85 protein-coding genes and 1 pseudogene (2 of these 86 running past the window's edge) are annotated in these 115,343 nt (G+C 58.0%); 72 read left to right on the top strand and 14 right to left on the bottom strand.

The annotated features are described in order from the left end of the window. The 3 genes from B0G52_RS03855 to trxB form a co-directional block, all read left to right on the top strand. Nucleotides 1-607, top strand: the final stretch of a protein-coding gene (locus B0G52_RS03855) for an extracellular solute-binding protein (protein WP_094042196.1). It extends 956 nt beyond the left edge of the window; 607 of the gene's 1,563 nt are visible here — the last part of the coding sequence; its start codon lies beyond the left edge, outside the window; it ends in the stop codon at nt 605-607. Nucleotides 608-629: 22 nt separating this feature from the next. Beyond that, on the top strand, nt 630-1,853 hold the full coding sequence (locus tag B0G52_RS03850) for an enolase C-terminal domain-like protein (RefSeq protein ID WP_094042195.1): 1,224 nt from the start codon (nt 630-632) through the stop codon (nt 1,851-1,853). Between the two features lie 187 nt (nt 1,854-2,040). Continuing rightward, the gene (trxB, locus tag B0G52_RS03845) at nt 2,041-2,988 is read left to right on the top strand and encodes a thioredoxin-disulfide reductase (protein WP_094042194.1); all 948 of its coding nucleotides are present in this window, start codon (nt 2,041-2,043) and stop codon (nt 2,986-2,988) included. A gap of 259 nt (nt 2,989-3,247) precedes the next feature. Here trxB and B0G52_RS35860 read toward each other — a convergent pair whose 3' ends face one another. Further along, the gene (locus B0G52_RS35860; RefSeq protein WP_198960588.1) at nt 3,248-3,403 is read right to left on the bottom strand and encodes a hypothetical protein; all 156 of its coding nucleotides are present in this window, start codon (nt 3,401-3,403) and stop codon (nt 3,248-3,250) included. Between the two features lie 245 nt (nt 3,404-3,648). On the opposite strand from B0G52_RS35860, the gene B0G52_RS03835 reads away from it, so the two are divergent. Continuing rightward, nucleotides 3,649-4,833: an NAD(P)/FAD-dependent oxidoreductase gene (locus B0G52_RS03835; RefSeq protein WP_094042192.1), complete on the top strand. Its 1,185-nt coding sequence runs from the start codon at nt 3,649-3,651 to the stop codon at nt 4,831-4,833. Between the two features lie 50 nt (nt 4,834-4,883). After that, nucleotides 4,884-5,744: an RNA polymerase sigma factor SigJ gene (sigJ, locus tag B0G52_RS03830; protein ID WP_094042191.1), complete on the top strand. Its 861-nt coding sequence runs from the start codon at nt 4,884-4,886 to the stop codon at nt 5,742-5,744. An 86-nt stretch (nt 5,745-5,830) separates the two neighbouring features. On the opposite strand, the gene B0G52_RS03825 is transcribed toward sigJ, so the two are convergent. Together B0G52_RS03825 and B0G52_RS03820 are read right to left on the bottom strand one after the other, a co-directional pair. Continuing rightward, nucleotides 5,831-6,577, bottom strand: a complete 747-nt coding sequence (locus B0G52_RS03825) for a winged helix-turn-helix transcriptional regulator (protein ID WP_233162341.1) — start codon at nt 6,575-6,577, stop codon at nt 5,831-5,833. After that, nucleotides 6,553-6,951 (bottom strand): Fur family transcriptional regulator, encoded by a 399-nt coding sequence (locus B0G52_RS03820; protein WP_094042190.1) that lies wholly within the window; start codon nt 6,949-6,951, stop codon nt 6,553-6,555. The genes B0G52_RS03825 and B0G52_RS03820 overlap by 25 nt, the downstream gene beginning before the upstream one ends. A 213-nt stretch (nt 6,952-7,164) precedes the next feature. On the opposite strand from B0G52_RS03820, the gene B0G52_RS03815 reads away from it, so the two are divergent. The 18 genes from B0G52_RS03815 (at nt 7,165) to B0G52_RS03730 (ending at nt 30,528) form a co-directional block, all read left to right on the top strand. Continuing rightward, nucleotides 7,165-8,274, top strand: coding sequence for a rhamnogalacturonan acetylesterase (locus B0G52_RS03815; RefSeq protein ID WP_094042189.1), 1,110 nt, complete (start codon nt 7,165-7,167; stop codon nt 8,272-8,274). A gap of 94 nt (nt 8,275-8,368) precedes the next feature. Next, a complete protein-coding gene (locus tag B0G52_RS03810; protein ID WP_233162339.1) occupies nt 8,369-10,117 on the top strand; it encodes a cache domain-containing sensor histidine kinase in 1,749 nt (582 codons plus the stop codon). A gap of 3 nt (nt 10,118-10,120) precedes the next feature. Further along, nucleotides 10,121-11,686, top strand: coding sequence for a response regulator transcription factor (locus B0G52_RS03805; protein ID WP_094042188.1), 1,566 nt, complete (start codon nt 10,121-10,123; stop codon nt 11,684-11,686). 103 nt (nt 11,687-11,789) lie between these two features. After that, nucleotides 11,790-13,136 carry an ABC transporter substrate-binding protein gene (locus tag B0G52_RS03800; protein ID WP_094042187.1) on the top strand — a complete coding sequence of 449 codons (1,347 nt, stop codon included), beginning with the start codon at nt 11,790-11,792 and terminating at the stop codon, nt 13,134-13,136. A 115-nt stretch (nt 13,137-13,251) separates the two neighbouring features. Further along, nucleotides 13,252-13,797, top strand: coding sequence for an RNA polymerase sigma factor (locus B0G52_RS03795; protein ID WP_233162337.1), 546 nt, complete (start codon nt 13,252-13,254; stop codon nt 13,795-13,797). Next, the gene (locus tag B0G52_RS03790; protein WP_094042186.1) at nt 13,784-15,079 is read left to right on the top strand and encodes a hypothetical protein; all 1,296 of its coding nucleotides are present in this window, start codon (nt 13,784-13,786) and stop codon (nt 15,077-15,079) included. Before B0G52_RS03795 ends, B0G52_RS03790 begins: the two co-directional genes overlap by 14 nt. Before the next feature lie 205 nt (nt 15,080-15,284). Then, nucleotides 15,285-16,184 (top strand): carbohydrate ABC transporter permease, encoded by a 900-nt coding sequence (locus tag B0G52_RS03785; protein ID WP_094042185.1) that lies wholly within the window; start codon nt 15,285-15,287, stop codon nt 16,182-16,184. Between the two features lies 1 nt (nt 16,185). Further along, the gene (locus tag B0G52_RS03780) at nt 16,186-17,031 is read left to right on the top strand and encodes a carbohydrate ABC transporter permease (RefSeq protein ID WP_094042184.1); all 846 of its coding nucleotides are present in this window, start codon (nt 16,186-16,188) and stop codon (nt 17,029-17,031) included. A gap of 24 nt (nt 17,032-17,055) precedes the next feature. Next, complete coding sequence (locus tag B0G52_RS03775) at nt 17,056-18,090, top strand: glycoside hydrolase family 88/105 protein (protein WP_094042183.1); 1,035 nt, start codon at nt 17,056-17,058, stop codon at nt 18,088-18,090. Between the two features lie 771 nt (nt 18,091-18,861). Continuing rightward, nucleotides 18,862-20,949 carry a glucosidase family protein gene (locus B0G52_RS03770; protein WP_094042182.1) on the top strand — a complete coding sequence of 696 codons (2,088 nt, stop codon included), beginning with the start codon at nt 18,862-18,864 and terminating at the stop codon, nt 20,947-20,949. A gap of 28 nt (nt 20,950-20,977) precedes the next feature. After that, entirely contained in the window at nt 20,978-21,718 is a 741-nt protein-coding gene (locus B0G52_RS03765) for a sugar isomerase domain-containing protein (protein WP_094042181.1), read from the top strand. A gap of 57 nt (nt 21,719-21,775) precedes the next feature. Continuing rightward, nucleotides 21,776-22,693 (top strand): helix-turn-helix domain-containing protein, encoded by a 918-nt coding sequence (locus tag B0G52_RS03760; RefSeq protein WP_094042180.1) that lies wholly within the window; start codon nt 21,776-21,778, stop codon nt 22,691-22,693. Nucleotides 22,694-22,707: 14 nt separating this feature from the next. Continuing rightward, nucleotides 22,708-23,646, top strand: coding sequence for an ROK family protein (locus B0G52_RS03755; protein ID WP_158223570.1), 939 nt, complete (start codon nt 22,708-22,710; stop codon nt 23,644-23,646). Between the two features lie 218 nt (nt 23,647-23,864). Continuing rightward, nucleotides 23,865-24,749: a carbohydrate ABC transporter permease gene (locus B0G52_RS03750; RefSeq protein WP_198960587.1), complete on the top strand. Its 885-nt coding sequence runs from the start codon at nt 23,865-23,867 to the stop codon at nt 24,747-24,749. A 1-nt stretch (nt 24,750) separates the two neighbouring features. Continuing rightward, nucleotides 24,751-25,584: a carbohydrate ABC transporter permease gene (locus B0G52_RS03745; protein ID WP_094042177.1), complete on the top strand. Its 834-nt coding sequence runs from the start codon at nt 24,751-24,753 to the stop codon at nt 25,582-25,584. A 94-nt stretch (nt 25,585-25,678) separates the two neighbouring features. After that, nucleotides 25,679-26,995, top strand: a complete 1,317-nt coding sequence (locus B0G52_RS03740; RefSeq protein WP_094042176.1) for an ABC transporter substrate-binding protein — start codon at nt 25,679-25,681, stop codon at nt 26,993-26,995. Between the two features lie 111 nt (nt 26,996-27,106). Further along, the gene (locus B0G52_RS03735; RefSeq protein WP_094042175.1) at nt 27,107-28,915 is read left to right on the top strand and encodes a cache domain-containing sensor histidine kinase; all 1,809 of its coding nucleotides are present in this window, start codon (nt 27,107-27,109) and stop codon (nt 28,913-28,915) included. Then, nucleotides 28,912-30,528: a response regulator gene (locus B0G52_RS03730; protein ID WP_094042174.1), complete on the top strand. Its 1,617-nt coding sequence runs from the start codon at nt 28,912-28,914 to the stop codon at nt 30,526-30,528. The genes B0G52_RS03735 and B0G52_RS03730 overlap by 4 nt, the downstream gene beginning before the upstream one ends. A gap of 111 nt (nt 30,529-30,639) precedes the next feature. On the opposite strand, the gene B0G52_RS03725 is transcribed toward B0G52_RS03730, so the two are convergent. After that, complete coding sequence (locus B0G52_RS03725) at nt 30,640-31,473, bottom strand: phytanoyl-CoA dioxygenase family protein (protein WP_233162335.1); 834 nt, start codon at nt 31,471-31,473, stop codon at nt 30,640-30,642. Between the two features lie 119 nt (nt 31,474-31,592). Here B0G52_RS03725 and B0G52_RS03720 point away from each other — a divergent pair, with 119 nt between their 5' ends. Then, complete coding sequence (locus B0G52_RS03720) at nt 31,593-32,480, top strand: helix-turn-helix domain-containing protein (protein ID WP_094042172.1); 888 nt, start codon at nt 31,593-31,595, stop codon at nt 32,478-32,480. A gap of 1,112 nt (nt 32,481-33,592) precedes the next feature. Here the strand turns inward: B0G52_RS03720 and B0G52_RS03710 are convergent. Then, entirely contained in the window at nt 33,593-34,978 is a 1,386-nt protein-coding gene (locus B0G52_RS03710; protein ID WP_094042170.1) for an ABC transporter substrate-binding protein, read from the bottom strand. Between the two features lie 1,858 nt (nt 34,979-36,836). Here B0G52_RS03710 and B0G52_RS03705 point away from each other — a divergent pair. From B0G52_RS03705 to allB, 11 genes are all read left to right on the top strand, one after another. Next, nucleotides 36,837-38,135, top strand: coding sequence for an ABC transporter substrate-binding protein (locus tag B0G52_RS03705; protein ID WP_094042169.1), 1,299 nt, complete (start codon nt 36,837-36,839; stop codon nt 38,133-38,135). 95 nt (nt 38,136-38,230) lie between these two features. Then, entirely contained in the window at nt 38,231-39,124 is an 894-nt protein-coding gene (locus tag B0G52_RS03700) for a carbohydrate ABC transporter permease (RefSeq protein WP_094042168.1), read from the top strand. 3 nt (nt 39,125-39,127) lie between these two features. Beyond that, nucleotides 39,128-39,967 (top strand): carbohydrate ABC transporter permease, encoded by an 840-nt coding sequence (locus tag B0G52_RS03695; protein WP_094042167.1) that lies wholly within the window; start codon nt 39,128-39,130, stop codon nt 39,965-39,967. A gap of 31 nt (nt 39,968-39,998) precedes the next feature. Further along, on the top strand, nt 39,999-41,768 hold the full coding sequence (locus B0G52_RS03690; RefSeq protein ID WP_233162333.1) for a family 43 glycosylhydrolase: 1,770 nt from the start codon (nt 39,999-40,001) through the stop codon (nt 41,766-41,768). Between the two features lie 205 nt (nt 41,769-41,973). Next, complete coding sequence (locus B0G52_RS03685; protein ID WP_094042166.1) at nt 41,974-43,263, top strand: ABC transporter substrate-binding protein; 1,290 nt, start codon at nt 41,974-41,976, stop codon at nt 43,261-43,263. A 10-nt stretch (nt 43,264-43,273) separates the two neighbouring features. Beyond that, a complete protein-coding gene (locus B0G52_RS03680; protein WP_094042165.1) occupies nt 43,274-45,058 on the top strand; it encodes a cache domain-containing sensor histidine kinase in 1,785 nt (594 codons plus the stop codon). Between the two features lie 52 nt (nt 45,059-45,110). After that, nucleotides 45,111-46,736, top strand: coding sequence for a response regulator (locus B0G52_RS03675; protein ID WP_094042164.1), 1,626 nt, complete (start codon nt 45,111-45,113; stop codon nt 46,734-46,736). Nucleotides 46,737-46,852: 116 nt separating this feature from the next. Continuing rightward, complete coding sequence (corA, locus tag B0G52_RS03670) at nt 46,853-47,806, top strand: magnesium/cobalt transporter CorA (RefSeq protein WP_094042163.1); 954 nt, start codon at nt 46,853-46,855, stop codon at nt 47,804-47,806. A 14-nt stretch (nt 47,807-47,820) separates the two neighbouring features. Then, nucleotides 47,821-48,147: an ArsR/SmtB family transcription factor gene (locus B0G52_RS03665; RefSeq protein ID WP_094042162.1), complete on the top strand. Its 327-nt coding sequence runs from the start codon at nt 47,821-47,823 to the stop codon at nt 48,145-48,147. 218 nt (nt 48,148-48,365) lie between these two features. Next, complete coding sequence (locus B0G52_RS03660) at nt 48,366-50,129, top strand: SulP family inorganic anion transporter (RefSeq protein ID WP_094042405.1); 1,764 nt, start codon at nt 48,366-48,368, stop codon at nt 50,127-50,129. A 107-nt stretch (nt 50,130-50,236) separates the two neighbouring features. Beyond that, nucleotides 50,237-51,646, top strand: a complete 1,410-nt coding sequence (gene allB / locus B0G52_RS03655; RefSeq protein ID WP_233162332.1) for an allantoinase AllB — start codon at nt 50,237-50,239, stop codon at nt 51,644-51,646. Between the two features lie 510 nt (nt 51,647-52,156). On the opposite strand, the gene B0G52_RS03650 is transcribed toward allB, so the two are convergent. Continuing rightward, nucleotides 52,157-53,650: a hypothetical protein gene (locus B0G52_RS03650; RefSeq protein WP_143762513.1), complete on the bottom strand. Its 1,494-nt coding sequence runs from the start codon at nt 53,648-53,650 to the stop codon at nt 52,157-52,159. A gap of 200 nt (nt 53,651-53,850) precedes the next feature. Between B0G52_RS03650 and rfbF the strand changes: the two genes are divergently transcribed. Continuing rightward, entirely contained in the window at nt 53,851-54,630 is a 780-nt protein-coding gene (rfbF, locus tag B0G52_RS03645; protein WP_094042160.1) for a glucose-1-phosphate cytidylyltransferase, read from the top strand. Continuing rightward, nucleotides 54,627-56,408 (top strand): thiamine pyrophosphate-binding protein, encoded by a 1,782-nt coding sequence (locus tag B0G52_RS03640; RefSeq protein WP_094042403.1) that lies wholly within the window; start codon nt 54,627-54,629, stop codon nt 56,406-56,408. Before rfbF ends, B0G52_RS03640 begins: the two co-directional genes overlap by 4 nt. A gap of 13 nt (nt 56,409-56,421) precedes the next feature. On the opposite strand, the gene B0G52_RS36080 is transcribed toward B0G52_RS03640, so the two are convergent. From B0G52_RS36080 to B0G52_RS35220, 3 genes are all read right to left on the bottom strand, one after another. Continuing rightward, entirely contained in the window at nt 56,422-57,432 is a 1,011-nt protein-coding gene (locus B0G52_RS36080) for an RpnC/YadD family protein (protein ID WP_094042159.1), read from the bottom strand. 201 nt (nt 57,433-57,633) lie between these two features. Beyond that, a complete protein-coding gene (locus tag B0G52_RS03630; protein ID WP_158223569.1) occupies nt 57,634-58,131 on the bottom strand; it encodes a YcxB family protein in 498 nt (165 codons plus the stop codon). A gap of 40 nt (nt 58,132-58,171) precedes the next feature. Beyond that, the gene (locus tag B0G52_RS35220) at nt 58,172-58,360 is read right to left on the bottom strand and encodes a hypothetical protein (RefSeq protein ID WP_143762512.1); all 189 of its coding nucleotides are present in this window, start codon (nt 58,358-58,360) and stop codon (nt 58,172-58,174) included. Nucleotides 58,361-58,502: 142 nt separating this feature from the next. Between B0G52_RS35220 and B0G52_RS03625 the strand changes: the two genes are divergently transcribed. The 5 genes from B0G52_RS03625 (at nt 58,503) to B0G52_RS03605 (ending at nt 63,305) form a co-directional block, all read left to right on the top strand. Beyond that, a complete protein-coding gene (locus B0G52_RS03625) occupies nt 58,503-59,597 on the top strand; it encodes a GntR family transcriptional regulator (RefSeq protein ID WP_094042157.1) in 1,095 nt (364 codons plus the stop codon). A 107-nt stretch (nt 59,598-59,704) separates the two neighbouring features. Further along, nucleotides 59,705-60,409: an L-ribulose-5-phosphate 4-epimerase gene (gene araD, locus B0G52_RS03620; RefSeq protein ID WP_094042156.1), complete on the top strand. Its 705-nt coding sequence runs from the start codon at nt 59,705-59,707 to the stop codon at nt 60,407-60,409. A gap of 32 nt (nt 60,410-60,441) precedes the next feature. Further along, nucleotides 60,442-62,115, top strand: a complete 1,674-nt coding sequence (locus tag B0G52_RS03615; RefSeq protein ID WP_094042155.1) for a ribulokinase — start codon at nt 60,442-60,444, stop codon at nt 62,113-62,115. 336 nt (nt 62,116-62,451) lie between these two features. Continuing rightward, on the top strand, nt 62,452-62,958 hold the full coding sequence (locus B0G52_RS03610) for a DUF6147 family protein (RefSeq protein ID WP_094042154.1): 507 nt from the start codon (nt 62,452-62,454) through the stop codon (nt 62,956-62,958). Next, the gene (locus B0G52_RS03605) at nt 62,958-63,305 is read left to right on the top strand and encodes an Ig-like domain-containing domain (protein WP_094042153.1); all 348 of its coding nucleotides are present in this window, start codon (nt 62,958-62,960) and stop codon (nt 63,303-63,305) included. Before B0G52_RS03610 ends, B0G52_RS03605 begins: the two co-directional genes overlap by 1 nt. Nucleotides 63,306-63,362: 57 nt before the next feature. Here B0G52_RS03605 and B0G52_RS03600 read toward each other — a convergent pair whose 3' ends face one another. Together B0G52_RS03600 and B0G52_RS03595 are read right to left on the bottom strand one after the other, a co-directional pair. Further along, nucleotides 63,363-64,169 carry a hypothetical protein gene (locus B0G52_RS03600; RefSeq protein WP_094042152.1) on the bottom strand — a complete coding sequence of 269 codons (807 nt, stop codon included), beginning with the start codon at nt 64,167-64,169 and terminating at the stop codon, nt 63,363-63,365. Next, nucleotides 64,162-64,737, bottom strand: coding sequence for an RNA polymerase sigma factor (locus tag B0G52_RS03595; RefSeq protein ID WP_094042151.1), 576 nt, complete (start codon nt 64,735-64,737; stop codon nt 64,162-64,164). Before B0G52_RS03595 ends, B0G52_RS03600 begins: the two co-directional genes overlap by 8 nt. Before the next feature lie 132 nt (nt 64,738-64,869). On the opposite strand from B0G52_RS03595, the gene B0G52_RS03590 reads away from it, so the two are divergent. Then, nucleotides 64,870-65,346, top strand: coding sequence for a TVP38/TMEM64 family protein (locus B0G52_RS03590; RefSeq protein ID WP_094042150.1), 477 nt, complete (start codon nt 64,870-64,872; stop codon nt 65,344-65,346). Here B0G52_RS03590 and B0G52_RS35525 read toward each other — a convergent pair. After that, nucleotides 65,310-66,209: a hypothetical protein gene (locus B0G52_RS35525; RefSeq protein WP_158223568.1), complete on the bottom strand. Its 900-nt coding sequence runs from the start codon at nt 66,207-66,209 to the stop codon at nt 65,310-65,312. The genes B0G52_RS03590 and B0G52_RS35525 overlap by 37 nt on opposite strands. 222 nt (nt 66,210-66,431) lie before the next feature. Here B0G52_RS35525 and B0G52_RS03575 point away from each other — a divergent pair, with 222 nt between their 5' ends. The 15 genes and pseudogenes from B0G52_RS03575 to B0G52_RS03505 all read left to right on the top strand — a co-directional run. Continuing rightward, nucleotides 66,432-68,051, top strand: coding sequence for an extracellular solute-binding protein (locus B0G52_RS03575; RefSeq protein WP_233162377.1), 1,620 nt, complete (start codon nt 66,432-66,434; stop codon nt 68,049-68,051). Nucleotides 68,052-68,126: 75 nt separating this feature from the next. Further along, a complete protein-coding gene (locus B0G52_RS03570; RefSeq protein ID WP_233162330.1) occupies nt 68,127-69,029 on the top strand; it encodes an ABC transporter permease in 903 nt (300 codons plus the stop codon). A 25-nt stretch (nt 69,030-69,054) separates the two neighbouring features. Next, the gene (locus tag B0G52_RS03565) at nt 69,055-69,930 is read left to right on the top strand and encodes a carbohydrate ABC transporter permease (protein WP_094042147.1); all 876 of its coding nucleotides are present in this window, start codon (nt 69,055-69,057) and stop codon (nt 69,928-69,930) included. Nucleotides 69,931-69,943: 13 nt separating this feature from the next. Beyond that, the gene (locus B0G52_RS03560; RefSeq protein WP_158223566.1) at nt 69,944-72,202 is read left to right on the top strand and encodes a helix-turn-helix domain-containing protein; all 2,259 of its coding nucleotides are present in this window, start codon (nt 69,944-69,946) and stop codon (nt 72,200-72,202) included. A 41-nt stretch (nt 72,203-72,243) separates the two neighbouring features. Next, nucleotides 72,244-74,001, top strand: a complete 1,758-nt coding sequence (locus B0G52_RS03555) for a prenyltransferase/squalene oxidase repeat-containing protein (protein ID WP_094042145.1) — start codon at nt 72,244-72,246, stop codon at nt 73,999-74,001. Between the two features lie 224 nt (nt 74,002-74,225). Continuing rightward, nucleotides 74,226-75,230: a sugar phosphate isomerase/epimerase family protein gene (locus B0G52_RS03550; RefSeq protein WP_094042401.1), complete on the top strand. Its 1,005-nt coding sequence runs from the start codon at nt 74,226-74,228 to the stop codon at nt 75,228-75,230. Further along, nucleotides 75,214-77,916, top strand: coding sequence for a glycoside hydrolase family 88/105 protein (locus tag B0G52_RS03545; RefSeq protein WP_233162329.1), 2,703 nt, complete (start codon nt 75,214-75,216; stop codon nt 77,914-77,916). Before B0G52_RS03550 ends, B0G52_RS03545 begins: the two co-directional genes overlap by 17 nt. A 1,198-nt stretch (nt 77,917-79,114) precedes the next feature. Then, a complete protein-coding gene (locus B0G52_RS03540) occupies nt 79,115-80,152 on the top strand; it encodes a LacI family DNA-binding transcriptional regulator (RefSeq protein WP_094042144.1) in 1,038 nt (345 codons plus the stop codon). A gap of 118 nt (nt 80,153-80,270) precedes the next feature. Continuing rightward, entirely contained in the window at nt 80,271-81,608 is a 1,338-nt protein-coding gene (locus B0G52_RS03535) for an ABC transporter substrate-binding protein (protein ID WP_094042143.1), read from the top strand. 113 nt (nt 81,609-81,721) lie between these two features. Beyond that, entirely contained in the window at nt 81,722-82,630 is a 909-nt protein-coding gene (locus B0G52_RS03530; RefSeq protein ID WP_094042142.1) for a carbohydrate ABC transporter permease, read from the top strand. Next, nucleotides 82,620-83,444, top strand: a complete 825-nt coding sequence (locus B0G52_RS03525) for a carbohydrate ABC transporter permease (RefSeq protein WP_094042141.1) — start codon at nt 82,620-82,622, stop codon at nt 83,442-83,444. The genes B0G52_RS03530 and B0G52_RS03525 overlap by 11 nt, the downstream gene beginning before the upstream one ends. Before the next feature lie 3 nt (nt 83,445-83,447). Further along, nucleotides 83,448-86,996 (top strand): glycoside hydrolase family 31 protein, encoded by a 3,549-nt coding sequence (locus tag B0G52_RS03520; RefSeq protein ID WP_094042140.1) that lies wholly within the window; start codon nt 83,448-83,450, stop codon nt 86,994-86,996. 110 nt (nt 86,997-87,106) lie between these two features. After that, a complete protein-coding gene (locus B0G52_RS03515; RefSeq protein ID WP_094042139.1) occupies nt 87,107-90,385 on the top strand; it encodes a TIM-barrel domain-containing protein in 3,279 nt (1,092 codons plus the stop codon). A 76-nt stretch (nt 90,386-90,461) separates the two neighbouring features. Next, nucleotides 90,462-94,310, top strand: coding sequence for a TIM-barrel domain-containing protein (locus tag B0G52_RS03510; protein WP_094042138.1), 3,849 nt, complete (start codon nt 90,462-90,464; stop codon nt 94,308-94,310). 465 nt (nt 94,311-94,775) lie between these two features. Beyond that, a pseudogene (locus B0G52_RS03505) lies at nt 94,776-94,934 on the top strand (carboxylesterase family protein); the annotation flags it as partial. A gap of 181 nt (nt 94,935-95,115) precedes the next feature. Here the strand turns inward: B0G52_RS03505 and B0G52_RS03500 are convergent. Beyond that, complete coding sequence (locus B0G52_RS03500; RefSeq protein ID WP_094042137.1) at nt 95,116-95,889, bottom strand: helix-turn-helix transcriptional regulator; 774 nt, start codon at nt 95,887-95,889, stop codon at nt 95,116-95,118. 114 nt (nt 95,890-96,003) lie between these two features. Between B0G52_RS03500 and B0G52_RS03495 the strand changes: the two genes are divergently transcribed. The 14 genes from B0G52_RS03495 (at nt 96,004) to B0G52_RS03430 (ending at nt 114,886) form a co-directional block, all read left to right on the top strand. Further along, complete coding sequence (locus tag B0G52_RS03495) at nt 96,004-97,047, top strand: alpha/beta hydrolase (protein ID WP_094042136.1); 1,044 nt, start codon at nt 96,004-96,006, stop codon at nt 97,045-97,047. Nucleotides 97,048-97,187: 140 nt separating this feature from the next. Then, entirely contained in the window at nt 97,188-98,267 is a 1,080-nt protein-coding gene (locus tag B0G52_RS03490) for a response regulator transcription factor (protein WP_094042135.1), read from the top strand. Between the two features lie 18 nt (nt 98,268-98,285). Further along, nucleotides 98,286-100,064 carry a sensor histidine kinase gene (locus tag B0G52_RS03485; protein ID WP_094042134.1) on the top strand — a complete coding sequence of 593 codons (1,779 nt, stop codon included), beginning with the start codon at nt 98,286-98,288 and terminating at the stop codon, nt 100,062-100,064. Nucleotide 100,065: 1 nt separating this feature from the next. Further along, nucleotides 100,066-101,157 carry a response regulator transcription factor gene (locus B0G52_RS03480; protein ID WP_158223565.1) on the top strand — a complete coding sequence of 364 codons (1,092 nt, stop codon included), beginning with the start codon at nt 100,066-100,068 and terminating at the stop codon, nt 101,155-101,157. A gap of 114 nt (nt 101,158-101,271) precedes the next feature. Beyond that, nucleotides 101,272-102,984 (top strand): ABC transporter substrate-binding protein, encoded by a 1,713-nt coding sequence (locus B0G52_RS03475; protein WP_094042132.1) that lies wholly within the window; start codon nt 101,272-101,274, stop codon nt 102,982-102,984. 69 nt (nt 102,985-103,053) lie between these two features. Next, nucleotides 103,054-104,028, top strand: coding sequence for an ABC transporter permease (locus B0G52_RS03470; protein WP_094042131.1), 975 nt, complete (start codon nt 103,054-103,056; stop codon nt 104,026-104,028). A gap of 12 nt (nt 104,029-104,040) precedes the next feature. Continuing rightward, nucleotides 104,041-104,961 carry a carbohydrate ABC transporter permease gene (locus tag B0G52_RS03465; RefSeq protein ID WP_094042130.1) on the top strand — a complete coding sequence of 307 codons (921 nt, stop codon included), beginning with the start codon at nt 104,041-104,043 and terminating at the stop codon, nt 104,959-104,961. A 32-nt stretch (nt 104,962-104,993) separates the two neighbouring features. Beyond that, a complete protein-coding gene (locus tag B0G52_RS03460; RefSeq protein WP_094042129.1) occupies nt 104,994-108,986 on the top strand; it encodes an endo-1,4-beta-xylanase in 3,993 nt (1,330 codons plus the stop codon). A 147-nt stretch (nt 108,987-109,133) separates the two neighbouring features. After that, nucleotides 109,134-109,691 (top strand): RNA polymerase sigma factor, encoded by a 558-nt coding sequence (locus B0G52_RS03455; protein WP_233162327.1) that lies wholly within the window; start codon nt 109,134-109,136, stop codon nt 109,689-109,691. A gap of 101 nt (nt 109,692-109,792) precedes the next feature. Beyond that, nucleotides 109,793-111,226 (top strand): ABC transporter substrate-binding protein, encoded by a 1,434-nt coding sequence (locus tag B0G52_RS03450; RefSeq protein ID WP_158223564.1) that lies wholly within the window; start codon nt 109,793-109,795, stop codon nt 111,224-111,226. A gap of 1 nt (nt 111,227) precedes the next feature. Continuing rightward, nucleotides 111,228-112,592, top strand: coding sequence for an ABC transporter substrate-binding protein (locus B0G52_RS03445; protein WP_143762509.1), 1,365 nt, complete (start codon nt 111,228-111,230; stop codon nt 112,590-112,592). Between the two features lie 652 nt (nt 112,593-113,244). Further along, complete coding sequence (locus B0G52_RS03440; RefSeq protein WP_094042126.1) at nt 113,245-113,448, top strand: hypothetical protein; 204 nt, start codon at nt 113,245-113,247, stop codon at nt 113,446-113,448. Nucleotides 113,449-113,463: 15 nt separating this feature from the next. Then, nucleotides 113,464-113,844, top strand: coding sequence for a type II toxin-antitoxin system VapC family toxin (vapC, locus tag B0G52_RS03435; protein ID WP_158223563.1), 381 nt, complete (start codon nt 113,464-113,466; stop codon nt 113,842-113,844). Nucleotides 113,845-113,980: 136 nt separating this feature from the next. Next, the gene (locus B0G52_RS03430; protein WP_094042124.1) at nt 113,981-114,886 is read left to right on the top strand and encodes an alpha/beta hydrolase; all 906 of its coding nucleotides are present in this window, start codon (nt 113,981-113,983) and stop codon (nt 114,884-114,886) included. A gap of 202 nt (nt 114,887-115,088) precedes the next feature. On the opposite strand, the gene B0G52_RS03425 is transcribed toward B0G52_RS03430, so the two are convergent. After that, on the bottom strand, nt 115,089-115,343 hold the 3' end of the coding sequence (locus B0G52_RS03425; RefSeq protein ID WP_094042123.1) for a sulfatase family protein. 1,284 nt of this gene lie beyond the right edge of the window; the window shows 255 of its 1,539 coding nt (coding positions 1,285-1,539); its start codon lies beyond the right edge, outside the window — the gene reads right to left on this strand; it ends in the stop codon at nt 115,089-115,091.

Here is a 115,343-nt window from a genome sequence, read left to right as displayed (position 1 = left end):
CTCCGATCCTTCGTTTAAGCAGCAGATGTTCCTGCTGTATCCGGACAAGAAGTACGTGAACCGGACGGCGCTGGCGAACGTGCTGGCCATCAACCGCAACTCGGAGCATCCCGACCGCGTGCTGCGGTTCCTGGATATGGTGGAGACGGATCGCGAGCTGTACGATCTGCTGCAATACGGTATAGAAGGCAAGACGTACGTCCTGAACAACGAGGTTGCGGAATATCCGGAAGGCATGACGTTCACGACGAGCAACTATATGGAATGGGGCGGCCAGTGGGCGTTCTGGAAGCCGCAGTTCATGCGTCCGAACCAGACGTATGCGAAGGATTTCTGGGTGAAGGAGGCGGAATTCGCCAGCTTGCCGATCAACGTCAATTCCCCGGTCGACGGCCTGTTCATCGCCGAGGACAACATCAAGAACGAGATTGCCAAGCGGGATCAGCTGTACGAGGAGCTCGGCAAGCCGATCGAATACGGCGTCGTCAAGAACGTCGAAGGCGCGATCGCCGACTACGTCGAGAAGCAGAAGAACGCGGGGCTCGATAAGATCATCGCTGACGCCCAGCAACAGATCGACGCCTATCTGGCGGCCAAAAAACAATAATTCCAAAGGAAAGCTCGAATCTATGGCGAAAATCAAACGGGTAGAATGCATACGAACGAGAAAAGGCGGCGTCTGGACGATCGTGAAAGTGACGACCGATCAGGACGGCCTGTACGGGATCGGCTCCGTCTCGGACATGTACAATCCGGAAGCCGTCGTTCAGATCGTCGAGCAGCTGCTCGCGCCGATTCTGATCGGCAAAGATCCCGCGAACATCGAGGATCTGTGGAATACGATGAGTCTAAGCGGCTATTGGCGGAACGGCGCGCTGCTGCAGACGGCGATCGGCGGCATCGACATGGCGCTGTGGGATATCAAAGGAAAAGAAGCCGGTCTCCCGGTCTATATGCTGCTGGGCGGTGCTTGTCGTTCCGCCGTGCCGTGTTACGGCCATGCGGGCGGCAACGATATTAGCGCGTTGAAGGAAGACGTGCATCGTTTCGTCGAGGAAGGATACACGGTCGTCCGCTGCCAGCTGGGAGGCTACGGCGGCGGAGGCTTCCTGAAGGGGCCGCAAGCGAAGCTGCCCGACAACGCCTGGACAACGGACGCGGTGTTCGACGAGCATGTCTACCTGAACGCCATTCCGCGCATGTTCGAGCAATTGAGACTGACGTTCGGACCGGAGGTTCAGTTCACGCACGACGTGCACGAGCATGTCTCGCCGATTGTTGCGATCCAGCTTGCGAAGCGGCTCGAGCCTTACGGCCTGTTCTATCTGGAGGACGCCCTGCCGCCCGAGCAGCTCGGCTGGTATCGGCAGATGCGCCAGCAGACGGCGACGCCTCAAGCGGTCGGAGAGCTGTTCGCCAACCCGAGGGAATGGACGGAGCTCGTCTCCGAGCGGCTGATCGATTTTATCCGCGTCCGGGTATCGAAGGCCGGCGGCATCAGCGCCTGCCGCAAAATTGCCGCCCTGTGCGAGGCGTTCGGCGTCCGGACCGCCTGGCAGGAGGGCGGGGAGAACGATCCGGTCAACCAGGCGGCAGCCGTTCATCTCGACATGGCGATCTGGAATTTCGGCATTCAGGAGATCAACCATTTCCGTCCGGAGGAGAGGGAGGCTTTCCCGGGAGCAATCGAGCGGCGCGGCGGCTATCTCTACGTCAACGACCGGCCCGGTCTCGGCATCGATCTCGACGAGGCGAAAGCCGCGCTGCTGCTCGGGGACGACTGGTCGAGGAAAAGCTACCACCAGCCCTACAAGCTCGACCGCAAAGCCGACGGCACTCTGGTGCGTCCGTAACGGCCGATCACACGCATACAGAAAAGTCCCGCGCGTTGCATGCCGACGTGCGGGACTTTTTTTCGATTCCTATTCGCCGTCTTCATGAAACCTTCATCTAACGTTCATCTTTCCTTCATGACGTTCCGGCGCGGGGATGGTATCCTTTTAGTCATACTAGGAAACTTATAAGGAAGTGAGAGTTAAGATGAGCGCTTATAAAACGATTATTATCGGCACCGGCCCCGCGGGACTGACCGCGGCTATCTACTTGGCCCGCGCCAATCTGAACCCTCTCGTCATCGAGGGCCCCGAGCCGGGCGGACAGTTGACGACAACGACGGAAGTGGAAAATTTCCCCGGATTTCCGGAAGGCATTATGGGTCCGGAGCTGATGGAGAATATGCGCAAGCAGGCCGAGCGGTTCGGCGCCGAATTCCGTTCGGGCTGGGTGAACAGCGTCGACATGTCGGAGCGTCCGTTTAAGCTGTCGGTGGAAGGTCTGGGGGAGCTGAAGGCGGAGACGCTCATTATTTCTACCGGGGCTTCGGCCAAATACTTGGGTATTCCGGGCGAGAAGGATAACGTCGGACGGGGCGTCAGCACCTGTGCGACTTGCGACGGCTTTTTCTTCCGCGGAAAGAAGATTATCGTCGTAGGGGGAGGGGATTCCGCGATGGAAGAGGCGCATTTCCTGACGAAGTTCGCTTCCGAAGTCGTGCTGGTCCACCGTCGCAACGATCTGCGCGCGTCGAAGATCATGCAGGATCGCGCCCGCAGCAATCCGAAAATAAGCTGGAGCCTGAACCGCACGCCGCTGGAAGTCGAGAGCGGACCTCTGGGCGTGACCGGGTTGAAGGTGAGAAACAACGAGACCGGAGAAGACGAGACGATCGCCACGGACGGATTGTTCGTCGCCATCGGCCATACGCCGAACACGAAGTTTCTTGGCGGTCAGCTGGAAACGGACGAAACCGGCTATCTGATCGTCAAGCCGGGCTCGACCGAGACGAACGTTCCCGGCGTATTCGCCTGCGGAGACGTGCAGGACAACAAATATCGCCAGGCGATCAGCGCCGCGGGCACGGGCTGCATGGCCGCGCTTGATTGCGAACGGTTCCTGGAAAACGTGGAAGCTTCGTTAATCGAGGCTTGACAAACACTAAGCCGTCTCATAAGTCATCATTGGCTGCAATGATGACTTATGGAGCGGTTTTTTTTGACAATATCAGAAAGTATAAAATCCGCTATCCTTATCTGAATCGTCTCCGACAAAACGCATTCATCGTCCAGAGGACGCCGAAGGCGTTTTTGCTTGATGGTCAGAAATCGGGACGCATCGTCGACCGGAACCATGTCCGGTGGGCGCGCGACAATCTCGTCCGAAGCATCGAACGGTTCTCGGCCGATTAATGCTAGTGATCCGGCTCCTCGGCGTTGTCGCAAGCCTGCTCCAGAGCCGATTGAAATTCTTCCTCGTTCTCCGACGCCAGCTTGCTGCCGAACTGTCCGAGCTGGCTCGGACTGCTGGCCGGACCGTCGTTGTCCGGCTTGTTGTTTCTTCCCGCCATCGCGATCGTACCTCCCGTTTAGGATTTAGACGAGTTGGAATTGCCCTTTTTGTCGGACGTTTTCGTCCTCGTGTTTTTGGTTGCGTGACCCTGCTGTTTGGACACGGGCTTTCCTCCTTTCTTGCGCATGAATTTACTTTGCTCTCCCGCCCCTGGAATGATTCGTCGAAAAAAATCAATCGCCCCGGTCACAAAACCGTCGACCTCGTCGTTATATGCACACAACATAACGAGGAGTGGTGGAGATGAAGCCGATAACATGCGTCGTCGTAGGCGGAGGTTATGCGGGAGTCAATACGGTCAAGGGGCTGCTGAAAGCTTATCCGGAGGAGGCGGGCGGACGATCGCTGCGCATCGTGCTGATGGACAAAAATGCGTACCATCTGCGCAAGGTGCTGCTGTTTCGGGCTGCGGCGGGCGAAGAGGATATTACGATTCCGTTCTCGAAAATGTTTCCGGAAGGCGTGCAGCTGATCCAGGGGGAAGCGACGGAAATCGAAGCTTCGGAGAAGCGGCTGATCTATATGGATACCCAGGGCGGCGAAGGCGAGATAGAGTACGATTGGCTTGTGCTGGCGGCGGGCAGCGTCGTCCGTCGGCCGGAGCCCGAACAGGGAGGCATCGCTCTGGGCGGATTGGACGACGCGAAACATATTCGCGAAGCGTGGCAGAGCAATCTGCTTCGAGCGGCGAAGGAGAACGATCCCGCCGAAAGGGAGAAGCTGCTGACGATCGCGGTTGCCGGAGCGGGCATCAGCGGCATTGAGACGGCGGCCGAGCTGGCGCATGGCGTTCGTGCGGATGCCAAGCGGCTCGGACTGAATGCGGGCGAAGCGCGGATCGTGCTGTATAATGCGAATAAGCGGCTGTTTCCGGATGGTCCGGCCAAAGTGGGGAGCAAGCTGGAAAACGCGCTAGTCGCCAAAGGGGTGACGGTGCGGCACGGCGTCAAGGTGCTGAGCGAGCGCCAGGGGACGCTGACGCTGTCCGACGGCAGCAGCGAACAGGCGGGCTTGTGCGTCTGGACGCTGGGACTGCTGCCTAATCCGGGCTTGCGGGAGCTTGGCGTGCCGGTCACCGCGGACGGCCATATCGAGGTGGACGGCAGCTACCGGATAGCGGGGTTTCCAGGCGTGTACGCGATTGGCGACAACGCGCGGATCGTCGATCCCGAAACCGGCCGCATCGACGGCAAGACGTGCAAGGAAGCGATCGGCCAAGTGCCCCGGCTGATCAAAGTCATGGCGGCGGATGCGGCCGGTCGGTCCGCTCCGGTTCACAAGTCGTACATGGATGTGTTCTGCTTCGGGCTCGGCCCCGAGCAAGGGATGGTATGGACGCGGCAGTGGGGGCTCGATATCGTGCTGACCGGCAAGCTGGGCTGGAAAGTCCGCAAGTACACTTGGGACTCGGCAAGCTTGATCAAGTAAGCCGGACGCGCGCCGACGATAGGCTGGCTGGACGGAGGCGAGGAGAAGGCATGCAGGAACTTTACGAGCGGTACAGAAGGCTGCTGTTTACGTTGGCCTACCAGCTGACGGGCACCGTGGCCGACGCGGAAGACGCGGTGCAGGACGTGTTTGTGAAAATATATGAGATCGAGCCGGAGCGGCTGGCCGAACCGAAGGCGTATTTGTGCAAAATGGTGACGAACCGGTGCCGCGATCTGCTCAAATCGGCGCGCAAGCGGCGGGAGCGGTATTTCGGCGAATGGCTGCCGGAGCCGGTTCCGACGGAGGGAGACGATTCGCTGGAGGCGATCGTGAGGGGCGAGCTGCTGTCGTACGCCATGCTGGTGCTTCTGGAGAAGCTGTCGCCCGCGGAACGGGCCGCTTTCGTGCTCAGGGAGGCGATGGGGTTCGACTATGCCGCGATCGCCGACATCGTCGGCAAGAGCGAACCCGCCTGCCGCAAGCTGATCAGCCGGGCCCGCGGCAAAATGGGCATCTCGCCCGAAGAGCCGGTCCGGCCGGAGGCGGCCAGCGAGGAATGGGTGAGGCGGTTCGTGGAGGCGCTCGAATCCGGGAACGTCGATGCGGTCGTCGCGATGCTGGCGAATGACGTAGAGCTCGTGTCCGACGGCGGAGGCAAAGTGGTTGCGGCCGTTCAACCGATCCGCGCCCCTGCGCCCGTCGCCCGGTTCCTGCTCGGTCTCGCCAAGCAAATCGCCCGCCCGGACAGCGGATTTACGTACGGACTGGCCGACATCAACGGACAGCCCGGTCTTCTTTTCCGCACGCCGTCCGGACCGGATACGATCGGCCTTGCGCATGTGGAGGGCGGCAAGCTGAGCACCCTTTATTTTATCCGCAACCCGGATAAGCTGGCGCCTTTTGTCTAGCCAGACGCCGGCTGCGCGAGGCGAGTTCTCGTAAGCCAAAAAGGACCGCTGTCTCCGATTGCGATCGGATGCAGCGGTCCTTGCGTTTACAAGTCGGCCAGACGGTAGCCGGCGCCTCTTACGGTGGCGATGTAGGTCGGCTGCTTCGGATCGTCGTCCAGCTTGCTGCGCAGGCTGCGGATGTGAACGTCGATCGCGTTGCTTCCTCCGAAATACGTCTCGCCCCACACTTCGTTCATTAACTCCTGCCGCGTCATTACTTTGCCTCCGGCGGCAAGAATCGATCTCAGCAGGTCGTATTCGGTCTTGGTCAAGTCGATGCGCGAGCCTTGGCGCGTAACGGTCATGCGGTCGGGATCGAGCACGATGTCCTTGAACGTCAGCAGCCTGGAAGGCTCGGACGACGCTGCGTGCTTCACCGACAACTGCAGGATTTTCGCGATCACTTGATCGATCGGTCCCGGCCAGACGACCGCCTCTTCACCCGGCCGCGCAGCCGCGGCGTCGTTCACGAGAGCCAGCACGGGAGAGGAACCGTCGGATGTCCAGGCTGCGGCCGAAGCCGGAGAAGGAGGCTCCACAGTTCGATCCATCAGCACGATGTTGCCTTGGATCATGGCGAGCAGCGGATCGTCGGCATGATGCAGAAGCAGGACGTCGTAGCATCTGCGGGCGAGCTCGGCGACGAGCGTCCTCAGAGCCGCAGGGCGGGGGCTGACGATCAGAATGCGGTCGGTAATCTCGCAGTATTCCCCTTCGCCCGGCAATTCGTCGGACATGAAGCCGTCGGCTGGAATTGCGTCCTCTATCAATGTTTGTTCGCGCTGCTGCATGCTCGGCACACTCCCTTGAACACGTACTGCTCGTTCGTAATATGGTATCCGGTTTCGTCCGATATTTTCGCCAGCCACTCCGGCGGAGTCGGGACGAATACTTCGTCCACCTTGCCGCAAGCCGTGCACACGATATGCTGATGCTCTTCGGTGCGGGCGTCGTAGCGGCATGCATCCCCTTCGAGCTTCAACTCCTGGATGAGTCCCTCGTCCGTCAAATATTTCAACGTATTGTACACGGTCGCATATGCGAAGCTGTGTCCGCCGGCTTTTAATCGCTCGATAATGTCCGATGCCGTAGGATGATCGTCGGCCGCGGTCAGCAGATCGTAGATCGTTTTCCGCTGCACGGTCATCGCCCCCGCTTTCCTCATCGCCTTCATCCCCTTAATTTAGACTTAGTTTAAGTTTAATCCAGTCGAGGAGAGGTGTCAATAACGCAAAAAAGCCGTCGGCGTTCGATGAGACCCCAAATTTCGGCAAGCCCGGAGAGCCCCTGATTTTTAAACAAAAAAACCGGAAAATCGATCTTTGGTTTTCCGGGTTTTCCTTTATAGTGAAAAGTAAAGTGACGGAGGTGCGCGCATATGGCTTGTACCGGTTGGAAATTCGATTTTGGCGTCGGGGAGGCCGAGTCCGGCTGGATCAAGACGACGGAGGATTGCCGCTATACGGAGGAGCGCGGCTACGGATTCGCGGGAGACGGCGCTGTGACGGCGAGAGACCGGGGAGAACCCGGCAGGCCGTGGCGGGATCTGATCATTCCCGCGGAGGCGGCGTTCCGCGTGGACTTGCCTGACGGCAATTATACGGTGACGCTCGGAATGGGAGACTGGACGCTGCCGGCGTGCACGACGCTCAAGGCGGCTCCGGGGCGATTGCTGCTGCTCAGACGGCGGGTTCCTTCCGGACAGTTCGCCCGGGAGACGGTCGGCGTCCGCGTTCGCGGCGGCAGGCTGGAGCTGAAGTTTTCGGGGCCGGCGCCGAGAATCAATTGGCTGGAAATCGCGGCGGCTCCGGATGCGATCGCGCTGCATCTGGTCGGAGATTCGACGGTCGCGGACCAGCCCGACGACGGCTATCCTTACGCGGGCTGGGGGCAGATGCTGCCTCATCTGCTCAAGCACGACGTCATCGTCGTCAACCACGCGGCGTCGGGCCGAAGCTCGCGCAGCTTTATCGGCGAAGGAAGATGGGACGAGGCGCTGCGTCAGATCAAGCCGGGCGATTACGTGTTCGTCCAGTTCGGCCATAACGACCAGAAGACGGACGAGGCGCGGCATACCGATCCGGACACGACTTATGTTCAATTTTTGGGAAAATATATCGAGGATGCCCTGGAGAAGGGCGCTCGTCCGGTTCTTGTCACTTCCGCGCAGAGGCGGTATTTTGAAGAGGACGGAACGCTGCGGGATACGCACGGGCGGTATCCGGAAGCCGTCCGGAAGCTCGCGGAGGAGCGCGGAGTTCCGCTGATCGACCTGGCGGGCAAGACCAAGCGGCTGCTGGAGGAGCTCGGTCCGGAGGCATCGAGCGCGCTGTTCATGCACGGCGCGCCGGGAGAGTTCGCGAACTTTGCCGGCGGGATCGAGGACAACACGCATTTTCAAGAGCAAGGGGCTATTCGGATGGCGGAACTCATTGCCGAAGGCATTCGCGAAGCGGGGCTGTGGCCTCTGACGATGTACCTGCGTTGATTGCTCCGCCGCCGTGCAACCGCTTTACAGCGCTTGTCCGGGATGGCATACTTTCTTCACGAGTTCATCTTGAACGATACGGAGGCGGAGAGCGATGATGCGGACGGTATTCCGATCGTTTCGGCATATGAAAATCAGAAACAAGCTGTCGGTGCTCATCGCGAGCATCATAGCAGTCACTTTCGCCTTTACGTTCCTGGTGCAGCAGTACGCCTTCTCGATCTACGACCGGCAGCTGTACGACAAGTCGGCGCAGGTGCTCAATCTGTCCTCCGCGGCGATCGAGACGAAGCTGGAGCGCATCGAGCAGATGTCGTACGACATTATCGCCGACATTCAGCTTCAGAGTCAGCTCCTGGCGATCAAAAACTCCGACTCGGAATACGACCTGCACATCATTAGGCAGAAGGTAATCGATCGACTGCTCACGTATGCGGGCTCCGAGCCCTCGATCTATTCGATACAGCTGTTCGATTCCCGGGGCGCCGAGAACGGAGCGGGCAATGTGACTCGCGTCGAGCCGGGCAAAATCGAGCGGATTCAGCAGGCGACCCGCGAAGCGGAAGGGGATATGCGCTGGTTTTTCCCGGAGTCGCCGGACGCCGCTTTGATTTCCGCCCGCGACATTCGTTCGTTCAGCAACACGAACTTCGATCTGGAATTTCTAGGCACGCTGCTCATCCGCGTGAACATCGGCAAAATCGCCCAGCAGGTTTCGGACACCGAAGGGGATTTGATTCTGTTCGCCGGCGAAGAGGTGATCTACCCGCAGGAGCCTCTGTTCAGCCCTCAAGAGGTGCTCGGCTCGCTCCGTTCCTCCAAAGGCTATTTCACTCAGGAGTTCGAGGGCCATACGTATTTCATCTCTTATACGCGCTCGTCGGGAACGGGCTGGACGTATTTGAACATTACGCCGTTTAATCAGATTTTCGAGCGGGTCATTTTCATCAAGGAACTGGTCGTCATCGTCTTCATCGCCATCTTCGCGCTGATGATTCCGCTCGGCATCCGTTTCTCGCGCAGTCTGACCCGGCCGATCGACAGCCTGATCGCGCGCATGAAGCTGGCCGAGAAAGGGAATTTCGCGGAAGCGCATCTGCCTTCGGCGGAAGAGTCTGCGCTGTCGATGGACGAGATGGGGCTGCTGCACCGCACGTTCCGGCTGATGGTCGAACGGATCAATACGCTCATTACCGAAAATTACGCGAATCAACTGCTGATCAAAGAGACGGAGTTCAAGGCGCTGCAGGCGCAGATCAATCCGCATTTTCTGTATAACACACTGGAGTCGATCAACTGGATCGCCAAAGTCAATAAACAATCGAAAATCTCGAGCATGGTGGAATCCCTGGCGTTCCTGCTGCGCAACTCCATCAGCATGAAGGAAGAAATTTTGACGCTTGGGGAAGAACTGGAAGTAGTGGAAAGTTACGTGACGATTCAGAAATACCGTTTCGACGATCGTCTGATCTTCGAGCTGGATGTGCCGGACGAGCTGCTCGGCCTGCGGTTGCCGAAGCTGACGCTTCAGCCGCTGCTGGAAAACGCGATCCACTACGCGCTCGAGCCGACGATCGGGAAGAGCCGGATCGTCGTTCGCGCGGAGCTGTCGGACGACGATCTGCTCGTCTCCGTGGAAGACGACGGCCCCGGCATGCCGGAGGATACGCTGGAGCGGCTCCGAAGCGGCGAGTTAAAGGCCAGAGGCAAAGGCATCGGACTGCTGAACATCGACGAGAGAATCAAGCTGGCGTTCGGAGAGCGGTACGGCTTGCGGATCGAGAGCGAGCCGGGACGCAGAACTCGCGTCATTGTGGCGCTGCCGCGCGAAGAGGGGGAATAGGGAATGTACAAGGTGCTGCTCGTCGACGACGAGAAAATCATCCTCGACGGCATCTCGCAAATGATCGATTGGACGTCTCTGGGCACCGAACTGATCGGTACGGCGCCCAACGGGGTCGAAGCCTACGAGCGCATCCGGGAGCTGGCTCCGGATATCGTCGTCAGCGACATCCGCATGCCCGGAATGGACGGCCTGGAGCTGGTTGCCGCGGTTCACCGGGACTTTCCCGGCGTCCGCTTCGTGCTGCTGTCCGGCTTCGGGGAATTCGACTACGCGAGCAAGGCGATGCAGTACGGGGTGAAGCATTATTTGCTGAAGCCGACCAACGAGCACAAGATTGCCGAGGCGCTGACCGAGATCGTCGGCGAGCTGGAGGCGGACGAGCGCCGCGAACGGTTCGTCAGCGACATGAAGCAGGAGCTGTCCAAGGTGATGCCCCACGTCAAGGAGCAGGTGCTGAAGGAGTTCGTTACGAACAAGACGTACGGCAGCCGCGATTGGGACTATTACCGGAAGCTGTTCCGGTTCGAGATCGAGCGCCCCGTCCGCCTGCTGCTGTTCCAGGCTGAAGGGACGAGCGTGGAGTTTGAGCATCTGTTCGCAATCAAGAATATCGCCGAAGACCTGCTCGAGACGACGCTTCTTGGCACGACGATCGGAGACCATGTGCTCATTCTGATCGAAGACGCGCTTCCGCTCGAAGAGCTGTTTCGCAAGCTGGAACGGATACGCGCCATTTTCCAGAGCTATTACAAGATGGACGCCACGATCGCGCTCAGCGAGCCGGACCGGATCACACAGGCGAGAAGCCTGTACCGGGAGACGCTGAGCTGCTTGAATTACCGGTTCTATCTGGGGGAAGGCGGCGTCATTACGAGCAAGGATACCGGGGAGCCGGAGCGGGAACAGCTCGATGCGTTCTCCTTCGACGCGGAACGGCTGACGATGCCGGTGCAGTCCGGCCATAGAGAAGAGGCCGAGCAGGCGCTGGCCGATCTGATGAGGGAGCTGAAGCGGGGGCAAGCGGACATCGACTTGACCAAGTCTCATGTCGTCCAGCAGTTCGTCTCCCTCATCCGGCTCGGCGATCCGCAGCGGATGGAGCGGTATTACCGCCAACTGGCGGAACTGGCGGGAATGAACACGCTGCAGGCGATGCAGGCGGTGCTCGAGGAGACGGTGCGCGAGCTGGCGCAGTTCCATTACGAGCGCAACGTCGTTAAGATTACGTCGATCGTGCGCAAGATGATGGACATCGTCGAGGAGCAGCTGGGCAATTCGGACTTGTCGCTGAACCAGGTGGCCGGCGAGATGCTGTACATGAACGCGGACTATCTCGGCAAGCTGTTCAAGAAGGAGACCGGAGAGAAATTTTCCAACTATGTCGTGAAAGCCCGGATCAAGAAGGCGACGGAGCTGTGGGCCGCCAATCCCGAGATCAAAATTTTCGAGATGGCCGAAATGCTCGGTTTTGGAGACAATCCCCAGTATTTCAGCCAGGTATTCAAGAAGCAGATGGGCTGCACCCCTTCCGAGTATGCCAAGCAGGCGGACAACTCTGCTTTTTGAACAAACAGCACGGTTTTTTGGATTACGATTTCGATCCGCCCCGATGATAATAGGAAATGTAAGCACTAACAACTCAACCGATCTCAAAGGGGAGGATTTAGAAATGAAAAAAGCATTAACCGGTATCGTCCTGCTCGCTCTCGTCATCAGCCTGATCGGCTGCGGCTCCGGCAACGGCAAAGAAGCGGCCAGCTCCGCTCCGGCTTCGTCTCCCGCAGGCTCGGCGGACGCATCCCCGTCCGCGTCGGCCAGCGAGAGCAAAGATCCGGTCAAGCTGCGCGTCGCCTGGTGGGGCGGCCAGGCCCGTCACGATTACACGCTGAAGGTCATCGAGCTGTACGAATCGCTGAACCCTCACGTGACGATCGAGCCGGAATACGCCGCATTCGACGACCACTGGAAGAAGCTCGCGCCTAACGCGGCGGCCGGCAATCTTCCGGACGTCATCCAGATGGATATCTCCTATCTGTCGCAATACGGCGGCCGGGGTCAGTTGGAAGATCTGACTCCTTACACGCAGAACGGCACGATCGACGTCAGCTCGATCAGCGAGGCGTCCATCTCCGGCGGCAAGCTCGGCGACCAATTGTTCGCGATGAACCTCGGCTCCAACGCGCTGCTGGCCGTCATCGACAAGGCGATGCTGGAAGCTGCGGGCGGCACGATGCCCAACGAAGATTGGACTTGGGATGACTTCACGAAGCTCGGCCCGGTCATGAAGTCGCAAGGCAAGCTGCTGACGGCGGATCTTCGCCACGACGTATTCTTCCCGTTCTATCTGAGAGGCAAAGGCCAGCACATGTACGCGGCCGACGGCAAAGGATTGGGCTATACCGACGATCAGCTCTTCATCGATTTCTACACGAGATATCAGGAATGGTACAACAACGGCTATCTGCTGTCCCTCGACAAGCTGGCGCAGAAGAAGGGCACGCCGGAGGACGGCGAGCTCGAGATGGGCAACGCGGTCAGCACGTGGGGCTGGTCGAACCAATATATTCTGTCCTCCACGGTGGCGAAGCGTCCGTTCGAAATTTTGCCGGTGCCGGGCTGGAACGAGAACAAGGCTCTGTTCCTGAAGCCGAGCATGTACTTCTCGATCGCCAAAAACTCCAAGGTGAAGGAAGAAGCGGCGAAGTTCATCGACTTCTGGGTCAACAACATCGAAGCGAACAAGATCATCATGGGCGAGCGCGGCGTTCCGGTCTCCTCCAAGGTGAAGGAAGCGCTGAAGCCGGACCTGACTCCGGAGCAGGCCAAGGTGTTCGACTACGTCGCATGGGCCGAGCAGAACAGCAGCCAGATGGACCCTCCGAACCCGGTCGGCGCCGTCGAGGTCGACAAGCTGCTCAAGGATACGGCCGAGCAAATTCTGTACAAGAAGCTGACCGTCGAAGAAGGCGCGGCCAAGTTCCGCGAGGAAGCGACGAAAATACTCTCCAAAAACTAAAATGGGTTTCTTGTTTGATCGGGCTCGCGGCTTCCGCGGGCCCGGTTTGTTTTAAAGTTCCGTAATTCGGGAACCTTTTGCGCGCTGCGTTGTCTAACTTATCGAGGTGAGCGGAGTGGAGTACGATTATTTGAAATACGTTTCCCGCATGCAGTCCGCTTCTCTTCAGGATCTGATGCAGGAATACGGGGCGGAAGTATGGAATTATGCGTTCCTGTTGACGCGAAGCCGCCATGTGTCCGACGACATCGCGCAGGACGTGTTTTTGCAGGCGTATCTGCATATTGCCTCCTTCCGAGGGCAATCGTCGATGCGGACTTGGCTTTTCTCCATTACGCGCAACAGGGTCATTAACTATAGGAGGTCCGCGTTCTTCCGCAAAGTGACGCTGCTCGATTTTCTCTATCAAGCGCCGAGCGCTCCTTCCGCGGAGGAGCAGTTCATGAATCGCGCGTATACGGACTCGATCTGGGAATCGGTCATGAAGCTTCCTCCGAAATACCGGGAGGTGCTCCTTATGGAGGCTCAATATGAAATGCCGTTGGCGGAAATGGCGCAATTGCTGCGGGTCTCGATCGGGACGGTAAAATCCAGACTGCATCGAGCTCGGGCCAAAATGAGGACGCTGATGGAGGAGGCTGAGAGCGTTGAAGGAAGCTAAACCGGAATGGTATGCGCGATTAAAACAAGGACCATTCGAGGGGGACGTATTCGGTGCGGATCGGCAGCGGGAAGTGGAGGCGCGGGCGCAAGCGGGACAGAAGAGAAGGACAGGAAAGACGCGTCTGAATGCAAGGGCGGCCGCGCTGGCGGCTGCTGCGGTCTTGCTCATCGCAGTTGCCGTTCTGGCGACGTCAGGCCAACCGTTCGATTCGGACCGCCACGGGAGCGTCGGCGGCGGAGGAGAGGAGGAGCCGATAATGACGGTCGGAAATTTCATGGACCGGCTGCGAATCGGGATGACGCAGGAGGAGGTTCGGCAAGCGTTCGGCAACGATTATGAAGGTATGTCTGTACGTCGGGACTTTCCCCAGGAGCACAGGGAAGACCCGAACGATATATCGACGTGGAGCGCAGTCGATCTATGGCGTTACGACTTCGGCGTCCGGGACGGGTATGAAGTTCGACAAGGCGAAGCGGTTAACGATCCGGAGGATGGCTTCGATCTCGACGGAATCCGCAATGGGGAGATCGAAGCGCAACTGATCATCAACTGGAGGGACCGCAAGGTGGAGCGCGTTATTGCCAAAATGCACTCCGGCGAGGGGACAATCGGCACAACCCGTCTCGGGCCGGTCATCGAACACGACGCGCCTCTGGCGGTGGGGGAGCCGCCGGGAGCGGACCCGACGGCTTCCGATAGCTCTTCGGATTCGGAGTTGCCCACGCCTAACGAGGGGATTCGGGCTGTCGGGGATTCCGCCGCAGGAAAATTACAGCTGCGGCCCGATAAATCCGGCGACGAGAGCGTTCGGATGCTGGGCGCGCCGAGCTGTCTCGGGCAGGAGACAGATGTCCGGTTTCTCGGAAATTACGAGCTGGTTCTCCATCGATTATCCGGCGAAGAGACGGTTGTGCAAAGCTTCGAACAACTCGAGATGATCTGGCAAGGGAACGAAACTATTGAATTCAGGAAGCTGGAGCTTCCGGATATCGAACTGTTTGTGTTCCTTCCTCGTTATGCCGATTGCCACGCCTTGGACTTCTATGTTTACGGCGTCGACAAAGCTACCGGGGAAGCGGCCAACTATACGTTCAGGGACGGCGAGAAGAATCATCTTGCCTGGACGACGTCGCCGGAGGAATTGCCGAAGGCCGCGGACGGCAGATTGGTCGTGGAAGGAGGCAGAGGGGCCGGGCAAGATGGCGCGGTGCGCTATATTTTCGAGCCGGTTCCCGAGAAGCATCAGCTCCGATTGGCAGATGAAGAACGAATTCCTTGATGTCGAGGAATTCGTTCTTTTTTATAGAGTGCCCAACTCTGCGTACCTCCTCTCTTGAAGTCGGCTAATTGAACAAAAACAACGGTTTTTTGCCTTCAGATGTGCGTTTTCGGGCTTCATAATAAGCATATAAGCAAACGTTTACTTACGTGCCGGCCGAGGCTGGTCAAGCCTGCACCCGACTATCGTCCAAGGAGCTGAAACCATGAAACTGCGAGAGAACGACCACGTGGTCGGCTATGCGTTCGCCGCCCCGTTTATTCTGGGGTTTCTGCTGTTTATCGTCTACCCGGTTTTCTCGTCGCTCTACTATTCATTCACGAATTACAACCTGCTGGAGGCGCCGAGCTGGGTCGGCTTCGATAACTACACCAAAATGTTCACCGACGACGAGAAGTACGCCAAGTCGATCTCCGTCACGCTGAACTATGTGCTTGCCAGCGTGCCGCTCAGACTCGCCTTCGCCCTCGGCGTGGCGATGCTGCTGAACAAGGCGATCGCGGGCATCGGGCTGTACCGTTCCGCGTACTACCTGCCGTCCCTGATCGGCGGCAGCGTGGCGGTATCCATCCTATGGTCGCAGGTGTTCGGAGACAAGGGACTGGTCAACTCCGCGCTCGGTCTGATCGGCATCGAATCCAGCACGTCGTGGATCGGCAATCCCGGCACTGCGCTATGGACGCTGATTGCCCTGTCCGTCTGGCAGTTCGGCTCGTCGATGCTCATTTTCCTCGCGGGGCTCAAGAACATCCCGAAGGACTACTACGAGGCAGCGAGCGTGGACGGCGCGAACAAGGTTCGGCAGTTTTTCAAGATCACGCTGCCGCTGCTCAGCCCGATTATTCTGTTTAACCTGATCATGCAGACGATCTCCGCGTTCATGACGTTTACGCCGGCCTACATCATCTCGCGCGGCGAAGGCGGACCGCTCGACGAAACGCTGCTGTACTCCCTGTACCTGTACAAGCGGGCATTCACGTTTTACGAGATGGGATACGCCTCCGCGATGGCCTGGGTGGCGCTGATCGCCATCGGTCTCGTGACGCTGCTCATCTTCCAGTCCTCGCGCTACTGGGTCCACTACGAATCGAAGGGGGATAGATAACATGGCGATCTCGCGCAGACAATGGAAAACCGTCTTCTATCACCTGTTGGTCGGCCTTCTGGCGCTCGGCATGATCTATCCGATTTTGTGGCTGGTCGCCAGCTCGCTCAAGCCGAACGACGAAATTTTCACGACGGCGTACAGCCTGATTCCGAGCAGTCTCGAATGGGGCAACTACGCCTCCGGCTGGGCGGGCTTCGCGGGCAACTCGTTCGGCACGTTCTTCAAAAACTCGTTCATCATCGTCAGCCTGTCGACCATCGGGGCGGTGTGCAGCTCGGCTCTCGTCGCTTACGCGTTCTCGCGCATTCCGTTTTTCGGACGGGGCTTCTGGTTCGGGTGCATGATGCTGACGCTGATGCTGCCGCGCGACGTGACGATCATTCCGCAGTACATCATGTTCTCGGAACTCGGCTGGCTGCAGTCGTTCAAGCCGCTGATCGTGCCGCAGTTTCTCGGCATTCCGTTTTTCATTTTCCTGATCATGCAATTCATCCGGACGGTGCCCGCGGATCTCGACGAAGCGGCCAAAATCGACGGGTGCAGCAAGTACGGCATTTTCTTCAAAGTCATTCTGCCGCTGATCGTGCCTGCGATGATGACTTCGGCGATCTTCTCCTTCTACTGGACGTGGGAGGACTTCATCCACCCGCTGCTGTACTTGAACCAGCCCGAGCTGTATCCGGTGTCGCTGGCGCTCAAGCTGTTCCTGGACGGGGAGTCGCTCAACAACTGGGGTGGAATGTTCGCGATGTCGACGTTGTCTCTCGTACCGGTGTTCGTGATCTTTTTCATCTTCCAGAAGTACATCGTCGACGGTATCAGCACAAGCGGTTTGAAGGGGTAATCTACATTGGGAGGAGCAGACGATATGCCAGCATTGCAGTTTAACGACGACGAAATCAGAGACGCGATCGACCGGGTGGTCGAGCGGACGTTCCGTATGGATTTCAGCTGGGATTGGCCCGGAGGGGTCGCGTTCTACGGAGTGTGCGAGGCTTACGCGGCGACGGGGAAGGCGGAGTATCTGGAACGAGTCAAAGCCTGGGTGGATGAAAATAGGGAGGATGGCCTGCCCAAGCTGTCGGTCAACGGGGTGTCGGTCGGCCATTCCTTACTCACGCTATACGAGGCGACGAAGGATGAACGATACATCGAGACGGCGAAGGAGATGGCGGAGTTTCTGACGCACGACGCTCCGCGGTTCGGGGACGGCATCTTCCAGCACACGGTCAACTCGGAGACGTACAACTTCCCCGAGCAGGCGTGGGTGGACACGATGTTTATGGCAGGCTACTTCCTGCTGCGGATCGGCAAGCTGCTGAATCGCGAAGATTATTTCAATGACGGCTTGCGGCAGTATCACGGGCATGAGAACGTGCTGCAGGACCCGCGTACGAACCTGTACTACCACGGCTGGGACAATATCGCGGGCAATCACATGTCCGGCGTGCACTGGGCTCGCGGCAACTCCTGGGCGGCGCTGACGATGACAAGGGCGCTGGACATCGTGCCGGTCGACCTGCCGAACTTCATGATTATCGAAGGCTCGCTGCGCGATCAGTTGAGCGCGCTTGTCCGGCTGCAGGACGAGTCGTCCGGTCTATGGCACACGATCCTCGACGATCCGACCTCTCCGCTGGAGACGTCGGGCTCGGCGGGCATCGCGGCTGCGCTGCTGTCCAAGGGAAGGCTGTACAACAAATATACGCAGCGCTCCATCGACGGCATTCTTGCTCGTATTACCGAGGACGGCACGGTAACGGGGGTGTCCGCCGGCACGGCAGTCATGCAGAACGCCGACGGCTACAAGGGCGTGCCGGACAAGCGTATCCAGGGCTGGGGCCAAGGTCTGACGCTGGCGTTCCTCGCGGACGTGCTGAACGTTCGCAAAAATCCTTATTGAATCGATAGGCGCGGAGCTGTTCCGCAAGTCTTGAAGGGCAATTTCGGTTGCCGGGACTTGCGGGGCAGCTTCTTTTTGGCGATTTATCGTTTTCCGCCTCTTTTGCCGGTATCCCGTCCAGTCAGGTTGTCTGCACGCATGTTGAATAGGTACGTTGCGCCTTTTCCGCTCTTTTGCCGGTATCCCGTCGACTCAGCTTTTCTGCGCCGCATTTGAATAGGTACATAGCTGCTTTCCCTTTCTTTGCCGGTATCCCGTTCAATCAGGTTGGTCGTACGCCTCCTGAGAGATCGGACATACCTCTATTTGTCTTTATCCTGATAGCTCGGAGCGAAAAGCGGTAGGACAGATATAGAGTGGACTGACCGGAGGGGATATCGGCAAAGCGGGACGAAAAAGTGTTGGACGGGTGTGGCGTAAACTGACCGGAAGGGATAGCGACAAAGGGCGCAGAGTATGAAAGGTGAGAGATAGCACGAACTGACGGAAAGGGATACCGCCAAAAGGGAGGAAAGGGAGGTGTGATGATGGGGAGATCTGACGGAAGGGGATAGCGACAAAAGGAGAGGAAAGTGAGCGGGAAGAAGCTGACGAACTGACGGAAAGGGATAGCGGCAAAAGCAGAGAAAGGAGACGAGAGTGCTGCCTTTGTTCATTGCGCCTGTAAAATCAAATGCGTGCATAAAACTGCCTGTTCCCTGTATTGTTCGCCCCAAGCCCAATACGGGATAATGAACGTGACTTCACCATTCATAGACGGGGCGTGAAACCATGATTTTGAACACAGGGACCAATTATCGCAATCTGTACGACGAGCCGGAATATTACGCGAATTCTTTTACGCTGATCGGCCTTAAAGATTATCCGACCGGAACGCGGGTTTCTCCGGAATCCTCCCTCTACGTCGGAGAGAAAAGGAGAATCTCGCTGTTCGCCCAGACGGCGGACGGCGCTTGGATGCCTTACGGAGCGGACGTGATCAAGGTCATGAAGAAAGGTTATCTGCCGATTGTCATGACCGACATCTTGGTTGACGAGGCGATCCGCTATCGGACGGAGATGTTCGCCGGATCGCTCCAAGGCGCTCCGCTGGACGGCATGGAGACGGAAGAGGACAATTACGTGAACTGCGTCCGTCTCACGATCAGCAATGCGTCGGAACAAATCCGATCCGCCGCGTTTGCCGTCGAAGCGACTCAGCACTACACGCCGTCCAGCGTAACGAGAAAGCCGCTTCAGCGCGGTCGAGCCGGGGAGTTCACGACCGCAAGCGTCGGCAACGGCATCGTGCTGGCCGCGCAGGGCGACGACCCGATCTCCATTTCCTTCGACGGAGCAGCGGCGACGTTCTCATGCGAGCTCGCGCCGGGCGAGAGCGCGTCCGTGCAGCTGAGAATCCCCTATATGCCGGTACCGGACGTTGAAGCGCTGCGGACGGGCGAGGAGTTCGAGGCATGCCGGGCGGAGGTGGAGACGTTCTGGGAGACGTTCCTCGACCGGGGGACGCAGTTTGAGATTCCGCACGAGAAGGCGCTCAATACGCTGAGGGCTTCCATCGTCTATACGTTCATGACCCGAGACAGAGGAGAAATCCACCCTGGGGAAGGGTTCTACGATCTGTTCTGGACGAGGGACGCGGCGTTCATCAACTACGCGATGCAGATGTTCAACTATACGAAAGAAGCGGACGAGAATCTGCCCTTCTTCTGGGAGCGCAGCATCGACAAGGAAGGAGGCTTCGTCAGCCATGAAGGACAGCTGGACGGTACCGGACAAGGGCTGTGGGGGCTGTACCAATATTACATGCTGAGCCGCAACCGGGAATGGCTGGAACTGAAGTACCCAGACCTCAAGCGGGCTGCGGAATGGATTCTGAAGCGCCGCAAAACGGATCTGCCGAAGGACGATCCGTACTACGGATTGATGCCGAATTCGCTGGCTGACGGCGAGTGTCTGTGGGACGGCAGCTCCCACATCGTCGGCTACGATCTGTGGAGCCTCCGGGGGCTGAAGTGCTTCGCGCTGCTGGCCGAGCATGCGGGGCGGACCGAGGACGCCGCGGCATTCCACGAAGCCTTTGACGAATACTTGGGCTGCGTGCTGAGGGCGCTGGACAGAGCGGGCGCGGACTATTTTCCACCGAGTTACGAGCTGAAGGGGACGCATTGGAGCAACATCAAGATGATCTTCCCGTTCCCGATCGTGGACAAGGACGATCCGAGAGTCGGGGCCACGATGGACAGGGCCGAGCAGTCATTCGTCGAAGGCGTATGCGCGTGGAACGGCCAGACGGAGCTCATTCTCGACCTGCCGATGAAGGCGATTCATCCGTATATGTCGACCTACATCACGCAAACCCGTCTCATCCAGGGAGATTACCGCAAAGTAATCGAGCACTTCTTCGCCATGCTGGAGCATACCACGTCCACGCACGGATTTCCCGAAGGTATTTTCTACGAGTACCGCCTGTCCTGGAACGACACCTTGCCGCATATTTACGGACATGCGACGTATATGATTCTTCTTCGCCGCATGCTCATTCTCGAAGAGGGGGCGACGCTCCATCTCGGTCTCGGCCTGCCGCCGGAATGGCTGGAGAAGGGAGTGCGCGTGCGCGACGCGTTGACGGAGTTCGGCTTGATGAGCTTCGAGGCGTCCGGGCATGAAGGGGGTCTCCGGGCGAAAATAGACTTGCCGCAGCGCAATCGTCCGGATAAAGTCGTGGTCTACGTGCCGGAAGAGTACCAGGGCAAGCGCATTACGATTAACGGAGAAGCAGGCTTCTTACCGGACGGGCGACAATTGGTCGTGCCCGCGAAGTTCCTCGGAGGCTCCGTCATTATCGAAGCCGGCGCGTGATCGCCGGCACTAAGGGAGGTTATCGTTCATGTCCGCACTTTCCTATTGGCAGACCGTCCAGGCGACGTCCAAGGCGATTGCCGATACCCAGATCGAGGTCATTCGGCAGGCCGCGCAAGCGATCGCCGGCAGCATCGAACGCGGAGGCGTTCTCCACGTATTCGGAAGCGGCCACTCCCATATGGTTGCCGAGGACGTCTTCTACCGCGCCGGCGGGCTGGCCTGCGTCGATGCCATGCTCGAATTTCCGCTGATGGAGCTGAACGTGGGGCGTTCGACGGAGATGGAGCGGCTGCACGGGTACGCCGAAGTTCTCGTATCCGGTTATCGGCTGGAAGCGGGAGAGGTCGCCGTCGTCGTCTCCAATTCGGGGATCAACGCCGTTCCGATCGAGGTCGCCCAGGCTTGCAAGCGCAAAGGTTTGACGGTCGTGGCGATCATGAGCAGACGGCATAGCGAATCGGTCTCGTCGCGCCACAGCGACGGGTTGAAGCTGGCGGACGTCGCTGACCTGGTCATCGACAATTGCGGCGTCCCCGGCGATGCGGCTCTTGCGACCGCGGGCGCTTCCCCGGTTCGCTTCGGCCCGACCTCTACGCTGACGGGCATTCTGATCATGCAGATGATCGTGGCCGAAGTCGTCTCGCTGCTCGATTCGCGGGGCGCGAAACCGCCGATGTTCCAAAGCGCCAACGGACCGGGAGCCGAAGGGAACGCCGATTTGGCGGGAGCTTACCAGTCGAGAATCCGTTATTTTCCAAAAGCTTGATCCGGCGTGGCGGCGGAGGGAATGTAGTACAATGAGGGCATAAGAGGGGGACTGTGCATGTCGTTGGATTGGATTCCTTCCGCCGCCGAGCTGAGCCGCATTCGATTCGTCAGATCCGGCGACTTCGTCGTGAAGCCGGGCTGGGTGTACGGGCCGGTCTGTCTGGACAGCTATCAGATCGTGTTTTTTCCGGTCGGGTCCGATACCCGTTACGTAAGCCCGGGCAAATCGTTCGTACTCAGCAAACCGTGCGTCATTATCACGCCGCCGGGGGAGACGTATTCGTACGAATTCGATAAGACGCACCCGGTCAGGCATCTGTTCGTTACCTTCTATCTCGACCGGATCGCCGAGGAGCGTTCCGACGAAGGAGAGCGGCCGGAAGAATCCGTCTGCCTGCATTCCGTCGAAGAGACGTTCGTCCCCCAGCTCATCCGGCAGATTTTGTTCCTGTCCAGCAAAAAGCTGTATCTGTGGCAGGAGCGCTGCAAGCTGCTGCTGCTCTCGGCGCTGGCGGAGCTTGAAGGGCTTAAAGGGATGCCTTCCGCCAAGCTCGCGCCGATCTTCGATACGAAGCATTCCCTTCCCGTGCTGAAGGCGCTGGATTATATCGATCGCCATCTGACAGAGCCGATTGCGGTCGCCCGCCTGGCTCAAGAGGCCGGCTGGAGCCATGAGCATTTTACCCGCAAGTTCGTGCAGTACACCGGAATGTCGCCGCAGAAGGCGATTCTGATGCGCCGGCTCGACAGGGCGTGCCAACTGCTGGTTACGGAGGAACGGAGCATCTCGGAAATCGCCTATTCGGTCGGCTTCCAGAGCGTGCACTATTTCTACAGGACGTTCATGAGCGTGAAGGGAATGACCGCTTCCCAATACCGGCAGCGGTTTTCCGCGCCGCATCTGAAGCATCTGTCTCCGGTTAACGAACTGGAGACGTCGTATCCCCTTAACCACTATTATTACTATCATTGAAAGGACGTGGGCCCTTGTCCCGCATCGAATGGGCATTGGGCGTCGACATCGGCGGCACCAACGTGAAGACGGGATTCGTGAACCGCGATGGGATGTTGGTCGGCTTCCGCTCCTTCCCGACGCCCAGAACGGGAAGCGGCGCGCTGGACGTTCCGGGGCTGGCGGACGAAATAGCCGCGCAACTGCGCGAAGCTCCCGGGCAAGGGACGTTGGCCGGAATTGGCGTCGGCGTGCCGGGGCTGCTGAACGAGGAGCGCACCGAGGTCCGGTACGCGGTTAACCTGGGATTGTCGGACGTGCCCTTGGCCGCGCTGCTTCAAAAAAGGTGGAACGTTCCGGTTACGCTGGACAGCGACGTCGTTATGGGGGCGTTGGGAGAAAGTCGCCGCGGCGCGGCTGCGGAGTTCGACCGTTTCCTGTACGTCGCCATCGGCACGGGTGTGGGCGCTTGCTTGATCGAGCCGGAAGGTGTCTACCGGAATCCGATGGGCGGACCGCTGAATATCGGGCATATGGCCGTCTATCCCGAGGGAGTCGACTGCGCGTGCGGCAATCGGGGCTGCCTGGAGAGGTACGTGTCCGGGCTCGGCTTGACCGAACGTTACGAAGCGGCTGCGGGAGGATCGGCGAACCCGGATGGCGGGAGCCGAGTGTCGGTCGAGCGGATCTGCGCTCTGGCGGACCAGGGGGATGCGCTTGCCCGGAAGCTGCTGACCGAAGCCGGACGGGCTCTGGGTACCGTCTGCGCGAACCTGTTCCAGCTGTTCGGAGAGTGCCCGATCGTCGTCGGCGGAGGGTTGAGCCGTATCCGCTCGCTGCTGCTCGAGAGCGCCGTTCGGGAGCTTGCGCAGCGCGGGCGAGCGGTATTAACTGCGCCGCCGGTCGTTCTTCCGGCCGCGCTGCCGGACCGGGCGGGCGTCATGGGCGCGGCGGAAGCCGTATTTTCGAAGTGATCCGGTACGATTAAAGACGATAGTCGAACCTGCGAAGAGGCTGCCCGGACGGGGCGGCCTCTTCGCGTATTCAAAGGTTCGAAAAAAAGCTCGGATTATTCCACCTTTTCAGTCGAATGCGTACCGCTCGGAGCTTGCCGCCCATCGCTTAGAATACATGTAAGACGCCCCGGCTGCCGTGCCGCGCCCGGGGACAAACACGAAGGAGGCGAAAGCCGGTGCCAGGCCGCAATACCAGAATCAAGCTCTTCCACGACGCCGTGTTTATAGGACCGGCCTTGCTCTTCTTTATCACGCTGACCTTGCTTCCGTTTCTGTTCGGCTTCTATTATTCCCTGACCTCCTGGAACGGGGTCAGCGGCAACGCGGAGTGGGTCGGACTCGACAATTTCGTCCGGTTGTTCACTCAAGACGACCGGTTCCTGCGATCGTTCTGGTTTACGTTCCGCTTCATGATGATTTCCCTGCTGCTCAGCAACCTGATCGGCTTCGGCTTCGCGTTGGCGCTTACCCGACATCTGAAGCTGACGAACGTGCTGCGCGTCTCCTTCTTCATGCCGAACATTCTGGCCGGCTTGTTGCTCGGATTCATCTGGCAGTTCATTTTTCTGAGAGGCTTCCCATCTCTGGGGAACATGACGGGCTGGTCGTTCTTCAAGCTAAGCTGGCTCGGCGACGCTTCGACCGGGTTCTGGGGAATGGTGATCGTCTTCGTCTGGCAGATCAGCGGGTACCTGATGGTCATCTACATTTCCGCGCTGCAGAACGTGGATTCGTCGATTATGGAAGCGGCGCGCATCGATGGAGCCGGCGGCTTCCGTTCGTTGACTCGGATCATCCTTCCTCTAATCATGCCGTCGATTACCGTGTGCTTGTTCCTGTCGCTCTCGATTTCGTTCAAAGTGTTCGACCTGAACCTGTCGCTGACGAACGGAGGCCCGTTCCACTCGACGGAATCGGTCACGATGAACATCTACAACGAAGCTTTCCAGAACAATCGTTACGGGCTCGGAAGCGCGAAAGCGGTCATTTTCTTCCTCGTCGTATCGGCCATTACGCTGCTGCAGGTTACGCTGACGAAAAGACGGGAGGTGCAGATGTAAGATGGTCGGAAACCGTTATTCCTGGAAAACCCTGCTGCTAGAGCTTGCGATCGTCGTCTGCGCGCTTGTCTTCCTGTATCCGCTGTATCTCGTCGTTCTGAACTCCTTCAAGCTGTTTCCGGACATTATGAGCCGGTCGGCCAATTGGCCGGAAGCGTTCATCACGGATAATTACGTCCGCGCCTGGAAGGCGACGAATTTTCCTAACGTGCTGTTCAACTCTGCGTTCGTCACCGTCCTGAGCAACGCCGGCATCGTCCTGCTCAGCTCGATGGCCGCCTGGAGGCTGGCCCGGCGGGCGGGCAGAGGCAGCCAGATCGTCCTGCTGCTGTTCGTCTCGTCGATGGTCATTCCGTTCCAATCGATCATGATTCCGCTTATGCAGATCGGCGGCAAGCTGGAGCTGATCGGAAGCCTGCCGGGCCTGGTCGTGCTGTACTTCGGGCTCGGGGCGCCGTTTACGATCTTCCTGTACCACGGGTTCGTCAAATCCGTTCCGACGGAGATCGAAGAGTCGGCGATAATCGACGGCTGCGGCATGCAGGGGCTATTCTGGAAAATCGTGTTCCCGCTGCTCAAGCCGATTACGATGACCGCGGTCATTCTGAACAGCTTGTGGATCTGGAACGACTTCCTGCTTCCCGTCATGGTGCTGCACCAGGCGAAAATGTACACGATTCCGCTTGCGCTCTATTCCTTCTTCGCCCAATACGCGAAGCAGTGGGACATGGCGCTGGCCACGCTGGTCATGTCGATGACGCCGATCGTCGCGTTGTTCCTCGGCTTGCAGAGGTTCATCATTCGCGGGATTACGGCGGGCTCCGTCAAAGGCTGAGAAGGCCGAAGAGGCCGAGTCGCCAAGGTGACATTCTTTTCCATAGGAAAAGGTTCACATACGCTTCTATAATGAAAATCGGGGAGGAACAGAAATGAACAAACGTTGGACAGGTTTGGCCTCGGCTGCGCTGATCGCGGGGCTGCTTGCAGGGTGCGGCGGCGGCAGCGAATCGGGAAGCGGCAGTCCCGAGGCGAGCGGCTCGCAGGGCGCGGAGTCTCCGTCCCAAGCGGCGGGAGAAATTCAGGAGGTGCGCGTGTTTCACTTCATGGTGGACATCGCCGAGCCGTTCAACGCCATGACGGCGGAGTTCGAGAAGGAGCATCCCGATATTAAAATCGTCAACGACATCGTCGGCGGCAGCGCCGATTGGAAGTCGGATCTGAAAACCCGGTTTGCCGCCGGGCAAGGACCGGACATTTTCGCGGTAGACGGACCGTCGATGCTGAGCCTGTGGCAGTCGCGCATCGTTGACCTGTCCGGGGAGCCTTGGGCCGAGCACGCGCTTCCGTTCGCGAAGGAAGCGGCGACGCTGGACGGCAAGCTCTTCGGCATGCCTTACAATCTGCAAGGCTTCGGTCTGGTCTACAACAAGGACTTGTTCGAGAAGGCCGGCATTACCGAGCTGCCGAAGACGCTGTCGGAGCTGGAAGCGGCGGCGGAGAAGCTGCAGGCGGCAGGCATTACGCCGTTCGGCAACGGCTACGGGGAATGGTGGATTCTCGGCATGCAGCAGATGAATATCGCGTTCGCGCAGCAGGACGATCCGGACCAGTTCCTTCAGGACCTGACGACGGGGACGGCTGCGATGAAAGGCAACCCGATCTTTGAAGATTACAAGAAGTTTCTCGATCTGACGCTGAAATACGGGTATGCCAACCCGCTTACGACGGACTACAAGACGCAGGAAACGCTGCTCGCCAACGGAGAAGTCGCGATGATCCATCAAGGGGACTGGGCGGAAATGCCGCTGCGCCAGATGAATCCGGATCTCGGCAACATCGGCCTGATGCCGGTGCCGATCAACGACGACGCCGAGCGGATGGACCGTCTCGAAGTCGGCACGCCGATGTTCTGGGCGGTTAACAAGGATTCGAAAGCGATCGAAGCGGCCAAGACGTTCATGGACTGGATGGTCAGCTCCGAGACCGGCAAGAAATACCTGGCCAAGGACTTCCAATTCATTCCCGCCTACGACAACATTCCGGCCGACGGCCTGAGCTCGTTGTCGCAGGAAGTGGTGAAATATTCGCAAGCGGGCAAAACCGTTCCGTGGAGCTTTAACCAATGGCCTGACGGAACGTACAACGAGTTTTACGCGCTTGTCCAAGGTTATGTCGCCAACAAGCTCGATTACGACCTCGTGCTGGAGAAGATGGACGAAGCCTGGAAAAACTTGAGTCAGAAATAGGGAGCCGACGAGCTTCCCCGGAACAAACCCTAAGCCTTCGGGCTTACGGTTTGTTTTGCCTTTTTCCCGCCGGGAGCGCGGACGACATCGAAGAAACAGGGGGAGCAGCCGATGGCCGACATACGGTTCAGCATCCGCAGCAAGCTGATCGCGCTTCTGCTGCTGGCGACGGTAGTGCCGTTCGGGGTGGCGATCGTGTTCAACTACCAACTGACGAGCCGCTCCGTCGCGGAGCAGACGCTCCAGGAAAACATTAATCTCCTGTCCGAAGGGCACCGCAACATCGATGCCTATTTGAAGCGGATCGACCAGCTCGGCCTCTCGCTCTACACGAACGCGGCGGCGAACAATCTGTTCCGCAGGGAGATGTCGCGCGACGATACGCTGTCCGCGGGCGTGAAAGATATTTTGCTGACGGTCATCCGTTCGAGTCCCAATATCCAGAGAGTCGAGCTGTATATGAGGCGGTCGGGACTGACGTTCGTGCTCACGCCTTCGCTGTGGAGGCAGTATACGCAGGAAGGCGATGCCGAAGACGGCTACGCCAGGGCGCTGGAAAATCCGTATCGGGGGCATTTCGCCCTGGAACGGCCGGAAGGGCGGCAATTCACGTACCGGCGGGCCTTCGTGGACATTCCGGGCGACGACGTGCTCGGCTACTTGACGATTACGATCGACGCGAAGGAGATCGGCGAGCTGGTCAGAGACTTGTACGTGCCGGGGAAAAGCGAGTTTCTGCTGCTCAACCCGGAGGGGGAAGCGCTGTTCCGTTCCTCGGATACCGGGGAAATGCCGTCCTCGGCCGACTGGCTGGACAGGATCAGACGGGAGGACCGCCCAAGCGGACACTGGAGCTGGGAGGAAGGCGGTTTCCGGGGGATCATGGTGTACAACCGGCTTCAGCAGACAAACGAAGGCTGGCTGCTGGTCAAGCAAATTCCGTACGACACGTTGAACCGGAATGCGCGCGAGATCGTGAAGATGAATCTGTGGATCGGCGGCCTGGCGCTGGTGCTGGCCGTGGCGGCTACCCTGCTCGTCTCGTTCAAGATTACCCGGCCGCTTCAGGTGCTCGTCCGCAACATCCGCAGCATCAAGAAAGGCCATATGCAGGTGGACTTCGACCGGCTTGGCAACGACGAGATCGGCATCGTCGGAGACCAGTTCAAGTCGATGGTCGAGACGATCCGCTCCTTGATGATCAAGGAATACAATTTGGAGATTCAGAACAAGACGCAGCAACTCAATACGCTGCAGGCGCAGCTGAACCCCCACTTCCTGAACAACGCGCTGCAATCGACGGCCGCGCTCGCTTACGAGAACGAAGATTTCGAAGTGTACCGGCTGATCCGGTCGTTGTCGAAGATGATGCGCTACAGCATGGATTTCGAGGAAGAGTCGGTGCCGCTCGTCAAGGAGATCGAGCACGTTCAAGCTTATCTGGAGCTGCAGAAGCACCGCTTCGAGGAACGGCTGAGCGTCGAGATCGAGGCGGACCGGCACAACGACGGCTGGTTCGTGCCGAAGATGACGATCCAGCCGCTGGTGGAGAACTACTTCAAGCACGCCTTCGACCGCCAATCCGGCAACGGCAGGCTCGCAATCCGTGTGGAGAAGGTCGAAGCCGCGGAGGGTCCGCGCCTTCGCATCGTCGTGGAAGACAACGGGCCGGGCATGGACGAAGCGGAAATGGCGAGCGTGACGCAGGCGGTGCATCGGCCGCCCGATCAGCATGAGTCGTACGGCAAAGTGGGATTGGTCAATCTGTTCCGCCGCATTCGGCTCTACTACGGGGATTCCGCGGAGACGAAGATGGAAAACGGCGAAGGCGGCGGGTTTCGGGTAACGCTGCTGCTGCCGGAACGGATGGAAGAACGGGACAGCTCGCTGTTGTTCGGCATCGGGGAGGAGAGGACATGAAGGCCATCATCGTGGACGACGAAAGGCGCACCCGGAAATTTCTAGGCATGGCCATCGACTGGCGCTCTCTCGGCATAACGACGGTGCTTGAGGCGGCGGACGGAGAGGAAGCGTACCGGATCATCGCACAGGAGAGGCCGACGATCATTCTGACGGACATGCGGATGCCGAACAAGGACGGCGTAGATTTGCTGAGACTGCTCCGGGAGCTTCCGTATCCGCACAAGACGATCGTCATCAGCGGCTATGAGGATTACGCTTTTCTGAAGAAGACGATCGAATACGGGGGCTTCGATTATTTCATCAAGCCGATCGACGAGACCGAAGTCTACGAGAGATTAAAAGACGCGCTGAGAGAGCTGGAGCGGGAGAACGAAAAGGCGGCCGCCCTGCTCGGCAACGCCCGGGCGATGAACGAGCGAAGGCTGCTGCTGAAGGACAGCCTGCTGACGCAGACCGTGGACCGTTCGGCGGCCATTCCCGCAGGCGAGGCCGAGGAACTGCTGGGCGACGAATGGAGGCTCTGGCAGGGCCGCTCCTATTCGCTCTGCATGTGCCGGATCCAGGAGAGGGCGGGCCGCATCGAGCGGGCGTTCTCGGACAGGAAGGATCTGCTGTATTTCTCGATCGTGAACGTCGCCGGCGAGCTGCTCGACTTTCCGCGAAGAGGGACGGCCTTCCGCTACCAATCGGAAGAGGGCGTCATCGTGCTGCTGCTGTTCGATGCGCGCGATGAGAAGGCGCTCTGCGGGGAGCTGGCCCGCACGATGCTCCGCACCTTCGGCATCCGCATGGAGATCGCGCTCTCCTCGCGCCGGTTTTTCCCGCACGGAATGGCGGAGGCGTTCGAGGAGGCGGAGGAGGTCCGGCAGAGCGTCAACCATCTGCGCCCCGATCCGGACGGCGTATACGCGGAGACCGCGGAGCCGGCGGGCATGCTGTCGCTTCTGCAGGAGGAACGGGAGCTGCGGATGATTTTGACCGGACAGAGCCGGAGCGACATCAAGCGGTTTCTGTCCGAGCTGCTCTCCGGGTGCGCGCAAGCCGCCTCCCTGACGACCAGGCAGATTCTGTGGTGGGAACAGGAGCTGAAGTGGCTGCAGGAGCTGTACGCCGGTTCGGGACGCTCGGAAGAGGACAAGGAGGCGGCGGAGGATCAACGACTTGTCTATTGGGACGATACCGGAGCATTCTCTCTGGAGCGGTTGGCGGAGAGTCTGGAACGGCGATTGCTCAGGCTGGCCGGGGAGATCGGAAGGCTGCAGGGCAGGGAACGGAAGGAGACGATCTACGAGGTCCGTGATTATTTGAAGCGGCATTACACCGAGCCGTTGATGATCAAGGATGTGTCGGCCCAGTTTTTCATGAATTCGGAATATGTGGCCCGTCTGTTCAAGCAGGAGTTCGGGATCGGCATCAAGGAATTCGTCACGGAGCTGCGCATGAACCACGCCAAGCTGCTGCTCGGCAATCCTTATCTGAAAGTCGGGGAGATCGCGGAGAAAATCGGCTTTGCGGACGAGAAGTATTTCAGCAAAGTGTTCAAGAGGGAAACCGGACTTACTCCCCAGCAGTTTCGCAAAACGGATCAGCCGGATGGGGACAGGCAGTGACCGGCTTTCTGCGGATGCCTTGAACCTTGCGGATTCGTCTGCGGGCCAAGTGAAAACCTGGGACGGAGAAAACCCGGATGACGCTCCGGGTTTTCTTCGTTTTGCCGGCGTTCAGCCTTCTTGGCGATAGACGATCGGGTTGAGCGGGCTCGCCGCCGGTCCGCCCGGCTTGCAGCCGGGAAGGCTGAGCTCCAGCGCGTTCCGGTGGACGTTGCTCTGGGGTTCGATCACTTTGGCGTCGTCGGCCATGTAAATGATCGTCATTACTTTGCGCATATGCTCCGTCGGATTGCCGGGAGCGCAGTGCAGCGTCCAGCCCGCATGGAACGTCGCGTCTCCTGGCGCCATCGCGCCGTAATTGACCTGCGGAATCCCCTTGGCTTCGATATACTGTCCCAACGTGCTGTGGGATTCGTCGGAAATGACCAGCTTGCTCACGTAGCCGTTCGTATGGGAGCCCGAAGCGAACGTCATCGAGCCGATCTCTTCCGAGATGGGCACGAGCGGCATCCACATGGTGACGGTCTTGTCCGTGTCGAGCGGCCAATAGATCTGATCCTGGTGCCAAGGCGTATGGCCGCCTCCCGGTTCCTTGAACAACGCTTGATCGTGGTACAGGCGAACGCCTCGGACGCCCATGAGTTCGGCGGCGATTTTGGCGAAGCGCCGGGCAAGGGTGAAGCGCCGGATCGCTTCGCTTTTTGCCCACAGATTGCCTACCTGAATGAACGCCTTGCCGTAGGTGTCGCGTTGGTTCAGGGGTTTGTCGTGATTGTTCAGCCTGCGGACGGATTCCGAGATTACCGGCTCGTAGGCGCTCACCTCGGAAGGGCTCATCACCTGCTTTAAGCGGATGTGACCGTCTTGCCGGTAGAGGGACGTCTGCTTGTCGCTGAGCGGGTAGTCGGAGTTGAGTTCCGGCAGCTCGCGGTTGTCGTTGTTCATGTTCATGGCCTCCTTTTGTTTCTAGAATAGCGGTCGGAGGCGCGGAAGTCGTTATCCCGGCTGTCTGATTGCGTTGTCCAATATGATCGGGATTCGCCGGTTGGAGAGAGGGATCGGAGATGCATACGCTCGAAGAATGGATGACCGCCCAGCTCGTTGTTCCCTACTTGCGCCATTGCGACCTGCCCGTCCGGCAGCCGTGGAAGTACGCGGCGAAGCGAAATTTGCTGGATTATTTGCTCGTCTATGTGGAAGAGGGAACGCTCGAGGTTGCCGTCGAGGGAGAAGAGCTGCTGCTGGGAGCGGGGGATTTCTGTCTGCTGCAGCCCGGCACCGTGCATACGCTGGCTGGGATTACGAGAACGACGACGCCATACGCTCATTTCGATATTTTCTATCATCCGTTAAGGACGGAAAGCTTCGCCACTTTGCCGGGGCAGATCGATCTCGCTCCGTACGGGAGGCTGATGCAGCCGCGGCTCGACGGAATGCCCGGAGTCCGGGTTCCCGTGAAGCTGTCGCCGCGCCATCCCGAACGCTTCCGGGAGCTTCTCGTCGGAGCGATTGAACGCTGGCTGGAGCCGGCGGACGGGTTAACCCGCCTGGAAGCCCAGCAGCTCGCGATGGAATTGGTGCGGCAACTGATCCGCGATCATTACCGGCCCCGGCAGGAAGCGGAGAGAAGGGGGCCCTTCTCTCCCGATTGGGTGACTCCTTACTTGTCCTACCGTTTGACCGAACCGCTGTCCGTGGAGGAGCTGGCGCGCCGGGCGCATCTGTCCCCCTCGCGGTTTCGCTGCTTGTTCCGCGAGCGCTATGGCATGCCGCCCCACCGCTATCTGATGCAGCTGCGCTTGCGCTATGCCGCGGAGCTGCTGGAGACGACGGCTTACCCGTTGGAGAAAGTCGCGGCGTATTGCGGCTTCGCCGACAAGCATCACCTCTCCAAAGCCTTCAAGCAGGCGATGCGCGTCTCTCCCGGCGCTTACCGTTTGGGCCGCAGATAGAAGCCGGGCATGGGCTCCGGCGAGAAGGCGGAGGAGCCGGCCGGGTCCAGGGGCCGCGGGGCCGCGTGGTCAGGGCCGGGAATGTGACTTGGCGAGAGCGGCGCGGCGAGGTCAAGGCCACAAAAGTGCCTCGACGGAAACGGGGGCGTGTGGGTCAAGGCCAAAAAAGTGCCTCGACGGAATGGGGCCGCGTGGTCAGGGCCAAAAAAGTGCCTCGACGGAAACGGGGCCGCGTGGTCAGGGCCACAAAAGTGCCTTGGCGGGAACGTGGGGCGTGTGGGTCAAGGCCACAAAAGTGCCTTGGCGGAAACGGGGGCGTATGGGTCAAGGCTAAAAAAGTGCCTCGATGGAAACGGGGGCGCGGGGTCGAGGCCACAAAAGTGCCTTGGCGGAAACGGGGGCGCGTGGTCAGGGCCAAAAAAGTGCCTCGATGGAAACGGGGGCGCGGGGTCGAGGCCAAAAAAGTGCCTTGGCGAGAGCGGCGCTGCGTGGTCAGGGCCAAAAAAGTGCCTCGACGGAATGGGGCCGCGTGGGTCAAGGCCACAAAAGTGCCTTGGCGGAAACGGGGGCGTGTGGGTCAAGGCCAAAAAAGTGCCTCGACGGAATGGGGCCGCGAGGCCAAGGCCAAAAAAGTGCCTCGACGGAAACGTGGCTGCTAGGCCAAGGCCAAAAAAGTGCCTCGACGGAAACGTGGCTGCGAGGCCAAGGCCAAAAAAGTGCCTCGACGGAATGGGGCCGCGTGGGTCAAGGCCAAAAAAGTGCCTCGACGGAAACGTGACTGCGAGGCCAAGGCCACAAAAGTGCCTCGGCGGAAACGGGGGCGTGGGGTCAGGGCCAAAAAAGTGCCTCGACGGAATGGGGCCGCGTGGGTCAAGGCCACAAAAGTGCCTTGGCGGGAACGTGGGGCGTATGGGTCAAGGCCACAAAAGTGCCTTGGCGGAAACGGGGGCGTATGGGTCAAGGCTAAAAAAGTGCCTCGACGGAATGGGGCCGCGTGGGTCAAGGCCACAAAAGTGCCTTGGCGGGAACGTGGCTGCGTGGTCAGGGCCAAAAAAGTGCCTCGACGGAAACGTGGCCGCGAGGCCAAGGCCCAAAATGTCCCTCGACGCTCGCTACTTCGCGGAGCTTCCGGCCCCATTCGCCGCTTCTTCAGCCCCTTTTCCCTTACCGTCAAGAATAAGCTGTCCCTTGTCCTGAATGCGGTTCATCGCTTCGGCGACGGTCTGCTGCCCTTTCCCGGCTTCGGACAATTCCGCTGCGATCGTATTCATGATTTCCGTGAACGCCTCGTTGGGCATCTTGTCGTAATCCTTGAAGACCGTTTCTTCCGTGGGCGTCAAGGCGTAGAAGGCTTGCAGGTTATGCCCGTCGTCGTTGATGTATTTCGTCCTGACCGGGAAGCTTCCCGAATTCGCCTTGGATTTGACGCGGGCGAACTCGTCTCCGTTGACGTACTGAAGAAATTTCCATGCCGCGTCGACGTTCGGAGACTGGGCGTCGATCGCCAAAATCTGATCGACCGAAACCGTATCGGTGACGTTCGGGTTTTTCGGATCGACGGGCATCGTGACGACGTCCCAATTTTTCAACGCTTTATCTTTAAGCACTTCTTGCGCTTCCTTGATCTGGGCGGTCAGATAGCTGCCGTCGATCGTCATGGCCGTCCTCCCGCCGATAAAAGGATCCTGCAGCAGGTACTCCTCGTACGACGTGTACATCTGGTTGGTCTGGTCCTCGCCTAAGTATAAGTAGCCGCCTTTGATCGCTTTGTCGGCCGTCTCCACGGCTTTGATCCACGAATCCGAATTGGCCGTCATCCGCATGCCGGACACGTTAAAATAACTCAGCCCGAGCGATCCGCCGATTTGTCTGGAGAGGTTGTTCAAATCGCTCGTATAGTCGGGTTTTAAGCCGTAGACGCGTTCGTTCGGTTCTCCGTCGGCCGGAAACCGGGACGCGAGCTGCAGGAGGCTTTCCCAGCTCATGCGGTCTTCGGGCAGAGGAACTCCGTATTTCTCGAACAAGTCCTTGTTGTAGTACACGGCTCTGCTGTAGAAGGAGGGGGCCATTCCATACAGCTTACCGTCGCTTAACCCTCGTATGTATTCCAGGATGCCGGGCACGATGCCGGCCAGATCGAATTTGTCCTGCGCGGCTCTCGCCTCGAGATCGAGCAGCTTTCCTTCGCTCGCCCATTGCTTGTACTGGCTTGCGCTCAGCATCAGCACGTCCGGCTTCCGCTCCCGGATGAACTTGGCCGTCGCGTCGTTGATCGTTTCCCCTTCCTCCGGCTTAACGAGGTTCGCGGATACGATCTCGAGCTCAACGTCCGGATACAGCGCGGAGAAGAGCATACCGTACTGATAATAGAAGCTGTCCTCGGAATAATACATCACCTTTAACGTCGTTTTCCCCTGCGGTTCCGCTTGAGGACCGGCGCTGCATCCGGCCAGCAGCGCAGCGGTCAGGCCCAGCGCGATCGCCATTTTCTTGCTCATCGGCTCCAAACCCTCATTCCTTCATGATTTCGTCTCCTTCGCAGTGTAATTGGCAAAGTTAAACAACTTCTCTCTATTTCCTTAAGTTCTTCTTAACGTTTTCTACCGGAATATTAAGAGAGAGGCTCTGTCTCTTCCGGCTAGGGCGTGTATGCAACCTCCGAGGATGGGAAATTTTTTCGAATTTTCGTTCCGTGCAAGGAACTTTTGTGAAGGCGTACCGGGGTACGTCAAGCAAAAGTGACGAAGCAGGGGGGCGAAAAGGCGGTGATAGATGCCTCTGAGTGGGTTTGCGCACACGCCCTAGTAGAGCATTCCAGAAGTAAAATGCAATTGCGCTCGAAGCCGATGCAATCTTACTCTCCAACCCGACACAGCGCGGTTGCAGCGACTCAGACGTTCCATTCGCTGCTCCAACCCGACACAGCGTGGTTGCAGCTACTCTACCAGCTCATTCGCTGCTCCAACCCGACACAGCGCGGTTGCAGCGACTCTGACGCCCCATTCGATACTCCAACCCGACACAGCGCGGTTGCAGCGACTCAGACGTCCCATTCGCCGCTCCAACCCGACACAGCGCGGTTGCAGCGACTCTGACGTCCCCTTCGATACTCCAACCCGACACAGCGCGGTTGCAGCTACTCTGACGTTCCATTCGCTGCTCCAACCCGACACAGCGCGGTTGCAGCGACTCTACCGGCCCTTTCGCTGCTCCAACCCGACACAGCGTGGTTGCAGCTACTCTACCAGCTCATTCGCTGCTCCAACCCGACTCAGCGCGGTTGCAGCTACTCTGACGCCCCATTCGATGCTCCAACCCGACACAGCGCGGTTGCAGCGACTCTACCGGCCCTTTCGCCGCTCCAACCCGACACAGCGCGGTTGCAGCTACTCTACCAGCTCATTCGCCGCTCCAACCCGACTCAGCGCGGTTGCAGCGACTCTGACGTTCCATTCGCTGCTCCAACCCGACACAGCGTGGTTGCAGCTACTTCTACCAGCTCATTCGCTGCTCCAACCCGACACAGCGCGGTTGCAGCTACTCTGACGTCCCCTTCGCCGCTCCAACCCGACTCAGCGCGGTTGCAGCTACTCTGACGCCCCATTCGATACTCCAACCCGACACAGCGCGGTTGCAGCGACTCTACCGGCCCATTCGCTGCTCCAACCCGACATAGCGCGGTTGCAGCTACTCTGACGTCCCCTTCGATGCTCCAACCCGACACAGCGCGGTTGCAGCGACTCTGACGCCCCATTCGATACTCCAACCCGACACAGCGCGGTTGCAGCTACTCTACCAGCTCATTTGCTGCTCCAACCCGACACAGCGCGGTTGCAGCGACTCAGACGTTCCATTCGCTGCTCCAACCCGACTCAGCACGGTTGCAGCGACTCTACCGGCCCATTCGATACTCCAACCCGACACAGCGCGGTTGCAGCGACTCTGACGCCCCATTCGATACTCCAACCCGACACAGCGCGGTTGCAGCTACTCTACCAGCCCATTCGCCGCTCCAACCCGACACAGCGCGGTTGCAGCGACTCTACCGGCCCTTTCGCCGCTCCAACCCGACTCAGCGCGGTTGCAGCTACTCTGACGCCCCATTCGATGCTCCAACCCGACACAGCGCGGCTGCAGCGACTCTACCGGCCCATTCGATACTCCAACCCGACTCAGCAAGACTGAGTCAGCCTGGATTCTTCAACATCTTGGTCACTTTACTTCGGGGGGCTCTACTAGGATCTAAAGAAATGTCCACATCCCCTAAACGAAGTGCGTATTTTTATCCGATCGGAAAGCGCTAAGATGGTTCCAGGCCAAACGCTTCACACTACCGATCAAGGGGGATAAAACAATATGTTTAAAGTATCGTCCAGCTTGACTCGCACGTTCCTGACGCTGACGACCGCGGCTCTCGTGCTGACCGCGTGCGGAGGCAACGACAACGGGGGAGGAAACGCCGCTCCGAGCGGCAGCCAAGGCGGAAGCTCCGCCGCAGCCGGGGGCAAGAAGACGGAGTTCCTGTTCTGGACGCCGTTCTCCGGGGCGGACGGAGCGTTCATGAAGGATATCGTGGAGAAGTACAACGCATCGCAGGACAGCTACAAAATCAATTTCGTCATCCAGCCGAACGGCGAGTATTACAAGCAGCTCGACGTGGCGCTGAGCGCCGGCAAGGACAGCCCGGATCTGGCGATTATGCACGTCGATCAAATTCCGACTTACGCGAGCAAAGGCCAACTGCAGCCGCTGGACGATATCGCCGGACAGTCCGGCATCGTCAAGGCCGACTACGTCGAGGCGCCTGTCCAATATTCCACCATCGAGGATAAGTGGTACGGCATTCCGCTCGATATCCATCCGCTCGTCATGTACTACAACAAGGATCTGTTCGAAGCAGCGGGCATCTCCGGTCCTCCGACGAACCGCGCCGAATTCGAAGACGCGGTGAACAAGCTGACGGACAAGGGCAAGGGCCAATACGGCTACGTCGTGCCGACGCTGTGGCCGCAGCAGTTCATCTTCCCGACGCTCGTCTGGCAGAACGGCGGCGAGCTGTGGAACGGCACGGACGTCGCGTACAACTCCCCGGAAGCGGTGGAGATGATCGCCTGGCTGCGCGGCCTGATCGATCAAGGCATCTCTCCGGCCAACGTGCAGCAGGACGGCGAGAATACGCTGTTCTTGCAAGGCAAGAACGCGATCCAGTTCAACGGCCCGTGGATGAAGTCGCAATTCGACGAAGCCGGCCTGAACTACGGCATCGCTCCGGTGCCGCAGATCGGCAAAGCCAAGCAAGCCGTGTACGCAGGCTCTCACAGCTTCGTCATTCCGAAGAACACGACGGATGCGGGCGTGCTTGCCGGAATCGGCGATTTCCTGAAGTACGTCGCGGGCAACTCGCTTGCCTGGGCCGAGTCCGGCCAGGCGCTGGCCTCCAAACCGATGCTGGACAGCGCGGAATTCAAGGCGCTGCCGCAAAGCTCGGTAGCCGACAGCTTCTCGTACGTCCAGTTCGCGCCCAACGTGCTGAACTGGGGAACGATTATCGAGCCGGTATGGGGCGAAATCAACAACGCGCTGCTCGGGAAGAAAGATCCGCAGAAAGCGCTTGACGAAGCGGTCGCCAAATCCCGTCAGGCCATGGGCAAATAAGCGGGAGACGCAAACGATCCGTTAGCCGGAGGAAGACGGGCATCCGCAAGGATGCCCCGTCTTCTTCGCCCATGAAGCCGAAGGAGGAGTCCGCGATGAATACCGGGTGGCAGTCCCGCTTGACCTCGTCTCTGTTCGTTCTGCCGTATTTGATCAGCTTCGCCGCTTTTTTGCTATTTCCGATCGGTTACGGATTCTACATCAGCCTTCACGAATTCGAGCTGTTGTCCGACTCCCATCCGTTCGTAGGCTTTGCCCATTACGCGGAGATTTTCTCTCCGGGCACGTACTTGAACAGCTTGTTCGTCCGCGGATTATGGGCGACGGTGCAGTTCGTCCTGTATTCCGTGCCGCTGCTGATCGCCATCGGCCTGGCTCTGGCTTTGCTCGTTAACGCCTTGCCGCGCAAAATCCGCAGTTGGTTCCGCACCGTCTATTTCATACCTTACGCCGTCTCGGCTTCGGTCATGGCCGTCATCTGGCTGATGATGTACGACACGAACGCGGGGCTGATCAACAGCATGCTCGGCAAGCTCGGCATCGATCCGATTCCGTGGCTGACGAGCGAACCGTGGGTCTGGGTGGCGCTCGTGTCGACGACGCTGTGGTGGACAATCGGGTTTAACATGATTATTTTCATCAACGCGCTGAACCAGGTTCCCGAGGATTACTACGAGGCCGCCTCGATCGACGGCGCGGGCTCCTGGCGCAAGTTCGCGAGCGTTACGCTGCCTTCGATCCGTCCGGTCATGCTGTTCGTAATGATCACGTCGACGATTGCGTCCTTCAACATCTATGCCCAGCCGTTCCTGCTCACGCGGGGCGGGCCGGGGGATACGTCCAAGGTGCTGCTGATGAATGTGCTGGACCAAGCGTTCATCCGCAAGGAAATCGGTGCCGCTTCGGCGATGGCGATTCTGATGGCCGTCATGATCATGATCGTGTCGGTCGTGCAGTATCGCTTGACCTACGGCAGGAAGGAGGAGTAACCTATGAGTTCGAGAAAGCTGAGAACGCTCGTCCTGATCGCGATCGCCGCGGCGGTCGCCGTCGTGTTCGTCCTGCCGCTCGTCTGGATGCTGTCGACTTCCTTGAAGAACGATTTCGAGGCGCTGTCGGGCAAGATGAACTTCATTCCGAAGAAACCGATTCTCGACAATTATATCGACGGCATTAAAGGCGAGCTCATGAACGTGCCGATCATGCGCTGGATTACGAACTCGCTGTCGGTCGGAGCTGTCGGCACCGCGATCGTGCTGTTCATCGACTCCTTGGCGGCGTACGCGCTTGCCCGTCTGAGGGATCTTCCGCTGCGCCGAACGCTGCTGTCGATGTTCATCGCCTCGCTCATGATTCCGGGCGTGCTTACCTTTTTGCCGATGTACATGGAATTCAACGCCTTCGGGCTGATCAACACGTATCCGGCGCTGGTGCTGCCCTATACGGCCGGAGCGTTCGGGGTGTTCCTGCTGCTGCAGTTTTTCTCTTCGTTCCCGAAGGAAATCGAGGAAGCGGCCCGCATCGACGGCGCGAACAAGTGGCAGGTGTATTGGAAAATCCTCATGCCGGCGTCGGTGTCCATCATGGTCACGCTCGGGATTTTTACGTTCATGGGCATTTACAACGATTTCGTATGGCCGCTGTACGCCACGACCTCGCCCGAGATGCGCACGATTACCGGGGGCATCGCGATGATGGCGCAGGGCAGCTATGTGCAGGCTTACGGCAAGCTGATGGCGATGACGACGATCGCTACGATTCCGATGCTGCTCATCTTTCTCGTCGGGCAGCGTTCGTTCGTGAAAGCGATCACGCAGAGCGCGGTCAAATAAATCGTCTTCGAATGCGAGTGGAGGAACGCCGATGAAATTGCGAAGCAAATCGATTGCGCTGACGATCGCGGCTGTCGCGGCGGTACTGGCCGTCGTCGGCGCGATCGTCTGGCAGACGGGAGGAAGCATGAACCGATCCGATTCAGCCGTATCCGCCGGATATACCGGTCACGGAGGCACGCTCAAGAATACGCTTGCGGATATGGATACGCCCGATCCGAGCGTCGTCTACAGAGACGGCTACTATTATATGACGTTCACGCACAACGGCGCCGACATCATGGTGATGAAATCCCGCACGCTCGACTTCAGGCAGGCGGAGAAGAGGGTCGTCTGGTACCCGCCGGTCGACACGATGTATTCCGCGAACCTGTGGGCGCCCGAGATTCAATATTTGCGGGGAAAATGGTACATCTATTTCGCCGCGGACGACGGGGCGAACGAGAATCACCGGATGTACGCTCTGGAGGCGGAGACGGACGATCCGCTCGGTCCGTATGCGTTCGCGGGACAAGTGACGGACGATACGAACAAATGGGCGATCGACGGCCTCGTCATGGAACTGGAGAATCGGCTTTATTTCGTATGGTCGGGCTGGGAAGGCGACGTAAACGTCCAACAAAACACGTACATCGCCCCGATGAGCGATCCGCTGACGGTCAGCGGTCCCCGCGTGAAGATCGGGGAACCCGATCTGGAGTGGGAGAGGGCGGGGGGACCGCCTTATATTCACGAAGGGCAGTCGATTCTGCAGAAGGACGGCAGAACGTTTATCGTCTACTCCGGCGCGGGGAGCTGGACGCCGTTCTACAGTCTGGGGCTGCTGACGCTGGAGCCGGGAGCGGACCCGCTCTCCGCCGCGAATTGGCGCAAGTCGGAAGCTCCGCTGATGGCTATGGACGAAGAAGCAGGCGTCTACGGTCCGGGACACAACTCGTTCGTCGCCTCGCCGGACGGGACGGAGACGTGGATCGTCTACCACGCGACGAGCGGCATAAGCGACGGCTGGAACAACCGGAAGGCGCGCGCCCAGCGCGTCGTCTGGCGCGACGACGGGCTGCCGGAGTTCGGCAAGCCGCTCTCGCTGGAGACGGCGATCGGGGTTCCTTCCTCGGACGGTCTCTATCGGACGGAGCACGCCGTCCGCGAAGGCGGGAGAGTGACGTTTGACTTGATTCCTTCCTCTGTGGAGACGAGCGCGCCGGTGCTGCTGCATTATCGAAACGAAACGGGCGAGCCTGCGCGAGTGACGATTGAAGCGGGGGACGGAGAAGCGGCCGAAGTCGAGCTGTCGGTTACGGAGAACGGCAAGACCGGGTATGCGTACGCGACTGTCCGGCTTCGTTCCGGAATGAACGAGATTTCCGTAACCGCTCAGGAGGCTCAGGAGGAAGACGGCGGCCCGCAGCTGCTGGCCATCGAGATTCCTCGCTACGAAGCGGAGAACGCGCAGGCGGAAGGAGATTCCGCGGCCGAGGACAATCCGTTCGCGTCCGGCTGGGGCGTCGCCAAGCTGGAGGGCGGCAAGGGAAGCGCGGTCCGCTTCGGCAACGTGCTCGTGCCGACGCCAGGAGACTATATCGCGAAATTCGCCATTGCAAATCCGTCCGGGCAAGAGCTGACAATCGAGGTCGCGGCGGGGGACGCCCGCAAGAAAATCAAGGCCGGCCCAACGGGGCGCAACGAGTTTGCCGTCACGGAGATCAAGCTGCCCTTGCGAGCGGGCCTGAATGAAATTACACTGAAACTCGAACAAGCCGGACACGCCGTGTCCGTCGATTATATGGATCTCGTCCGTTAGGGCGTGTATGCAAACCCGCTCAGGGGCATCTATCATCCCCTGCTGCGTCACTTTTGCTTGACGTACCTCCGGTACGCCTTCACAAAAGTTCCTTGCATGGAACGAACATTCGGCAACATCTGCTATCTTCGGAGGTTGCATACACGCCCTAGGGGCGACCGAACGAGCCGCGCGATACCGGCGGCCAAGCCTGGAGGAATGGACTATGAACGTCAAGCCGCTGTACGCGCTCATCGTTTCGATACTGCTGGCGGCCGTTGCGGGATGCGCGACGACCGCCGACAACGCCGAGCCGCGGCAGACGAAGAGCGGCCAAGCGATCCGCATCGAATATTGGACGCCGTTCAGCGGCGGGGACAATCAGTTCATGACCGAGATGGTGGAGAGGTTTAACCGGGAGCAGAGCGACGTTCTGGTCGTCCAGACGAACTCCAGGCTGGACGATTATTATTCGCGCTTGAGAACGGCGATTCTCTCGGGCAACGCGCCCGACGTCGCCATTAACCATGCGACCAATCTGCCCCAATTCGTCCAGAACGGCTACATCGAGGATCTGTCCGTTCCGGCGGAGGAGGTCGGACTCGACTGGAGCGTCTTCAACGGCAATATTATGGGATCGGTCGTGTACGACGGGCATCCCTATGCGGTGCCGCTGGACACGCATGCGCTCGTCATGTATTACAACAAGGAGTATCTGAGCGCGGCCGGCCTGCTTGATTCCTCCGACAAACCGATTCTGGACGCGAGCGAGGACGGCTTCGTGTCGTTTCTTCGGCGCATTCAGGAAGCCGTTCCGTCCGATGTCGCGCCGTTGGCGCAGCCGAGTACGAGGATCGATTCGGTATGGCTGTGGTGGAGCCTGTACAACCAGCTTGAGGGAGGCGGTTCCTTCTACGACGAGCAAGGAAGCAAGGCGACGCTGGACAATCCGCAGGCTCTGAGAGCGCTGGAGTTCGTGCACGAGCTGTACGCAAGCAAGCTGATTCCCCCGGACATCAACGACGCCTTCAAAATGTTCTACGACGGCAAGGCGGCCGTGCTGATTACGGGAATGTGGGGTACGGGGGCGTTCGAGCATGCCCCGGCCCTGGATTTCGGAGTTGTCCCGCTGCCCACGATATACGATGTGCCCGCAGTATGGGGCGACTCGCATTCCTTGGTCGTTCCGACGAAGCACGGGATGACCGATGAGAAGCGCAAGGCGATCATGACCTTTGCCAAATGGATGGTCGAGCACGGCGAGAAGTGGGCCGAAGCCGGGCACGTCCCGAGCATGACGCGCGTCGTTCGCGGGGAGGCGTTCAACGCGCTGAAATACCGCAGCGATTATGCCGCCACCGCCAATTTCGTGAAGTATTGGCCGAGACACGTCCGGCAGTGGTCGACGACGGAGGTGCTGATCCGCGAGTTCGAACGGATGAATTACGGCCAGCAGACGCCGGAGCAGACGCTTAAAATCGCGGCCGCCAAAATCGACGCCGAGCTGAAGAGGTAGCGGAGGGAACATGAAACGTAAACGGAGCCTCGTTCGCTGGTTTACCAATCAAGAGCTTGCCCGGAAATTGATCCTGATCAATTTCCTTCTTGTCGTTGTCCCGATCGGAGCGATGGGCGTCTATACGTTCTCCAGCTTCGAGAACGCGATGGAGAAAAACGTCGGCGCCTATCAATTGCAGACGATCCAGCAGCTTACGCTGAACATCGATACGTACATGAACGAGCTGAACCGGCTCACGCTGTCCCCCTACCAGTACAACGAAATTCTCGAGTATTTGAGCGCGGACAGAAAGCCGGGGCAGCCGCTGACGCTGGAGCAGATCGGGCATCTGAACGGCTTCGTCTCGAAAATATTCATTAACGGGCGCATCGACATTATGGGCGTATCGCTGTACGGGGAGAAGGGCGCTTCTTACGTGGTGCTGCCGGACAGCCAGTATGTCACCTCCTACATTCTGGACGAAAGCGCGGAATGGCTGAAGCGGGCCAAAGGCTTGTACGGTCAGCCTACATTCATTACGACGCATCAGATCAAATCGACGAGCGGGACGACCTACGACGTATTCTCGATCGCCCGCGAGCTTCGCAGCTTCGACACCGGGGAGACGATCGGGTATATCGTCATCGATATCGACCCGGCGGCGGTTCGCGGCATTTTGCAGCAGGTCAATCTGGCGGCCGGGGAATCGATGTACATCGTCGATCAGCAGGGGCGGATGGTCATTCGCAGGGAGGACGAAGATCTGGCTCCCCCGCTGCCGGGAGAGCTTCAGGGCCAGGGCGTGCGCCATGTCGACGCGTCCGGAGGCATGCCGGAATCGCTGGTCGCTTACGTGACTTCGCCCGTAACGGGCTGGACGACGGTCAGCGTCGTGCCGGTCAAGGAGCTGATGCGCGACAGCCACAAAGTCCGGAGCTCCATGACGCTCGTCATCGTCGGCTTCGTCGGCCTGGCGATGCTCCTGAACGTATTTACGGCTTTCCGGGTGACCCACCCGCTGCGGAAGCTGAGTCGTCTGATGAGGAAGGTCGAGCAGGGCGAGCTGCAGGTGGCTTTTCCGGTCACGGGACAGGACGAAGTGGGGCGGCTCGGCGGCTCGTTCAACACGATGGTGTCGAAGCTCAGCGAGCTCGGATATTTGCTATACGAGACGGAGATTCGCGAGAAGGACGCGCAGATCGCCGCACTGCAGAGCAAGATCAATCCGCATTTTCTATACAATACGCTGGGTACGATCAGCATGAACGCCGAATTGGAAGGGAATCGGGATATCGTGACGATGGCCAACAATTTAAGCCGCATGCTTCGCTACAGCTTGAGCAGCAGGCAGGACATCGTGACGCTGAAAGACGAATTGAAGCATGTCAACGGCTATATGGCGATTCAGATGATCCGCTACGGCGAGCGCATTCGATTCCTCGAGGAGATCGAAGAGCGGGCGCTGGGCTGCGTCGTCATCCCGCTGATCGTCCAGCCGATCGTGGAGAACGCGATCAATCACGGCTTGGATCGGGGCGTAGGTTCGGGGCTGATCCGGCTGACCGGTTCGGAAAAAGCGGGCGTGCTGACGCTGGCGATCGAGGACGATGGAATCGGCATGACGAACGACGAGCTGGAGCGGATCAGGAGCCGGCTTCGGCAGTCCAAGGATCTCGGCGGCAAATCCGGGAATGGGTTGCTGAACGTGCATCGCCGCATTTTGCTTCATTACGGGGAGCCGTACGGCTTGACGTTCGAGAGCATGCCGTACCAGGGGTTGAAGGTGACGATGACGCTGCCGGCGGTTCGATGACCGGACGCCGGAACGATTCTTTTTTCGCAGAAATTCCGAGGAGGAACCGCCCATGCCCAAAATATTGATCGTAGACGACGAAGCTATCTACCGCAAAGGGTTGCGCGCGATGATTTCTTCCGAGGACCCGAACTGGGAGATCGTCGGGGACGCCAAGGACGGTTACGAGGCGATGGAGATGATCGGCGAGCTGAAGCCGGACGTCGTGCTGACGGATATTCGCATGCCCCGCATGGACGGCATTCAGCTTCAGAAGTTCGCGCGCGAGCGGTTCCCCGATCTGCGCTGCATCGTCATTAGCGGTTATGAGGACTTCTCGTACGTTCGGCAATCCCTTCGCCACGGAGCTAAGGACTATTTGATGAAGCCGGTCGAGAGGGAGGAACTGTCCAGGGTGCTGGACAAGGTGAAGGACGAGATCCGCGAAGCGACGCGCAAGGCGAGTCAGTCGGAACCCGGGGAGAGGGACGACGTCTTGCGCCGGCAAGCAAGCGATCACCTTGCCGCCGGGCTGCTGCGCGGGAGCATGAACGACATGGATCTGGAAGGGGTAAGACGGCTGGGCATCGGACTGGCCGAGCCGTGCTTCGCCTGCATGGTTGTCAAGATGGACAAGGAGTCGGTCGGTCCCGAGCGCTACGGGCGCACGGATCCTTCGCTCTTCCAGCTCTATATCCGGCAGTTCGTGCAGGAGATCGTCGGCAGCCGGCTGGGCGGCTTCTCCTTCGTCTTCTCCGATTCGGAGGTCGTCGCCCTGGCCAACGTGCCGGACCGGGTCGCCTCCCGGGAACGGCTGATCGATACGGCGCACTCGATCTGCCGGCAGATCCGGTCGCTGTCCAACCTGACGGTCACGATCGGGCTCGGCAGCACGATGGAAGGCGCGGAGTCGATTCCGCGATCGTACAGGGAAGCGGAGATCGCCTTGCTGTACCGGCTTGTCGTCGGAGGCGACAAGGTGATCGATTACGAAGACGCGGCCGCGGATTCCCGGCCGAAGGCAGGAGCGGGAAAGTGGTCCTGGGAAGCGTTGGAGGAAGCCGTCAACGAGGGGAGAGTCTCCGAGATCGACGGCAAGGTGGAAGAGGCGATCGGCGGCCTGTGCCGCTGGGCGCAGACGCCGGAAACCGTGCATCAGCAAATCTGCAAGCTTGTGCTCCACTACTACGAAATGACCGAGGAATCGGGCGCGACGATGGGGTGGATGGGGGACAAGGACATTCGCGCCCAGTTGGTCGAAATCTGCTCGATCTCGTCCAGCGACGAGTTGATCGAGGTCTGCCGAAGGCTGTTCGGCCGGCTCGCCGCCGCCATCGCATCCGGCAGCCGCTCCTCGGAACGCGATCCGGTCCACCAGGCTCTCCGCTATCTGGAGCAGCATTACCGCGAACCGATTACGCTCAAGGATGTTGCGGAGCAAGCGCACCTGCATCCGGCCTATTTCAGCGCGATGTTGAAAAACAGAACGGGCAAATCTTTCGTCGAGCATCTGGCCGCCCTGAGGGTGGAAGAGGCCAAGAAGAGATTGGCGCTTACGGACGATAAAATCACGATCGTCGCCGAGATGACCGGATTCGCCAACATCCGGCACTTCAACCGCGTCTTCCGGAGCGAGACGGGGCTGACGCCCAAGGACTATCGCAGCGCGATCCGCGGTCGAAGCGGGCAAGATGCCTGAGTCCGGGGCGAGGTCAGGGGAAGGCGGATTGCGGCCGAGTCGGATAGAAGTCGGACAGGAGCAAGTTGCCAATCGCGGTCTCCTCAAGGCATAATGGACGTTAAGAGGTGAGGCGAGTGCTGCGGATTATGGCCGTCACGGACGACGGGCGATGGCGGGAGGATGTTCCTCTGGAGGAGCTGACGGGCCGGGACGTCGGCTGGTTCTGGGTCGACTTCGATTGTCCGAAGCCGGAGGAGACCGAGCTGCTGGACAGCTATTTTCAATTTCACCCGCTCGCGATCGAGGACTGCTTGCAGCTGCTGCAGCGGCCGAAGGTGGACCACTACGAGGAAACGCATTTTTTCGTCCTTCATGCGCTGCATCCCGAGACGCTCAAGGCGGAGGAAGTGAACGTCTTCCTCGGTCCGCGGGGCATCGTCACGTTCCATCTTGCGCCTTCGCAGGAGATCGAGGAAGCGTGGCGGCGGATGCGGGAGGCGGACGTTCGCCGGGGCAAGGACCATAATTACGTCGCGTACTTGCTGATGGACAAGCTTGTCGACAACTATTTTCCGACATTGTACAAAATCGAGGATCAGCTGAACGAGATCGAGGATCAGGGCGAGAACAGGGTCAACCTGCAGGAGACGACGGAGCAGATCTATGACATTCGGGCCGACCTGCTGCGCATTCGCCGGACGGTGCTGCCGATGCGCGACCTGCTGTACCGGCTGCTCAACTCGGACAAAATTCCGGGCATCAAGGAGCAGATCGCCTATTTTACCGATATTTACGATCATCTGCTCAAGCTGACGGAGATGATCGAATCCAATCGCGAGATGACGGCCGATCTCCGGGACAGCTACGACTCGCTGCGCTCGAATCGGATGAACTCGATCATGAAGACGCTCACGGTTATGACGACGATCTTTATGCCGCTTACTTTTATCGCCGGCGTGTACGGGATGAACTTCGTGAACATGCCTGAGCTCGAATGGCGGGCGGGCTACTTCATCGTGCTCGGGCTCATGCTGGCGCTCGGTCTCGGCATGTATGCCTGGTTCAAGCGCAAGGGCTGGTTCGATTGAAAGGGGGAAAGGGCGTGAGCCGTGAATTGCAGCAATTCAAAGCGGAGTTCTTCAAGGCGCTCGCGCATCCGCTGCGCATTCGGATTCTGGAAGTGCTGAGCGAAGGGGAGAAAAACGTCAACGAGATCCAGGCGGTGCTTGGCCTGGAAGGCTCGGCCGTGTCGCAGCAGCTGGCGGTGCTTCGGGCGAAGAACGTCGTCAGCGGCGTGAAGGACGGGACGAACGTCATCTACTCTCTCCGGGACCCGCTCATCCGGGAGCTGCTGGAAGTCGCCAAACGCATCTTCGACAACCATCTCGTCGATGCGATCTCGCTGCTGGAGACGATTCGAAGCGAGTGAACGGGTGCAGAACGAGGTCGATCGCCGAAGGGCGAGCACGGCCTCGTTTTTAGTACGCGATTCTGCGTGCAGAGGACGTCGAAGGCGGTTTTGCTTGCCGCATCGGGTTAAACCCGCTTAAAACGGGGTAAATCCTTTTTGACTTTCCTTCCTTGGACTCTTATATTCTATATATTCAAATAATCAAATATTTAAATATAAGAAGGGGTAAAATGAAGCTGCACAGGTTGGGGAGATTTGCGGATTACAACGTCGGTTCCTTGCGCCGCGACTTGCTGTCGGGATTGATCGTGGGCATCGTTGCCATTCCGCTCGGGATGGCTTTCGCGATCGCGTCGGGCGTAAGTCCCCAATACGGATTGTACACGACGATTATCGCAGGCGTATTGATTTCTCTGCTGGGAGGCTCGAGGTTTCAGATCGGAGGCCCGACGGGAGCGTTCGTGCCGGTGCTGCTGATGATCGTGCTGCATTACGGGTACGAAAATTTGCTGCTGGCCGGCATGATGGCGGGCGTCATGCTACTGCTGATGGGTTTGTTCAAGCTGGGCGCGCTCATCCGTTACATTCCCCGGCCGGTGACGCTCGGGTTTACGGCGGGCATCGCGGTCATCATTTTCACAGGTCAAATTCCCGGATTTCTCGGGATGGAAGGGTTGGAGAAACACGAGCGGTTCCTGCCGAATATGCAGGAGATCGCAGCGAATGGGCCGCTCATCGACGGCTACAGCATCGCGACCGCGCTCGTCAGCCTGACGGTTATCCTGCTCGCGACGCGATACGCGCCGAAGCTGCCCGCGCTGCTAGCGGGGCTGCTGGCAGCGACGCTGGTCGCAAGCCTGCTGTTCGACGGGAACGTGGCGACGATCGGGTCCGCCTACGGCGCGATTCCGAGCGAGCTGCCGGCGTTCCGCCTGCCGGAAATTACGCTGGAACGCATCGAGCAGCTGCTGTATCCGGCATTCGTCATCGCGATGCTCGGCAGCATCGAGTCGCTTCTGTCCGCCGTCGTCGCGGACGAGATGACTGGAACTCGCCATGACAGCAATCGCGAGTTGATCGGCCAAGGCATCGCCAACATGGCGGCTCCGCTGTTCGGCGGCATTCCGGCGACGGGAGCGATCGCGAGAACGGCGACGAACATCAAGTCGGGAGCGGTCAGTCCCGTATCGGGCATCGTTCACGGCGCGGTCGTGCTCGCCGTGCTGCTGTTGTTCGCGCCGCTGGCTTCCCGCATTCCGCTGGCCGGTATGGCCCCGGTGCTGATGGTCGTTGCGTGGAAGATGAGCGAGTATCGCAATTTCGCCAAGCTGCTGCGAACGAAGACGGGCGATTCGCTCGTGCTGGTCGCGACGTTCCTGCTGACCGTGTTCATGGACTTGACGGCTGCGGTTACGGCCGGACTCGTGCTGGCGGTCGTGCTGTTCGTGAAACGGATGGGCGGCATGATCAAAGTCGACAAGGTACTGCCCGATCCGCTGGCCCGCCACGGCAAGGTGGCGCCGGAAGGGGTGACGGAGAAGCGGGATTGTCCGCAAATCCGCATTGCGACGGTGGAGGGCGCGCTGTTCTTCGGGGCGGCTGAGTCGTTCGGACGGGCGCTGCACGACGTGGTCGGGCAGTCCCATCGCGTGCTGCTTATCCGCATGGGGAAAGTCCCGATGATCGATATGACGGGGGAAGCGAATCTGGCCGCGCTGGTCCGCGAATTCCGCGGCGTCGGCGGCGTCGTGCTCGTATCCGGAATTCAGGAGCAGCCGCGCGAGGTGCTGGAGCGGACGGGATTGGCGGAGGAGATCGGGAGGGACCGGTTTTTCGCGCATACGGGAGAAGCGATCGGCTATGCGCTGGGCTGCCTGGACAAGGCTCGCTGCGCCGGCTGCCGGCAGTATGCTTTCCGCGAATGCGCTGAGCTGTCGGAGGAACGGACGGCGTGCGCGGCCGGAACGGTCGGGCATCCGAGTACGGCAACTTTTGTATGATGTAATATTTATTAACATAAAAATAGGATAAACTCTCCGTTTCTACTGATGTGTTTATTTGTGTTATATTATATAACATATATAAATGCGCGCAGGGAGGGGAGAGAATGCAGGACGAAGGCATGCTCGATTGTATCGTCAAGGGAGCGAACGTTGTGCTTCGCGACCGCGTTCAGATTGCGGATATAGGAATAAGAGACGGCTTGATCGTCCAGATCGCCTCCGAGCTCCCGGTACCCTCGAGGACGACCATCGACGCAAGCGGACTGTATGCGATGGCGGGAGTCGTGGACGCGCACGTGCATCTGTACGAACCTGGGCTTGGCGAATGGGAAGGGTTTGATTGCGGTTCGGCGGCGCTGGCCGCGGGGGGAGCGACGACGTTCCTCGATATGCCGTTGTACGGGCAGCCGCCGACGGCGAGCGCGGAAGCGCTGCGAATCAAGCTGGCAGCCGCGCGGACGATCGGATCGCATATCGATTACGGATTGTGGGGCGGGCTGTCCGCCGACAATCTGGAAGAGCTGGAGCCGCTCGCGGAAGCGGGCGTTATCGGATTCAAAGCGGTGATGTCGTCTACGGGGCATGAGGAAGGCGGCTTTCGATCCGTTGACGACGTGGCCTTGTTCGAAGGAATGAAGGCGATCTCGGGCATGAACAGAGTGCTGGCCGTGCACGCGGAGAGCGAGGAAGTCGTCTCGGCGCTGACCGGGAAGCTGGCCCGGCGGAAGCCGCGCATGCCGCGGGATTACGCGGCGGCCAGACCGATCGCGGCCGAGCTGGATGCGGTGCGCAGGGCGCTGCTGTTCGCGGAACGGACGGAATGTCCGCTTCATCTCGTTCACTTGAGCAGTCCGCAAGCGATCGATGCGGCATGGGAAGCGAAGATGAACGGGCTGAACGTCACGGTGGAGACGTGTCCGCACTATCTCGTGTTTACCGACGAGGAGGCGGAGAGGCTGGGAACGCTAGCCAAATGCGCTCCCCCCATCCGCGGAGCCCGCGAAAGGGAAGGGCTGTGGGCGAGGCTGGCCGAGGGCAAGGTCGATCTCGTCGCCTCTGATCATTCTCCCTGTCCACCGTGGATGAAGCCGGAGGCGGGAGACGATTATTTTGCCGCAAGGGCGGGCATATCCGGCGCGCAGAGCATGCTGGAGCTGATTATTGACGAAGGGTATTGGAAAAGAGGGCTTCCGCTGCCTCTTCTGTCCAAAGTGCTGTCGGAAGCTCCGGCCAAACGGTTCGGGCTGCTGCCGCGCAAAGGCAGGCTGGCTGTCGGGTGCGACGCGGACATCGTGCTCGTCAATCTCGACGCTCCGTATGTGCTGCGTGCGGAACAGCTTCTGTACCGGCACCGGCACAGTGCTTACGCCGGACGCCGCTTCCGCAGCAGAGTCGTCCTGACAATGAATCGGGGCAAGGTGGTGTACGCCGCCGATACGGGAATCGGAACGGCGAGGGAGGGGGAGTGGCAGCGAACCGCAGCCGAGCAGAAGCGAAGGAGGAAGCTTATATAGCGCGCAGGGGGCTGTCTCGTAAGCAGGGACGTACAAAATTATCGATGAAAAAAAGTGGGTATCTATCTCCTGCAGACTGCCTCATACGGTCCTGAAATGACCCTGTCACGGGTCTGCCATACAAATTTCAGGAAACGCTTTTGGGGCCCCCGCAAAGTAATCGGAATAAGCTGCGAAGCTTGGCGTCACTTTGTGGGGTATCTGGCATCGGAAGGAGATAGATACCCCTAGGGCGTGTTTTCATACTCCGAGGACAGCAGATATGGCCGAATTTTCGTTCCATGCAAGGAACTTTTGTGAAGGCGTACCGGAGGTACGTCAAGCAAAAGTGACGAAGCAGGGGGCGAAAAGGCGGTGATAGATGCACCTGAGCGGGTTTGAAGACACGCCCTAAGCAAATATCCATCGATAATTGTTCTGTACGTCTCTTTTTACTTACGGGACAGCCCCTGTTGGAAGCGGCCGAATCTTGATTGGCGCGGCGCGAAGAGACGACGAAGTTCTAACTCGCTATCTTCTTCTCCATCTGGAAGCGTTGGGGTTGTCGGAAGGCGCGACTTCGTCCTTCTTTTTCGACTTGCCCGCAACCCCGAGCAGCTCGGTCAAATAGCGGTTTTTCTTGGCGTGATTCGCGCGCATCTCCGTCTCGGCGTTCTCGGGATTGCGGTGGTTGGCGTAGCCCAGAAGCTCCAGAGCCGACGCTTGCATGTTGGTTTCCTTGGCGATCTCGCCATTCTCGTCGAATTCGGCGTAGCCGTCCGCGTCCAAGGCCTCGTTGCCTTTGCCGATAAACTCGACGCCCATCCTCTCGACGGGCACCTTTTTGCGCTCGAGCTCCTGCACGGTTTGCAGCATCTGCTTGGAGCCCGGACGATAGTGGCCGCTCGCGTCGGAGATGAGCTCGATTTGCCCGTCGCGCACTTGCATTTCCCCGGCTCCGGCCACGGCTTGTCCCGCGAGAAAGCTGGAGTGGTGGAATCTCTCCTGGTAAGGCACTTGCGGGCCTTCATCCTCTTCTTGCTCGGCTTCCGACCCGTAATAGGAATCTTCGCTGTCGTGCGTTTGCGCTCCATAATAGTGATCCGGGCTCTCGGGGACGGAGTCGATGTACTGTCCGTTCGAATCGCGCGGCTCCTGAGCGCCTATGTATTGGGGAAGGTAGCCGTCGGACTGGCTTTCGGAAGACTCGTCCTCGATCTGGATATAGTTGCTTTCCGGACTGGACTCCACGATCTGCGTGTAGCCGCCCACGCTTTCCTCCGACTCGTCTTCGATCTCGATGTAGTTGTCTTCCGGACTTGACTCCACGATCTGCGTGTAGCCGCCCACGCTTTCCTCCGACTCGTCCTCGATCTCGATGTAGTTGTCGTCCGCCTTGCCGTTCGCGCCCTCGTAGTAGTAGGAAGAGGGGGCTTGTCCGGGAGCTTGTGAGGGAGCCTCCTGCCGGCTCGGATCGGGCAAGTTGAATTTCTCCAAAGCTTCCTTGCCGCGCTTTGTCGTCTCCTGGATGGCATCGGCCGTGTAGAAGTTGCCGCCTCCGTCCATCGTGAAGATGTGACGATCCGCCTTGGAGCCTTCCGCCGGTGCTCTCAATGCTCCTATCGTGCTTAGGTGTTCACCGTCCGATTGGTTGGAGATCGTACCATCCTCGTTGAACTTGCGGGCATAGGGCTCCCGCTTCTCCTCCGTGTCCGCGTAGAACGTCTTGGAGGGCATGATCGTGCGCATCCCTCGATGAGGCGTGGGCAGCCACTTGTCCAGCTCCTGCATTCCGTTCACCATCGGCTTCATCTCGAACGGCTCTCGCTGCATTCCTTGAAGCGTGTCCTGGTTGCCGAGGGACGGCTGTTCCGGCTGCTCCTGCCGCTGCCTGTGCGAGCCGATCACCGGCGGCGCGCTTCTCTGCTGTCTATGGGACCCGATCACCGGCGAACTGCCGGGCGTTCCGCGGCTGCCGATCACGGGCGGCTTGCCCGATACCGCGTTGCTTCGATTACGCGTCATGGAAATCGTCTCCATATTCAAAGTTGCTTCCATCGTACTTTTTTTCGCCATAATTCGCAATCTTTTTTCGGGATGAAAGTCTGCGGAATTTACGGGTCGAGCGCCCTCTTGTCCACACCCCGGCATCCGCTTCGGCATAAGTAGTAGGAGGTTGCTGTCGGAGCGTCGTCCGCAAGGACGGGAGAGGGGGAGTCGTTCCCTTGAAGGTCGTCATTCTAGCCGGGGGCTACGGCACGAGAATCAGCGAAGAAACGGCGGTGCGGCCCAAGCCGCTGATCGAGATCGGGGACAAACCGATTCTGTGGCACATTATGAAGATTTACTCTCATTACGGGTTCCACGAGTTCGTCATTCCGCTTGGCTACAAGGGCGTTCTGATCAAGGAGTACTTCGCCCATTACGATCTGCACGAATCGGATGTAACGTTCGACTTCTCGGACGGGGGAAAAAGGCGGATTCATCAGCGGATGACCGACCCGTGGAAGGTGACGCTGGTCGATACCGGCAAAGACACGTCGACGGGAGGCCGGATCGCGAGGATCGGCTCCTACTTGGCGGACGGCCCGTTCATGCTCACTTACGGCGACGGGGTAAGCGATATCGATCTGTCCGAGCTGGTCAGGTTCCATCGCTCTCACGGGAAGTGGGCGACCGTAACCGCCGTGCAGCCGGGAGGGAGATTCGGAGCGCTTGAGCTTGGCGAGGGGGGAGGCGTGCGCGGTTTCCGGGAGAAGCCTAGAGGGGACGGCGGGTGGATGAACGGGGGATTTTTCGTTTTCGAGCCGGAGGCGCTGGCTTACATGGGGGGAGACGATACGATGCTGGAGAAGGAGCCGCTCGAAAGTCTGGCCCGATTGAACCAACTGATGGCGTACCGGCACGAAGGCTTCTGGCATCCAATGGACACGCTGCGGGATAAAGTGTCGCTGGAGGCGCTGTGGAAGTCCGGCGGCGCGCCATGGAGGGTATGGCGATCATGAAGGCGGCCAGGTACGTGGTCGATTATTTGGCCCGGCAGGGCGTCACGCACGTCTTCGAGATGGCGGGCGGGGCGATCGCGCATCTGCTCGACGCGCTGGACGAGCGCGACGACATCGCGGCGGTGCCTATGCATCACGAGCAGGCGGCCGCTTTCGCGGCGGAGGGCTACGCGCGGGCCAGCGGCAAGGTCGGCGTGGCGATGGCGACGAGCGGGCCGGGGGCGCTGAATCTGGTGACGGGCATCGGGAGCTGCTATTTCGATTCGGTTCCCTGCGTATTTCTGACCGGCCAGGTGAACACTTACGAGTTCAAGTTCGACGATCCGGTGCGGCAGAACGGTTTTCAGGAGACGGACATCGTGAGCGTCGTTCGGCCGCTTACGAAATACGCGGCGATGGTCACGGACGCCGGCACGCTTCGCTTCGAGCTGGAGAAGGCGTGGGCGATCGCGCGGTCGGGCCGGCCCGGGCCGGTGCTGCTCGACATTCCGATGGACGTGCAGCGCGCGGACGTCGATCCGGAGAAGATGGAAGGGTATTCGGGTTCGGGAGAAGCGGAGGAGCCGGCTGCTGCGCCGGCTCTGGAGGAAGGCGAGGTTAGGCGGGCGGCGGAATGGGTGCGCGCGGCGTCGCGGCCGATGGCGCTTGTGGGCGGGGGAGTGCGTTCGGCGGAGGCAACGGAAGCGCTGCGCGCGTGGCTTGCGCAGGCGGGCGTGCCGGTGGTTTGCTCGCTGTTGGGACTGGACGCCGTGGAGACGGACTACGAATGGAACTTGGGGCTGATCGGTTCGTACGGCCATCGTTACGCCAATCTGGCGCTGGCGAACTGCGACTGTCTGCTCGTGCTGGGGTCCCGGCTGGATACACGGCAGACGGGCACGAGGCCGGAGACGTTCGCTCGCGGAGCGAAGATCATTCACATTGATATCGACGGAACGGAGCTGGGCAGAAAGGTGAAGGCGGATTTGGCGATTAGAGGGCATTTGAAGCCTTTCCTGAGCATGTTGGCTGCGGTATGGGAGGAACGGCCGGGGCGTGACGAGTGGCTGGCTTGGAAAGACAGGCTTGCGCTGTATCGCCGGAAATATCCGACGGGAGCGCAGGCTGCCGACAGCGCCGTGGAGGCGGGGGATATCGACCCGAATCGGCTGATGGAGCGGCTGGGAGAAGCGATCGGAGCGGATGCGATCGTCTGCCTGGACGTCGGGCAGCACCAGATGTGGGCGAGCCAGTCGCTGCCGATCAGGGGCGAGACGCGGCTGCTGAACGCCGGAGGCATGGGGGCGATGGGCTTCGGCCTCCCCGCCGCGATCGGCGCGGCGTTCGCCGTGCCTGGAAGGCACGTGGCGCTCGTCGCGGGGGACGGCGGGATGCAGGTGAACATTCAGGAGCTGCAGACGATCGTTCGTTGGCGGCTTCCGGTCTCCGTCTTCGTGCTGAACAATCGTTCCCTGGGCATGGTGCGCCAATTCCAGGATCTGTACTTCGGCGGGCGGCAGGCTTCCACGGTGTCCGGGTATAGTTGTCCCGACTTCGCGAAGGTCGCCGAAGCGTACGGCATCCCCGGGTTTCGAGCGGCATCCTGGGGTGAGCTTGAACCTCTGCTGGAGTCGGTATCGGCAGCCGACGGGCCAGTCGTTGCGGAGATCATGATTCCGATGGACGCCGCCGTGCATCCGAAGCTTGGCGTAGGCCGCCCGATCGAGGATATGGAGCCGCCGCTGGACAGGCGGGAGCTGCGCAGCCGGATGATCGTGCCTATGCTGGATGAGCCGTAAGCCGCTGTCGGGCCTACGGCTTTATTTTCGCTATTTCGTCGGGGGATAGTCCGGTCGCTCCGGCGATCGTGTCGGTGTCAACGCCAAGCTTCAGCAGGTTTCCGGCCACTTCGAATTTGGCTTGCTGGACTCCGAGCTTTTTTCCTTCCTGAAGGCCTTCTTTTTTTCCTTCCCTTCTTCCGCGCTTTAGCGCCTCGGGAATAAACGTCTTGATCATCTCGCTTACCTCCCTTTCCGTTTGCTTATATTCTCCGTAATGACGGTATAAGTAGTTCAGAATATTCTGCAATACCTGCAAAATCTTATCCAAGTCTTCAAGCTGCAGCTGCCGCTTTCTGCGCAGTTCCCGAAGGACTTCCACCGTTTCCTCAATCGTCGCTTTAAGCCGTTCAAACTCCTTTGTAAACAGAGTTCTCTTCTCGTCGTCCGTCCGGCGGCTTGCCGCGATGCGGCGCATCCTCTTGCGCGAGCGAAACACCTGCAGCGGCAGCAATGCGAACAGCTCCCGCTCCTGCAAGTCGCGGGGCGTCAGCGTCCAGATCTTCAGCACCGGCACTGTGTACATCGTCTCCGTCCCGTCCGGCAGTCGCATTCGGAAGCGCAGCTCGTCGCCGATCGCCTTGTTTTCCTCCAGGAAAATTACGATCTGCTTCGGAAATGCGACCAGTTGCACGCCGTCCTCCGCCTTCCCTTCGGCCAGCTCCAATGCTTTCTCAAAGCCGTATCTGAACATCCGGATGACCATTGCTCGGCCGTTCAGAGTCTGGAACTCGACATGGTAGTGAAAAGTGCCGCGAACCGTATCCAGTTTCATAAACAGGTCGCCGATGATGCGATTGTATTCGTCCGCGTCGACAAACTTGGCGTTGCTGTAGTGAACTGCCTTTACTTCGGCGCCGGTAAAGCTCTCTCCGAACAAGCCGTTAATGAGTTGCAGCCTCAACCGCTTGGAGAGTCGGAACAGCACGCTCATCATTTGATCGAGCTTCAGCCGTTCCTTCTCCTGCCGATCTTTTGTCTTCATTATACACCACATCCCCACTGATCAGCGATCGTTTGCAAACGCAAAAAAAAGCACGCCCCGAGCGCGTTGCCGCGCTAATCGGAGTGTGCTTCACTCGTCGAATTCGTTATAAATTTGCTAATCTCACTATATCCTATCTTCTGTTGCATTTCCAGCTATTCCGGTTCGACGATCCGGGCGGATGTATATCCGTCATTCACTTCACCGAATCAAACCGCGGTTAATCGTCAGATAGCGGCCCGCGAGTTCCCTGAACCGACCTTCCTGTTCGCGATCAGAGAAAGCCTCCTTCGGCGCGATCCAGAACTGCGTCTGATCCAGGAAGAGGAAGTAGTAGCGGCTCGTCTCGCATACTTTGCGGATGTCGCTCCAAGGGACGGTGTTGTCGAGGTCGTCGGATTTCAGGCGAAGCGTCCGTTCGTCCGCGGACAGGGTGAACGGCTTGGCATAGCGCGCGTCGCTGGCGAACTTGTTCGGCTGAACGTAGCACATGATGATGTAGAGCGCGCCGAGCAAGACGAGCACGAGCAGGGCGATCCACAGCATGTTCAGGTTGGACGAGGTGAAGTAGAGAACGACCTCCAGCAATACGATGGCTAGTCCTATCCCGTTGGACAGCCAGAATCTAAGCGAGTGATGGTGGTAGTCCCGCACGGCTTTCGCCATATGCGAGCTGTAATTGTACGTAATATCGATCAAGTCGGTTTTCCTCCTAAAATAAGTGCATACACGCCCTAGCTCAAGACAGAGAAGCTTTCGCTTCCTGCAAGGCGGCGATGATGCGCTCCAGATCCTCGCGTTCTTCGATGACGAGCGAGACATACCGCTGTCGGTATCCGCTGCTCGCCAGCTCGATCCGGACGAGACGCTTGTCGCTGTCGGCGCTGATATCGAGCTCTTCCGTCGAATAGATCATTCGGTTTGCCACGCGGGGACGACCTCCGAATCCCATAATACTCAACTATATCATATTTTGCCCGAATGGGCAGGTCGGGAATAGGTACGTACAAGTGAATCCGTATGCTATAATGGCTGTAAGCCTAACGGGCGGCGCTGAACGAGGAGGACGAATGAACGTGCAATCGCCGAAGTACATACAGCTTAAAGAAGAGATCCTGTCCTGGATCGCGTCGGGACGCTACCGTCCGGGGGACAAGCTGCCGTCGGAGAACGAGCTCGCGGAGCAGTTCGCGCTGAGCCGCCAGACGGTGCGGCAGTCTCTCGGGGAGCTGGTCCAGGAAGGCTGGCTGGCCCGCGAGCAGGGCAAGGGGACGTTCGTCGGCAGGCAGTCGCCGGAGCGCCGCGCGTCGTCGGGCAATCGTACGGTCGGGATCATCACGACTTCGATCTCGGACTATATTTTCCCGTCGATCGTTCGGGGAGTGGAGTCGGCGCTTAAGGATAAAGGCTACCGTCTGCTGCTGTCCAGCACGGACCATCGCAAGGACAGGGAACGCGAATGCCTGGAAATGATGCTGAGCCATTCGGTGTGCGCGCTGATCGTGGAGCCGACCAAGAGCGCGGAAGGCAACCCGAATTTCGATAATTACATGGCGATCGAAGATCACGGCATTCCGATGCTGATGATCAACGAACGCTATCCGGATCTGGAATGTCCCGGCGTCAGAGTGGACGACGACGCGGGAGGCTACATGGCGGCGGATTATTTGCTCGGACTGGGACACCGGAATATCGCCGGGTTCTTCAAGACGGACGATATGCAGGGCGTAAGAAGGATGAAAGGGTTCATCCGCGCTTGCCGCGACCGCAACCTTGCTCCGGACGCGAGCACGATCGTCAGATATTCGACTGAAGATAAAGGAGAACGTCCGCAGCGCATGCTCAGGGAGATGCTGCTGTCCGAACAGAGGCCGACGGGGATCGTCTGCTACAACGATCAGTTGGCCGTATCCCTGCTCGATACGATCAGGGAGCTTGGCTTGCGGATACCCGAGGATCTGTCCATGATCGGCTACGACGATTCGTTCCTGGCGACGGCGACAGAAATCAAGCTGACGACGATCGAGCATCCGAAGTCCGAGCTTGGGGAGCGCGCGGCGAATCTTCTCGTCTCTGTGCTGGAGAACGGGGAGCAGCCGCCTGCCAAAGACGTGCTGTACGCGCCCAAGCTGATCGTGCGCCAATCCGCCGCGGAAAAACGTTAACGGAGCATCTCGACATACATGTACGTACAAGTGTATAATCGACCTAGACAACAAAGGGCGAAGATTTCAAATAAGCTTTGTCTTTCTAGGGAAGGAAGTGTTTTCACTTGTTAGACCAACTTAAGGAGCAGGTGTGCCAGGCCAATGCGGAGCTGCCGAAGTACGGGCTCGTCACGTTCACCTGGGGAAATGTAAGCGGCTTCGACCGGGCGTCCGGACTTATGGTGATCAAGCCCAGCGGAGTTCCTTACGAAGAGCTGAAGCCGGAGCATATGGTCGTCGTCGACGCGGACGGCCGAGTCGTCGAAGGCGATATGCGCCCGTCCTCGGATACGCCGACGCATCTGGTGCTGTACCGGGCGTTCCCCAACGTGGGCGGCATCGTGCACACGCATTCTCCGTGGGCGACGATCTGGTCGCAAGCGGGGCAAGGCATTCCGGCGCTGGGCACGACGCAGGCGGACTATTTCTACGGCACGATCCCTTGCACCAGGCAAATGACGGACGAGGAAATTCGCGGCGAATACGAGGCGGAGACGGGCAACGTGATTGTCGAAACGTTCCGCGGAATCGATCCCGATCGGGTTCCTGGCGTGCTCGTGAACAGTCACGCGCCGTTCGCTTGGGGCAAGGATGCGATGAACGCGCTGCATAATGCGGTCGTTCTCGAAGAAGTGGCGAAGATGGCTTATCATACACGGCAGCTGAATGCGGGAGTCGCATCGATGAACCAGGCGCTGCTCGACAAGCATTATCTCCGCAAACACGGAGCGAATGCGTATTACGGTCAACCCGACGATTCTCGCAATTAGTCATTATTCTATCGATCCCAGGGAGGTTACCCATGAGCCAGAAATTCGCTATCGGCGTCGATTACGGCACGCAGTCCGGCCGCGCGGTGCTCGTCGACTTGTCCAACGGCCATGAAATTGCGGACCACGTTACTCCTTATCCTCACGGCGTTATCGACGAGAAGCTGCCGACTTCCGGCCGCGAGCTTGAACACGATTGGGCGCTGCAGCATCCCGACGACTATTTGGAAGTGCTGCGCCGTTCCGTTCCCGAGGTGCTGCGGCAATCCGGGGTATCTCCGGCGGACGTGATCGGCCTTGGCATCGATTTTACGGCGTGCACGATGCTTCCCGTCGACGCGCAAGGCGTGCCGCTCTGCTTCAAGCCGGAGTGGAAGGACAATCCCCACGGCTGGGTGAAGCTGTGGAAGCATCACGCCGCGCAAGACGAAGCGGACCGTCTGAACGCGATCGCCGCCGAACGCGGAGAGAAGTTTCTGCCGCGCTATGGGGGAAAAATCTCCTCCGAATGGATGATCGCGAAAATATGGCAGATCGTGAACGAAGCGCCCGAAGTGTACGAAGCGACGGATCTGTTCACGGAAGCGACGGACTGGGTCGTCTCCCGGCTGACCGGACAATTCGCGCGCAACAGCTGCACAGCCGGCTACAAGGCGATCTGGCACAAGCAGGAAGGCTATCCGAGCAACGACTTCTTCAAGGCGCTTGATCCTCGTCTCGACAGGTTGACGGAGACGAAGCTTCGCGGCGAGATTTTGCCGCTGGGCTCGAAGGCGGGCGAGCTGACCGAGGAGATGGCGAAGCTGATCGGCTTGAACGCGGGCACGGCGATCGCCGTCGGCAACGTCGACGCGCATGCGGCGGTGCCGGGCGTCGGCGTCGTCACGCCGGGCAAGCTCGTAATGGCGATGGGAACATCGATCTGCCACATGCTGCTGGGCACCGAGGAAGTGGCGGTCGAGGGCATGTGCGGCGTCGTCGAAGACGGCATCATCCCCGGGTATCTCGGCTATGAGGCCGGGCAATCCGCGGTGGGCGACATTTTCGAATGGTTCGTGGAAGAAGCTGTTCCCGCCTATGTGAAGGAAGCCGCGGAGAAAGAGGGCGTCGGCGTTCACCAATGGCTGACGGAGCGCGCATCCGCGTATAAGCCGGGAGAGACGGGCCTGCTCGCGCTCGATTGGTGGAACGGCAACCGCTCCGTGCTGGTGGATACGAACCTGACCGGCGTCATCGTCGGCTACAGCTTGCTCACCAAGCCGGAGGAAGTCTATCGCACGCTGCTCGAAGCGACGGCGTACGGCACGCGCAAAATCATCGACGCGTTCCACAGCAACGGAGTGCCGGTGGAAGAAGTGTACGCTTGCGGCGGACTTCCGCAGCGCAACGCGCTGCTCATGCAGATCTACGCGGACGTAACCAACCGCGAGATCAAAGTTGCCGACTCCAAGCAGACTCCTGCGGTCGGGGCGGCGATGTTCGGCGCGGTCGCCGCGGGCAGCGCAAGAGGCGGATACGACAGCGTCGTCGACGCGGCGAAGGCGATGGCGCGGGTGCGCGAGGAGTCGTTCAAGCCGATTCCGGAGAACGTGGCGGTCTACGAGAAGCTGTACCGGGAGTACAGCGAGCTGCACGATTATTTCGGCCGCGGCGCCAACGATGTGATGAAGCGGTTGAAATCGCTGAAAGACGAAGCTTCCCGCTAGGGCGTGTATGCGTACTTCGAGGATCGCAGATATGGCCGAATTTTCGTTCCATGCAAGGAACTTTTGTGAAGGCGTACCGGGGGTGCGTCAAGCAAAAGTGACGCAGCAGGCGGTGATAGATGCCTCTGAGCGGGTTTGCATACACGCCCTAGAGGCAATAAGATGAGGCAGGGGCAGTCCCGGAAAGAACGGGGCGGCCCCTGCTTCGCGTTCGTCTCGGAGCGCGCGAATCGTCGCCGAAGAAAAAAATAAAAAATTGTCGAAATATGTTGCAACCTTTTTGTCCGGCGGTTGTGTATATAGTGAACACCATTGAGAACAGAGAGGTTGATGACGATGAGACAAGGCAAAGTTGTGAAAGCAGCACAAGGTTTACTGGCGGCGATTCTCGTCGCAGGCATCGCGTTCGGATCGTCCGGAGAAGCCGTCCGGGCCGCCGAGGCTCAACCCGCGGCCGCACCGACAGGCACGACGGCACTGACTTCAGCGCCTCCCATCGAGTTGTTCGGGATATTTAATCCGAATCATCTGTATTTGGAAAACGGAGTCAGCTCGATTACCGCAAGCGCAGGCAAAGTCACTGTACAAGCCACGACGGTCGCGAGCCAGACGGTTGATTCGATCGGAGTCATTTTCTACGTGCAGAAATGGAACGGAAGCTCCTGGGAGAATGTAGGCGCCGGCTCCACGACAGGCAAGAACAACGATTCTGTCTACTATAATTCGTTCAGCAAATCGGTTACGGCAGGTTACTATTATCGGGCGCGGACGGTTCATTGGGTGATCCATAACGGCGCATACGAGGAAGGCGAAGTGATTACCAGTTCAATTCTGGGAATATAATGGGCATTGCCGAAGAATGGATCAAGGATACGCATCCCCAGCCGAACGCGGAAGGAGTACCGGAGGATACGTTGATCTCGATCTCCTTCCTTCAAGATATCAATCGCAATACGCTGAATACGAGAAATATTCTCGTGCTGGACGGCAATAACGGAGGGCGGTTGATCTCAAGCCGATTTCTGTACCGGTACGAGCCGGACAAGCGTACGCTGCTGATTTACTTGAAGGACGAGGCGGACCGGCTGGGGGCGGGCAATACGATCGAGATCATTCTGACGGGCAGAATCGCGAACATTCGCAATAGAAGGATGGAGATCCCGTATCATTTGCGTTTCACGACGAAATGAGGGACGGCGCCGCATTGTCTGCAGCAGACATGCGGGAGCCGTCCCTCATTCATTGTTTCACCACTTCAAGCCGTCGTAAATCCGCACGAGCGTCTCATGGGTAAATTTACCGCTGATGGAGAATCGGATATCGTTTCGGATCGTTTCGAGCGTGCTGCTCTCGTCGCTCGCCGTCATCAGAATCGCGGGACCCTCGCTGAGCTGCAGGCTTTGGGCGGATACACCTTCGGGGGTGTTTTTGGCGCCCAGCCCGGTGTTCGGGTCGACTCTCTGCATGATGACTGCCAAATTTTCTCCCCGTTCGGAGACGAACTGGAAGATTGCGTAATCCGCTCTTTCCTTGCCGTCGTGGAAGATCAGCAAGGCGTTCTCGAACGAGAAGCTGTCCGGAAGATAACCGAACGCCGGAGCCCGGAAGGAAAGCAGCTTGCTTGCCTGGGCCTCCGTCACGGTCGCCGCGAGCGTCGAATCGTTGAGTCTCTCGTACGACAGCCCCTCCAGATGCGCCGGCGGAGGCGCTGTCTTCGCCTGGGAAGGGGCGTCCCCCTCCTCCCGTCCGAAAAACAGGTTCATCAGCCCCGACGGGTATTCCTTAATCGTTGCGTAGATCGGTTCGATCGCTTTGACGGCGCGCTCGTTGCCGAACAGAAAGGCGCCAAGCACGAGCGAAGCCGCGACGATCGCCAGCTTGGACAGCGTGGAGCTCATGCGTCTTTTGCGGCGCCGGGAATTCAGCCGCTTCTGCATCCGCTGCCAGGAAGGCCGATGATCGACGGTCAGGTTGTCGTCTCCCGGCCTGTCGGCCGCCTCGAAAGCGGCGTCGAATGCAGCGTCGAACAGCCGATCGAATTGCGCGTTATTCATCCCGTCCCCCCCATTCCTTCGACAGTTTGCGCTTCAGGTAGCTTCTTGCCCGGTGCAGCTTATGCTTGACCGCGACTTCCGTATCCTGAACCTCCAAGGCGATTTCTTTGTAAGACAGCCCTTTCTTCCACTTCAGCTCGATCAGCGTGCGCTGTTCGGGCTTCATGCCCATCAGATGGCGAGAGATCTGCTCTTCCAGCGATTTCGCTTCGACCTCCTGCTCGACCGAGCCGGCCGCCGCATGCGTGTACGGTCCTCCGTCCCAAGTCAACTCCAAGCTGATGTCGTTTTTCATTTTTTTTCGCTTGCGTATGTAATTAATCGTCAAGTTTTTGGCAACGACTTTTATCCAGGCTTTCATATGTTCTTCGCTCTCGGCGGCCGGGCATTTGGCCAGCGTCGTCATGAACGCCTCCTGAATAATATCTTCGGCAGAGGGATGATCGTTGATCATGTACATGATAGGCTTATATAGAAAATGGTAAAACTCCCGGTAGATTTCTTCTTGAAGCGCTACGCTCAGCGTATGGAACCCCGACCCGAGCAGGAGGAGCAAATTCCGTTGCATACGAAGCTTCACCCTATTCCAACGTCATATGAACATCTGCCAAACCGTTCTTTCCTTACAGTGTAGTCGAAATAAAGAGACTAGAGAAGTTAATTTTATTAAGCAAAGCGGCCGGAGAGGGAGTCGTGCGGAATGCGCCGTTCATTAGGGTGGAAAATAGCCGGGATCGCCGCGGTCGCGGGGGCGGTCCTGTCTTTCCTGCTGGCGGGAAAAATCGGAAGGGGCTTCTTCAAGAGGAAGGACGATCCGAGGCTGCTGAAAATAGAACGCTTGATGGAGAAGCGGGGGTTCGCGATGGTGCTGCTGCTTCGGATCGCGCCGTTCGTGCCGTTCGATCTGGTCAGCTATTCGGTCGGAGCGGCCGGGGTGAGGCTGCGGGCATTTCTGCCCGCAACCGTCATCGGAACACTTCCCGGCACGTTCGCTTACAACTATCTCGGCTCGAGTCTGACGAAGAGCGGCTGGCGAGAGTGGCTGATCGCGGGCTGCGTATTCGCCGCCGCTCTGTCGATTCCCTTCCTGTTCCTCCGCCGCCGCCGCGTCGAGCGGGAACTGGAAGAGGATCGGAACGATCAGAGCGGAATCGGGATCGCGCCCGTCGAAGAGTAGTGCAGCTCCAGGCCGATGATGCTTCCCGGCTCTGCGGAAGCGTTAAGCAGCGTCTGCGGAATGACCCGGCCGTTGTAGCGGAGCCGGACTTCTACCGCTCCGGAGATCGGAATGCCTGCGACGTTGCGAATGAAGCCGGCGGGGCCGAAGTCGACGAGGCCGGTGGAAGCGAGTGCCTGGCGAATCGTGATTCCCGGGTAGAACGGCACGTAGTTCGTATAGTTGACTCTCGGGAACGCGCTGCCGCCGGTTATCCGCACGGTGATGAACGCCGGCGGGACGGGCTGCGGCTGCGGTCCGGGGATCGGAATCGGGATCGGAATGGGAATCGGAATCGGTCCGGGTCCGGGGAACGGCGGAAACGGTCCGGGTCCCGGTCCGGGAAACGGCGGCGGGAATGGCCCCGGCCCAGGTCCAGGCCCCGGGAATGGCGGCGGTGGCGGCGGGAATGGTCCGGGTCCCGGTCCAGGTCCAGGTCCCGGGAAAGGCGGCGGTGGCGGCGGGAACGGTCCGGGTCCAGGTCCCGGCCCAGGTCCCGGCCCAGGGCCGGGCGGCAGCAGCCCCGGGCCTCCGGGTCCGCCACCGCCCGGGCCTCCGCCCAAACCTCCCAGCAAGCCGCCGAGAAACCCCCGTTCTTGCTCCAGCGGGAATACCCACCACGGAATCGGGCGGGTCACGCGCGGAGCCGCTTCCTCGTTCTGATGCAGATGGACGACTTCGCCTTTGTCGGATTCTTTTTTATTCGTTTTGTGGGCCGCGCTCTTGGAAGAGGGCGGCGCTTGGCGCGCGGAAAGCTTGGCCTTCGGATCAGCGGACGCTTTGCGCAGCAGCGGCTTGGCGTCCGTCGACCGTAACTTCGCCATTGTCGTTCCTCCTTCGCTCTGGGCGTATGACATTAATGCAGGATATGCGCCTACTCGCGCTTGGGTGCAGAAGCCTTCGCCGGAGTTTTGTAGGGTCCCCGGAAACATGTAGGTTGACCGGAATCGTCCCCGGTCTCTATGATGCAAGTAATCGCCGATGAACTGCGGCCGAAGTCGTCGACGATGTATACTGGGAAAGAAGAGGAGCGGGTTAATTTGAATATGAAAGCGCTTCGAAAGTCCGGAGTGTCCATGATCGTACTCGCCTTGACGGCGGGGTTAACATTCGGCTGCTCCGGCGGCGGCAACAACGGGGCGACGCCTGCCGGCAGCGCGAAGACCGCGGGGGAGGCGACCGGAACGCAGTCGAACGCTCCCAAGGAAAGGGTAAAGCTTAGAGTCGAGGTGTTCGATCGCGGCAACGCGCCCGACGGGATTTCGATTACGAACAGCCAGATGACGCAGTATGTGCAAAAGAATTTCGGAGATCCGAACAACATCGACGTCGAGTTCGTGCCCGTTCCGCGCAGCGAGGAGATCAATCAATTGAACGTGCTGATGGCGGCGGGAACCGCTCCGGACGTTATATTCACCTACAATACGGGCGCAGCGTACAACTGGGCCAAGCAAGGCGGCTTGATGGATCTGACGGAGGTTTTGGACCAGAACGGGCCTAATCTGAAAAGATATTTGGAAAGCTCGCTGAAGTACGGCGTGTTCGAAGGCAAGCAGTATTCGATCGTCGCCAGGAGGGTCAACCTTCAGAAATACTCCAGCTTCATCCGCCAGGACTGGCTGGATGCCGTAGGTTTGCCGATCCCGACTACGACGGAGGAGACCTACGAGACTCTGAAAGCTTTCAAGGAGAAAAATCTTGGCGGCAAGAGGACGATACCGCTCGGCTTCGCGCTGGCGCCGGACTCCTACGAACCGATCATCTGGTCGTTCATCAAGGAGCAGTCGGACGAGGACCGTTATTTGAAGTCGGTCACGATCGGCTCGCGCGAATACCCGATTCTGGCGGACGGTCATAAGGACGGCATGCGCTTTCTGAACAAGCTGTACCAAGAGGGGCTGCTTGATCCCGATTTTGCGCTTGATAAAGATAAGAAGAAAAAGGACGAAAATTTCGTTAACGGCTATACCGGTCTGTACAGCGCCGATACGGGGACGACTTTCGGCGGAGAAGCTTCGGTGGCGAATACGCTGGAGAAGAACGTGTCCGGGGCTCAAATCGTTCCTTTTCTGCCGTGGACGGATTTCGAGGGCAAGAACAGACAGCCTGCCTACACGCCCAGCGGCATGCACATCATGGTGCCGTCGTTCAGCGAAAGGGCGGTCGAGGCGATCAAATATTTGGACTGGATGGCTCAGGACGAAGTGATCCGGTATATGGCGTTCGGCGAGGAGGGCGTGCATCACGAGCTTGTCGAGGGCTACCCGGTGCGCAACGGCAGCGACGAGGATACGAGACTTCTCTTTAACACCGGGGACGTTCTGATCATTACGAACGGAATCGACTTCGGTTCGATCGACAAGAACGTGGAGTTCATGGCTCTCGGCGTGTCCGACAACCATCGGGAGATGGCGAAGACGTCGCGCATCTACGCGGACAAGGACGCGGTTCAGCAGCCGATTCAATTCGATAAGCCGCTCGATTCCGAAGCGAAGCATTCCGTCATTATGCTGGAGAAATACGAGGAGCTGCTGGTTAAGTCCACGATGGCCAAACCGGCCGATTTCGATAAAGTCTACGATGCGGCGCTGAAGGACTTCCTGGATACGGCGGGGAATGAAGTAATCGCCGAGCGAACGGCGGCATACGAGGCCATGAAAAAATAAGTCATCCGTTCGGCGGGGAGTTGCAAGCGCTTTCCGCCGAACGTGCCCGCTCGAGGGCAAGGGAGCGTGACCAAGGTGAACCGGAATTCTTATTTCTATCGCAACTGGCCGTATTACGCAATGCTCGTCCTTCCGCTCGCCTACTTTATCACCTTTAAGTATTTGCCGATCTACGGCGTCACCGTCGCTTTTAAGGAGTACAACGTATTTAAGGGCATCGGGGCGAGCGAATGGGTGGGGCTGGACGTATTCAAGCATATTTTCTCCATGGAAAGCTTCTATACGGCATTAAGAAACACGTTTCTGCTGAACGGACTGGACCTGATCGTCGGCTTTCCCGCCCCGATCGTGCTGGCCCTTCTGCTTAACGAGGCGCGCTTCGCCCTGTTCAAGCGGATCTCGCAGACGATGCTGTATTTGCCGCACTTTATCTCCTGGGTCATCATCGGAGGGATGGTGTACCAGGTTTTCGCCACTAACTACGGGGTTCTGAATCTTCTGTTCGCCCAAGTCGGGCTTGGTCCGTTTCCGTTTCTGTCCGACAAAAATCACTGGCTGGTCACGTACGTCAGCGTCGGCGTCTGGCAGAGCGCGGGCTGGGGGAGCATTATTTATTTGGCGGCGATGACCGGCATCAACCGGGAGCTGTACGAAGCCGCGGACGTGGACGGCGCGAGCCGCTTGCGGCGCATCTGGCACATTACGCTGCCCGGCATTCGCACGACGATTATCGTGCTGCTCATTCTGAAAATCGGAGATATGGCCGACATCGGCTTCGATCGGCCTTATATTATCGGCAACGTCATGGTCAGGGAATATTCCGACGTGCTCAGCACGTTTATTTACCGGATCGGCCTGCAGAGCGGCCAGTTCTCCAACGCGACCGCGGTCGGGCTGTTCCAAGCCGTCGTCGGGCTCGTGTTCATCCTTTCCGCCAACTACATTTCCAAGAAAACAACCGACGAAAGCATCCTGTGATGCGTTCGCATGAAAGGAGGCTCGCATGGTGCGAAGAAGCAGGTTTACGTTGGCGGACGGCATGATCGTCGGAGTCATCTCGGTGTGCGTTATCGCCTGCCTGGCGCCGTTTCTGCACATTGCCGCCGTCTCTCTCAGTTCAAGCGGCCCCATTACGTCGGGCAAAGTCACGCTGTATCCGGTCGGGCTAAGCTTCGATGCCTACACTCGGGTGCTGTCCGATCTGGCCATGCTGCGCTCGCTCGGGTTCACCGTTCTCCTGACCGCGGCGTTCACGGCGCTGGCCATGCTGATGACGACGATGGCGGCGTATCCGCTGTCGAAGGCCGACTTGAAGGGCCGCTCCGTCTTTATGTACGTCATCGTGTTTACGATGTTTTTCAGCGGCGGGCTCATTCCCGAGTATTTGCTCATCAAGGAACTGAACCTGCTCGATAAGGCGGCCGTGCTCGTGCTGCCCGGACTGATCAGTCCGTTCTACATGATTATCATGATCACGTTTTTCCGGTCGACGATTCCGGCCAGCCTGCACGAGGCGGCGGAGATCGACGGCTGCGGCAAATTCGGCATTCTGCTGCGGATCGTGCTGCCGCTGTCGCTGCCGGTGCTGGCTACGCTGAGTCTGTTCTACGCGGTCGGACGCTGGAACGGCTTCAGGGACGCCCTGTTTTACATCTCGAACCAGAACCTGTATCCGCTGCAGCTAAAGCTGTACCAGATGGTCATGAACAATCTGATTTCCGAGGTGACGCTGGCCGAAGGAGCCGCCGTGAAGGAGCTCATTCCCGAAAGCCTGAAGGCGGCCAGCATCATGTTCGCCACTTTGCCGATTCTGATCGTTTATCCGTGGCTTCAGCGGTATTTCGTCAGCGGTTTGACACTTGGCTCCGTGAAGGGGTAAAGGGGGCATGGCGATGAACAAGAAGTGGTTCAAGAGAACGGTGCTGTCCTATATTCCGATTTTGTATTTGACGATCGCCGTCATCGTGCTGGTCGCGATTTTCGCAATCAACGAAATTTCGCTCAAGGAAGCGGAGCGGACGAACCGGTATTTGACCGGCACGGTCGTCCATTCGCTGGAAACGACGATGAAGGCGATCGACCACAGCTTGCTCGAGGAGCTGCGCTTCGGAGACCGTCTCTACGATTACTTCGAGTTCAACCCGAATACGGACCCGCGCCTCGTCAACTATGAGGTTTCCAGAAAGCTGCGCCAGCTTACCGCGGAATATCCGATGATCCATTCGATCTACTTGTACCGGTTTCGCGACGACCGGGTGTTGACGATGAACAGCTTCGAGGAATTCGAGGAGTTCGAGGACCGGGCGTTCGTGGGGCAAGCGCAGCAGTTGCCGGCGCGCGTCAGATGGTCGCCCGTCAGGGCGTACGGCAGCTCGTCTGCCGGCGCATCCGGCGGCAATCAGGCGCAAGAGGCGCAGACGGCGGTCGTGTCGCTCAGCCAGAGAGCGCAGCTGCCCATGGGCAACGAAGGCATCGTCGTCGTGAACGTCTCGGTTCAGCACCTGGTCGCCGACATCGACAAATTGATCGATCTGCAAATGACCTTCATGCATATCCAAGACGGTACGGGCGCGTCGCTCTATTCGTCGGGAGAAGGGAACTCGGCGGAAGTGATGAGCAGATCCCGATCCTCTTATTTGCAATGGGAATTCGAGAGCGGGGTGCAGTCCGGGGTGGCGTTCGGATGGCTGCAGTTCGTCTCCAGACTGTGGGGCGTCGTCGGTGTCGCCGCGATCGCCGTCAGTCTCGTCTACTTGCTCGTCATCACGAGGCGCAATTACCGTCCGATCGAGCGGATCGTTCAGCAGATTCAAGCCTATCAAAACCATCGTCAGGCGGGAAAAGGAGCGGACAAGGACGAGTTCGCCTTTATCCAGAAAGCGCTGGAGAGGCTGATCGACCAAAACTCGCTGTACGAGGAACAGGTGCAGGAGGATCGGAACGCCAGAAGAAAACAAGCCTTCATCCAGCTGCTGGAGAGGGAAGCGCCGCTTTCCGACAAGGAGCACAGGAAAACGCTGATGAGATTGGATATCCCTCTGGCAATCGAGGAGGCGTACGTCGCCGTCATCGAAATCGACCGTTATGCGGACTTCGAACGGAAATACGGGAAGCCCGAGGACCAGCAATTGATGAAATTCGCCCTGGCCCAAGTGCTGGAGGAGTTTTTCGTTCCGGAGCAGCCTCCCGCCTGGGCCGAATGGATTCGGGTAAACCGGCTGGCCGTTCTTCAGGTGCGGCTGCCGGACAGCCAGGGACGGCACAAGGAGAGCACGTTCGAGGACTACCGCGCCTGGGTTGAAGCCAACCTGGGACTGACGGTAACGATCGGCATCGGCTCGAACGTGAGCCGCACGGAAGAGATCGGGAAGTCCTATGCGGAAGCCGCCGGCGTCTTGCGGTTCAAGCTGGCGCTGGGCGGCAACCGGGTCCATCCTCACCGCGAGCTGCCGACGGACAGAGGTCTCCATACGCACGGATACTATCCGCTTATCAACGCCGTCATTCAGGAATTCGGCACGGGCAACCCCGAGTGGCCCGACACGATCCAAGGCTTGTTCGCCAGGCTGAGCCGGGACGTGATGACGAACGACGATCTGCTGCACCTGCTGCAGTATTTCAAAAACCTGCTCGAAAGAATGATCGAGGAACTTCCTTACGAGCTTCGTTCGCTGTGGAACGAGGAGATGAAGGCGGAGTGGGAGCGGGCTGTCGGCGGGGATTCGATGCAGACGATCGCCCGCGAGCTTGCCGAGCTGTGCGCACAGCTCCACGAAAGCTATGCAGAGCTGGTCCGGTCGAACAACAACAGCCGGCTCGTTCGCGAGATTCGGCAATACATCGAAGACAATTATTCGAATCCGGAATTGTCGTTAAGCCATATCAGCGACAAGTATAACTTGAACGGCAAGTACGCGAGCCAGCTGTTCAAGGAGCATACGGGAGTCAAGTTCGTGGACTTTGTCATGAATCTGCGGATCGAGCACGCCAAGCGGCTGCTGTCGGACACGAACGAATCGATCAACGACATCTCCCGGCTTGTCGGCTATGAGATTCCGCTTTCCTTCGGACGCACGTTCAAGAAGCTCGCCGGCGTGACGCCGAGCGAATATCGCAAGCATCGGAGCGCGTTGTATAAAGAGGTCGAGTAAGGTCCAGTAAGCCGATTACGTCAAACGAACGGAGAATGAACATGAATAGCGAATCCGTATTCGAGAAGCTGGTCCGCATGAACGACGAGGAAGCGCGGGAGGCGCTTCGCAGGGAAGTGAACGAACCGGGGAACCGGAACGACGGCGGAATCGTCGGTCCTTACGGGATTCCGACGGCGAGCCACGGCGGAACGGCGGGAAGCATGGCGACGATGGCCGCCGCGTTCGTCGCGGAGGGCTCCGCCTTTTATCGGGACGACCTGCTGCTCTCTGCGCTGGACCGAGCCGCAGATTTCATGCTGCGGCGGCAGCACGAGGATGGAACCATTTCGCTGGGCGGGACGAACTTTAATTCACCGCCCGACACCGGCTTCGTCGTCAGCGGTATGGCGCAGATCTACCGGGTTTTAAGTGAACAAGGCGGCGAGGGAGCCTCTGCGGTCGCTGCCAAAACGAAGCTTTTTCTGGAGAGGACGATTCCGGCGATGCTCACAGGCGGCGGTCATACGCCGAATCATCGGTGGGTTCTGGTATCGGCGTTGACCTGGCTGCACGGCATTTTCGGCATGGAGGAGCTCGTTCACCGTGCGGACGAATGGCTGGCCGAAGGGCTCGACTGTACGGAGGACGGGGAATGGACGGAGCGCAGCAACGGCATCTACAACACGGTCAGCGACATTATGCTGATCTATGCTGCCGGCGGGCTGAACCGACCCGAGCTGCTGGAGCCGGTGCGCCGAAACCTCGAGATGATGACCTATATGATCCATGAGGGAGGCGAAGTGATCACGGATTATTCGGGACGTCAGGATCTCGGCCGGCGCCAGAATCTATCGGAATATTTCCTGTGCTATCGACTGATGGCGCATCGCGACCGCAACCCGATCTTCGCCTCGATGTACGATTTGTGCGCCGGGACGCTCTCCAGATTGGGGCCGGTCAACAACCATGCGCTGCTCGGCTGGCTGGCGTTTCCTTGCGAAGGGATGGACGCGCTGGAACGGGCGCCGCTTCCGGACCGATTCCGCAAGACGTTGAATGCGGGCTATCCGATCCGGGAGAAGCTTGCGAAAATGGCGGATGCCGGGCATCACGGCAAAATCAGCCACAGCCGCATGCACACGGCGTTCGGCTCTCCGATTATGCGCTGGCGGGACGGCGGGACCGGGGCTGCGGCGATGACGCGCTCCGAATCGTTCTTCTCGCTTCGCCACGGGGACGCCCGATTGTCCGGCATCAGCCTGACGACGCTGTTCGCGCCGGGAACCGTCGAGATGGAGGACTTCGAGGAGACGCCCGCAGGCTGCCGGATGGGCACGACGCTGGAGAAGGGCTACTACGGCCCGGTTGCGGCGGAGCATCTGCCGTCGTCCGCCAAGGAGGAGATCAGCCCGTGGTATTTGCTCCCTCACCATCTCCGTCCTTATACGCATGCGCAAAAGCATAGAATCGATGTTGAGATCGAACGGGACGGAGCGGAGTGGGTGCTGCGGCTGCGCAGCGACCGGCGGCCGGATGTGGTGACGCAAGCCGTGCTTTATTTTGGACAGAATTCGGAGCTTACGGGGGAAGAGCTGGAATGGACGGACGAAGGCGCGTTCTTCTGGAAGGGCGGCACGCTCGTATGTATGGCGGGCGACAGCGGATTCGAGCTGACCGCCGGCGGAGGCTTCGCCCATCGTCTGCCTCCCGGAAGCGGGCAGGGAACGCAGGGGTTCGCGCGCAGGGCGGTCGTCAACTTGCTGACTCCTTTCGACCACGAGATCCGCATCCGTCTGCTTGGTTCCTCTTCGGTCTAGCCGGGAGAGGCGGGGGCGGTTTGAAGGGGCAGGGACGAAAGCGTGGAGAGGTCGGGGAGAAGCGAATGCGTGCGGAGGACTGGGCAAGATGCCGCGAGGAAGCGAAAGGTCGCAGATGAGAGCGGGTACAGATACAGGGGAAGAGGAAGGTTTGCAGATGTGCGGGAGGACGGGACGGAAATTTCAGCGAGCGATTGCAGAGGGGGAACGGTTAGTTGGCGACAATGCCGGGTTATTCGTTTTCGACGATGTGGAATTTGCGGCGTCATCGGGTCGGCAGGGAGATGATCGAGGAGATTAAGAGGTTGGGATTCGAGTCAGTGGAACTGAACTATAACGTTACGGAGGAACTGCTCGACACGATCGTTCCGATGATCGAGCAGCAGGAAATCCGCATCTCGAGCGTGCACAACGTTTTCCCGTTCATCGCGGACAAGGACTACGATACGGATTCGGTCATGCTGGGCTTCGACGACGAGGAGAAGAGGCAGAGGTCCGTCGAGCTGCTGATCGGCTCGATCGAATACGCGCATCGATTCAATGCGCAGGGCGTTGTCATTCATCCGGGCGAGGTTCCGCTCGACCCGCGCATCGACTCCGAGCTGAAGCGGATATGGACGGAGCAAGGGAAGGATTCCCCGGCTTACGGCGCTTTGTGGGCCGAGCTGCGGGAGCGGCGCGACGAGCGGGCTCCGCTGTACGTAAGAAGAATCTCGGAGAGCCTTGAGCAGGTTTGCGAATATATCGCGCGCAAAGGATTGGACGTAAAGCTCGGCCTTGAGACGAGGTCGAGATGCTATCAGATTCCGACGCTTCGGGAAGCGGACGAAATTATAGCGAGTTTGCAAGGGGCTCCGGTCTATCTCTGGTACGATATCGGACACGGCACAATCATGGAGCGCATGGGCCTGTATGAGAACGGTGAGGAACTGCTCCGGTTGAAGGACAAAGTGCTCGGCGTTCATATCCACGAGACGGTCGGCTTGGTCGATCACTGGTGTCCGTATGTTCAAAGCGGGGACGATCGGTCCTTCGACAGGTTTCTGGAAGTGATTGAAGCCGCTCCGCTTAAGGTTTTCGAGCTGAGAGCGCAGAACACGCCGGAGGAGATCGAGGCAAGCTGCGGCATCCTGACGGAAAAAATGAAAATGCTTAGGAGCGCCGGTCAACCGGGCGTAGCGCCTGAGGAGTGCGGAATGGGGGGCGAGCGGCATGAGCGCGTACTTTGAAGCGCCGGACAGCATCGCCTATCGTCTCGGCACAGATCCGGGCGACGTCGTGTCCACGGTCGCGGAGCGGTACATCGGGGCCAATCCCCCGATTCCCTACATGCTTCGCGCGTTCAGCAGAGCGGGAATCGCCCAGGGTGAGGACGGCTTGTATCGTCTTGATTTCGGAGGGCGTTTTCCCGGGGCCGCTGCGGGCTCTTACGCTTACGCGTTCGGGCTGGTCTGGAGCGATACAGAACGCGGTCTGGATTTGGCTCTGCACTGTCTTGGCCCGGTCATGCTGTTTCTGAACGGTAGGCTGATCTATCGCTCGAACGCGGTCGATGAGGCGAGACCCGACCGTAAGGTGACGGTGGAAGCGAATTTCGTCAAAGGCTGGAACAGCTTGTTCGTCAAGGCGCGCCGTACGCCGGCCGGCTTCGGGTGCCTGCTCGGCGCGGAGGAGGCTAAGGTGCGCATTCTGAACGTTCTGGCTCCGTTCAGCGGCCGCAGCGGTCAAGCCGGCTGGGCGTATTCGGAGCCGTCGGAGACCGACGTTTACGGCGAGGATGCGCTTCCGGACGGGCTCGCCGACGAGCGGGGAGAGCCGGTCCGGTGGCTGCCGGACATGATCTGGACGGAGGAGGCTGCGGCGAGGTCGGTCTGCGAAAGGCTGTTCGGGCTGCAGCCGGGCAGGAAGGCCTGGGCGCGGTCCAAGCTTCGCGTAGAGACTCGCGGAGCGACTGTCGCATGGAGAGGGCGTTCGGAAGGCTCTCTTCGCGTCTGGGTGAACGGTCGTCTGCTTGAGGCTTGTTCGTCGGCAGATGGCACGTTCGGGGCTCATTCGGCTGAAGTCGCATTCGGGTCTCGTTCGGTCGAAGATGCATTCGGGGCTCGTTCGATCGAAGACGAGTTGGAAGCCTCAACGGCGCTGACGTACGGTCTGCACGATGTGCTGGTGGAGATTGGCTGCGGACAATCTTCCTGGGAGTGGGCGCTTACGGCCGCGATTGAAGGAAGCTCGTGCGGCTTCGAGCTTCCGGTCGCCGTGCAGGGGGCGCAAGCTGCCGGAAGCTGGCTGTACCTGGGCGCAGCGGATCGCGAGGAGGAGCTGGAGCCCGACAAGGCGATGGACTTATCCCGTGTGCATGGCAGGAGCGGCATGTACTGGCGGCTGGATCTGCCGGAAACTTGGGTGCGTCCTTATTACGAGAACGCGATGCTCAGCAACAAGTGGACGACCGGAGGCGCGACCAATTACGCCAGATGGGATTATCCGCTGGGCGTCACGATGTACGGCTTGCTCCGGGCGGGCAGAGCGCTGGGGCGCGAGGACTTTGTCGCCTATGCGCTGGAGCATGTCCGGGCGTGTACGGACTATTACGAGTACGCGCTGTGGGATCGGGACCAATACGGCTTTCCCTCCGTCAACCACCAACTCGTACTGATCCGCATGCTGGACAATTGCGGCTCCTTCGGCTCGGCCATGCTGGAGGCCGATGTTGGGCGGATAGCGTGCGAAGCTTCAGGAGATCGGCAGACAGAGGGCGAAGGTTCGGCGGCCGGGGTGATAACGTTCGAGGAGTCGAAGGAGCGGTGGATGGAGGGAGAAACTTCGACTGTCGGGCGGATTGCGGATGTTGGTTGCGTGGTCGAGCGGATAGCGAGCGAAGCTTCAGGAGATCCGCGGACTGGGGGCGAGGGTTCGGCTGTCGGACGGATTGCGGATGTTAGTTGCGTGGTCGAGCGGATAGCGATCGAAGCTTCAGGAGATCCGTGGATTGGGGGCGAGGATTCGACTGTCGGGCGGATTGCGGATGTTGGTTGCGTGGTCGAGCGGATAGCGAGCGAAGCTTCAGGAGGCCCGTGGATTGAGGGCGAGGGTTCGGCTGTCGGACGGATTGCGGATGATATCGCAGACTTTATGCTGCACCGTCTGGAGCGGCGCAAGGAGGACGGGGCGTTCTTCCGTGTTTGCGGGGGCGAGTATGCCGAGAATACGCTGTGGGCCGACGATCTGTACATGAGCGCGCCGTTCCTGGTCAGGTACTACTTGCGTACTGGGGAACGTTCCGCGCTGGACGAAGCGGTTCGTCAATTTTTGCTGTATAGACAATATCTGTTCATGCCCGAATCGAAGCTGATGTCGCATGTTCATGATTTCAAGCACGGCCAGGCGACGGGAGTTCCTTGGGGAAGAGGCAACGGCTGGACAGTCTTTTCCTTGTCCGAGCTGCTGGCAGTCGCGCCGGAGGATCACCCGCAGCGGGCGCAGCTTTTGAGCTTCTTCAACGAGTTGTGCGAAGGCTACCTTGCCGTCCAGGGAGACAACGGCCTATGGCGGCAGGTTCTGGACCAGCAGTCCGCCTACGAAGAAGCCTCCTGCACCGCCATGTTCGTCTACGCATTCGCGAGGGGAGTGCGCTACGGCTGGCTGTCCGATGAGGCCGACTATGTTCGAGCCGCCATCCTGGGTTGGGAAGGGCTGACCCGGCTGGCTATCGACCGTGAAGGCAACGTGTACGGCGTATGCAGCGGCTCCAGATACTCCTTCTCGCCGGACTATTACATGCATGATCTGAAGCCTGTTACGAACGACAACCACGGAATCGGCATCATGCTGCTGGTCGGCGTGGAGATACGTCTGCTGACGGAATGGCTGGCAAGCGAGAATGGAGTGACTGCCGCCTCCAGCGCAGAGAAATAATCACGCCACACGGTACAAAATCGGCAGAAGGAGCGGGGCACCGAGGGAGCGTGCCACACGGTACAATGCTGGCGGAAGAAGCGGAGTGTCGACGAATAAGCGCGCCACTCCCGCCCCCTCGCAGCTCCTGATCCATCTTCATGTACCCAGTACCCGACTCAGCACGGTTACAACGACGCAGCCAGCTTATTCGCAGCTCCAGCCCGACTCAGCACGGTTATTACAGCGCCGCAATCAGCACATTCGCAGCTCCAGCCCGACTCAGCACGGTTACAACGACGCAGCCAGCTTATTCGCAGCTCCAGCCCGACTCAGCACGGTTACAGCGCCGCAACCAGCACATTTGCAGCTCCAACCCGACTCAGCACGGTTACAGCGCCGCAACCAGCACATTTGCAGCTCCAACCCGACACAGCACGGTTACAGCGCCGCAACCAGCACATTTGCAGCTCCAACCCGACACAGCACGGTTACAGCGCCGCAACCAGCTCATTCGCAGCTCCAACCCGACACAGCAAGGTTACAGCGCCGCAACCAGCACATTTGCAGCTCCAACCCGACTCAGCAAGGTTACAGCGCCGCAACCAGCACATTTGCAGCTCCAGCCCGACACAGCACGGTTACAGCGACGCAACCAGCACATTCGCAGCTCCAGCCCGACACAGCAAGGTTACAGCGCCGCAACCAGCTCATTTACAGCTCCAACCCGACACAGCACGGTTGCAGCAACGCAACCAGCACATTTGCAGCTCCAACCCGACACAGCACGGTTACAGCGCCGCAACCAGCACATTCGCAGCTCCAGCCCGACACAGCACGGTTACAGCGACGTAACCAGCTCATTCGCAGCTCCAACCCGACACAGCACGGTTACAGCGACGCAGCCAGCTCATACGCAGCTCCAGCCCGATTCAGCAAGGTTACAGCGACGCAACCAGCTCATACGCAGCTCCAACCCGACTCAGCACGGTTACAACTAATTTCACTAACTCCGTTTGCCTCTTCACCATGCACCACGCACCATTTCTCCTTATCGCCCGCCCGTTGTGCTCATCAATCCCCTGCCTCCATACCCCAACTATCCCGTCGGACGACTTCGCTAAAGCGCTTACTTTTTTCTTGTTGACAATTCGGCGAGTTCGCGTTTATAGTTTAATTAAACGTTTAACCCAAAAGGGGGTCTGATTCGAAAGAGACCATGAGGAAAATTACGATAAAAGACGTAGCCCGCAACGCCGGAGTATCCATCGCAGCCGTATCATACGTCCTCAACGGCAAAGAGAACAAAGTGTCGCAGGACACGATCGTGAGAATCCACGAATCGATCAAGGAACTGAACTACATTCCCAGCATTACGGCAAGGGGACTGGTCAAGAACACCTCGGAGCTGATCGGCGTCATCATTCCCCAGACGGAGGATCACAAGCAGCTCGTCTTCGAAAACCCGTTTTACAGCGAGATGATCAGCGCGATCGAAGCGGTCGTTCGCGAAGACGGCTACCACATCATTCTTGCGGGCGTCGACAAAGGCAAAACGTATCTCGATATTTCCACCTCGCGCAATCTCGACGGAGCCATCATCATGGGCATCTACTCCGAGCAGCTCTATGAAGAATGCAAGCAGGCGAACATCCCGATCGTGCTTATCGACAGCTATGTGCACGACAACGAGTTCACGAACGTCGGCATCGACGACGAGTTGGGCGGCTACATGGCCACGAAGCATCTGATCGACAACGGGCACCGCAACATCGGGCTGGTCACCGGAATGATCCGCAAGGACGGAGTCGTGGAGAAAAGATTTCTCGGCTACAAGCGAGCCTTGCAGGAGGCCGGTTTGTTCTACAATCCGGATTACGTGTTCGAGAATTCGGTCAGCTACGTGCACGGCCGCAGCTCGGGCGCGCTGATCGCGGAGAAGTACCCGGAAATTACCGGCGTGTTCGCGACGGCGGACATGGTAGCGTTCGGCCTCATCCGCGGCATTAAGGAAGCCGGTAAGGAAGTGCCTGAGGATATTTCGGTCATCGGATTCGACGATATCTCGATGGCGCATATGTTTTTGCCGCCGCTGACGACGGTTAAGCAACAGATATTCCTCAAAGGCGAAACCGCCGCGAAGCTGTTGATCGACCAAATCCGCAAAAAGCGCGGAGCGAAGGCGCATGGCAAGAGAACGCACATCCCGCTTGAGATCGTGGAACGGGAGACGGTCCGCAATCTGCGCGGGGACTGAATCAGCGATCAACCGTAAGACCGCCAATCCGGTCGATCGGTGTCGAAAGTTAAACGCTTAAGCAAGCTTGTCCGTGCAACAATCGAATTATCAAATGACGTATAGGGGGATTTATTCGATGAGTAAGACAAGATTATTGAAGGCGCTTTCTTTCATTCTCGCAGTTGCATTAATCGCATCCCTGGCCGCCTGCAGCGGCAGCAAATCCAACAATGGCAACGGCAGCGCAAGCCCGAGCCAAGCGTCGCCAAGCGGCTCCTCGTCCGCCCCGGCTTCCAAGGACGAGATCGTGACGGTCAAGTTCGGCAACTTCTCCGGCTCCGGCGACACCGCCAAATATTTGGACCAGATGAAGGCCGAGTTCGAGCAAGCCAACCCGAACATCAAGATCGAGATAGAGACGATCGCTTACGGCGACTATTTTACGCAGATGCAAACTCGGGTAGCGGCGGGTCAAGCGCCGGACGCCTACGAGCTGAACTATGAAAATTTCGTGTCCTATGCGAAGAAAGGCGTGCTGCTCGACCTCAATCCTCTCTTCGACGCGACGCAGTTCGATAAATCGTCCCTGAACGCACAGGCGCTGAACGCTTTCTCCTCCGACGGGGTGCAGTACGGCATGCCGGGCAGCTTCTCCAACGTCCTGCTGATCTACAACAAGGAGCTGTTCGAGAAAGCGAACGCCGAGCTTCCGACCAAGGACTGGACCTGGAAGGAGTTCGACGACGCGGCCGCGAAGATCCGCGCACTCGATAAGAACACGTTCGGCGTGTTCCAGCCGATTCAGTTCCATGAATTTTACAAGCTTGTTCAGCAGAACAACGGCAGCCTGCTCAACGCTGACAAAACCGCGTTCACCGTCAACACGCCGGAAAACGTGGAAACGCTGCAAAGGCTCGTCGACCGGGTGCGCACGACGAACGTCATGCCGACGCAGGCGCAGCTCAGCGGCGTAGGGGATTGGGATCTGTTCAAAGCCGGCCGTCTCGGCATGATCGTCACCGGCGTATGGGCGTTCTCCGACTTCATGCAGAACATTACGTTCGAGTGGGACGTCGCCGTCGAGCCGGGCAACAAGCAGAAAGCGACGCACTTTTTCTCCAACGGACTGGTCATCAACAAGGACAGCAAAGTTGCCAACGCGGCGTTCGAATGGATCAAGTTCCTCAGCTCGAGCAAGGAAGCGGCGAAAATCCGCGTCGACGCGGGCTGGGAGCTGCCGGCCGTCACTTATCCGGACGTGCTGGAAGCGTACCTGTCGATGACGCCGCCGGCGAACCGCCAAGCCGTGTTCGATTCGCTCGACTACCTCGTCACGCCGCCGGTCATCGAGCAGTTCGGAGAGATGTCGGACATTCTGGGCATTCACCTGACGGCCGCCTCCGAAGGCGCGAAATCCGCGCAGCAGGCGCTCGACGACGCGCAGAAGGAATTGACCGAGAAAATCAAGCTGTAAGACGCGTTCGATATTCTAAGACGGCGAGGCTGCCACCGGATCGTTCGGTCTGATTCAGACGGACGGCCGCGGCCTGGCAGCCGCCGCTTCTTAACGCGAGGTGCTTCGACTTCATGCTCACTCATCGAAACCGGAGAAAATGGCTGACGATCATCCTGTTCCTGCTGCCTTCTTCGATCGGGCTGCTCGTGTTCAGCGTCATCCCGATTTTCTACTCGCTCGTCATCAGCTTCACGGACTGGAACGGGCTTAATCCATGGAACCTTGCGGCGGGAACGCCCGACTTCCTCGGCTTCGGCAACTTCAAGGAGATTCTGGCGGGCGAGGAGTTCTGGCGCGTACTCAAAAACACGATGTACTACATCGTGCTGTACATTCCGCTTATACTCGTCGCTTCCGTGCTGGCGGCCGTACTGCTGAATAACACGTACAAGGCGATCGGCCTGTACCGGGTCGTCTTCTTCATCCCGGTGCTGACCTCCTGGGTAGCCGCGGCGCTCATCTGGAAATGGCTGCTCAGCGACGATTACGGCCCGATCAACGCCATTCTCGGGTTCGTCGGCATCGACGGCCCGGCCTGGCTGCAGGACCGGACGTGGGCGATGCCGGGCATCGTGTTCGCCAGCATCTGGAAGGACATGGGCTTCTTCGCGCTCATTATGCTGGGCGGCTTGCAGGGGATCAACCCGACGTATTACGAGGCGGCGAATATCGACGGAGCGAATTTCTGGAGCCGCTTCACGAGAATTACGCTGCCGCTGCTGTCGCCGATGCTCTTTTTTGTGCTCGTCATCTGCATTATCAACTCGTTCCAGCTGTTCCCGCAGGTCATGATCATGACGCAGGACGCCGGTCCGTACGGCTCCACGCAGGTGATGGTCGAGCGAATCTACAAATACGCGTTCAAATATTACAAGATGGGGTACGCCTCGTCGTTCTCCTGGATTCTGTTCGTGATCATTTTCGCGTTCACCATCGTACAGATGAAGCTGCAGAGGAAGTGGGTGCATTATGACTCGTAGCCGGTTCGTTCAGCCTCTGCTGTTCTATGTTTTCGCGTCCATACTGGCCGTGTTCGCGCTCATTCCTTTTTTCTGGATGGTCAGTACGTCACTTAAGAGCAAGGGCGCCCTGATCAGCATTCCGATCGAATGGATTCCGGAGAAAATCTCGTTCGAGGGCTATAGCAAAATTTTCACCGTATTCCCGTTCGCCAAGGCGATCTTCAACAGCTTGTTCATCTCGGTAGCCAGCACAGGAATCGTGCTCGTATCCGCGCTGATGGCCGCTTATGTGTTCGCCAAGATCGAATTCAAGGGGCGCGAAGCCGTGTTTGCCCTGTTCCTGGCGACGATGATGGTGCCCGGCCAGGTGACGATGATTCCGGTGTTCCTCGTGCTGAAGGAATTCCAGCTGCTTAATTCGTTTACGGGGCTTCTTCTGCCCAGCGTGTTTAATCCGTTCGCCATTTTCATGCTCAGACAGTTCATCAAGACGATCCACAACGACTTCCTGGACGCGGCGTTTATCGACGGGGCTTCCCAGCCGAACATCTTCCTGCGCATTATTGTGCCGCTGTCGATGCCGATTATCGCGACGCTGGGCATCGTGACGTTCATGGGGGCGTGGAACGATTACTTCTGGCCGTTGATCGTGCTGTCGGACAGGGAATTGATGACCTTGCCGCTGGCGCTGAGCTCGCTTAACGGGCAGTACGGCAGCGAGTACAACACCTTGATGGCAGGCAGTTTGATCTCGATGCTGCCGATCATCGTGCTCTATATGTTCGCGCAAGGCTTCTTCAAGGCCGGACTTCAGATGGGAGGAATCAAGTAACCGATGAACAAGACGAGACAGGTGCTGCACGACGCGCTCAGGGACGGGGCGCTTCTCCGGTTCGGCGGAATGAAGATGGGGATTGTGAGGGAAGTCGGACCATGGCTGGAAAAGGTTGCGGAGCGAGCGGCCGGTCCGGATTCCTCCCCTCGCGAGCAGGCTTATTGGCTGTGGATCGTCGGGGAATACGTGAACCGCGGCGGGGAACGGGAACTTCTTGCGCGTTACTCCGAGCTGATCGAAGCGGCGGTCGCAAGCATCGCCGACAATTGGAACGCGGCCGATGCGCACTGGCTGTGGGACGAGGAACCGGACGTCTATCTGAGCAACCTGGCTCTCTATTACGCCGCATTAAGATCGATAGGCAACGTCTATCGATCGGACGCTGCGCAGAAGCTGTGCAAGGATATTCGGGAGGCGACGTTCGCTTCGTTCATGCACGGCAAGCATTTCGTCAGCCGCCAAGGGTCGGACGAGGTATGGGCGGACATCGTGGCCGCCGCGGTGCCGTTCGGCCTGCTCAGCGCCGGGGATCTCGCGATGCTGGAGGCGCTCGGGCGTCTTGACCCCGATCGGGTCGGAGGGGCCGAGGAGGCCGGGCTATTGGCCGGCTACTACGGTGAAGTCGGGGCGATCGGCCGCGCCCGCACGCTGCGCGACCGGGCGGCGGCGCTGTCCGAAGGCGAAGCGAACGCCTTCCTCGCTTGGGCCGAGGACCAGCTTGCGATCAAATCGCCGGGTTTTATCCCGGGAGAGGCTCAGAATGAGGGGGATGCGGGCATACGCTTCATCCATGCGCCGGTCGGCGGGGAAAGTCCGTATCAGTCGGGCAACAACGAACGCTATCCCCGGCTTGTCACTGTTGCGCAGAAGGTCGTCATCCGAACTTTTTCCGCGCCATTCCGGCCGGAAGACGACATCGTCCTGGAAGTCGTCGCGGGAGCAAGCGCGTCAACCTTCCTGAACATGCAAGCGGTGGAGAACGAGACCGGAGAACAGTACTGGGAAGCGGAGCTGGCGCCGTTCGCAGAGGTTGAGCAGGTGCGCTATCGGTTCGTTCGTAATCCGGGCGGCGCGGGGGAGGCGTCGGAGTGGTATCCGTTCGAGGTGCTGCGCTGGGCGAATCTGTCCAGACCGGCGGGGATTGCGGGGACGGAATCGGGCGGTGCTGCGGTTCGCTTCGAGCCGCTGACGGAGTCGGGCCCGGCGCCTTGCCTGGAGGCGAGGAATCATCCGAGCGGAGCGGTGTCGTTCCGGCTGGAACTGATCGACGGGGATAACCTCGCCGCGCAGGAGTGGAAGGAGGAAGGAAGCTGCCGCGTCGGAAGCGCGGAGGTGAGCGTGAACGGCGGTCGGTTCGCCGTGAAGGCGTTCGATGAGCAAGGCAATCTTGTATCGACGAGCTTCGATCAGGATGAAGCAGCGCCTTTCCAAGCGTTGATCGATCGGACGGGAACGGTCTATAAGCTGCGGCTCAACTTCGCTCTGAAGGACGGGGAGCGGTTGTACGGTATGGGAGAGAGATTCGCCCGGATGGAATTCCGCGGCTGCGAACTGGACAATTACGTCTTTAACCAATATAAGGACCAGGGCTTCCGGACGTACATTCCGGTGCCCGTCGTCTACAGCTCCGCCGGATACGGTCTCTACCTGCAAAGCTCGCTCTATTCGGTATTCCGATTCGGCACCGTTCGCGAGGATCTCATGCAGATCGAGGCGGACGCGGGGCGGGAGCGGCAGGCCGTCGATTACTGGCTGTTCGCCGGCAAGCCGCTTGAGCTCGTCGGCACGTTCGCCGAATTGACGGGCAAGCCGAAGCTGCCGCCGAAATGGGCGTTCGGCCCCTGGATGTCCAGCAATAACTGGGACAGCGAGCGGGAAGTGGACGAACAGCTGGCGCGAACGGCGGAGCACGCTATTCCGTCTACGGTTATGGTGCTGGAGCAGTGGAGCGACGAGTCGTCGTTTTACATTTTCAACGATGCGGGGTATGAGACGAAGTCGGGCTCGGAACGATTCGCATACGATGATTTTAGTTTTCCGGCTTGGGGGAGATGGCCGGATCCGCGCAAGCTGGTCGAGAGAATCCACGGGCAGGGCATCCGCGTTCTGCTGTGGCAGGCTCCCGTGATGAAGTTTATGGATGGCATCGCTCACGTCCAGCGGGACGAGGACGAGCGGTACATGGTGGAGCAGGCGTACGAGGTGCGGCATGCGGACGGCAGCCCATACCGCATCCCTGATTACGAATGGTTCAGAGGGAGTCTGGTGCCGGACTTCACGAACCCGGACGCCGCAGCCTGGTGGCTCGGCAAACGGCAATATTTGCTGGAGGACATCGGCATCGACGGCTTCAAGACGGACGGCGGGGAGTGCATCTACGGCTCGGACCTGCAATTCCATGACGGGCGGAGCGGCGCGGAGATGCGCAACGAATATCCGAACAGCTACATCGCCGCGTTCCAGCAGTTCGCGGACCGTTATGTGGCCGGAGGGGCGATTACGTTCAGCCGCGCAGGGTATACGGGGGCTCAGGCGATGCCGCTGCACTGGGCGGGCGACGAGAAATCTACGTTCGAGGCGTTCCGCGCAACGATCGTCGCCGGGCTGAGCTGCGGCATGTCGGGCATCCCGTTCTGGGGCTGGGATCTGGGCGGCTTCTCGGGAGACATTCCGACGGCGGAGCTGTACGTTCGCTCGGCGGCGATGGCCGCGTTCTGTCCGGTCATGCAGTACCACGCCGAGAGCAAAGGACAGTTCAACATGGACCGCACGCCATGGAACATCGCGGAACGCACGGGACGACCGGAGGTTCTGTCCCTGTACAAGCGGTTCGCCGATATCCGGATGAACCTGCTGCCGTACGTGTGGGAGCAGGCCGGAAAGAGCGCAGCCACGGGATATCCGTTGATGCGCGCGATGCTGCTCGCCTACCCGGACGATGAGAAATGCGCGGATCTGACGACGCAATATCTGTTTGGAGACAATCTGCTCGTCGCTCCCGTGGCGCAGGAAGGCGCCCTGGAGACTGAGGTTTATTTTCCGCAGGGTCGTTGGCTGTCGCTGTTCGATTCGGAAATCGTCGTCGGTCCGCGGACGGATACGGTCGAAGCCGGCTGGTCGGACATTCCGGTCTATCTGAGGGAGAACGCTGTCGTGCCGCTCAATCTCGGCGCTGCCCGCGAGCTGGCGGACGACGTGGGGAACGCGGTGGACCGCTATGCGAATCTCACCTTGATGATCTACGCGACGGACAGCCTGGTCTATCGCTTCGAGGACGAAGCGGGCTGCGTCATTGACCTGACCGTATCCAAGAGCGGCGCAGAGGTAGAGGCTCGGGTCGAAGTGCAAGGCGGCGAGGCTCCGATAACGCTCCTGTTCCGGGGATTAGAGCGGCAAGCCGTTAATGTGACGGAGGCCGGGCAAAGCTGGCGGCACGCGGATGCGGCTGGCGACCTATCCGCAGGGAGTTGGCGTGCCAGAGAGGGCGAGGCGCTCGTCTGCGCGGGGCAAGGCGACTATGTTTTCACGATAGAGTTGGGCCAACAATAAGCCGGCGCGGCCGGTTCACGAAGGGAGGTGATGCCCGGGCTTGGCATCTTGGGAGAGCTGTAATCGATAGACCCGCAGCTTACAATCCATTTTAGCGAGGAGCGAGAATGATGACGAACAGACTGAAGACGATCAGAAGGCGGCTTGCTTATCCGGTGATGGCTTTGCTGTTGTTTCTGTCTTCCGTTCCGAGTGCGTTCGCGATCGATGGAGTATGGCACAGCCCGTACGGACTGGAGGACCGTTACGTCGCGGAAGTGACGGAGCGTTATCCGCAGGACCCGGTCGCGGGAGAGAACGTGTATATCAAGCTTAAGACTTGGCCGATCGAACCCGGACAAGCCGTCTGGGTCACGTGGACGAAGAACGGCGTGCCCCAATCCGTCATTAACGGATCATGGCAGTACAACAGCGGCGGAGATACGTATTGGGAAGTCGCGCTCGGCAGCTTCGCGAAAGGCGATGTCATTAATTATACGGTTCGCGCCGACCAATACGGCACGAATCAGAAGACGGTAGGGCCATTCGAGTTCACCGTTACGGGCTGGGAGTCGGTAGCCGGCGTGAGCGGCTATACGGACAACTCCGACCGCGTCGTGTTCGACGCGGTGCCGGATACGGGAACGTTGTCGCCCAAGCTGAACATCTCGTTCGCCGCGGACGACGTGTTCCGGGTGCAGCTGTCCCCAACGGGCGCCGGCAGCTTCGATTCCGGGCTGACCAATTATACGCTGACGGATCACGGCGCGTATTATACGGTCGCGACGTCCGAGCTCGTGCTGAGAGTGGACAAGTCTCCCTTCAAGCTCAGCGTGTACGAGGAGGACGGGACGACGCTCATCACGAGGCAGTACGACAGCGCGATTAACCGGAATATGGCGTGGCTGACGGACGGCACCGCCATTATCGACAAGGTCGAGGACAATTTCTACTCCCCATCCGATGAGAAGTTTTTCGGCTTTGGCGAACGGTACGACAACTTCGACAAGCGGGGAGAGGACATCGAGACCTACATCTACAACCAATACCTCAACCAGAACGAAAGAACCTACCTCGCGATCCCCTTCTTTATCAGCTCCAGAGGCTACGGCATTCTCGCCAACAGCACCTACTACTCCAAGTTCAAGATGGCGACGGTTCGCTCCGATATGTACGGATTCACCGTAGATACGGGTGGAAGCGCGAACTCGATGCTCGATTATTATTTTTATTCCGGTGACGACCTGAAGGACGTTATCGACAATTATACCGATACGACGGCCAAGCCGACGCTGATGCCGAAATGGGGCTTCGGATTGTGGCTGTCCGCCAACGAATGGGACCGTCAATCGGAAATCGACGGCGTGCTGAGCAATCTGAGCGCGTACAACATTCCGGCGACGACTCTCGTGCTGGAGCAGTGGAGCGACGAGGAGACGTTCTATATCTGGAACGATTCCACCTACACGCCGAAGGCCGGCAGCGACGCTTTCTCCTCGAGCGATTTCACCTACGGCACCAAGTGGCCGGACCCGGAAGGGATGGTCGACGACATTCATGCCGCCGGGCTGAAGGTGCTGCTCTGGCAGACGCCGGCGATCAAGCATACGGGCTCTCCGTATGCGCAGAAGGATAACGATGAGGCCTACATGATCTCCCAAGGCTATGCGGTAGGAGACGGATTCGGCGGAGCCTACAAAACCCCGGACGGTTGGTTCGGCAGCAGCCCGATTCTGGACTTCACGAACTCCGCGGCGGTCAATTGGTGGATGTCGAAGCGCTCCTACCTGTTCGACGACATCGGCATTGACGGCTTCAAGACGGACGGCGGAGAGCTGGTATGGGGCAAAAATACGACGTTCTCCAATGGCAAGAAAGGCGACGAGATGCGGAATCTGTATCCGAATCTGTATATCGGCGCTTATTATGACTACGCCAAGTCCAAGCGCGGGGAGACGATCTCGTTCAGCCGGGCCGGCACGACGGGCGTCGGCGCGTATCCGGCATTCTGGGCGGGCGATCAGGAGTCGACCTTCGGCACGATCAAGCAGTCGATTCTGGCGGGCTTGACCGCGAATATGTCCGGCGTCCCTTATTGGAGCTGGGATCTCGGCGGCTTTACGGGAACATTCCCTTCCTCGGAGCTGTACAAGCGTTCGGTGGAAATGGCCGTATTCGCGCCGGTCGTCCAGATTCACTCGGAGAAATCCAATCCGCCGGTCAACGAGGAGAGAACGCCGTGGAACGTGCAGACGCGAAGCGGCGACGGCACGGTCATCAGTCACTTCGCCAAGTATATGAACATCCGGATGAACCTGCTTCCTTATATCTACAGCGAAGCGACGAAGACGAGCGCCACCGGCGTGCCGCTCATGAGAGCGATGTTCCTCGAATATCCGGACGATGCGAACTCTTACGATCCGGATTATCAGTATCAGTATTTGTTCGGGGATAACCTGCTCGTAGCGCCGATCGTGGATCAAGGCGTCACGAACAAGGATATTTATCTTCCGGAGGGAGAATGGATCGACTTCTTCTACGGTGCCGCAAGACCGGGCGAACGGGAAATCTCCTATTACGCGGACGTCGACAGCATCCCGGTGTTCGTGAAATCCGGCGCGATCATCCCAATGAACCTGAACGCGAACTATGCGCTGGGAGGCACAATCGGCAACAGTCTGACCAGCTATACGAACTTGACGTTCCGGGTCTATCCGGCCGGCAGCACGTCCTATGACTGGAACGACGATATCGGCGGCTCCGTCAAGACGATCTTCTCGGACGAGGAGTACGACTTGAATCGGGTCACCGTAACGCTGCCGGCGATCAGTACGGCGAGCACGTTGCAGGTGTACACGACGAAGCCGTCTTCCGTCACGGTCGGAGGGTCCGGGCTTACCGAGTACGGCAGCTTAGGCGCGCTGAATGCCAACTCGCAAGGCTGGTATTACAGCGCAGCGGAGAAATTTGTTTACGTGAAAGTCGCTTCCGGCGGCTCCACTCGCACTGTCGTTCTGAACGGCGTTCACAAATCGGAGTATGAGGCCGAATACGCGACGCAGGTAAACGTATCTACGAATACGAACCATACGGGCTATATCGGAACCGGATTCGTAGACGGATTCGCCAGCACAGGGGATGCGGTACTGTTCGATGTGTACGTGGATGCGGCAGGCTCCTATGATGTCGACTTCAGATACAGCTCCGCGGCCGGCACGGCCTCCAGGCAAATCTACGTGAACGGTGCGAACATTCAGACGCTCTCGATGCCTGCGACGGCGAACTGGGATACTTGGGGAACGGCGACGGCGACCCTCTCTCTGAATGCCGGGCATAACGAGATATGGCTGCAGTACGACCACGGCAATTCGCTGGGCATCAATCTGGACAACATTACGATCAAGGAATAGGGAACAGGAATAAGGAAGCCCGCGTCACGATCCGAATGGCGAGAGTTCATCCAATAGGAGAGGTGGGTATGTTCTTATGATCGGAAAGAAGTGTAGGAGTGCTTTTCTCGTCGCGCTGATGTTCAGCCTGGTTTTGTCGACCTTGTCGATCTATCCGCCGGCGAAGACGAGTGCGTACGTTAGCGCTCTGGGCAATGTGATCGGCGCGTCCGTAACGGGAGACGCGCTCACGCTGACCATTGACAACGGCGCCGAGCCGAACGACGACATTCTGGAAATTTTGGCGGCGGACCTCAACATTCTGAAGGTGAATTATCGGCCGAACGGCGTCGCTTCAAGCGCCAGCACGCCGATGATCGATCCGAACCGCACATGGAGCGCGGTAGGGGCGACGATTAATACGTCTGGAGATCCGATTCTGATCACGACCTCCGAGATGAGAATCGAGATCGCCAAAACTCCGGCAAGGATGACGGTCAAGAAAGCCGACGGGACGACGCTGCTATGGGAGCCGTCCGGCGGCGGCGTCTTCTACGACGGGGTAAGGTTCCAGCACTCGACGGGGCACAACCTGTACGGAATCCGCAGCTATAACGCCTTCGACGGCGAGGGCGACATTTTGCGGAACGACAGCGATCATGCCGCGCATGCCGGGGAGCAGGGCGACGCGGGAGGTCCGTTCATCTGGTCGACGGCCGGCTACGGCGTTCTGGTCGACAGCGACGGCGGTTATCCGTATACGAACTCGACTACGGGACAATTGGAGTTCTACTACGGGGGGACGCCTACGGAAGGACGACGCTACTCGAAATCGAACGTGGAGTACTATATCATGCTGGGCGATCCTTATCAGATCATGGGCGCATATTCGAAGATTAGCGGAGCGGCTCCGCTCATGCCGAAGTGGTCGCTCGGATTCAGCAATTTCGAGTGGGGCATCGATCAGGACGAGCTGGAGGAGGCGGTCGAGCTCTACCGGGCGAAAAATATCCCGATCGACGGTTATGCGCTGGATTACGATTGGAAAAAGTACGGCGAGGATCATTACGGGGAGTTTAAGTGGAATACGGCGAATTTCCCCGACGCGTCCACGAATTCGCTCAAGAGCGACATGGACGCCAAAGGAATCAAGCTGATCGGCATTACGAAGCCGCGCGTCGTCACGTTGGACTTCGGCAACAACCGGACGGATCAATACGACGACGCGCAAGCGGGCGGCTATTGGTATCCAGGGCATTCCGAGTATACGGACTATTTTATTCCCGTTACCGTCCGCAGCGTCGATCCTTACAATCCGAACGCCCGAACGTGGCTATGGCAGAACTCCGAAGACGCGTTCAACAAAGGCATCGTCGGATGGTGGAACGACGAGACGGACAAAGTCTCCTCGGGCATGGCGCAATATTGGTTCGGGAATTTCATGACCGGCCATTGGTCGCAGGCTTTCTACGAAGGCCAGCGGGCGTACACCGACGACGCGCTCCGGGTATGGCAGACGGCGCGCACGTATTATCCGGGAGCCCAGCGTTACGCGACGACGCTGTGGTCGGGAGACATCGGCATTCAGTTTCAGAAGGGCGAGCACGTCCCTTGGGCTTCGGGAATGAAGGAGCAGCGCGCTGTCATGCTGTCTTCGGTCAACCTGGGGCAGGCCAAGTGGGGAATGGATGCCGGCGGCTTTAACCAAGAGAACGGCACGATCGGCAATCCGACGCCGGAGCTGTACGCCAGATGGCTGCAGTTCGCAGCGATGACTCCGGTGTTCCGGGTGCACGGCAACTACAATCAACAGCGCCAGCCTTGGTATTACGGATCGACGGCGGAGGAAGTCAGCAAGAGCGCCATTCAATTCCGCTACTCTCTCCTGCCCTACCTGTACGCCTATGAGCGGAAGTCGTACGAGGACGGAGTCGGGCTGGTCCGGCCGCTTGCGTTCGATTACCCGGCGGATGCCAACGTCGCCAACCGGACAGACGCCTGGATGTTCGGAGACTGGCTCATGGCCGCTCCGGTCGTCGACAAGCAGCAGAAGAGCAAGGCGATTTATTTGCCGGCGGGGACTTGGACCGACTACTTCCGTGGTGTCACCTACGCGGGAGGGCAGACGATCCACTACCCGCTGAACTCCGAGAGTTGGACGGACATCCCGGTATTTATCAAGCAGGGGGCCATCATCCCGTCGCAGCAAGCGCAGGATTACGTCGGTCAACGGGCCGTCGATACGGTGAACGTCGACGTTTTCCCGTCCGCGACGGCGACGAGCTTCGCTTATTATGAAGATGACGGCACGACGTACGATTACGAAGGCGGAGCGACCTTCGAGCAGACGCTGACTGCTCAAGACAACGGCGGAAGCGGGTACTCGTTCTCCGTCGGAGCGAAATCCGGAACGTATGTGCCGGACGTCGATTACTATCTGGTGAAGCTCCATGGCAAAGCCGGCACAAGCGCGACGCTGAACGGCAGCGCGCTCGCCTCCTACGCCGATTTGAACGCATTGAAAGCGGCCGGAGGGGAAGGCTGGAGCACGGGCAGAGACGTCTACGGCCTCGTCACCTACGTCAAGGTGGCCGCGGGAGCGGGTTCGGCCAAGAACATCGTCGTCTCCGGCAACGGAAGCGTCGCGTCGACCGCTTACGCATACGAGGCCGAGGAAGCGTCGCTGTCCGGGGATACGACGGCGACGATGGCTGGCGTGAATACGAACCACTCGGGTTATGCCGGAAGCGGCTTCGTAGACGGATTGGACAACTCGGGAGCGGCGGCAACCTTCTATGCGGACGTACGCGCCGGAGGGGATTACGAGGTGGCGCTCCGCTATGCGAATGCCACCGGAGCGGCCAAGACGATCAGCGTTTTCGTCAACGGAGCGCGCGTGAAGACGACGTCGCTCGGTCATCTGGCGAATTGGGATACGTGGGCGACGCAGACGGAGACGCTGCCGCTCATGGCAGGCCGCAACGCGATTACGTACAAGTACGATGCCGACAGCGGGGATACCGGCAATGTGAACCTGGACTATATCGAGGTGCCTTTCGATCCGATCCAGGCCAAGTACGAAGCCGAGAACGCCAAGCTGTCCGGCGGCGCCTCCACGAACGAGGACCACTGGTTCTATTCGGGCTCGGCATTCGTGGACGGCTTCGGCTCGCCGGGCGCTGCCGCCGAATTCCAGGTGGAAGCTCCGAGCGCCGGCAGCTACGAGATCGCGTTAAGGTATGCCAACGGCTCGGGCTCGGCGAAGACGGTCAGCCTATTCGCCAACGGCGTGAAAGATAGCCAGCTCAGCTTGTCCAGCCCGGCCGTGAATTGGAACGTCTGGCAGGACAAGACGGAGACGGTCAGCCTGAACGCGGGTACGAACATCGTAGCGGTCAAGTACGATACGGGAGATACGGGCGGCGTCAATCTGGACCGCATTCTGGTCTCGCCGACGGCTGTCGTTCCGGCAGCTTCGGAGACGAATCTGCTGGACAATCCCGGATTCGAGCGCAATACGGCGTTCAACAGCAACTGGACCGAGTGGCATCCCGGAGGGCAGGCGCTTGCCTACGGCATTGACAGCGGCAAAGGAACGAATCCGCCGGAAGCGCCTTCGACCGGATGGCAGCGAGCGTATTTCTACGCTCCCGGGGCATACAAGCAAAGCATTCATCAAGAGGTATCCGTCCCCGTCAACAACGCGAACTACAGATTCGAAGCGCGAGTGCGGCTGAGCAATACCGCTCCGACGACGGCGCGCGCCGAAATTTCCAATTACGGAGGCAGCGTGCAGTATTACAACATTTCGAACGACGGCGTGTGGAAGACGATCCGCATCGATAACATCTATGTCACTTCCGGAGTCGTCGACGTCGGCTTCTATGTCGACTCTCCCGGCGGGACGACTCTGCATATCGATGACGTTCGTTTGACGCAGCAATAAGGGCTTTCGTATAACGGGCTGTCCCCAGGTAAAAATAGTCGTACGGAAAGATAATCGTTAAGGATGTGCCGTACATGTATCTCCTGCGTTGCGCGAGAGTCCGATCCTAAAATCAAGGTAATTCCAGGATCGGTCAAGGCCTCCAGGAGATACATGCTTATACCTGTCCACCACGGTTGCAATTCCTCCAACCTCCGTTTGCTGCGCTAACCCTGCCTCCTTGAACAACCGGGGATTCCGACGTATCTCCCATATCCGAACGAAATACAATTAACAGAAACTCGCTTAAATTCATCTCAGTATAGATCAATTATATATGGGTATATATCATTGTTTTAATCAGGTTGGCCGCTTAAAATTTGGGATGAAAGCGGGGAAGGCATAGGAACGCACGGCTTGGAGAGCTGCCAGCAATGCTTTGCATTGTCGACGAGCCCCCTTATGCATATTCTAGAAAGCGTTTTCAACAACGTGTGGACGCCAGCCAAGCATCCGGATGAAAAACTGCCGGTATATGTATGGCATTTTGGCGGAGGACTGCAGGTCGGCCATACGGCCGAAATGGAGTTTGACGGAGAACGCATTGCCAGACGGGGCATCGTGGTGGTCACTATCAACTATCGCCACGATTTCATAAGGCTGGCCGCGGACATGCTTGGCGAAGATGCCGATACGTTTCTGGAGCTTTGCGGCGCACAGTCAGCCGAAATCGAAGAGATCAAGAGGAAGGCTTCGGTGAGCGCAATCGAATATGCGATTCGCATTGCTGCGCAGACGAATGCCGACCTCGGCGACAATCCCCCATTCAATCGGTCTGATCAGCGGCGTGCTTGTGGAATTTTCTTGGCGGATAGCCGGTTATCTTTTTGAATTGCCTGCAGAAGTGCTCTACATTCTGATAGCCGCATCGAGAAGCGATCTCGGCAACGCTCTGGGTGCTATGAATCAAATACTCCTTGGCGATTCGGATTCGGCTGTTAATGACATCATCCATGCAGGAAACACCGAAGGTTTTCTTGTAAATGCTCTGGAGGTAGCCTGGACTGATTCGAAGATAATCCGCCATTTTCGCAATTGTCCAGTAATCGCCGGGATGGTTTTGAATGGCCGTACGAAGTCTCAATAGATTGTAGTATTGGGGCGTAATGTCTTCCTGGAAGATGGATTCCAATAGTTTATTGAACAATGTTCGCAACAAACAGTCGATGGAAGATTCCTTGTAATCTCGATTAAAGTTATGTTCGATGACCAACAGCTCAAACAGTTTTCGGCAGTATTCCGGATCGTTCAAGGAGAAGGGAACGCCGAACGGAAGCGGCGATTCCGTGATATAGGCTTCATCGGATTCGAAGCGAATCCAGTCATTGACGAAGGATTCGGCGCAGGCCTGGTAGTAGACTTTCTGCGATGGCCGATACAGAATGGCGCTGTGAGCGGGATATTCCTTGAGAGCGCCATTGACCCAGAATTGCGCGGGGGTTTTGGTAATGACCAATAACCAGTGAGCGCCAACGGGAACGTCGATTACAAAATTGCTGGAGTGCGACGTGTTGCATTCAACATAGTGAATATGGGTCATCCGTATCCCTCCCTGTAGCATGTCTTTAATATACCATAGCGAGAAAAATGCGCATGAGGATCGGAATGGGAACGGAGTTGTACACCGCCAAGTGATAGGAGGCAAAGGTAAACAATGAAAGGTTTGAACAGGACAGGGATTCCCGACGCATACCTGAGTGCGGCTGCGGACGGCAAGCAAGGCCAAGTGCGTGAGGTCGTGTATCCGGTAAAACACTACATCAACTCGTCGCGCCAGTTGGTGACGGAGCGGGAAATCGATGCAGGGGAAGCGGGAAGAGCAACGGTTAGCGGAGCGGCAATTCAGAAATCCTGCAGCGTCTATCTCCCGGCCGGTTACGAACAATCAGATCTGCATACCCGTTACCATGTATTGTACTTGCTTCACGGTGTAGGCGGAGACGAATACGAGTGGCTGCGCGGCTCAGGGATTGAGGATGGCAAATATCTGTTGTGCAATCTGTTGGACAATCTCATCGCTGGCGGCGATATCGATCCGCTCATCGTCGTGATGCCGAATGGAAGAAGCTCGCATGACTGGACGGATTGTACGTTCAACCCGGAAGGAACCAACATGCTTGGCTTCTACTATTTCGATTATGAGCTGAGATACGATCTGATTCCGTTCATAGAATCTACGTTCAACACCTATGCGAATATTCGGGAGAGCGCTCCGAAGATGGTTGAATACAGCCGTATGCACAGGGCAATCGCAGGTCTGTCCATGGGCGGCATGCAGACACTGAATCTGATTCTCGGCGGTTATCGGTGCGATTCCGCAGCGATTGCAGGAATGGAGAGTGTTTGGAAAAACGGGCTAACCGAGACTGTTCCCGCGCAAGGAATGACCGATCTGTTCGCTTATGTCGGCGCATTCTCTAACGCCCCTACTTCGAGCAACGGCAGATTTCTGGGCTCGAGCATCGCTTTGAGCGGCAACAGGCTCAAGCTGCTGTATATGACATGCGGAGATGCCGATGAAATATCGCTCGATTGCTATGAGCAATCGAGCGACGGGCTTGTGGACGTTGCGGGGGATTATCTCGATGAGCATTACCAAGTCACAATCAAGGACGGCGTTCATGATTTCAACGTGTGGTACAACGGGGCGTATCATTTTATTCAAAAAATAAATCAAGCAAGGAACGATTTGGAATGAACCAAGCACCCCAGCCTCACAAACCGCTGGTTGCGCACATCTACACTGCGGACCCGTCCGCCCAGGCGGATCGGCTAAATGCATTCATCACCATGGGACAATGAGGATTATTTCGGAGGGAGAGGATCCCCATCTTCACCGTGCTGCTCGTTGACGACGAACCGCTTGTATTGGAAGGGTTAGCGTTCATGATCGATTGGGAAAGCCACGGCTTCCGCATTTGCGGTGAAGCATGCGATGGGGAAGAAGCGCTGAATCGAATTCAGGAGCTGAACCCCGATCTGGTCGTGCTGGATATTAGCATGCCGGTCATGGATGGGCTGCAGTTGATCGAGCACTGCACGAAGGTGCTGAACGCGCCGTGCCGATTCATCGTTCTGAGCGGGCACGATGATTTCTCCTTCGCCCAGAAGGCGCTGACGTGCGGAGTGCTCGATTACTGGCTAAAGCCCATCGACGTGGAGGAAATTAACGCCACACTCGGAAAACTGAGCAAGGAGTGGTCTCGTCCAGACAGGGAGGATGCAGGTTTGTCCCCTGCGGCTCTGCCGCTGGCAGCGGCATGGAATGTCCCGGATGCCGACGATCCGTTGTTCACCGCAGAGGACAGTCTGTTGCTTGCCATTCAAGCCGGCGACGGGGCGGCGATTGACGAAGCGGCTGGAAGGCTGTGCAGCCAAATGGAGCTTTCGTTCAGGGGGGATAGGGAGGCGAGCAAGGCATTCTTATCGCATGTGTTGTTGGAATTGATCTGGAAAGTGATGGAGGGAGAGATGACAAACCCGGCTCCGGATGACGAACACGCTCTCTCGCTTCCGGTTCTGCCGAACAGGCCGGAGCGCTGGCCCGATATTTTAGCGTCGTTTGCCCGCGAGACGGTGGAGCAATTGACGCGGCAGAAGGCGATGACCGGTCCCGTAGGGGAGGCGGCCCGAATTATCCGGGAGCGCTACTGCGAGCCGCTTCAATTGCAGTCCGTTGCGAAAATGCTTCATTTTCAGCCCGCGTATTTGGGTCAGTTGTTCAAGAAGCAGACGGGGATGTCGTTCCTCGATTACGTTCACCGCACGCGCATCGAGGCCAGCCGCAGGCTTCTGCGGCGAACCGATCTGAAAATTGCCGACGTAGCCCGGACGGTCGGATACGCCGATCCCGAACAATTCGCCGCAAAATTCAAGCAATGGATGGACATGCCCCCCTCTCAATACAAAAATGGCTGATTCGAAGGAGGCATCCGCATGCGCAAGCCGATCGTCTGGCTCAGCTTCGTCAACAACATTCCGCTCAAATGGAAGTTCACGCTTATTTACCTCCTTTGCGTCCTGCTGCCGATCTTAACGATCAATGTCCTCTTTTTCCGGCAGATGTCGGAGAATATACAGACTCGGGAACAGAACAATCTTCAAATCACGATCGAGCGAGCAGCCAAGAAGACGACAGATATGATCGAAGGCGGAGTAACGCTGAGCCATTCTATCGCGACAGATCGCAACCTGTACGAAGTGCTGGACATGGAATACGCCGATATTGTCGATTTCTATGAAAGCTTCAATAATGTGCTGACCGGCAAGATGAGGCCGTTCATGTCCGCCTATACGTATGTCGAGAATATTTCAGTGTTTACGGAAAATCCAACGCTCGTGGCCGGGAGCAATTTCTTTATTCTGGACGAGGCGGCGAAGCGCACCCCGTGGTATGAAGCGGCTTCCGCCTCTTCGTCGGCAGTCAATGTTTTGATGTACACCGATGTCGATCCGATTAACGCGAAAGCGAGTAAAGGATACTTCAGTATCGTGCGCAGGCTGAACGAGTACCCGATGTTCGGACGTTATGCCAAGTATTTGCGCATTGATCTTAAGCTCAGCAGCTTCGACGAGATTCTGGAGCAAGAGGAGCCGTACATGACGATCAACATGCTGGGTCCGCAAAATCAGGTGCTCTTCCCCTCCTCTCAATATTTGCAGAAGGCCGTATTGCAGGACAACTACGGGGACGACGACTTGATGTTTCGAAGCCCCCTCGGAACCCCCTCCTATATCCGCGATTGGAAGCTTGTCGGTATAGCGGAAGAGGATCGCTTCCAGACGGCTGTCCAGAGCTCCAGGCACTTCATCTGGATGTTGGCTGCCATTAGCACGCTGCTGCCTACTTCGCTTATTTTCATCATGCTGCGTTCCTACAATTACCGGATTCGCCGGCTTTCCCGCCACATGGAGAAAGCAAAGAACGAGAAGTTTGACCTGATCGTACTGCGTGAAGGAAAGGACGAGATCGGCGGGCTGATTCGCAGCTACAACCGGATGGCGGCCCAGATTGAGTCGCTCATTAACGATGTCTACAAGCTCGAGATTCAACAGAAGGATATGGAGCTGGAGCGGATTCGCGCGGAGATGAAGCTGCTGCAAAGCCAGGTAAATCCTCATTTCCTGTTCAACACGCTGAATGCTCTGCTCGTCGTCAGCGTCAAGAACGGCTACACGGAAGTCACCGACATTATCCGCAACTTGTCCCAAATGCTTCGGCGGATGCTCAGTTGGACCGACTCTCCCGTCACGCTGCAGGATGAGCTTCATTTTACGGAAATGTATTTGAAAATCGAAAAGTTTCGGTTCTCGGACCGTTTTGACTATGTCTTTAACATCGAAGAGGAAGCTGCAGGCTGCCTGCTGCCGAAAATGTGTATTCAACCGATTGTTGAGAATGCGTGCAAGCACGGGCTGCAGGCGGTTAAGGGGCAGCGCGTTATTCGAATTGAAGCCCGGCGTGCGGACGCATATCTGCATGTGCAGATCGAAGATAACGGCAAGGGCATGAACGAGAAGCGGTTAACTGAAATCCGAAGTCTGATGAACGGAAGTCTCGATTCGGATGAGAACGTGGGCATTCGCAACGTGTATAAGCGACTTCGGCTTCATTATGGGGAACGTGTCGATTTTTACATCGACAGCCGGCCGGACAAGGGAACTCGAGTCAGCTTTCGGATTCCTGCCCTGTTCCCGGAGGAAGGAGGGATATGACGTGTATTCGGTGCTGCTGGTAGATGACGAACCTTGGGCGATCGAAGGTTTGCAAATGTTTGTGGATTGGGAAGGGCTCGGCTTTCGCATCTGCGGAGTGTGCGAGAACGGCGCTGAGGCGCTGGCAACGGCTCGCCAGCTGATGCCGGATGTCATCGTGACGGATATCCGAATGCCGGAAGTAGACGGCTTGGAGTTGATCGGACAATTGCGAGGGGAGAGTGCAGCTCCTGCTGAATTCATCGTGCTCAGCGCCTATAGTGAATTTGCGTTCGCCAAACGCGCCATGCAGCTCGGCGTTCATCACTATCTGCTGAAGCCGATTATCGGAGATGAGGCGGCTGAGGTGCTGACGCAGATTCGCGTGCGATTGGACGTCAGCAGGGCGTACCGACATGCGGCGGACAACGGCGCTGAAGAGACGGCGCTCCCGACTCTGGCCGTGCAGCGGATGAAGGATGTGCTGCAAGCGATTGAAGATGCGGACAGGGAAAGGGCAGCGAACGTCATCGACAGCTTGTTCCAGGAGTTGGACAGCCGATCGTCAGAATGGGTGGAGCTGTTCGCAGGCTCTTTGACCGTCAGGTGCGGCAAGCTGATTCGCGAATCCGGCGGCGATCCGTGCCAACTGCTAAGTCCCGAGCCGGATATCGGGTTGGCATCCGTGCGAATGCGAATTCTCTCGTATATGGAGCAAGTGGTCGCAGCGCTGCAATCGCTTCGCGAGCGCAGGCCCGGCAGCACGATAGCAGAGATAGACCGGTATATTTGCGAATATTATCGCAACCCGCTATCCATCAGGGACATAGCGGGACGTTTTTATTTGAACCCTGTTTATTTGGGGAAGGCTTATCAAGAAAAATTCGGCTGCGGAATACTCGAACGGATGCATGATTTGCGGATCTCCGAGGCGTGCGAGAGGCTTCGCGGCACCACCGAGCCGATCAGCGCGATTTCAGAGCAGATCGGGTATTCGCACTACCATCACTTTTTGCAGCATTTCGAACGGCGCACGGGCAGGAAACCGGCCGAATACCGAGCGTTGATAGACGATGCCTGGAGAAGCGCCCCCCTTTCTGAAACCGATTTTTGAGGGGGATACACATTTAATCTGTGAATTGTAACCGCATCCAGGAAAGCGCTAACATTAGATGCAGCAAGACGAATGCGCGCCGTCTTGCGTCATATCCGCTAAGGAGGATTTCACATGGGGGTACGCACTAGAAAAGCAGCTTCAGGGTTGTTCATGCTGATTCTGACGTTCAGTATCGTTGCGGCAGGCTGCTCCAACAATGGCAATAATGAGGGCGGCTCATCGCCGGCATCGCAGAGCCCGGGCGCTTCCTCGGCTGAAGCCAACTCGTCTGACACGAAAGTGGAGCCGTTCACCATCTCTTTGTTTACGGCCGCTACGGGGCCGATTCCGACAGACGACAACAAAATCTACAAGGAAATTAAAGAGCAGCTCGGCGTGACGCTGAAGGAAGAATATCTGGTCGGCGATATCGAGCAGAAGCTTGGCGTTATGATCGCCGGCGGCGATTACCCGGACATGATTACGGCAAATACGAAGCTGACAGCGGCCAAAGCGGTCATTCCGCTGGAAGACCTGATCGAGCAGAATGCGCCGAACTTGAAGAAGCACTTCGGAAAAGTATGGGAACAATTGAAAGACCCGGCGGACGGTCACATCTACTGGCTGCCGAACTACGGGGTTTATCAGGGCGACTTCAAGCCGACGGATTATATGGGACCGGCCTTCTATATTCAGAAGGCGATTCTCAAAGAAAACGGCTATCCGAAAATCCAGACGTTGGACGAATACTTCAAGCTGATTGAAGATTATGCGGCCAAGTATCCTGAGATCGACGGTCAACCGACGATCGGGTTCTCATCGCTCGCATTTGACTGGCGCGACTGGGGGCTGCGCAATGCGCCGCAGCATTTGGCCGGCCATCCGAACGACGGAGGCGTTCTCGTCGATCCGAATACGAACGTTGCAACGCTATATTCTGCTACGGATACAGCGAAGCCGTACTATAACAAACTGAGCGAAATCAATGCCAAAGGGCTGATGGATAAAGAAGCGTTCGCGCAAAACTACGATCAGTATTTGGCGAAGCTGTCCAGCGGCCGCGTGCTGGGGATGTTCGATCAGCGCTGGAACTTCGGGCAAGCTCACGATTCGCTCGTCTCTCAAGGCAAGTTCGAACGTACTTATGTCGGGTTCCCGCTCGTCTACGACGTAAACACGAAGGACTACTATCTTGACCGTCCGCCGATCAACCTGGGCAACGGATTTGGCATCACGGTTAATGCCGAGGATCCGGTGAAAATCATCAAGTTCATCGATACGATGCTGTCGGAGAAGTGGCAGAAGCGTCTCAACTGGGGCGAAGAAGGCGTCGACTATCTCGTCGGCGACAACGGCCTCTACTATCGGACGCCGGAAATGCGCACACAACAAGAAGACGTTACGTGGAAGCAGAAGTATAAGGCGGAATCGCTCTGGGGCTACCTGCCTAAATTGGAAGGCAACTATCCGGACGGCAACGCAGACGGTCCGGGCAACCAGCCGGACGAATTCTTCGCAAACTTGAAGGACATCGACAAAGAGCTGTTGACGGCCTACGGCTTCAAAACGTGGACGGACTTCTTCTCGACTCCGCCGGAAAACCGCGTGTCGTACCCGGCATGGAACATTGATCTTATCGAAGGCTCCCCGGCGAAAGTCGCCAATCAGAAGATGAAGGATTTGGATTTCAAGTACTTGCCGAAGGCGATCTTGAGCCAGCCGGACAAATTCGAAGAAGTATGGGCCGAGTACGTCGCTCAAATGGGCAAAGTGGATACGCAAGCTTATTTGGATCGAGTTAACGAACAACTCAAATGGCGCGCAGACGCTTGGACGAGTAAATAAGACGAAGGGGGCGGAAGGTTGGAGCGATTGTTCCGGCCTTCCGCTCGTTCGAGACAGGAGGCGGAAGCGATGCCGCAGCATAACATTCACAAGGTTGAAATCGCACCCCGGTCCGCTCCGCGGACCGAAGCGTTCTGGAGGAAGATGGTCCGTCAGCGACAGTTGATCATCATGTCCTTTCCGATGGTAGCCTACGTCCTGCTTTTTGCCTATGGTCCCCTATGGGGTTGGCTGATGGCGTTCCAGGACTTTAAGCCGATGACGGGAGCTTCGATCTTTGAACAGAAATGGGTCGGACTGGACCAGTTCAAGTTTCTGTTCATGGATGAGGGCTTTATCCGGGTGCTGCGCAATACGATCGCGATGAGCTTCATTTCGCTCATTCTGGGGTTCGTCACAGCAATCGGCTTGGCGCTGCTGCTTAACGAAATCAAGAAAACGGGCTTCAAGCGGCTAATCCAAACCATCTCGTATCTTCCGCATTTTCTGTCGTGGGTTATCGTTACCGGTCTCGTCTCCATGGCGTTATCCACCGAAGGCGGCATCGTGAACATCGTGCTTATGAAGCTGCACATTATCAATGAACCGATTCTGTGGCTGGGAGAAGGCAAGTACTTCTGGGGAATTGTGGGGCTGACCAACGTTTGGAAGGAAGTTGGCTGGAACACGATTATTTACCTGGCAGCCATTGCGTCCGTCGATCCGTCCCTGTACGAAGCGGCGGAGGTAGACGGAGCAGGGCGCTACCGTAAAATATGGAATATCACCCTGCCTGGCATCAGGCCGATCATCGTTATTCTGCTGATTATGAACGTAGGCTGGATTCTGAACGGCGGCGGTTTTGACATTCAATATTTCCTCGGCAACGGACAAGTGCTCGACTGGTCGGAGACGATCGACATCTTTGTTCTGAAGTACGGGCTCAAGCTCGGGAACTACTCGCTCGGCGTCGCAGCCGGTATATTCAAAACCGTAGTCAGCATCATTCTACTCTACTGCGCGAATTTAATCGCCAAGCGTCTCGGCGAAGAGCGACTTATATAAGGAGGGCTCCGCATGCAAACGACCATCAGAAAATTCAAGACGGAGCCGTTCCTGTTCCATACGCTCAACTTTTTATTCATGATATTCGTTGCGATTGTGACGTTATATCCGTTCCTCAACACGCTGGCGATCTCATTCAATTCAGGGCTCGATACGACGCGCGGCGGCATCTACGTATGGCCGCGGGAATGGACGCTCAAAAACTATGAGGCGGTATTTGCGTCCGGGAAAGTGTACCACGCATTCTGGGTGTCGGTCGCCCGGACCGTGATCGGTACGGTGGTCAGCGTTTTCCTGACCGCTATGCTGGCGTACACGATTAGCCGTAAGGAATATATGTTCCGCAAACCCGTTACGCTGATTTTTATCCTTACGATGTATTTTAGCGCCGGCCTTATTCCTTCGTACTTTTTGATCAAGGATTTGAACTTGCTGAATACCTTTCTTGTTTACATTCTGTTTCCGGGCGCGGGCGCGGGGCTGATCAGCGCATTTAATATGCTTGTCGTCCGCACCTATATTCACACGCTGCCGGAAAGCTTGAACGAATCGGCCAAAATAGACGGCGCAAGCGATTTCCGGGTATTTTTCAGCATCATTTTGCCGATGTGTACGCCGGTTATCGCGACGATCTCGCTGTTTACGGCCGTAGGCCAATGGAACACGTGGTTTGATACGTTCATTTTCGCCTCGTCCCGCCAGGAGCTTAGCACGCTTCAATACGAGCTGATGAGGCTGCTGTCATCGTCGGTGAATTCCAATGCCAATCCGAGCTTGTCGTCTACAGCCGCCAAGGACACCGCAACGATGATTACGCCGCTGTCGATCCGTGCCGCCATTACGATGGTTGCGTTTGTACCGATTCTGGTTGTGTATCCGTTTCTGCAGCGGCATTTTGTGTCGGGATTGCAGCTCGGAAGCGTTAAAGAGTAGTGCGATTTAAGAAATGGAGGGGAATTTAACCAATGTCAAAGCCAGTGTCAAAGCCAATCAACAGAATGCTCGCGTTTCTCTGTTGCTTGGCCATGCTGCTTACGCCGGTGCCTGCCAGCGCCGCCGCCGAAGAATTCGGGATAAACGACGCTTCTACGAGCACTGTTGTATACGATATGCAGAATGATACCGCTATCAAAGATCAAGCTGACGATATCGTTGTTACCGCGTTTGATGGTTTACAGATCAACGGGTCACCCACGGTTACCATTAAAGACGGCGATAACGGCAAGAAATCGCTCTTGGTGACTGGAAGAACGCAGAACTACTTCGGAGTGGATATCAAAGGCTCGCTCTTTACCGATCTTGATGAGAAATATACCATTACGGTCAAAGGTCATCTTCCCGCCGGCGTTTCCACAAGCAACGCCATCCTGCAAGCTACGGGAGACAAGACCGACTCAGGTCAATACTATGCGTGGTTGGTAAATAAGGCGGTTGCCGCAGGCGGCAGCTTTGAACTAACGATGACCAAAAGTATCAACGAGATCATCAATGAAAACGGCAAGGACTTTGCCAGGTTACAGATTCAATTGCAGGAAGACAGTAAAGACTTCTATATTGATGATATTACCGTCACTATAGAAGAAACCGGCAGTGGGAATAACACCGTACTGTTCTACGAAGATTTCGAGGATTATAAGGACACCTTCGTAAAAGACGGCGACGTTGCGAATGTTGCGGCCTCTGCCGATATTGCGTCTAACGGCACACGCAGCCTTGTGGTTGACTCGCCGTCGCCTTCGCAAGACTACGCCGGTGTTGTCCTCAACAACGATCAGCTTGAAGCGCCGGGTATGCAACCTACAGGTAAATATCGCTTTACGGCGAACGTTTATGCCGCAGGCCCGGAAACGGGGACTCCAGCAATAGGAATACGCGTGGATTCGACTACAAACGGTTCTGATGCATGGGGAGGTATATTTAGCCAAAGATTTAATCTGACACGCGGGCAATGGACCCGTATTGCGTTTGACTTTGAGGTTCCGGAAAACCACGAGCTTGTCAAAAGAATCGCATTTATCAATGCCGCCAGACAAACAGAGCTCAAGTATTATATTGACGATGTTAAATTGGAGATGTTAAGAGTGCCTGTTCCAATTGTACCGCCGGAGTGGGAGAGCGGATTGCCTTCGCTCTATGAAGCCTACGAAGATGACTTCCTGTTCGGCAATATTATGGAGCCTGGAACCTTGGATAATATCGGAACTCTCGACATGTATAAGCATCATTACAATGCGGTATCGGCAGAGAATGCGATGAAGCCGGAGAGCTTGGTGAATAATAACAGGGAGTATAACTTCGAAAATGCCGACAAATTGGTAGATTGGGCACTTGCTAACGATATCAAGGTTCACGGACATACACTGGTGTGGCATGCCCAGTCGCCGACCTGGCTGACGAGAGATGCTTCCGGCCAACCGCTTACTCGTGCGGAAGCGAAAGCGAATCTGGAAGAGTATATCCATACCGTCGCAGGGCATTACAAAGGCAAAGTCATTTCCTGGGATGTTGTTAACGAAGCCGTTTCAGGCGGATCGAACTCCCCATGGAAGCAAGCCTATGCAAATGGAGCGGATACAGCTAGAGGCGAAGAAGGCGACGATTACTTCTACGACGCGTTTGTATTCGCCCGTCTGGCCGATCCGGACGCCGCCTTGTATTACAACGATTTCAATGAACATCTCTCTCCGAATCGTCAGCAAATCTATAATATGGTTCAAAAATACAACGACCGTTGGAAAGAGGATGTTCGGAATACGGATCAGGGTCGTCTGCTGATCGAAGGCATCGGTATGCAGGCGCACTACTGGACCGGTGAGAGCAGCTCTCTTATTGATAACGTAACTACAGCGATTGATCTATACAGAACGCTTGGCGTTAAGATTAGCGTGTCTGAGCTGGACATTCCAGCAGGAAATGCCGGCACAACAAAGACAGCTACCGACGCGGAGAAGAAAACCCAAGCTATTTTATACGCGCAGCTATTCGAACTCTACAAGAAGAATGCGGATATCATTGAGCGTGTGACACTGTGGGGCAGAGAGGATTCAAGCAGTTGGCGCGGCGGCAACAACGGCGATGCTTCGCCATTGCACTTTGATAACAAGCTTCAGTCAAAACCGGCTTTCCAGGCCATATTGGACCCGGTAAAATTTTTAGAAAACACGGAGCTTCCGGAAGTGTATGTGCCCCCGACAGCTAACGCTGTGTATGGTACGCCTGATCTGGGCACGAACGATGCGGCTTGGGCAACAGCTCCGGTTATCAACGCCAACAAACAAGCCGTTGGCAAAGCTAATGCAACAGGAAAAGTTAAAGTTCTGTGGGATGAGCAAAACATCTATGTCCGTGTAGAGGTAACCGACAATCAGATTGATGTTAGCTCGGCAAATGCGTGGGAGAGGGACTCCGTTGAGGTGTTTTTAAGCGAAACCAACTTTAGAGGAGGCTATAGCGGAACGGAGGGCAACCAGTACCGTGTGGATGCCGATGGCGGAACCTCTCAAAAAACAGATGTACAAGGCTGGGGCATAGATTCGGGAGAGGATTACTCATTTGCCGAGCGCACAAGCTATGGCTATCTTGTGGAAATGAAGCTCCCATGGCGTGCAGCCGCCGCTCCGGCAGAGGAGATGGTTGTCGGTTTTGATATTCAAATCAATGACCCGCCTCCTGCTGCCAGCAGGCCGCAAGTCACTTGGAGCGATCCCGAGGCCAATAGTTATAACTCAAGCCTCAATTGGGGCAATCTTAAGCTGGCAGGGCAACAAAGCTCTTCCTATACCGTGACGGTTGTTAACGGAACAGGAAGCGGCAATTATGACATAGGCGAGCCAGTCCAGATCACAGCAACAAGACCTTCCGGAAAGACATTTGTCAGATGGGACATTAACCCGGACGTTACATTCACAGATGGCAGCAATACCAGCGGAACGGCGACTTTCACAATGCCAGCGAATAACGTTACGGCGACCGCAGTATTTAAGGACTCCGGCGGTAACACGGGTCCGGCGCCGTCACAACCTTCAACTTCGACGCCATCGCAACCGTCGGAACCATCGGCACCAAGCGAGTTGATAACGCCGAATGATATTTCGTCAGGCATTACAATTGCGGATGGCCAAGTCGGCGCAGTTGTTGAAGCGAACCAATTGAATAAAATGATCGGCAGTAAAAGTGAGCTTGTAATTACCAACGGACGTTATCAAGCAAGCTTTGCCGCCGGGCAGCTGAAGGAATGGGGACTTAAAGAGGACTCCAAGGTTACCCTCATTTTTGCGCCAAGCCAGGTCATCTTTAAGGATAATATCATTAATAAACTGGTGAAGACGGATAAGGTGAATGAGACGTTTCTGAAAGAGGTCTATGAGATCAACATCAAGACAGACGGCCAGGCTGTTGGTAAAACCAAGACACCGACGAAGGTTACGATTAACGTTTCCGACTTCAATCTGACCGACGAGCAGAAAGCTAACTTCACCGGTATCATTTTCGACGAACAAACGCAGACCTACCGTCAGCTAGGCGGCGAGTTCTCGCCAGACGGCAAAACATTTGAATTTTACACCTATGAAACAGGAACGCATGGAGTGATTGTTTCGGACAATTTGTACAAAATCAACTTCAAAATTGGCGACCAAGCATTTGTGAAAAATGGAGAGCAGATGGATAATGACGTTGCGCCTTATATCGCTGGAGGCAGGACAATGATGTCGCTCCGCGCTGTAGCTGAAGCGTTGGATGCGTCTGTGAGCTGGATCGCCGCTACAAGAACCGTTGTGATTACTAAAGGAAGTGTAACCTTGAGACTTGTTATAGACGAGCAACTGCCTGATGGCATGGGTTCAGCTGCTTTATCTCCTGCAGGTCGCACATTTGTGCCCATTAGGTATATTTCAGAAAAGCTTGGCGCTAATGTAGTTTGGGATGCAAAGAAAAAAACGGTTAATATTTATAAATAACCGCAACGTAAAAAACCTTGCCGATAAATGAAGGCAAGGTTTTTTACTATACAATCAGCTCCCTCTATCTGCCGTTTCGGCAATTTATTTTCCTGAAAAGGGAACTTTCGCCGCATTGGCTCGTCCTATTGTCGGGAGGGATCGGCAGTGGCTTTCGATTACTTAAAGCATATGACCGGCGGAGTGGACAAGCGCGCTCTGTTCGACGAGTTAATGATGACCTACGGCAGAGACGTATCGAACTACGCCTACTTCATCACCAAGCGCAAAGACTTGGCGGAAGATATCTCTCAAGACGTATTCGTGAAAGCTTACGAGCATCTGGATTCTTTTCGCGGCCGCTCCAGCGTGAAATCCTGGCTCTTATCCATTACCCGCAATACCGCGCTCGACTACCTCAAGACCGCCTGGATGCGCAGGGTGCAGCTCTTCCCTTCCTGGTTCCGGCAGGACTCGCAGCGCTCGGCAGAGAGCGAATGGTTCGGCAGCGAAGAGAAAAACCGCATCTGGAGCCTGGTGCTGGAGCTGCCTCGCAAGCAGCGCGAAGTGCTTATTCTGTTCGCTCATTACCACTTGTCTATGAAAGAAATTGCCGAGCTGCTGAATATTTCCGAAGGCACGGTCAAATCCCGGCTTCATCGGGCAAGGTTATCGATCGGCTCGAGCTTGTCGGAGAACGCCGAAGAGAGGAGCGAGCGCTTATGAGCCGAAAGCTGAGCGATTGGGAAAAGGAGCTCTCCGAAGCCCCCCTTGGGATCGTAAGCTTTAACGAACGCACGATGCGAAAAATTAAGGAGCGTGTTAGTGTGCCTGCCACTCGTAAATCCAGATTTCAGCCGGTCTTCGCCGGGGCCATGGTCGTTCTGCTGCTCGCCTCCGGATGGTTGATGCGAGATTCGTTGTCGGGCTTGTTGGCCGGCAAGGAGAGCGGGGAGACGGCTCGAATCGACGCTTGGGATCAGGAGGATGTCGTTCTCAAAGTCCAATATTTCGACCGGGCGAGCTTCATGAACGAATTCGGTCTTCCATTCGTCGTGCGGCATCCGAATGCGCAAATTGAAGTTCCGCCCTACCCGGAATCGACGGAGCCGGAGGCCTATAAACAGTGGCTTCTGCAGTACGAGCCCGATCTGCTGCAAATTCCGCTGTTTCTGATCGATGCTCTCTCGGAGGAAGGTCTTATTCAACCGCTGGACGCCTGGGCCAAGAGGGACGGCTTTGAACTGGCCGATTTTCACGCGCCGATTATCCGTACGATCCGGGAAGCCGGGAATGGCGAGCTGTACGGCTTGACGCCCCATTTTGAAACCTATGCTTTGTACTATAACAAAAGCCTGTTCGAGCGCTTCGGCGTTGCGCCTCCTGAAGACCGGATGACGTGGAGCGAGACTCTGGAACTGGCCGCCCGTTTCAACGGACAGGGACAGTCCGGGCAGCCGATCTACGGGCTGACGACCGCTTGGGGCATGTCGCCCTTCGATCTGATCCAAAATGTCGGGGAAGCGGACGGACTTCGTCTGACGGACGCGGATCTGAACCCGACGATCGACTCCGCTTCGTGGCGAAGCGTCTGGGACAAGGTGACTCGCGGTTATCGGGATGGATGGATATTCGACGGAGTATGGCCGTCCTCCGAGCCTAACGGCCACATCTCGACGACCGAGCTGTACAAAGCAGACCCGTTCCTGACCGGACATGCGGCGATGACGTTCAGATCGAGCTTCTACCGGCAGGATGTCTTCTCTGCCGCCGATCAGATCGGATTCCAGGACGAGTGGGGAATCGTCACTCAGCCGGTCTCGTCGGATCGTTCCGACATTGCCTCGGAGTTGTCGATTGCGACGGTGTACGCGATCAACGCAAAGTCTCCGAACAAGGACGCCGCTTGGTCGATGCTCCGATTTATGAACGGGCCGGAGCACGCGCAGAGCGAGCGGAGTCGGAAAGGGAGTTCATTGTCTTCGAGGCTCCCCGCTTCGCAAGAGGATTCGGCAACCGGAGAGGGCGTCTTCTATAAGCTGAATGTCGACAGCGCCTCCGTGCTGCGGTACGAGGAGTCGATGTACAGGCCGCCCAACCCGTCTTTCATCCAATCGGTGAGAGCTGCGGGCGACGAAGCGGCGCGCGGGGCGATCAAAGGGAACTATTCGTCGGAGCAGGCGGTGAGCCAATTGCAGCAGCGTACGGAAGAGCTTGCCATTGCGGCGCGGGCGGAGATGGCAGCGCGAAAGGAGAACTAACGTGACTAAAATACGAAAACGAATGCGGCAAACGCTGCTATGGGCGGTTGCGGCCGCCGTACCGGCAGCCCTGCTGTCCGGCTGCCAGCCCGAGGCCAAACCGGAAGCGCCGAAAGAGCTCGTGCTGGGCGTGATCGATGAAGGAACTTACGATTATCAGTTTCGGGCGATATTCGAAGGACGTTTTCCCGGTTGGAAAATTACGCTTGCGCCGATGAGCGACGTCAAGCTGTATGAATTAAAGGGGGAAGAGGCACTACGAGCGTTTAATGATTACTTGGAGCGAACTAAACCCGATCTGGTCATTATGAACAGCTTGATGTACTCGCCTATGGTCGACCTGGGGGCTTTACGGGATTTGGGCGAATGGGTGTCGCGGGACAAGATGGACCTGAACGTATTTTCTCCCGGCATGATCGAACGGATGAAGGACAACGAAGAGGGCAAGCTGTTCGGGCTGTCGCCAAGCATTCGAACCTCCATCCTGTATTACAATAAAACGATGTTTAACACCTATGGCATCGAGAAACCCCAGGAACGGATGACTTGGAGCGAGGTGCTGAGTCTGTCCGACCGTTTTACGCAGGATGCGTCGCTGGAGGAAGGAAGCTATGGCTTCTACGAGCCTTACGTCAGATCTCCTTTCGATTTGGTTCAAGTGGTCGCGCAGACGGAAGGGCTGAATTTTGTCGATACCCGCAACGGTAAAATGACCATGCAGAGCGAGGAATGGAAGCGGATGTGGCGCGTGGTCGCCGATTCCTACCGCCGCGGTTCGCTCGGGCTGAACGGCCGGAAGCAGGAAGTCGTCGACGGCGTGACGTATGTGAGTCAGGAAGAACAGGAAGCTTCCGACTTGTTCTACAAAGGCAAGGTCGCCATGACCTACGGGCAAGTCGATCTGATGCAGAAGCTGAAGGCGAAGCCGCCGTCCTTCGAATGGGGCGTGCTTCCGGGGCCGGTCAGCGAAAGAGATCCTGAACGCACCTGGTGGTTCACCGCCGACTACATTTTTGTGATTCCGACCGTCGCAAGCCGGCCGGAGTCGGCCTGGAATGCGATCCGCGAGCTCCACTCCGAGCCGGTCGGCAAAGTTTACGCTTCGGCAGGCACAGAACTGTCTTCCTTCAAGGATTATCCGAAGTGGAAAAACGATCCTGATTACGAGCCTTTTTACCAGCAAAAAGGCTGGCCGAGTCCGCCGAACTATGTAACGAGCGTCATTCCGACGGAGTTTTACGCACCGTTTAACAAACTGGTCGCCGAGCAGATGGACGCCACGATTGCAAACGAAATTACGACAGAGCAAGCGCTTGAGACGCTGCAACAGGAAGGGCAAAAATTGCTTGACCAGTTCGTTCCCTGATCCTGCGCGAGTGCCGATTCTCGAGCTGCAGCCCGACCGGATCGGCTTAGAGCGAACTAACCACCGATTCTCGAGCTGCAGCCCGACCGGATCGGCTTAGAGCGACCCACCCACCGATTCTTACGCTGCAGCCCGACCGGGTCGGGTTAGAGCGCACCAACCACCGATTCTTGAACTGCAGCCCGACCGGATCGGGTTAGAGCGACCCACCCATCGATTCTTACGCTGCAGCCCGACCGGGTCGGCTTAGAGCAAACCACCCACCGATTCTTACGCTGCAGCCCGACCAGGTCGGGTTAGAGCGACCCACCCACCGATTCTTACGCTGCAGCCCGACCGGATCGGCTTAGAGCGACCCACCCACCGATTCTTACGCTGCAGCCCGACCAGGTCGGCTTGGAGCGAACCCACCACCGATTCTTACGCTGCAGCCCGGCCAGGTCGGCTTAGAGCGTGCCAACCACCGATTCTCGCGCTGCAGCCCGACCGTATCGGGTTAGAGCGACCCACCCACCGATTCTTACGCTGCAGCCCGACCAGGTCGGGCTACAGCAGTTGCTTGGAGCGGTGCCGGGATAAGTTCTCAGCGCTGTTTTGTCTACCCATGCTGTGGTATAATGTACTACAACAGTGAGCTTAGGTGGTGGACGAAATGATGAAGGAAATTTTCGTATCACTTGATGAAAACGACTTGGAACGGTTAAAGGGATGGTTTCACTCGACTTCAGAGAATGAAGCGGTGCGCTCCGCTATTGCTTATCTTTTAAATAATAAAGTATATCGCGACTTACTTGAGCTTGAAGGGAAGATACAGTGGGAAGGCAACTTGGATGAGATGCGAGAGGAACGGCTATGATCCTGGTTGATACCAGTGTTTTGGATCGACTTTTTCGGAGGGGCTGAATCCAAAGAAAAAGATAAACTGAGAAAGCTTATTATCGAGCAAAAGCCAATAGCGCTTACTGATATTATTTTGACAGAAATTCTTCAGGGGATTGGTGAAGATAGGCAGTATGATCGGGTAAAGCAGACATTAACAGCGTTGAATATACTGCATACAACACCGTTAAAAACGTATATCCATGCAGCCGACATCTATCGCACTTGTCGAGGCAAAGGATTCACAGTCAGAAAGACGAATGATTGTATCATTGCCGCTGTTGCTATTGAGTTTTCATGTGAATTGTTGCATAAGGATAAGGACTTCACTTCGATTGCTCAATGCATTGATCTAAGGATTTGTGATGTGTGATTCCTACTAATGCCGGCTTCGTTACGATTAGCGACACCACAAAGCCTTCGGGCTTTTTTATTTGCTTGACCAGTAAAACAGAAGGAACCGGGTTAAAATAGGAGCATTCCATACTTTCGTAACGGAGGGGAGCGGCGTGTCGATTGTGGCATGGATGGTCGGAAGCGCGGGAGCGTTTACGGGAAGCGCGGCTGCGCTGTACGGGCTGACGGTGAAGGCGCAGCGGCCGCGGCTTATTCGGAACGAGACCTGCCCACCGGTGCCTTACGAGGAAACGGAATGGCAAAGCGGAGGAGCGACGGTGAAAGGCTGGTTCATGCCCCAGGCTATGCTGTCCGGGCCGAGCCCGGTCATCGTCGTCGCGCACGGCTGGAGCTCTAACCGTTCGCGCGTATTGAGGTATGCGCTTCCGCTGCACGAGCAGGGTTACGCTATTCTGATGTACGACGCTCGGAGCCATGGGGACAGCGATTACTACAAAACGCCGACGGGCTTGCAATTCCGCGACGATCTGCTCTCGGCCATCGACTGGCTGCTTCGGCGATCGGACGTCGATCCGGCCCGCATCGGCGTGGTCGGCCACTCCCTCGGCGCGTTCGGAGCGGTGCTCGCGCTGGACGCAGGAGCCCCGATCGCCGCGCTCGTTACCGATTCGATGCCCGTAAGGCTGTCCACGATGATCGGAGCCGAGCTGCGCCGCCGCAAGCTGCCGCAGTTTCCGCTCGCACAGCTCATTCCGAGTTTCATGCTGTGGCGAAGCCGCATTCCGCGCAAGACGGTCCATAGGGCTGATCCCGTCCGCATTCTGAACGACAACGCCAGCAGCCGCCGCACGCCCGTATTGCTCGTTCATTCGCGCAAGGACGGATTCATTCCTCCGGGCGAACTCCATCTCATCTTATCCCGCACGCCCGACCATCCTCACTTGTTCGTGGACGCGGAAGGACACAGCGCCTCGGACCGCGATCCGGCTTTCTGGCCGGCGGTGACCGCTTTTTTCCGGGATGCCCTGCTTAATTCCGATTCCTCGCGTAATTGTTAGTTACACAAGATTTGACCATGTATTCGAAGAAAGTCAAATCCAGGCAAATAATCGAGCATAAAAAAAGTAGGCTAGCGGCAACGGGCCGCTAGCCTCAAGGTATATATTATTGAAAAGGGGGGTCATGTTTGTATTGTAACCCCTCAACATGAAGATCAGATGAAAGCTATATTACGGTTCGGTTACAAATGGTCAGGCTCTGTTACGCATGATGGATGCGCGGCATCGGCATCGGCTCTTTGCCAAGCTCGGCCCAGATATATTTCAGCAGAAGCTCTCCCTTTAATTCCGCGTGCTCCGGATCGTCCCACAGGTTGCGGAGCTCCCCGGGGTCTTCCGCCAGATCGAACAATTCTCCATAGGTTTGATTGTAATATACCGTGATTTTGTACCGTTGATCCACGTAGGTTTTCTGGTGGATCGTCGTAGGCTCATGGCGGAATTCGCAGATGGCGTG

Origin of the sequence: Cohnella sp. SGD-V74, from assembly GCF_003001675.1 — a bacterium.
GTDB lineage: Bacteria > Bacillota > Bacilli > Paenibacillales > Paenibacillaceae > Cohnella.
This window is presented reverse-complemented; position numbering and strand designations above follow the sequence as displayed.

Excerpts from the sequence above, each read along its gene's own strand:
- B0G52_RS03810 (WP_233162339.1), top strand. The coding sequence starts at position 8,369 with ATGATGCGGACGGTATTCCGATCGTTTCGGCATATGAAAATCAGAAAC.
- B0G52_RS03500 (WP_094042137.1), bottom strand. The coding sequence starts at position 95,889 with ATGACCCATATTCACTATGTTGAATGCAACACGTCGCACTCCAGCAAT.
- B0G52_RS03605 (WP_094042153.1), top strand. The coding sequence starts at position 62,958 with ATGGGCATTGCCGAAGAATGGATCAAGGATACGCATCCCCAGCCGAAC.
- B0G52_RS03495 (WP_094042136.1), top strand. The coding sequence starts at position 96,004 with ATGAAAGGTTTGAACAGGACAGGGATTCCCGACGCATACCTGAGTGCG.
- B0G52_RS03700 (WP_094042168.1), top strand. The coding sequence starts at position 38,231 with ATGAATACCGGGTGGCAGTCCCGCTTGACCTCGTCTCTGTTCGTTCTG.
- B0G52_RS03675 (WP_094042164.1), top strand. The coding sequence starts at position 45,111 with ATGCCCAAAATATTGATCGTAGACGACGAAGCTATCTACCGCAAAGGG.
- B0G52_RS03565 (WP_094042147.1), top strand. The coding sequence starts at position 69,055 with ATGGTGCGAAGAAGCAGGTTTACGTTGGCGGACGGCATGATCGTCGGA.
- B0G52_RS35525 (WP_158223568.1), bottom strand. The coding sequence starts at position 66,209 with ATGGCGAAGTTACGGTCGACGGACGCCAAGCCGCTGCTGCGCAAAGCG.
- B0G52_RS03805 (WP_094042188.1), top strand. The coding sequence starts at position 10,121 with ATGTACAAGGTGCTGCTCGTCGACGACGAGAAAATCATCCTCGACGGC.
- B0G52_RS03640 (WP_094042403.1), top strand. The coding sequence starts at position 54,627 with ATGAAGGCGGCCAGGTACGTGGTCGATTATTTGGCCCGGCAGGGCGTC.
- B0G52_RS03545 (WP_233162329.1), top strand. The coding sequence starts at position 75,214 with ATGAGCGCGTACTTTGAAGCGCCGGACAGCATCGCCTATCGTCTCGGC.
- B0G52_RS03705 (WP_094042169.1), top strand. The coding sequence starts at position 36,837 with ATGTTTAAAGTATCGTCCAGCTTGACTCGCACGTTCCTGACGCTGACG.
- B0G52_RS03730 (WP_094042174.1), top strand. The coding sequence starts at position 28,912 with ATGAAGGCCATCATCGTGGACGACGAAAGGCGCACCCGGAAATTTCTA.
- B0G52_RS03520 (WP_094042140.1), top strand. The coding sequence starts at position 83,448 with ATGAACAAGACGAGACAGGTGCTGCACGACGCGCTCAGGGACGGGGCG.
- B0G52_RS03550 (WP_094042401.1), top strand. The coding sequence starts at position 74,226 with ATGCCGGGTTATTCGTTTTCGACGATGTGGAATTTGCGGCGTCATCGG.
- B0G52_RS36080 (WP_094042159.1), bottom strand. The coding sequence starts at position 57,432 with ATGAAGACAAAAGATCGGCAGGAGAAGGAACGGCTGAAGCTCGATCAA.
- B0G52_RS03695 (WP_094042167.1), top strand. The coding sequence starts at position 39,128 with ATGAGTTCGAGAAAGCTGAGAACGCTCGTCCTGATCGCGATCGCCGCG.
- B0G52_RS03775 (WP_094042183.1), top strand. The coding sequence starts at position 17,056 with ATGCCAGCATTGCAGTTTAACGACGACGAAATCAGAGACGCGATCGAC.
- B0G52_RS03625 (WP_094042157.1), top strand. The coding sequence starts at position 58,503 with ATGAACGTGCAATCGCCGAAGTACATACAGCTTAAAGAAGAGATCCTG.
- allB (WP_233162332.1), top strand. The coding sequence starts at position 50,237 with ATGCAGGACGAAGGCATGCTCGATTGTATCGTCAAGGGAGCGAACGTT.
- B0G52_RS03760 (WP_094042180.1), top strand. The coding sequence starts at position 21,776 with ATGTCGTTGGATTGGATTCCTTCCGCCGCCGAGCTGAGCCGCATTCGA.
- trxB (WP_094042194.1), top strand. The coding sequence starts at position 2,041 with ATGAGCGCTTATAAAACGATTATTATCGGCACCGGCCCCGCGGGACTG.
- B0G52_RS03575 (WP_233162377.1), top strand. The coding sequence starts at position 66,432 with ATGAAAGCGCTTCGAAAGTCCGGAGTGTCCATGATCGTACTCGCCTTG.
- B0G52_RS03835 (WP_094042192.1), top strand. The coding sequence starts at position 3,649 with ATGAAGCCGATAACATGCGTCGTCGTAGGCGGAGGTTATGCGGGAGTC.
- B0G52_RS03440 (WP_094042126.1), top strand. The coding sequence starts at position 113,245 with ATGATGAAGGAAATTTTCGTATCACTTGATGAAAACGACTTGGAACGG.
- B0G52_RS03680 (WP_094042165.1), top strand. The coding sequence starts at position 43,274 with ATGAAACGTAAACGGAGCCTCGTTCGCTGGTTTACCAATCAAGAGCTT.
- B0G52_RS03690 (WP_233162333.1), top strand. The coding sequence starts at position 39,999 with ATGAAATTGCGAAGCAAATCGATTGCGCTGACGATCGCGGCTGTCGCG.
- B0G52_RS03770 (WP_094042182.1), top strand. The coding sequence starts at position 18,862 with ATGATTTTGAACACAGGGACCAATTATCGCAATCTGTACGACGAGCCG.
- B0G52_RS03685 (WP_094042166.1), top strand. The coding sequence starts at position 41,974 with ATGAACGTCAAGCCGCTGTACGCGCTCATCGTTTCGATACTGCTGGCG.
- B0G52_RS03590 (WP_094042150.1), top strand. The coding sequence starts at position 64,870 with ATGCGCCGTTCATTAGGGTGGAAAATAGCCGGGATCGCCGCGGTCGCG.
- B0G52_RS03610 (WP_094042154.1), top strand. The coding sequence starts at position 62,452 with ATGAGACAAGGCAAAGTTGTGAAAGCAGCACAAGGTTTACTGGCGGCG.
- B0G52_RS03460 (WP_094042129.1), top strand. The coding sequence starts at position 104,994 with ATGTCAAAGCCAGTGTCAAAGCCAATCAACAGAATGCTCGCGTTTCTC.
- B0G52_RS03815 (WP_094042189.1), top strand. The coding sequence starts at position 7,165 with ATGGCTTGTACCGGTTGGAAATTCGATTTTGGCGTCGGGGAGGCCGAG.
- B0G52_RS03850 (WP_094042195.1), top strand. The coding sequence starts at position 630 with ATGGCGAAAATCAAACGGGTAGAATGCATACGAACGAGAAAAGGCGGC.
- B0G52_RS03475 (WP_094042132.1), top strand. The coding sequence starts at position 101,272 with ATGGGGGTACGCACTAGAAAAGCAGCTTCAGGGTTGTTCATGCTGATT.
- B0G52_RS03745 (WP_094042177.1), top strand. The coding sequence starts at position 24,751 with ATGGTCGGAAACCGTTATTCCTGGAAAACCCTGCTGCTAGAGCTTGCG.
- B0G52_RS03740 (WP_094042176.1), top strand. The coding sequence starts at position 25,679 with ATGAACAAACGTTGGACAGGTTTGGCCTCGGCTGCGCTGATCGCGGGG.
- B0G52_RS03650 (WP_143762513.1), bottom strand. The coding sequence starts at position 53,650 with ATGACGCGTAATCGAAGCAACGCGGTATCGGGCAAGCCGCCCGTGATC.
- B0G52_RS03515 (WP_094042139.1), top strand. The coding sequence starts at position 87,107 with ATGACGAACAGACTGAAGACGATCAGAAGGCGGCTTGCTTATCCGGTG.
- B0G52_RS03720 (WP_094042172.1), top strand. The coding sequence starts at position 31,593 with ATGCATACGCTCGAAGAATGGATGACCGCCCAGCTCGTTGTTCCCTAC.
- B0G52_RS03735 (WP_094042175.1), top strand. The coding sequence starts at position 27,107 with ATGGCCGACATACGGTTCAGCATCCGCAGCAAGCTGATCGCGCTTCTG.
- B0G52_RS03595 (WP_094042151.1), bottom strand. The coding sequence starts at position 64,737 with ATGCAACGGAATTTGCTCCTCCTGCTCGGGTCGGGGTTCCATACGCTG.
- B0G52_RS03615 (WP_094042155.1), top strand. The coding sequence starts at position 60,442 with ATGAGCCAGAAATTCGCTATCGGCGTCGATTACGGCACGCAGTCCGGC.
- B0G52_RS03465 (WP_094042130.1), top strand. The coding sequence starts at position 104,041 with ATGCAAACGACCATCAGAAAATTCAAGACGGAGCCGTTCCTGTTCCAT.
- B0G52_RS03710 (WP_094042170.1), bottom strand. The coding sequence starts at position 34,978 with ATGAGCAAGAAAATGGCGATCGCGCTGGGCCTGACCGCTGCGCTGCTG.
- B0G52_RS03510 (WP_094042138.1), top strand. The coding sequence starts at position 90,462 with ATGATCGGAAAGAAGTGTAGGAGTGCTTTTCTCGTCGCGCTGATGTTC.
- B0G52_RS03540 (WP_094042144.1), top strand. The coding sequence starts at position 79,115 with ATGAGGAAAATTACGATAAAAGACGTAGCCCGCAACGCCGGAGTATCC.
- B0G52_RS03800 (WP_094042187.1), top strand. The coding sequence starts at position 11,790 with ATGAAAAAAGCATTAACCGGTATCGTCCTGCTCGCTCTCGTCATCAGC.
- B0G52_RS03780 (WP_094042184.1), top strand. The coding sequence starts at position 16,186 with ATGGCGATCTCGCGCAGACAATGGAAAACCGTCTTCTATCACCTGTTG.
- B0G52_RS03825 (WP_233162341.1), bottom strand. The coding sequence starts at position 6,577 with ATGCAGCAGCGCGAACAAACATTGATAGAGGACGCAATTCCAGCCGAC.
- B0G52_RS03765 (WP_094042181.1), top strand. The coding sequence starts at position 20,978 with ATGTCCGCACTTTCCTATTGGCAGACCGTCCAGGCGACGTCCAAGGCG.
- B0G52_RS03535 (WP_094042143.1), top strand. The coding sequence starts at position 80,271 with ATGAGTAAGACAAGATTATTGAAGGCGCTTTCTTTCATTCTCGCAGTT.
- B0G52_RS03470 (WP_094042131.1), top strand. The coding sequence starts at position 103,054 with ATGCCGCAGCATAACATTCACAAGGTTGAAATCGCACCCCGGTCCGCT.
- B0G52_RS35860 (WP_198960588.1), bottom strand. The coding sequence starts at position 3,403 with ATGGCGGGAAGAAACAACAAGCCGGACAACGACGGTCCGGCCAGCAGT.
- B0G52_RS03725 (WP_233162335.1), bottom strand. The coding sequence starts at position 31,473 with ATGAACAACGACAACCGCGAGCTGCCGGAACTCAACTCCGACTACCCG.
- B0G52_RS03555 (WP_094042145.1), top strand. The coding sequence starts at position 72,244 with ATGAATAGCGAATCCGTATTCGAGAAGCTGGTCCGCATGAACGACGAG.
- B0G52_RS03600 (WP_094042152.1), bottom strand. The coding sequence starts at position 64,169 with ATGAATAACGCGCAATTCGATCGGCTGTTCGACGCTGCATTCGACGCC.
- sigJ (WP_094042191.1), top strand. The coding sequence starts at position 4,884 with ATGCAGGAACTTTACGAGCGGTACAGAAGGCTGCTGTTTACGTTGGCC.
- B0G52_RS03530 (WP_094042142.1), top strand. The coding sequence starts at position 81,722 with ATGCTCACTCATCGAAACCGGAGAAAATGGCTGACGATCATCCTGTTC.
- B0G52_RS03785 (WP_094042185.1), top strand. The coding sequence starts at position 15,285 with ATGAAACTGCGAGAGAACGACCACGTGGTCGGCTATGCGTTCGCCGCC.
- B0G52_RS03485 (WP_094042134.1), top strand. The coding sequence starts at position 98,286 with ATGCGCAAGCCGATCGTCTGGCTCAGCTTCGTCAACAACATTCCGCTC.
- B0G52_RS03560 (WP_158223566.1), top strand. The coding sequence starts at position 69,944 with ATGAACAAGAAGTGGTTCAAGAGAACGGTGCTGTCCTATATTCCGATT.
- B0G52_RS03525 (WP_094042141.1), top strand. The coding sequence starts at position 82,620 with ATGACTCGTAGCCGGTTCGTTCAGCCTCTGCTGTTCTATGTTTTCGCG.
- B0G52_RS03820 (WP_094042190.1), bottom strand. The coding sequence starts at position 6,951 with ATGAGGAAAGCGGGGGCGATGACCGTGCAGCGGAAAACGATCTACGAT.